The organism is Brevibacterium sediminis (assembly GCF_013623905.1).
GTDB classification, from domain to species: Bacteria; Actinomycetota; Actinomycetes; order Actinomycetales; family Brevibacteriaceae; genus Brevibacterium; species Brevibacterium sediminis.
In genome coordinates, this window is the sequence record NZ_JABKDD010000013.1 from 1 (window position 1) to 95,825 (window position 95,825).

Genomic DNA, 95,825 nt, shown 5'->3' on the forward strand with positions numbered 1-95,825 from the left:
CCAACCGTCCCTGGCTCGATGGTGCCTTGTTGACCGACCGTCCCTCACAAGCTGCCGACCGCACTGTTCCTGGCCACTGGGAGGGTGATCTCGTCGTCGATTCCCACGCCGGTGGCCTGGTCACCGTCTTCGAACGCCGGTCCCGGTTCTCCTTGATCCGGAAACTGCCGAACAACCGCGAATCGGTCACCGTCACCGGACTAGTCCAGGACATGATCGCTTCCCTGCCGGAAGCGTTGTTCTCGACTCTCACGTGGGACCAGGGTCAGGAGATGGCTGAGCATCTGCGGATCACTGTCGCCACCGATTGCCAGGTGTACTTCTGCGACCCGCACTCACCCTGGCAACGACCGACGAATGAGAACTCCAACGGTCTCGTTCGGGACTACTACCCGAAGGGCACGGTCTTCGATGAGTCGGTTACTGACGAGGAGATCCAGGCGATGCAGGATCAGCTCAACCGCAGGCCGCGGAAGGTCCTCGGGTTCGCGACCCCGGCCGAGGTCCTGGCTGATCTGTTGCATGAGCAGGTAGTCTGAGACCAGCCCACTGTTGCACTAGAACACTGAGCCCACCCGAAGAAAATGTGCAATCTGAGCACACTTATCTCCCCAACGCAGGACTCATTCTTGGTGTGCCGTCATTTCTGCCTTCTTGAGCGCCGTCGGGAGAAGATCTTCGGTCAGGTAGTTGCTGACACCGTTCATCGCTTCTTCGTCAACGGCGAGGCTGGTTTCTGAGTCGAATGCCATTTGATGAACTGTCAGCAATTCTCCTGCCCAGGAAACGTAGCACTCTGACATTGCCATCTTGCCCTGGCCTAAAAACGTTCCGTTGTCGGCCGCAGTACAGAAGCCTTCGCCCTTGTTGCCTTTGGGTTCGAAGACCTCGACCGACTCCGTCGATTCCGCGCTGATCGATTCTTGGCAGTCGCCCACGGTGTTTCGGAGATCTTCGAGCAGCTCCGCCGATCCGCTTTCGGGTCTGGTCAGCGATGTCAGGATGTATGTACCGGTGCTGTCGTCGGACTGATCAAATGATCGCGCAGCAGAGACTCCGTCCAGATCGGATGAGTAGGCGGACATGGCACCGATGACGCACTCGGATTGTGTGGACCGATTGTCGGGAGAGCTTTCCTTAGAGCCGAACGGATTGGCAGCCTGCTCGTCCTTTTCCCCGAATTCGACGTCGTCCTCAAGGGTGCAACCGCTGGGCAAGTCCTCCAGTGAGAGGATTCTGTCGCTGTATTCGGCGCCACTCAGAGCCGCGCGTTCGTCGGCTTCCTGAGATTCAACAGCTGCTGGATCAAGGGAGGCCTCCTCCTGTTTCTGTCCTTGCCCAGCCTGATCACCGGATCCGTCAGAGCAGGCGGACAGCGCGAGTGCGCAGGCCACAGCCATGATTCCGATCGTGAAGCGTTTCAACAACTTGCCCTTTCGTGTGCGGCTTTAAGCAGGAGCCTACAATATCTGTTGTCTCTTTGACGGTCTCAGTCCAGTTTGTGGCGGATTCGCCTTTCCTCCCTTCTCGAGTGCCAGACGCAGACGGTCGACTCCAGCCCGCGGAGAGACTCAGTCGTGACGCAAAGCGGAACGCGGCAGAACATCGTCGCCGAGAAACGGGTGAAGCGTCGAGAAACGCATGTGCACACCCGTTTCTCGACACGTAGCCCGTTTTTCGGCGAGATATGCGGCCTGACGTGGACATTCACTCCGCATGTTGTCGAATGCAGCACTTCCAGCCTGCAGGCCGGTACTCCGATGCTCTGCCCGACATCCTCACCGACATCCCGGCTGACGTCGAAATTCGTCCGACTTGCCTCGGTTGCCGAAGCCCCCGCGGGCCGCAGCGCCACACGCCGAAACCTGCGGATTTGCTGGGCAGGAACGCAATATCGTCCTAAGATGAGAGACATGGCGACCAGAACGACTTCCCCCGCTTCTGGTTCCGGGAAACGCACAGCGCGCAAAAACGCTGGTCGGTCCGGTCAAGCGGGGACCGAAGAACCCGGGACAAACGTTGTCACCGGTGCATGGAGGGGAGTGGCCCACATGGCCGGAAACCGTGCGCGTAAGACTCTCAGCGACGAACCGACCGATCAATCACCGACGAAGCGGGACGGCACAGCCTTCTTCCTCATCGGACTCTCGATCATCATCGCCGCCTTCGAATGGTGGAACATCCCCGGCGCGATCAGCGACGGCGTCCGCGGAATCGTCGAAGGCACCTTCGGCAGGGTGGCACTCGCCCTGCCGGTGGTCTTCACCTGCTACGCGATCCGCCTGTTCCTTCGCGGCGACGACAACCGCGGCAACAACCGCATCCTCATCGGTATGATCTTCGGTCTGCTCGCAGCCTCGGGCCTGGCCCATATCGCCGCCGGCAACCCGACCTTCACGAACTCCCGCGAGGCCATGGCCAACGGGGGAGGCGCGCTCGGATTCGTCGTGTCCTCACCGCTGGTCGTTGCGACCACCGTGTACGTGGCGGTGCCGCTGCTCGTCCTCCTCGGGCTGTTCTCCCTGCTCGTGGTCACCGCGACACCGGTGCGCGCGATTCCCCGTCGCCTCACCGACCTCTACTACCGCCTCACCGGCGGTGCCCGACCCGAAACCGACGCCGAGGCGGCCGAGACCAAACAGTCCGACCTCGTTGCCGAGAACGGTCGCACCTCCGACCTCAAACCCGTGATGGGCGCCAAGCGCCGCAGCCGGAAGAAGAAGACCGAGATCCCGGATCTCGACGCCGACTCCGCCGACGACGACACCGCCACGAAGGCCTACGACAAGGCCTATATCCACGAGGATGACGTCAGCGACGAAGACGCCGACACCACGCGCATCGAAACCAGTCCGGAGCCGAAGCTCAAGCCCGGCCAGCGCCGGCCCACCAAGGCCGAACGCGAGATGGCCGAGCTGAAGAAGACCATCGGGATGGACGACGACGCCGCGAACCAGGCGAAGAAGTCCGAGCCCGCTGCCGCCTCGGCGCCGGTGCCGACGACGAACGCACCCGCACCTCCGCCCACGGAGCAGCTGCCCGAACGCGTCGAACAGCTCACCCTGGCCGGCGACGTCACCTACACCCTGCCCGCCTCCGACAACCTCCAGCCCGGACCTCCCGCGAAGGAACGCTCCGAGGCCAACGACCGCGTCGTGGAAGCCCTGCGTGATGTGCTCGAGCAGTTCAAGATCGACGCCGAGGTCACCGGGTTCTCCCGCGGACCGACGGTCACCCGCTACGAGGTGGAGCTCGGCGCCGGCACGAAGGTCGAGAAGGTCACGGCGCTGTCGAAGAACATCGCCTACGCCGTGGCCAGCGCCGATGTCCGCATCCTCTCGCCGATCCCCGGCAAGAAGGCCATCGGCATCGAGATCCCGAACACCGACCGTGAGAACGTGGCGCTCGGTGATGTGCTGCGCTCGAAGGCCGCCCGTAAGACCGACCACCCCATGGTCATGGGCGTGGGCAAGGACGTCGAAGGCGGATTCGTCGTCGCCGACCTCTCGAAGATGCCCCACCTCCTCGTCGCCGGTGCCACCGGTGCCGGTAAGTCGAGCTTCGTGAACTCCATGATCACCTCGATCATGATGCGCGCGACCCCCGACGAGGTCCGCATGATCCTCGTCGACCCCAAGCGCGTCGAGCTGACGATCTACGAAGGCATCCCGCACCTGATCACCCCGATCATCACGAACCCGAAGAAGGCCGCCGAGGCGCTCGAATGGGTCGTGCGTGAAATGGACGCCCGCTACGACGACCTCGCGAACTACGGGTTCAAGCACGTCAAGGAGTTCAACAAGGCCGTCCGTGAGGGCCGCATCCAGCCGCCCGCCGGATCCGAACGCGTCCTCCAGCCCTACCCGTACCTGCTGGTCGTCGTCGACGAGCTCGCCGACCTCATGATGGTCGCCCCGCGCGACGTCGAAGCCTCGATCCAGCGCATCACACAGCTGGCCCGTGCCGCCGGCATCCACCTGGTGCTCGCCACCCAGCGACCCAGCGTCGACGTCGTCACCGGTCTCATCAAGGCCAACGTGCCCTCCCGCCTGGCATTCGCGACCTCGTCGCTGGCCGACTCGCGAGTCGTGCTCGACCAGCCCGGTGCTGAGAAGCTCATCGGTCAGGGTGACGCCCTGTTCCTGCCGATGGGCGCGGCCAAGCCGATGCGAGTCCAGGGCGCCTGGGTCAACGAGTCCGAGATCGAGAAGGTCGTCGAACACGTCAAGAGCCAGCTCACCCCGAACTACCGCGAAGACGTGGCCGTCGAAGCGCCGAAGAAGCAGATCGACGAGGACATCGGAGACGACCTCGACCTGCTGCTCCAGGCGATCGAGCAGGTCGTCACCACGCAGTTCGGCTCGACCTCGATGCTGCAGCGCAAGCTGCGCGTCGGCTTCGCCAAAGCAGGTCGCCTCATGGACCTCATGGAGTCCCGCGGAATCGTCGGACCCTCCGAGGGATCGAAGGCCCGCGACGTGCTCGTGCGCCCCGACGATCTGCCGGGCACCCTGGCCATCATCAAGGGCGAGACCCCGCCCGAGGATTCCGGCGGCGCCTCTGCCGACGTCCCGACCGACGGTGGCCACGGCCAGTCCGGACAGACCGGATCCGGGCACGCCTCGGCAGCCGGGGACTATGACGAGGAGTTCGACGACGACTACGGCGAGACCTCCCACGGCTCGGCGTCGGCGTACCGATCGGCATCGCCCGACCGCTACGCGAACGGCGTCGGTCATGCCGGCGACCTCACCGTCGGCGACGTCGATCCGGAGACCGGACTCGAGGTCGTCGAGGCCAGCGGAGAGGACGCCTGGCAGCTCACCGGCCGCTGATCTCATCCGAACCCCACCCCTCGCCGAGGCGGCGCACCGTACCGACGGTGCGCCGCCTCGGCGATTATGGTCGTCATTCCCATGGTTGGAATGATCTGCTCAGCTCACTCCGATAGGCTGGATGCGTGAACGATCGAGTCGAGGCTGGAGCCTCTCAGCAGCCCTCTGCAGAACCGAGTCCGTGGAATGTCCCGAACGCACTCACGGTGCTGCGTATCCTCATGGTGCCCCTGTTCCTCGTGCTTCTGCTGGCAGACGGAGGCAACGATGTGACTTTGCGCTGGTGGGCGCTCATCGTGTTCCTGCTGGCCATGTTCACCGACTTCGTCGACGGCTATCTGGCCAGGCGGAACAACCTCATCACGAACTTCGGCAAGATCGCCGACCCCATCGCCGACAAGTCGCTCATGGCGGCGGCACTCATCGGTCTGGCGATCATCGTCGAACTGCCGTGGTGGGTGCCCGTGATCATCCTCGTCCGCGAATTCGGCATCACCGTGCTGCGGTTCTTCATGATCCGCATCGCCGTCATGCCTGCTTCACGCGGAGGCAAGATCAAGACCGTGCTGCAGACCGCTGCGATCGGACTTTTCCTGCTGGTCTTCCCGCTCTCGGGCGTGGTGCCCTCTGTCGTCTACGTCATCCTCCTCGTCTTCGCGTGGATCATCATGACCGCGGCCATCGTCGTCACCATCGTCACCGGCGTCGACTACTGCGTGCACGCGGCGAAGCTGTACAGGGACGCGAAGAGCGGTGGGAGCACGCAGACCGGCGGGGACGCGCAGCGTGGCTGAGTCCGAGCTGTTGACGATCGCGCGTCGCATCATCTCCACCTGTACTCGATTGGGGATCTCGCTGGCGTCGGCAGAGTCGCTGACCGGGGGACGCTTCGTCGCCTCGCTCGTCGATGTGCCGGGGGCCTCGGCTGTGGTGCGCGGCGGACTGGTCACCTACGCCACCGACCTCAAGGCGAGCCTGGCCGGAGTCGATGCTGACCACCTCGAGGAGACCGGACCGATCGACCCGGTCGTCGCCGCGGAGATGGCCGTTGGCACGGCCGTGCAGTGCGTCGCCGATATCGGAATCTCCTGCACCGGAGTCGCCGGTCCCGATCCGCAGGACGACAAGCCCGTCGGACTCGTCTACACGGCGATTGCCTTCGGCGGGAAGGCGAAGGTCTTCGAACACGATTTCACCGGCGACCGTGATGCCATCCGCAGCCAGACGGTGCAGGCGATGGCCGTCAACCTCGACGAATTCGTCGGCGAACTCGCCTTCGGGCCCGAGGCCGGACAGGCGTCGAATGCTGGCGGAGATGCCACGGAATAAGTTCGTCTGCTGTGCGGTTGACCGGGTGATGACCATCGGACGAAAATTCTCCAAAGTCTTCGAATGGACTGGCAATACCATCCGCTCGGGGCACCAGGTTGGTGCTGTGTCACGGCCAGGTTGTAAAGTTATTGGAACTACATTGACGGGACGCGCTGACAAAGGGAGGGCCGCGTTATGTTACTGAGAGTCGAAATCGGCGACGCACTTCGTTCCGCCCGCCGTCGTCAAGGACGCACCCTTCGCGATGTCTCGACCGGGGCCAGCGTTTCGCTCGGCTACCTCAGCGAAATCGAGCGCGGACAGAAGGAAGCCTCCTCGGAGCTGCTGTCGGCGATCTGCGAAGCACTTGACCTGCCGCTGTCGGCACTGCTGTCGTCTGTGTCCGATCGCTTCGCTCTCGAAGAAGGCGTGCAGATCCCCGACACCATTCCGCAGGAGCTCTCGGACAAGGTCCTCGGTCACCCCGAGGGATACTCTGCTCCGCGGCTGGCCGCCAAGCCCTGATGAGGCACACGCTCTACTGGATCCTCATGAACGAGGAGTTCGGTGAGGCGCGCGCCGCCTCCCTGCACACCGACCTCACTTTGAGCTCCTTGGGTTCGCGGACCGCAGCTCAGGCGTTCGAAGCCGGGGTCGAACCCCGCGACATCTGGACTGCCGTCTGCGATTCCATGGGCGTTCCCGAATCTCGGCGTCTCGGCAAGGAAAAGCCGCGCTCGACGCCGTTCTGACCGAGGTTCGACGCCGTACTTCTGGATCGGAGCTGCCTCGCACCGTCTGTGGCTCTGTCTGCTCGGAACAGCGCTGGTCTTTACTGTCGGCGCCGTGCCGGCCGAGTGTAGACTGACCGCATGAATCAGGCCATCCCGTTCATCACCTTCCAGCCCAGTCGAGGACAGAGCGCCGCCGAGGCCATGGAGACCTACCTCGAGGTCTTCGCCGACGGGCGAGTGATCCTCGACAATCGGTACGGTCCCGACGGTCCGGGCGCCGAGGGTACGGTCATCATGTCCGAGATCGAGATCGCCGGCCAGAGACTGCGCTTCAGCGACAGCTTCGTCGCACACGAGTGGGACATCACCCCTGGCGTGTCACTCATGGTCGACTGCGATTCGGCCGAGGAACTCGAACGTATCTTCACCGCACTGAGCGAAGACGGAACTGTGTTCATGCCGCTCGACGACTACGGATTCGGCCCGTTCGGGTGGGTGGGGGACCGCTTCGGTCTCACCTGGCAGCTGGGTCTGGCCCAGGCCTGACTCTCGCGGAGACACGCGACACACCCGAATATATAGAACACCTGTTCCCATGTGGGTTATCCTGGTGAGCAATCACGGGACCTGTGACCATGAGTGGCTGGTTATCCACGGGGGAATCGCTTCCTCTGTCGTTATGTCAGTGCCATCTTCTAGCCTTGGTCTCAACGGAAAAGCAACGAAGAGGAGACGTCATGGCACGTACACCCAAGAACCTTCAGGTTCCCACCGGCGGAGACAAGTCGAAGGCACTCGAAGCCGCAATGGGCCAGATCGATCGCAACTACGGCAAGGGCGCGATCATGCGCCTCGGCGACGGTGTGCGTGAGCCCATCGCCTCCATCCCGACCGGTTCGGTCGCACTCGACATCGCTCTGGGCATCGGCGGTCTGCCGCGCGGCCGCGTCGTCGAGATCTACGGTCCGGAATCCTCCGGTAAGACGACCGTGGCTCTCCACGCCGTCGCAAACGCACAGAAGGCCGGCGGAATCGCCGGGTTCATCGATGCTGAGCACGCACTCGACCCGGAGTATGCGAAGAAGCTCGGCGTCGACACCGATCAGCTCCTCGTCTCCCAGCCGGACACCGGTGAGCAGGCTCTCGAGATCGCCGATATGCTCATCCGCTCCGGGGCCCTCGACGTCATCGTCATCGACTCCGTCGCGGCCCTTGTGCCCAAGGCCGAAATCGAAGGCGAGATGGGCGACAGCCACGTCGGCCTGCAGGCTCGCCTGATGTCGCAGGCACTGCGTAAGATCACCGGTGCCCTGGCCCAGTCGAAGACCACCGCGATCTTCATCAACCAGCTGCGTGAGAAGGTCGGCGTCTTCTTCGGTTCGCCGGAGACCACCTCGGGCGGTAAGGCGCTGAAGTTCTACGCCTCCGTGCGCATCGACGTCCGCCGCATCGAGACCCTCAAGGAAGGTCAGGACGCGGTCGGCAACCGAACTCGTGCGAAGATCGTGAAGAACAAGGTCGCTCCGCCGTTCAAGCAGGCCGAGTTCGACATCCTCTACGGCCACGGCATCTCCCGCGAAGGCAGCCTCATCGATATGGGCGTCGACAACGGCATCGTGCGCAAGTCCGGATCCTGGTTCACCTACGACGGCGATCAGCTGGGTCAGGGCAAGGAGAACGTCCGCAACTTCCTCCGCGACAACCCGGGCCTGGCCGAAGAGATCGAGCTGAAGATCAAGCACAAGCTGGGCCTGATCCAGGTCGACGAACCCGAGGACGGCGCCGAGGCGGCCGGAGAAGCACAGACGGATGACGTCGAAGTCTCCTGACGCCTCGTCGACTGACGACGAATTCCCGGGCCGCGAGCCCGCCGCATCGACCGAGACGGTCGGTGCGGGGGACTCGGGTCGGAGCGATTCGTCTCAGACCGAGACGCTCTCGCAGCTGCGCAGTGCGATCTCGGAGATCGACCAACGTCATGCCGAAGGAGAGGCCGGGTTCTTCGCCGGCCTCTCCGGACTCGACGACGACGATGTCACCGGTGGCAATGGTCGAACCGACAAACGAAAGAACTCGGGTTCGAAGCGCAAGAAGAACTCCAGCGGCTGGAAGCGACAGCAGAAGGAACCGGACAACGGGTGGGTCGAAGGCGGTACCGACTCGACTCCGGACTTCATCGACGTCCCCGATTTCCTTGCAGCCGAGAATGATGGTCCAGATTTCCTGGCGAGCGATGGCAATGCCGGGCCCGACTTCCTGGATGACAGCGACGACTCACCCGATTTCGCTGCCGGTCCCGGGCTGAGCTTCGACGACGAAGACGACGCTCCCGACTTCGACGCGGACTACGCTCAGGCGAAGAAGACGGCGATGAACATGCTCGCCATGCGCGATCACTCCAGCGACGAACTGCGCAAGAAGCTCCTCAAACGCGACCTCATGCCCGAAGCGATCGATGTCCTCATCGAGAAGCTGCAGAACTCGCGTCTGCTCAACGACGAAGAGTTCGCCCACCGCTTCGCGCGGGCACAGCGCGAGAACCGGAAACTCTCCCGGTCCGTGCTCAAACGCGAACTGAGCAAGAAGGGCATCAGCCCCGAACTGGCCGCCGACGCAGTGGCCGACATCGACGGCGAGGAAGAACTCGCCCGCGAAGTCGCCGAGAAGAAAGCCGCCTCCACCCGGCGCCTCGACTATGCCGTGCGAGAGCGCCGAATCCTCGGCATGCTCGCCCGCCGCGGCTTCCCCTCGGCGATCTGCATCAAGGTCACACGGGAAGTGCTCGCCGAAGACTGAAACGGCTCCGGGGGAACGGCTAGAATGGGTGCGCCATGACTGAACTGATTGAATCCCCGACGACATCCGGAACCACCCCTCGCAGCTACGAGGTCAAGACCTACGGATGTCAGATGAACGTGCACGATTCCGAGCGTCTGTCCGGACTGCTCGACGATGCCGGCTACGTTCAGGCGAACACCGACGACCAGGCCGACGTCGTCGTCTTCAACACCTGCGCCGTCCGCGAAAACGCCGACAACCGGCTCTACGGCAACCTCGGCCAGCTCGCGAAGGTCAAAGAGAACCACCCCGGCCTCCAGATCGCCGTCGGCGGATGCATGGCACAGAAAGACCGGGACACCATCGTGAAGAAGGCCCCCTGGGTCGACGTGGTCTTCGGCACCCACAACATGGGATCCCTGCCGGCGCTGCTCGAACGCGCCCGCCACAACGAGGAAGCCCAGGTCGAGATCCTCGAAAGCTTCGACGTCTTCCCCTCCACCCTGCCCAGCCGCCGCGAATCCCAGCACTCCGGATGGGTGTCGATCTCGGTCGGCTGCAACAACACCTGCACCTTCTGCATCGTGCCCAGCCTGCGCGGCAAAGAGAAAGACCGCCGCCCCGGCGACATCCTCGCCGAGGTCGAAGCCCTCGTCGCCGATGGAGTCGTCGAAGTCACCCTGCTCGGCCAGAACGTCAACTCCTACGGAGCCGAATTCCGCGACAAAGGCGCATTCGCGAAACTGCTGCGCGCCGTCGGCAACGTCGACGGAATCGAACGGGTCCGCTTCACCAGCCCGCACCCGGCCGCATTCTCCGACGACGTCATCGACGCAATGGCAGAGACCCCGACCGTCATGCCGCAGCTGCACATGCCGCTGCAGTCCGGTTCGGACACGATCCTCAAATCAATGCGGCGGTCCTACCGGACCAAACGGTTCATGAACATCCTCGACACCGTGCGCGAACGCATCCCGCACGCGGCCATCACCACCGACATCATCGTCGGCTTCCCCGGAGAGTCCGAAGAGGACTTCCAAGGGACGATGGACATCGTCCGCCGCGCCCGTTTCTCCCAGGCCTTCACCTTCCAGTACTCCATCCGCCCCGGCACACCGGCGGCTACGATGGACAACCAGGTCCCGAAGGACGTCGTGCAGAAGCGGTTCGAACGCCTCACCGCGCTCCAGGATGAGATCGCCTGGGACGAGAACAAAGCCCAGATCGGCCGTGAGGTCGAGGTGCTCGTGACCAAGCTGCCCCATGACGATTCCCCACGACTGAGCGGTCGCGCCGAAGACAACCGCCTCGTCCACGTCGGAATCCCCGAAGGCGCCCAGATGCCGCGGCCCGGTGATTTCGTCACCGCCACCGTCACCGAGGCGAAACCCTACTTCCTCCTCGCCGACTCCGGATTCTCCGTACGCCCGTCCCGAGCCGGTGACGCCTACGACCGGGCTCAGGCCGACAGCTGTGGCGCACCGAGCCCCGGACAGGGTGCCGCCGGTGCAACGAACCTCGGCATGCCGACGATCCGCCCCCGCGGCTGAGATGGGCGCCTTCGCCATCATCCCGGCAGCCCCCGTGCTGCTCGAGAACATCGACCGCAGCGAGACGGCGCGAATGGCCGAGCTGCGGACTGCCATCCGCGATACCGTGCGGACGCGGACCGATTGGGCCCTGCCCATCGAGACCCTGCCACCCGTGGCCGGACTCGGCGGCTGGGGAATCGATCACGGCGTCGATACTCGCACCGGTCGGCTGCTGTCCGGGTCCGACTGGGTCGAAACCGTTGACACCCTGACGACGGATGAACGCAGACTCGCCGAGGCGGCCGACCCAGCCGTCATCGTCGCGATCCTTCACGCTCACGCCGCCGGCGTCGACATCGGACCGCTCGGATCGAGCGAGAACCTTCTGCTGCCGATCGACCTGTCCGGAGCCGCAACAGAGGACGCACCCCTGGCCCCGATCGACGGTGCCTCGGAATTCGACTGTGCCGTCAGCGAGACACTCACCTCCGGGACGTCGATCGACACCGAAAGACTGCTCGACCTCTGCGACCAAGCAGAGGCCATGGCCGCCAGCCTCAGTGTGCTGGCTGCAGGCTTCCGCCACGCCGTTGACCAGGGCGCGCGAGTCTCGACTCTGGAACCGGTCATCGACGAACGTGTCCACGAAGTCCGGACACTCTGCGGCACCGGACTCTGGGAGTGATCGCCGATGGCTGAGGACACTTCGCCGATCATCACCGTCGTCGGAGCCACCGCCACCGGGAAATCGGACCTTGCGCTGGATCTGGCCGACCGCCTCGGCGGGGAGATCGTCAACACGGATTCGATGCAGTTCTACCGAGGGATGGACATCGGCACGGCGAAGCTGCCGATCGATGAGCGTCGGGGGATTCCGCATCACCTCATCGATATCCTCGACGTCACCGAAGAGGCGAACGTGCAGGACTTTCAGGCACGTGCGCGGGCAGCGATTGCGGACATCCGGGGGCGCGGTCTGCGGCCGATCCTCGTCGGCGGGTCCGGGCTCTACGTTCGTGCCGCGGTCGATCATATGGAGTTTCCCGGCACCGACTCCGAGGTGCGGGCTCGCCTCGAGGCCGAGGTCGCAACAGACCGGTGGAGGCTGCATCAGAAGCTGCGCGAACTCGACCCGAAGGCGGCCGAGAAGATCACCGTCAACGACCAACGACGTATCGCACGAGCGCTCGAAGTCATCGAACTCACGGGACGTCCCTTCAGCGCCCAACTGCCGGACTACCAGGAGATCGAACCGACCATCCACCTGGGCTTGAGCATGGACCGGGCCATTCTGCACGAGCGCATCGCCACCCGCGTCGACCTCATGTGGGAGCACGGATGGGTCGACGAAGTGACGCGTCTGCTCGACGTTGGGCTGGCCGAAGGCAAGACAGCATCACGTGCCATCGGATACGCACAGATCCAACGCCATCTGGCAGGAGAGCTCACCGCCGCCGAGGCGAAGGAAGAGACGACGATCCGCACCCGGCAGTTCGCACGCCGACAGGACACCTGGTTCCGCCGCGACCCGCGCATCCGCTGGATCGACGGCAGTGCCGCCGACGCCGAACAGAATCTGGCGACTGCACTCGATGTGCTGAATGATCGCTGATGAAGTGGCGACTGCACTCGACGTCCTGAACGGGCACTGAAGACCCGACTGGACGCTCACAGATAGGATGGAGCCATGAGCACTCCGGATACCCCGTTCGCCGCTTGGACCGATGTCAGCTTCGTCAAGGGGCACGGCACCCAGAACGACTTCGTTCTGCTCTCCGACGACGACAGCACACTGGAGATGCATCCCGAAACCGTCGCCACCCTGGCCGATCGACGGGCCGGACTCGGCGCCGACGGCATCATCCGCATCGTCCGCTCCGCAGCCAGCGGCATCCCCGGAGCCGCCGAACAGGCCGAAGCCGGTGCCGAATGGTTCATGGACTACTACAACAACGACGGCAGCCTCTCCGAGATGTGCGGCAACGGAGTTCGCGTCTTCGCCCACGCGCTCCTGACCAGCGGTCGCGTCCCCGCCGATGCCCGCGAGATCCTCGTCGGCACCCGTGACGGCATCAAAGCCGTGCGCACCACCCTCAATCCCGCCCTCGGCGTTCAGACCGGAGACGACGTCGTCGACACCGGCACAGCCGGACCCGGATCGGCCAGCGACGCCTGGTACACGATCGACATGGGCGAATGGTCACTCGACCCCGCCAGCAGCGTGCTCGTGACCACCGGCGGAATCGACGTCGCCCGTCCCGGACTGCGCGTGTCCACCGGCAACCCGCACACCGTCGTCGCCCTGGCCGAGAACGCCGAACTCGCAGCAGCCGAACTGCGCGATGCCCCCGTCCTCGACCCCGTCCCGGCACAGGGATCCAATGTCGAATACATCGTCATGGAACCCGCCCGATCCGATGTGGCCGGGGGAGAGGGCGCCCTGCGCATGCGCGTGTTCGAACGCGGCGTCGGTGAGACCCGCTCCTGCGGAACCGGCGCCTGCGCGGCAGCGATCGCAGCCCACCACTGGGCAGGCGAGAAGTCACCTCTGCAGTGGAGAGTCGACGTGCCCGGCGGTCAGCTGCGCATCGAAATCGAGCCCAATGCGGAGGGTACGAGCGGACGCGTCAGCCTTGCCGGCCCCGCGGTCCTCGTCGCCAGCGGCACGATCGGCTGAGCTCAGTCGCGTTCGACCGTGAGCACGCGGAAGCCCTTCGACGATCCCGTGCGCACGACCTCGAAGCCGTCGCCGAGCATCTCGGCGATCCACTTCTGCAGGGAATCGGCGCCGAGGTTCTTCGATACGACGAGATCGGCGCGGCCACCCGGCGCCAGACGCGGCAGCCACGTCTCCAAGAGCTCGTGCAGCGCTTCCTTGCCGACGCGGATCGGCGGATTCGACCGGATCGCGGCGAACTGCAGGTCGGCGGGAACATCCGCAGCGGTGACGGTGTTGATCGCATCGAGACCCAGCCTGCGCGCATTCGCCGCGGTGGTCTCCAGGGACCGGGAGTTGACGTCGAGTGCCCACACTCGAACATCCACCTCGGCGTCCTGGGCATCCAAGGCCGTGTGCAGGGCGATCGGCCCCCAACCGCAGCCGAGATCGAGGATATCGCCGGCCGGCGGCTCAGCCAGATGCCGCAGCAGCACAGCGGTGCCGAGGTCGAGGCGAGTGGGCGAGAACGTGCCGGATACGGTTTCGACGGTGACGGCGCGGCCGGCCAGATCGAGGTTGAGTACCCGCGACTTGGCCTCGCTGCTCGGCGATTCGGTGAAATAGTGCTCTGACACCGTTTCAGTCTAGACGGCTGTGGGAGAATTGATGGACACCACCGTCGGTGCGAATCGCCTGGACCGGTGGCAAGCATGACGACGTCCGCACGAGAAGTTCCGTGCGGGCGGCAGAGAACAAAGGAATGAATGACGTCTGAAGACAAGGAGCGTCGCAACGCGATGCTCGATCGTGTGCTCTCCCGAGGCGCCCAAGCCCTCGATGATCACGACACCACCCAGGGCGATGACCAGTTCGACCTCGCCGAGCGCGCCGCCCTCACCCGCGTCGCCGGACTCTCCACCGAGCTCGAAGACATCACCGAGGTCGAATACCGTCAGGTCCGCCTCGAACGCGTCGTCCTCGCCGGCATCTGGAACACCACCCAGGCCGAAGCCGAGAACTCGATCCGCGAACTCGCCGCACTCGCCGAAACCGCCGGTTCCGAAGTCCTCGACGCGCTCATCCAGCGTCGCGACAAGCCGGACCCGGGCACCTACCTCGGCAAAGGCAAGGCTGCCGAACTCGCCGAGGTCGTCGCCTCCGTCGGCGCCGACACCGTGATCATCGACTCCGAACTCGCCCCCAGCCAGAGGCGCGGACTCGAGGACGTCATCAAGGTCAAGGTCGTCGACCGCGTCGCGCTCATCCTCGACATCTTCGCCCAGCACGCGAAATCCCGCGAAGGCAAGGCCCAGGTCGAACTCGCCCAACTCGAATACCTCCTGCCGCGACTGCGCGGTTGGGGTGAGTCCCTGTCCCGTCAGGCCGGCGGCCGTGTCGCCGGCGGTGCCGGAATCGGCTCCCGCGGACCCGGTGAGACGAAGATCGAACTTGACCGTCGCCGCATCCGTACGCGCATGTCGAAGCTGCGCCGCGAGATCAACGCCATGGCGCCCTCCCGCGAGACCAAGCGGAAGAACCGCGCCCGCCACCACGTACCCTCCGTCGCGATCGTCGGCTACACGAATGCGGGCAAGTCCTCCCTGCTCAACCTGCTCACCGACGCCGAGGTGATGGTGCAGAACGCCCTGTTCGCCACCCTCGATCCGACCGTCCGGCAGGCCAAGACCGCCGACGGCCTCGTCTTCACCTACACGGACACCGTCGGGTTCGTCCGCAACCTGCCCCACCAGCTCGTCGAGGCCTTCCGCTCGACCCTGGAGGAAGCCGCCGGCTCGGATCTGCTCCTCCACGTCGTCGATGCCTCCCACCCGGATCCGCACGGACAGATCCAGGCCGTGCGCGACGTCCTCAAAGATGTCGAGACCGGGGATATCCCCGAACTCCTCGTGTTCAACAAGGCAGATATCGCCGAGGAGGCCGTGATCACCGGCCTGCGCGCGGAGTATCCCGACGCCCAGTTCGTCTCCGCCGTCTCGAAGGAAGGGATCGACGACCTTATCGAGGCCATCGAGGACCGCCTTCCCGTCCCGGACATCGACATGACCGTGCTCGTTCCCTATGAACGCGGTGACCTCGTGTCGAAGATCTACGCCCTCGGTACGGTCGAACACGAGTCGCACGGCACGGAGGGCACCAGCCTGCAGGCCAAGGTGCCGACCGAGCTCGTCGACGAACTGCGCGAATTCCAACGTCCGGACCTGGTCATCGACGAGTGAAGGCTGTCGACACCCTCCTCGAATCCGCTGTCGGCGCCATCGGCGGATCGCCACGCGAGGGTCAGCAGGAGATGGCGCAGGCGGTCGCCTCGTCGCTGGACAAGGGAATCCATCTGCTCGTGCAGGCGGGAACCGGCACCGGCAAATCTTTGGCCTACCTGGTGCCGGCGGCCGAGTACGTCACCCGCACCGGCGGGAAGGTCGTCGTTTCAACGGCGACCCTGGCCCTGCAGACGCAGATCATCCACCGCGACCTGCCCCGGCTGTTCAAGGCCGTGAAGAAGGACCTCGATCCGCTGCCCCGGGCGGCACTGCTCAAGGGGCGCCGGAACTATGTATGCAAGCACAAGCTCGCCGGCGGGTACCCCGACGAGGGCGAGGGCATGCTCTTCGACCTCGGTGCCGACGCCGAGGCGGGACGCAAACCCACCGAACGCTCCGGGCTGGGGGAGGAGATCCAGCGGATCCGCACCTGGGAGAAGACCACTGACACCGGCGACCGCGACGATCTCCTACCCGGCGTCAGCGATCGTGCCTGGTCACAGGTGTCGGTCAACGCCTTCGACTGTCTCGGTTCGAACTGTCCGCTGTTCACCGAATGCTTCGCCGAGCTCGCCCGGAACAAGGCCGCCGAGGCGGACATCGTCGTCACCAACCATGCCCTGCTGGCCATCGACGCCTTCGGGGAATCGAACGTGCTGCCCGAACACGATGTCATCATCATCGACGAGGCTCACGAGCTCAAGGACCGGGTGACCAGCGCGCTGTCCGGGCAGATCAATACGAGCATGCTCTCGGCCGCGACGAGTTCCGTACGCAAACACACCACCGTCCAGGACGGTGTCGTGTCTCTGCTCGACTCCGCCGCGGCGGCACTCGAACGTGCGCAGACCTCGGTGCCCGAGGGCCTCATCCTCCACATGAGCGAGGCGCTCGGACTGGCTCTCGCGCAGATCCGCGACTCCGCCCGCCAGATCATCAACGACATCGGCGGCAAGACCGAGGACGCCGACGCGGGACGACAGATGGCCAAGGCGCGCTGCCAGGAGATCTTCGAACTCGCCGAACGCTTCTGCGACCCGGGCAAGAACGACGTCATCTGGCTCTCACGCTCGACCTTCCGCGAGAAGGAGACGACGAACCTTGTCGTCGCGCCATTGAGCGTGGCCGGCACCATGCGCAACGGCATCTTCGAAGAATCCACGGTCGTGGCCACCTCGGCGACCCTGTCCCTCGGTGGCAACTTCGACGCGGTGGCAGCGTCTTTGGGACTCTTCGGACCCGACGCCCCGAAATGGGACAGCCTCGATGTCGGATCACCCTTCGACTACGGCAAACAGGGAATCCTCTATGTCGCCTCCCACCTGCCCAAACCCGGACGCAGCGGACTGAGCGAGGAGGCGCTGACCGAACTCGAGGAACTCGTCGAATCCTCGAACGGCGGAGCATTGGGCCTGTTCTCCTCCCGGGCGGCGGCCAATGCGGCGGCCGAACATCTGCGGGAGAAGTTCGATTTCCCGATCCTGCTCCAAGGCGACGACGGCCTGCCGGCGCTGGTCTCCCAATTCACCGCCGATGATCAGTCCTGCCTGTTCGGAACCATGTCACTGTGGCAGGGAGTCGATGTGCCGGGACGGACGAACCGCCTGGTCATCATCGACCGTCTGCCGTTCCCCCGTCCGGACGACCCGCTCATGCAGGCGCGGGCACGCGATGCCGACCAGCGGGGAGTCAACGGATTCATGGCGGTGTCGGCCACGCATGCTGCCCTGCGCCTGGCTCAGGGTGCCGGACGACTCATCCGGTCGACCAAGGACAGGGGAGTGGTGGCCGTGCTCGACTCGCGGCTGCGTTCGGCCCGGTATGCCGGGTTCCTCGTCAATTCGATGCCGAAGATGTGGCCGACGACGAATTCCGGCCTCGTCCGCAAGAGCCTGGCACGGCTGGCCGAAACCGACGAAGGATGATGCAAAGGCCCGCGACCGAACCGGTCGCGGGCCTTTGTGTTCAGACTGCGGAGAGCCGACGGAAGATCAGAGGCGGCGGATGACGGCGACGACGAGGCCCATGATCTGCGCGTAGGTGCCGTCGATGGGTTCGTAGTTCTCGTTCTGCGGCATCAGCCACTGTTGACCGGCCTTGCGTTTGAGGGTCTTCACCGTGGCCTCGCCGTCGAGCAGGGCGGCGACGATCTGACCGTTGTCAGCGGTGTGCTGCTTGCGTACGACCACCCAGTCGTCGTGGCAGATGGCGGCTTCGATCATCGAATCGCCGACGACCTTGAGCAGGAACATCTCACCGGAGCCGACGACCTGGGTCGGCAGGGAGAAGACATCGTCGACTTCCTGCTCGGCAAGGATCGGGCCGCCGGCGGCGATGCGTCCGACGACGGGCACCTGCACGGTGTTGTTGGCGAGCTCCTCGTACTTCGCGCGCTCGGCCTCTTCCTCTTCGAACGGATTGACCACTTCGATCGCACGCGGGCGCTTCGGGTCGCGGCGGACATATCCGAGGCGTTCGAGCTGGGAGAGCTGGTGGGCGACGCTGGAGAGGGAGGCCAGTCCGGCGGCCTTGCCGATCTCGCGCATGCTCGGCGGGTAGCCGTTGGTCACGACCGCGCGTTCGATGGTCTCAAGCACGAGACGCTGACGGGGAGTGAGGCGGAAGTCGCCCTCACCGGATGACCCCTCGGGGATCTGGACGACGTCGTCATCGGTGCGAGCGGCAGCGATCTCGCTGGCAACATCTTCGTTGCGAGGCCTGCCTCTGCCTCGTTTGTTCTGAACCATTGCTCGTTCCCCTTCGTTCTATTCCCTGCCGCTGAACGCCGTGATCTCCGCTTCGGAAATTCTCGTGTCAGTGCCGACTGAGATGGTTCTGACAGATCAATCAACAACGCTGGTTCCCTCTCATTGTGGCATAGATGTTCGAGTTGGACTGGACATTTGTTCGATTGGCATGTTGAATAGAACAGACGTTCTACCGATTGCTGGTGGAATCGTACGAATGAAAGAGGTAATGCGATGTCTGCACAGAACACCGAGCTGCACCTGACCCCTCGTGGACGCCAGGCTGTGCGCCTTCTCCGGACCCTGCTCGTCGCTCTCGTCGTCATCGGCGGGGCGGTCCTCCTCGCCACCCAGTCGTTCTCGGCCGCTGCTGTCGCCGAATCGGAGACGGAGAGTATCGGCATCGACGCCGAGGCGGTCGTTGTCGGTGAGGGCGAATCGCTGTGGACCGTGGCTTCGAATCTCGGCATCGACCGCGACACCCGCGATGTCGTTGCCGATATCGTCGAGCTCAACCACCTGGACACCCCGACGGTTCACCCCGGCCAGACCCTCGACGTCCCCGTCCGCTGAGGTCGAACCCTGCTCGACCGGCAGGACGCCGGCCCGACCGGCAGCGCGCTGACCCGTTCGATCGGGTGAGCCGACCGGCCGATCTCGATGCCCGACCCGCCGCCCGGGCGCCGGGGGCCTCTCGGTAGAATGATCGCCGTGGGAAACATCGACTCTCTGCCAGTGCGTTCAGACCTCGTCGGCCTCAAGCCGTACGGGGCTCCGCACCTCAATGTGCCGGTCCAGCTCAACGTCAACGAGAACGCCTATCCGCTTCCGGACGTCGTCGTCGAGAGCATGCGCGCCGCCGTCGACGATCACTTCGCCGGACTCAATCGATATCCCGATCGCGAATTCACCGCACTGCGCGAACACCTCGTCACCTATCTGGACGGTGTGAACGAACGTGCCGGAGACTCCGTCGACCTCGATCCCTCCATGATCTGGGCCGCCAACGGCTCGAACGAAGTGCTCAGCCATATCGTCCAGGCCTTCGGTGGTCCGGGCCGCACTGTCTTAGGGTTCACCCCCTCGTACTCGATGCACCCGCTCATCACCACGGGCACGGGTGCCGAATGGCAGCACGTCGAACGCAAGGACGACTTCACCCTCGATGCCGAGACGGTCGCCGCCGAGGTGGCCCGTGCGAATCCGGACATCGTCTTCCTGTGCACCCCCAACAATCCGACCGGCACATCGATCGGCCTCGACGTCATCGAAGCCGCCTACGACAACTGCGCAGGGATAGTCATCGTCGACGAGGCGTATGCGGAATTCTCCCGCCCCGCCAAGTCCTCGGCGATGACTCTGCTGGAAGGCCGGCCCCGCCTTGTCGTCTCCCGCACCATGAGCAAGGCCTTCGCCTGTGCCGGCCTGCGCTTGGGCTACGCCATCGCCGCGCCCGAGCTCATCGACGTCCTCCGCCTCGTCCGCCTGCCCTACCACTTGTCCGAGGTCACTCAGGTGCTTGCTTGCACGGCTCTCGAACATGCTGAGCTGCTGCTGGGCAATGTCGACCGACTCATCGACTCGCGTAACCGGATGTCCAGCCACCTCGCCGAGGCGGGCTTCACCGTCCACGACAGCGATTCGAACTTCGTCCTCTTCGGCAACATCGCCTCACCGGCCGATCTGTGGCAGAAGCTCCTCGACCGTGGAGTGCTCATCCGCGATATCGGCATCACCGGCCACGCCCGCGTCAACGCCGGCACCGAGGCAGAGACCGAAGCGTTCCTGACCGCCATCGACGACATCCTCGCCGAATCACCGGACGTCCTCGCGGACCGTCCGCAGTCCCCGACCCCGTCATCAGCCGCCCCGACGAAAGGCACTCCATGAGGCAGGCCCAGAACTCACGCACCACGTCCGAGTCCACGGTGTCCGTGTCCGTCAACCTCGACGGCACCGGAACTTCGAACATCTCGACGAGCGTGCCGTTCTTCGACCATATGCTCACCGCCCTGTCGAAGCATTCGATGATCGACCTCGACATCACCGCCACCGGCGACACGCACATCGACGTCCACCACACCGTCGAAGACACCTCGATCGTGCTCGGCCAGACCCTGCGCGAAGCACTCGGCGACAAGGTCGGCATCCGCCGCTACGGCTTCGCCGCCGTGCCGCTGGACGAGGCCTTGGCCCAGTGCGTCGTCGACGTCTCCGGTCGCCCCTACTTCGTCCACGAAGGCGAACCCGAAGGCCAGCAGTACCACCTCATCGGCGGTCACTTCACCGGTTCGATGACCTCCCACTCGCTGGAATCGATCGCCTTCAACGGCGGACTGACCGTCCACCTCGACCTTGTCCGCGGTCGCGACCCGCACCACATCGTCGAAGCCGAGTTCAAGGCCTTCGCCCGCGCGCTGCGCGAAGCCGTCGAAACCGATCCGCGCAGCAACTCCGTTCCCAGCACCAAGGGAGTCCTGTGAGCACGACCGTCATCGTGACCCCGTTCGGGGTCGCCCAACAGCTGGCCGCCGCGTGCGTGCTGTCGAACATCTCAGGCACCATCGTGCCGATCGGCGAGTTCAGCGGAATCGTGCTCGCCGACACGGATGTCAAAGCCGGCAACGAGGCGGCCGCAGCGATTTCGAAGCTCGCGGGCAAACATGAGGTCCTCCTCCTCGTGCGCAGCGAAGAGCAGATCGACGCCGGCCACTTCCGCCACGGCGCCCGAGAATCCGATGTGCCGGCCGGGCTGGCGCTGAAGAACCTGCCCGATGTGCTCGAAGGTCTCCTGCTCGAAACCGTTGCCGCAGAGGACGTCGAAGGCAATATCCCGACCTCGTCGATGACGAAGCTGCAGGCCAGTGCGGCCACGATGAGCCCTGGCCGGGCCGCCATGGCACGTACCGCTCTGCTGTGGATCATCGCCGCCGTCCTCGCCGGACTCGTCATGGCCTTCGGTATCGCCCTGGCCCTGGGTGGGAACACCATCGCCTGGGTCGTCGCCGCACTCGGTGCCATCGTCCTCGGGTTCTCCCTGTGGAGGATCTGGTCGGTGCTGAGCAAGGGGGCGAAGCGATGACGACTGTCGCCGTCCTCGACTACGGTGCCGGAAACGTCCGCTCCGCCGTTCGTGCGGTCGCCGCAGCCGGCGTCGAGGTCACGCTGACGGCCGATCACGATGTCATCAACGACTCCGACGGACTGCTGGTTCCCGGCGTCGGCGCATTTTCGGCCGTGATGGCCGGACTGGAGAACGTCGGGGGAGTCGACCTCATCCGGGCACGCCACGAACAAGGGCGACCGCTGCTCGGCATCTGCGTCGGCCTCCAGGTGTTCTTCGCCCGCGGTGTCGAACACGGAGTCAAGACTGAGGGCATCGGTCTGTGGCCCGGAGCCGTCACCGGCCTCGAGGCACCGGTCATCCCGCATATGGGATGGTCGAAGGTCAACGCTCCCGCGGACTCGGCCATGTTCGATGGCATCGGGGACGAACGCTTCTACTTCGTCCACTCCTACGCCGCGACCGAGCCGCCGGCGAACGCGACGGTGACGACCGCCCGCCACGGCAATGACTTCATCGCCGCTGTCGAAGACGGAACCACCTGGGCGGCACAGTTCCATCCCGAGAAGTCCGCCGAGGCGGGCGCCAAGCTCCTGCGCAATTGGCTCGCCTCGTTCGCCGCCGACAGCAGCCCGGGCAGCGGTTCGGGCAGCACCGACAGCTCAGGCACCAACCCCAGAGACTCACTCAGCTCCTGACCGAGCACACCGACTATGGTTGCCTCAAACCCCGTGGCACCCTGGCAGAAAGGTCACAATGACAGACAGTTCGAACAAGCTGGTCCTCCTCCCCGCCGTCGACGTCGCCGACGGCAAGGCCGTCCGCCTCGTCCAGGGCGAAGCCGGAACCGAAACCGACTACGGTTCACCCATCGACGCCGCTCAGGACTTCGAGAGCCGCGGCGCCGAATGGATCCACCTCGTCGACCTCGATGCCGCCTTCGGACGCGGATCGAACTCGGATCTGCTCAACCAGGTCGTCAAGGCCGTGGGGATCAAGGTCGAACTCTCCGGTGGCATCCGTGACACCGAAAGCCTCGAACGTGCACTCGACACGGGAGCCGAGCGCGTCAACATCGGCACCGCCGCCCTGGAGAACCCCGAGTGGACGGCCGAGATGATCTCGCGCTTCGGCGACCAGGTCGCCATCGGCCTCGACGTGCGCGGAACCACCCTGGCCGCCCGCGGCTGGACGAAGGACGGCGGCGACCTGTACGAAGTCCTCGCCACCCTCGAAGCCGCCGGCTGCTCCCGCTACGTCGTCACCGATGTGCGCAAGGACGGCACCCTGCAGGGCCCCAATGTCGACCTGCTCGAGGATCTCGCGCAGAAGACGGACTCTCCGATCGTCGCCTCCGGCGGAGTCTCGAGCCTCGACGATCTGCGTGCCCTCCGTGAGCTCGTGCCCTTCGGCGTCGACTCGGCGATCGTGGGCAAGGCACTCTACGCCGGCAAGTTCACTCTGGAAGAAGCCCTCGACGTCGCAGGACGGTGAGTCTGTGAGCACGCACTCGCACGATCCGGGCCACCCTCACGAGTCGGGCCAGCCGCATGGGCCGGACGAGCCCCGGTCCGCGGCGCCTGCCGCCCAGGCAGGCGAGACCCTCGCCCCGACGGATTCCGCCGGACAGGCGTGGGAGGGCCGGGATCTCAAACCCAGCCCGTTCTCCGGTGACACCGGGCTGGCGGATGCGGCCCTGTTGGAGGCCCTGACCCAGGTCGCGCATGCACCCCTGGATCCGGCCGCCCACCAGCAGGTCGTCGCGGCACTGTCCGGGGCCAGGCTCTATGCCCCGATCGTGCCGATGGTCGTCGATCAGGAGGTCGGAGACAACGGGCTCATGGCCGACAACTCCTCGGAGATGGCGATGGTCCGCCTCCAAGCCGAGGACGGCCGCGAGTGCACCCCGGGATTCTCCGGAATCCCACCGTTGACGGCGTGGCATTCCGGCGCCCGTCCCGTGCCGATCGAGTCCGAACGGCTCGTCCTCGGGGCGATCGAGGCCGAGTCCCAGCTCGTCGTCCTCGATCCGGGGGCCGAGTCCTCGTTCCTGCTGCGCCGCCCGGCCATGTTCGCGTTCGTGCAGTCCGAGCCTTGGACTCCGTCCTGGGCCGACGCCGAGGTGGCCGAGCGTCTGCGTGCCATTGCCGAGTCCTTCCCGTGGCTGGCTCGGATCGGTGTGAGCCCCGGCAGCAACAGCGTCCACCTCGGTGGTCCGGAGCTCGGCATCACACTCGGTGTCGACTCCGATGTGCCGCCGGAGGAAGTGCGCCGGTTCCAGGAAACTGTCGCCGGTGACGAGGACCTCGTCGCGAAGATCGACTCTCTGGCCATCCGCCTCGTCGAAGTCTGACCGTTCCGGGCGTGTCAGATCGGCAGGGCACCTATGCTTGTGACCCATGAGCGAAATCCGTGACCTCGGCCACTCGACCGCACCGGACGACAGCTACCTCGACGAGATGGCCAGACAGACCCGGGCTCGGGCCGAGCAGGCCGCCGAGTGGGTCTCTGACTTCACCGGTGCCCCGGTGACGAGCCGGTCCGGCATCGCTGCGGGACTGGACGCCGCGGAGGGCGACCTCACGGGCCTGCTCCACACCATCCATGATCTCGCCGAGACGGCCTTCGAAGAGTTCGATTCGGTCGCCGCGATCGCCTCGGTGTTGGAGAATCACGGAGTCGACGTCGAGACCGGCCTCTACGGTGTGAAGACCACACTGCGGGCGACGACGGGATCCGGCCACGGTCGCACGATCGCGATCCTCGCCGAATACGATGCCCTGCCCGAGATCGGGCATGCGTGCGGGCACAACATCATCGCCACCGCCGGAGTCGGTGCGTTCCTGGCCCTCCATGCCTTATACGAGAAAGACCCCGACGCCGTGCCGGGCACCGTCGTGCTGTTGGGTACCCCAGCGGAAGAAGGTCATTCGGGCAAAGAGGTCATGGCCCGGGCCGGTGCCTTCAACGGAATCGACGCAGCCATCATGGTCCACGGCTACGGCTACGACTGCGCCGACCAGGTGTGGCTGGGACGCCGCCTGCTCAAGGTCACGTATTCGGGGGTCGCCGCCCACGCCTCGGCGCAGCCGTTCATGGGGCGCAACGCCCTCGACGCGGCGAACCTCTTCTATCAGGGACTTGGCCTGATGCGGCAGCAGATGCCGCCGATCTCCCGTCTGCACGCGGTCATCACCGACGGCGGAACGAGACCGTCGATCATCACCGAAACCGCCACCGTGCAGTGCTACGTCCGTTCGAAGTTCCCTGAGACGCTCAAAGAGCTCTCCGACCGGGTCGAGGAGGCGGCGAAGGGCGCCGCGCTCATGACCGGCACCGGCGTCACTGTCGACTGGGACGAACATCCGCCGTCGCTGCCCGTGCGCACGAATTCGACCCTGACCGCCCGTTGGGCCGAACACGAACAGGCGCGCGGTCGCCAACCGCTTCCCTCCGGAGTGCTCGACGAATCGATCGCTGCGTCCACGGACTTCGGCAATGTCTCCTACCGGATTCCCGGCATCCATCCGCTGATCAAGACCGCCGACGCCGAGGTGGCCTTGCACACTCGTGAATTCGCCGAGGCAGCGCAGACCCCGGCCGCCGAAATTGCGGCACTCGACGCAGCTTACGGTCTTGCGTGCACCGCACTGGACTTCCTCGTCGACGATGCTCTCGCCGCCGAGGTGACCGAAGAGTTCACCCGCGACGGGGGAGCCATCGACGTCGAGCACTTCTTCGACTGAGATCGTCCCGCCGCACCCAGACCTGATCCATCGAAGAGAAGGACCGCTCATGTCGACGACAGATGGGAAAGTCGGTTTCGGCCAGCGCACGCTGGACTGGATCGAACGCATCGGAAACAAGCTGCCCGAACCGTTCACACTGTTCCTCGGGCTCTTCATCATCACCGGCCTCGTCTCCACGGCGATGGCCATGGCCGATGTCACCGTGGCTATTCCCGGCGGCGACGAGACCATCGCGATCAAGGGCCTGTTCACCGGGGAGGGTCTGTCGTGGCTGACCACGACGATGGGCGACAACTACATCGGGTTCCCGCCCTTGGCGACGGTGCTGCCGATTCTGCTGGCCGTCGGTGTAGCCGAGAAGTCGGGAATGCTCGCCGCGGCCGTGCGCATTGCCTTCGGCAAGAGCCCGAAGTGGCTGCTGCCCTATGCCGTCGGCTTCGTCGGGGTGGTCGGGTCGATCATGGCCGACTCGGCGTTCGTCATCATCCCGCCTTTGGCTGCGCTCGTGTTCAAAGCGGCAGGACGGCATCCGATGGCCGGGCTCATCGGCGGGTTCGCCGCCACGGGTGCCGGCTATTCGACCTCGATCGTCCCTACGAGCCTCGACGCTCTGTTCGCCGGGATCACCACCTCGGTGATGGAGACCCTGCCGAACACCGACTACACCGCGGTCAACCCGGTATCGAACTACTACTTCAACATCGCCTCGTCGATCGTGCTCGCGATCATCGCCGGATTCATCATCGACCGGCTCATCGAACCGAACATGGTGCGCAAGGGAGTGCCCCGCGAATACGCGAATGCCTCGGCGAGCGGGCTGGCCCGCGAATACCAGGCGCCCGACAGCCCCTACGGAGATGCCTCGGCGACTTCGGATGGATCCTCTGAATCCTCGGACGCAGAGTCGTCCACCGAGATCAAGGCCGAACTCGAACCCGAGGAGAAGAAGGGGCTGATCTGGGCGGTCGTCTCGGGTCTCGTCCTCACCGCAGTCTTCCTCTTCGCGTTCCTACTTCCATCGTCTCCCTGGCGGAACGAGGACGGCGGATTCCTCCCGGAGTCCCCGCTGCTGTCGTCGATCGTGTTCATCGTCTTCGCCTACTTCATGCTCATGGGCGTCGTCTACGGCATCGTCGTGCACACCGTGAGGTCGATGAACGACCTCGTGAAGATGATGAGCCAATCGATCATCGACATGATGTCGTTCCTCATTCTCGCGTTCATCCTCGGCCAGTTCATCGCCCTGTTCAATTGGACGGGAATCGGTTCGTGGATCGCCGTCGCAGGGGCGTCGGGGCTCGAGGCGATCGGGCTGACCGGGTTCGCCGCGGTCATCGGCTTCATGCTCCTGGCCAGCGTGCTCAACCTATTCATCGTGTCCGGATCGTCGATGTGGACGCTCATGGCCGCCGTGTTCGTCCCGCTCTTCGCCCTGCTCGGCTACGAACCGGCGTTCATCCAGGCCGGTTTCCGCGTCGGAGACTCGGCCACTCAGGTCATCACTCCGCTCAACCCGTACATGATCGTGCTGCTCGGCCTCGTTCGCCGGTATGAGCCGAACGCCGGGTTGGGCACAGTCATCTCTCGGATGTTCCCGTTCGTCATCCCGTTCTGGCTGGCCTGGGCCGTGCTGCTGGGCATCTGGTTCGTCTTCGACCTGCCGTTGGGCCCGGGCAACGGGATCCGACTGTGAGGTTCGATTGCCGATGGTGAGTCGAATCAGCGATCTTATCGTCAAAACCCCGGACCCGGCTCGGCTGAGCCGATTCTGGTGCGAAGCACTGGGCTACGAGGTGACGGCCACAGACGAAACCGGTGTCGCGATCTCCGGGGCGTCGAATGCACCGACTATTCTCTTCGAGCGTTCGAGCGATTCGTTTGGGGACAACAATCTGCATCTCGACCTCTGTCCGACTGACCGCAGCCAGGCGGACGAACTCGAAAGACTTATGGCTTTGGGTGCCACGAAGACTGATGTCGTGCCGTCCGGAAGCTGGCATGTTCTCGCGGATCCGGACGGCAACAAGTTCTGTCTCATGGCGAAGCGCATCCCAGCAGAGCCGAACGACTTCCATGACTGAGTCCTAACCCAATCGGTGACAGAAACATGAAACGACCATGCAGTTCTGCGGATCACTGTCGAACTTCCGCGGTCAGAGGACGTTCGCGACCGTTATTCCTCAGAGCATCTGCCGTACGCCTTCGCGCCAGTCGGTTGTGCCAACTGTTTCGGCCAAATCGCTGGAGGCGATGACGCAGGGTTCGTACCAGATCGGTGCCAACTGGTTGAGCTCATAGAAGGAGCGTTCGAAAGCACCGATGGCACGGGTCGCCCAGCGTGGGACTGAGAGCGGACGCTTGTGCTTCTGCCCAAGAGTGTCCGCGGTGAAGTCGGCGATCTCGGCCAGTGTCGGATTTGATGCCGGTGCGATCCGCAGCTGATGCGTCCCCGCGGGGACGCGCTTGAGATCCTCAGCCGCCTGGATCATGGCAGCCGCGTGATCGGCGATGACGGTGATTCCGTGCGGGACATCAGTCCGTGCCGGCACCATGGCCCTACGCCCGGCGGAAACGGGTTCGGTGATGCACATCCGCACGACCGACGACCACTTTTCCGCGGTTCTGCCGAGCAGGTCCCCGGCGATGACGCTTGCGCTCGTTGCGGGATGAGAGTCACGGGCTTCGATGAGTCGCTGCCGGATTCGTCCCTTGTCCTCCACCGGAGCGAACGGTGAGGTTTCGGTGATTGGGGCATCGAGTCCGGCGAAGGCGTAGACCGACTCCGGGAAGACGACGGGGATGCCGAGGTCTGCGGCGGTGTCGAGGATCGCTGCGTCGAGGCGGGGGAGGACCTGCTCCCATTTCCGACTGTCATAGGGAGCGTGTGCGCAGGCGAAGATCGCATCGACTCCCTGAGCGGCCTCGGCCAGCTGGGCGCGATCACTCGCATCGGCCTTGAGGTGAGTTGGAGCGCTGACTGTCGTCGTGCCAGACGTTGACGACGTTTCCGATGGGGCGGTGGTGTTGGTCGCTCCGCCCGAGGCGCTGGACGAACCTCTGCCGGAGCGGGTGGCGATGCGGACATCTGTGCCTGATGCGATGAGCTGAGTCGCGATCTCCGGACCGATCTGACCATTGCCGATGACGAGTGCTGTTTTCATGACGGATCCCTTCCGATGCCTCCGATGATTAAACGAGAGCGGTGCTCTCTCGAATCAGCGTAAGGCTCGGCAGCCGACAATTCAAGAGCAGTGCTCACTGTTGTCATCATTGCTCTCGGATCGTAAGGTGAAGCCATGACTGAGACCCCGCGGCAGCGCGCCCGCATCGAAACGGAAGCGCAGATCACGGCCATCGGCAATCGCATGATCGATGACGAGGGCGTCGACGGGCTGTCGCTGCGAGCGATCGCCCGTGAGCTCGGAGTAGTCTCCAGTGCGGTGTATCGGTACGTGAAGAGTCGTGATGAACTGCTGACGATCCTCATCCGCGATGCCTTCACAGAGATCGCCGATGCTGTCGATGAGGCGCTGGACGGTCACCGCAGTGTCGAGACGCTGGCCCTGGCGATGCTCGAATGGTCGAGGAGACATCCGAGTCGGTGGGCGCTGATCTACGGCACGCCGATCGCCGACTATGAGGCTCCGCGTGAGGAGACCGTTGTGCCGGGGACTCGAATCATGGTGACGCTCGCGGAACTGGTCGCGGAAATTCGGGACGACGCCGAGGCGGCGACTGAGGGGGACGCGAAGCCGAGAGGGTCGGCGGCGAAGAGTTTGCAGGGCGGCAAAGAGCGGCGAGGGATGGAGGCCGCGCTGCAGCCTCTGCGGGACGGGCTTGCGGAGCTCGGTCTCGACTATGACGATCACGTGATTTTGGAGACCATCACGATCTGGGTTGCTGTGATCGGGCTGATCAACGGTCTGCGGTTCGGCCAATTCGGGCCGGGATTCGACGACGTCGAAGACGATCTCATGTCCGAGGTGATCGGCCGCCTCGGCGCGTGAATCGGTGATCATCTGCGGGCTAGGACACGGCCGCCTCGGCGAATGAGGATATGACAACGGCCCCCGATCGATGATCGAGGGCCGTTGCGTGAGTGGTCGGCGGGGGAGTGTCAGCGGACGGGGCCGGTGAACTTCTCTCCGGGGCCTTCGCCGGGGGCGTCGGGGTATTCCGAAGCCTCGCGGAAGGCCAGCTGCAGGCTGCGCAGACCATCGCGCAGCGGGCGGGCGTGGTGGTCGCCGATCACGGTGGCCGCACCGGTGACGAAGCCGGCCAGTGCGGTGATGAGCTTGCGGGCCTCATCGAGGTCCTGGAGGTCGGCGCCGCGACCTTCGGCGGTGTCCTCGGCCAGGCCGCACTTGACGGCGGCAGCGGACATGAGGTGGACGGCGCTGGAGGTGATGACCTCGACGGCGGGGACCTCGGCGATGTCGCGCGTAACGTCGGCGATCGCCTCGGCGGGAACAGATTCTTCAGAACTCATGCCATAAGCTTGACATATAAATCAATGCGGCGATCACACCAGGGCCTCGATGTGCGAAGAGTCATGAAGCGTAGTACACTGGTAGCTGGTGCGAAGCGGAGTCTGTCTCCCACCTTGATCGCGAAGAGCGATCGGGTCCAAAGATCTGTCCGTCAGGTATAGTCTGATCGGGTCCAGATCGAGGTGTATTCACTGAACGTACGTCTACCGTACTGCTCGTGTGTGCAGGCTCCCTTGGCATGTGTCAACGGGAGCCTTTTTCGTTGTCACGACCACATTTGAGCAAAAGGAGTGAACACATCAGCGAGACGCGCATCAATGACCGGATTCGGGTTCCCGAGGTCCGGTTGGTCGGACCCAATGGTGAACAGGTCGGTATCGTTGCCATTCGCAAGGCACTCGATCTCGCCGGTGAAGCCGGCCTCGACCTCGTCGAGGTAGCACCACAGGCGAAGCCACCCGTAGCCAAGCTCATGGACTACGGAAAATTCAAATATGAATCTGCCCAGAAAGCCAGAGAAGCCCGGAAGAACCAGGCGAACACTGCGCTGAAGGAGATCCGCTTCCGTCTCAAGATCGACGAACACGATTACGAGACGAAGAAGGGCCACGTCACCCGCTTCCTCGAAGGCGGCGACAAGGTCAAGGTCATGATCATGTTCCGCGGACGTGAGCAGTCCCGTCCCGAGATGGGCATCAAGCTGCTCAACCGCTTGGCCGAAGATGTGTCCGATCTTGGCTCCGTCGAATCCTCACCGCGAGTCGACGGACGCAACATGGTGATGGTCATCGCCCCGCACAAGTCAAAGTCTGACGCCAAGGCGGAGGCCCGGAAGGCATCGGCAGATGCCAAGGGCAAGTCCGCTGAGGTGAAGTCCCGTCGCGATCGGGTCGCTGCAGAGAAGAACGCAGCTCGCCCGGACGCGTGAGAAATTAAGTACGTCGCGTTCCAGGTCCGTCCTGGTCTGTGCGTGTGAAGTAGTTGCCAGCGGTTGACGCGGGCAACGAATTGCAAAGGAGAACGGCACTATGCCGAAGCAGAAGACGAACAGCAGCGCCAAGAAGCGTATGCGCGTGACTGGCAGTGGCAAGATCATGCGTGAAGGCGTGAACAACCAGCACAAGTTCGAGGGCAAGTCCTCGGCTCGTAAGCGCCGCGTGTCCACCGACCAGGAACTCACCGGCGGCGACCGCGCCATGGCCCGCAAGCTTCTGGGCAAGCTCAAGGGCAGGTGAGACCCCTTTCGGGTCTTTCTTTCCCGGACAGTCTCCGGGATCTCCCACGGGCAGTCGAAAGCGGCTCCCACAGCTTGAACCAGAGTCCGGCACCGCCGGCAGATACGAACTTTCTAAAGGAGTAACACGTGGCACGTGTGAAGAGAGCGGTCAACGCTCACAAGAAGCGCCGGGTCATCCTCGACCGGGCAAGCGGCTACCGCGGACAGCGCTCGCGCCTGTACCGCAAGGCCAAGGAACAGGTCATCCACTCGCTGGTCTACAGCTACCGTGACCGTCGCAAGCGCAAGGGCGACTTCCGTCGTCTCTGGATCCAGCGCATCAACGCCGGCGCCCGCGCCAACGGTATGACCTACAACCGTTTCATCCAGGGCCTCAAGGCCGCTGGAGTCGAGGTCGACCGTCGCATGCTCGCCGAGCTCGCCGTGAACGACTCGGCTACCTTCGCGCACCTGGTCAAGGTCGCCAAGGATGCACTTCCTGCTGACGTCAACGCAGCGAAGACCGACGCCGCCTGAGCAGCGTCTTATCTAAACTCCGGTCACTTAAGTGACTGACCGATCGCCTCGGTGATCGACGACGGCCCCGAACTGCAGGTTCGGGGCCGTCGGTCTTTCTGCCAGGACCTGCCTGGTCCCTTTTCCAGCTTCTGCCTCTTCAGCCTCCATCTCTTCTACTTCAGCACTCAACGGATCGAACGGATCGAGAACACGGTTTCATGAAACTCCCTGACGTCATCTCCTCGCCTCAGTCGAAGCGGATCAAGAACGCCGCGAAGCTGCTCAAGCGCCGTGATCGCAAGGCCACGGGGCAGTTCCTCGTCGAGGGTCCGCAGGCCGTCCGTGAGGCCCTGGCGCGCAAGGGCTCCGTCGTCGAGCTCTTCATCACCGAGGAAGCCGCCGAGGAGCATCCCTCGTTCGTCTCCACGGCAAAGCACGGGCGTATGCAGTGCAGCATCGTCACCCCCGAGGTGCTCACCGAGCTCGCCTCGACCGTGAACTCCCAAGGCGTCGTGGCCGTGTGCAGGGCGCTCGACGTGGAGCTGACCTCCGTGCTCGACAAGGAAGCGCAGCTCGTGGTCGTCCTATCGCAAGTGCGCGATCCGGGCAATGCCGGCACGATCATTCGCCTGGCCGATGCCGCGGGCGCCGATGCCGTCGTGCTGACGTCGTCGTCGGTGGATGTCTACAACGACAAGGTCGTGCGCTCGACTGCCGGTTCGCTCTTCCACGTTCCCGTCGTCACCGGAGTCGGACTCTCCGAGGTGACCGAACTGGCCCGTGCCCGCGGCCTGCAGGTGCTCGCCGCCGACGCGAACGACGAAGCCCACGATCTTCACCACCCGTGGGAGACGGGCCTCGACCTGACCGCACGGACCGCTTGGGTCTTCGGCAACGAAGCGTGGGGGATGAGCCCCGAGGATCTGGAGCTGTGCGACTCATCCGTCGCCGTCCCGATCTACGGCTCGGCCGAAAGCCTCAACCTCGGCACCGCCGCCGGAGTGTGCATCTACGAAAGTGCTCGCAACCAACGGATGTGAGGGGCTGGGCGGCCTCGGTTGATTGAGGACGGTGCTCACGACTGGCTCGCTGATCTGCGGGCGTGGTTCAATTCTGCGGTGATCTACGCTACTGTGGCGACAAGTAACCTAGTCGATTAACAGCAGCAGTCAGGGCGGTGAGACGAGCGTGGTTGATATTGCCGATGCGCCGAAGTCTCTGGCGACGCTGCGGAGCCATCATCTCAAGGAAGCGATCGAGTCAGTGGTCGTCTTCTCGGCTGTTGCGTGTATTTTCTGGGTACTCGATTTCGGTACGGGGGCCTCTCCGTCGGTACCGCAACTGCTGTTCACGGTGACGGTGCCTGTTGCACTCATCAAAGAGTATGTCGTCTACACCTCGGCGGTGAAGAGACTCGGTTTCGTCGATGTCCCGAAAACGGCGACGGCAGGAGTCTCAGCTTCCCGCGGCCGCTGAGACGCGGACGACTGTGCGCTCATCGTGCGGGAATGCCCTCCGCGACCGTCCGGCAGGTACGTAAAAACTATTCCGCCGCAGTTGCGGCCTTCGCGGTCTGCTCATTGGCGACGAGCTCCCAGATGTAGCCGTCGAGGTCAGCGAAGTAGCCCATGTACGAGCCATCGACATCTTGACCAGGATCGGCTGATCCACCGGCGGCGACAGCACGGTCAAGTACCTCGTCGATCTCAGCACGCGTGGCGAATGCACACGAGATGATGCTGGCGCCGGGAACCGGATTCTTCGAACCGGGCTGGCCAGAGAGCTCGAGGTACTGACCGTATTCGTCGGCGGTGATGAAGAAGATGGAGAGGTTCGGCAGCTCGAAGGCGACGATGCCGTCCTCCACACCGTCGGTTTCGAGGCCGAGTCCATCGGCGTAGAAGTTTGCGGTGGCCTGCGGGTCGGCGACGGGCAATGACAGGATCGTTGTCAGTGGCTTCATGCCTGCAGTCTAGGGCGGACTGACACGGTTGGGCAGGGTCAGCCGTGTCACCAGCAGCAGTTAAGGTGGGCGCATGGTGACTTCAGCCCCACGACCACCGAAGCTCAGCCTCGGCGATCTGATTCAGGGCTACCTCGGCGATATCGATCCCGAAGAATTCCTCGAAGGGATGGAATTCACCGATCTCAACCTCGCCGAGGCGGATGCCACCCAAGCGACGTTCCTCGACTGCCGATGGTCGAACGTCAATTTCGGTGATGCCGAGGCACCGATCGACCTCACCGGAGCCAGGATCTCCGGCACGGAGATTACGGACTGCCGCGCCGACACGTGGACTATGTCCCGTGGAAACCTACTGCACACAGCGATCTCTGGAACACGGATCGGTGCCGGCGTTGTCTATGACAGCGTGTGGGAGAAGGTGCGATTCACCAATTGCCGTATCTCCTACCTCAACCTGCGTGAGTCGAAGCTCACCGACGTCGAATTCCGCGACTGCAAGATCGACGAGATCGACCTCGACCGAGCGAAGGTCAGCCGGGTCGCATTTCCGGGCAGCAGCGTCGGAGTCTTCCAGTGCGAAGGCGCCACCCTCGGCAACGTCGACATCCGGGGATTGGAACCGCACAGAATCTCTGGTGTGCACTCATTGCGCGGAGCGACCATCGACGATACCCAGCTCATGCTCTTCGCCGAACTCTTCGCCTCGGAACTCGGCATCACCGTGGAGTGAGCGGACGGTGACTGCAGGGCCCGACGAAACACCCGGGGCCCGCAGTCTCCACTATCTCAGCCCAATGGTCTGAGTCCGTAGACAGCCGCCTCACGGTTGAGCCGGTCGAGCCCTTCATCCGTGATGTCGGCACCGTTCTCCGCAGTGTCCCGAGCACGGTCGTGCTCGATGAGTCCGGGGTAGTACACTCGCCCTCCGTCTGCCGGTTCCATCGATGAGATCGCGGCGAGAACAGTGTCGACGAGTTCACCGAACGCCGTCGCACCGACGAACTTGTCGGGGTCCACAACGATCATCAGATGGGCCGTGTTCGCGGTCTTGCTCGCATCAAGGAGGTTGCCCACCTCCCCGGTTATGCTCGCCCCGGAGAGCACCCCGGTGAGCAGGTCGATCATGAGTGCAAGTCCGGCTCCCTTCGGCCCGCCGATCGGTGCCAGCGAACCCTCGAGCGCCTCGTGTGGGTCCGTAGTGAGCCGACCCTGTGCATCATTTGCCCAGCCGTGAGGCAAAGTCGTCCGCCCCTCCTCCAGGTACCGGCGGATCTTACCGCGGGCGACAATAGTCGAAGACATGTCCAAGACGGCCATGGGCTGGTTGATGCTGGGAATGCCGATCGCCACCGGATTCGTCCCGAGCAGCTTGTTCTTGGCATTGAACGGTGGCAGCGCGGGAGACGCATTCGTCATGACGATGCCGATGAGTCTGTTCTCGGCAGCGGTCCGAGCATAGTGCCCGGCGATGCCGAAATGATTGGAGTTCTTGACTGAGACCGCTGCGATGCCCATTCTGCGCGCTTTGTCCATCGCCACGTCCATGGCCCGAGTGGCAGCCACCTGGCCGAAGCCATTGGCCGCATCGACTGTGGCCAGCGCCGCCGTCACCTCGGTGACGACCATTTCCGGATCGACCTCCATGACGCCTGCCCTGACGCGTTCGAGGTAGGTCGACAGCCGGGCGACTCCGTGGGAGCCGAGGCCGATGCGGTCGGCTGCGCACATCACCGTGGCCACGGCCGAAGCGTGCTCGGCCGACATGCCGGCGTTCTGGAGAACGATCGTGGCGAAGTCCTCGAGTCTTGACAGCTCTATTCGAGGCATTGTGCTCCTTTGCGGGTGGGTGGTGTTCGTTGCTGAGCGGTCAGTCCTCGTCCTCACCATCTTTGTCGATCGTGGTGTAGTAGCAGTATCCGAGCAGCCCAACGGCGATTGCGGCGATGATGCTCGGCTGAGACAGCGACTCACGGGCGGCGTCGATCCACGCGCCCTGTGCGAAGAGGATTCCGGCGATCTGGGTGAAGACGATGATGAAGGCGAGGACGAGGAACACGACCATCGCCAGCGTGAACAGGGGCAGAAAGATGGATCTGAGTGTGGTTTTCATGTCAACCTCCCATGGGGACAGGAACGATGCCCAGCGCGATCAGGACACCGAGGATGAAGAACGGAACGACGTAGTACATGACCAAGGGAATGAACGTCTTCTCCGGTCTGGCTTTGGTGATGCCGCAGGCGACGAAGATCGATCCCGAGGCCGGTGGCGATGCCCCCTCCGTCGACGCGAATACGAGAATCGCGATGACTGCCAGAAGCGGATCGATGCCGGCGCCGACCATCGAGAAGAGCGCCACCTGACCGACCGCGCTCAACGTCGCCGTCGACGACAGCGGACCAGCGACGATGACGATGAGAGCACCGATGAGGGTCACCAGCAGCCACAACGGGAGACTCATTGCGCTGAGCACGGAGTTGACGTCCTCGTCGAGACCCAGCGACGCGAGCACCTCTGAGGCGGTGATGGCGAAGAAGAGAATCGCCCCGATCGTGAAGAAGCGTGGGACGGAGCCCTCGAAGAACCGCCACCACTGGGAAAGAGTCTTCGGGAGCTCTTTCCACGCGACGACTGCGCTGATGAAGATGATGAGAATGGGAATCCACATGATGAGTGAGATGTTCTCCATCGAGTCGCCGATGCGCGGCAAGGATGCGAGCAGGTCGGCAAGTGGCCCGACAGTGACCAGGATCGGGAGGACAGCGCCGAGGAAGATGAGCGCGGATGTCCATCCTCGGCTCAGAGATGTCCTCAGCGCAACGTGTTCGGCACCGGTTTCGGACTTGATCCCGTCGCGATACACGAACCACCACGTGAGGAAGACTCGGTAGATGACCTGATACGAACCGGCCACCAGCAGTGCGAGGTAGACCTGAGAAGTCGTCACCAGCGTCCCGGCGAACCCGATCATGATGATCATCGAGGCGCTGGGCGGCAGGGCCGATCCCAAGCCGGCATTGCCGGCGATGACGGTGGCCGCGCGTTCTCTCTTCCACCCGGTGCGGACCATCCACGGCCCCGTGATCGAGCCGGAGGCCGCCGCGTTGCCTGTGTTCGACCCGCCGGCTACGGCACCCATGGCTCCCGACGCAGCTGTATCGACGAAGGCGGGTCCGCCGGGGAGCCGGCCGAGCAGGGACGACAGGATTCCGATGAGTTTGTCCATGACGCCCGTCTTCTCGACGAAGTACGTCATGAAGACGAATGCGACGGCGGCGTAGAGAACGTCGTTCTCGGACGCCTCGACGAACGCGTCGGCCGCGTACTGCGGAGCGTTTCCTCCGGCGAACAGCAGCGTGGCGATGAAGCCGAGCAGCATTGCTTCGGCCATGTTTCTTTTGACGACGACGTTCCACACCACGATGACTGTGATGAAGACCGCCAGAGCGATAAGGGCGAGAGGCATCTTTGTCCTCCCCTTTCTGGATTCGTTGGCGAAGTTCGTTACTGCGTCTGCTGGGACGCCTCTTGGCGCATGGCTGCTTTGCGGCCCTCTTCATCGGCCACGACGGCTCGACCATCGGCGAGGACCTTCTCCGCTTCGAGCGGATTGACGACGAAGACGCCGTCGGCGTCGGCGACGATGAAATCTCCGTGGTGGCACACGGCCCCTGCTGCGGAGATGGTTTCGCGGAGTCGCCCGGGGCCGGTCTTGTACGGTCCCGCGGGAGAGACGCCGCGCGCCCAGACAGGAAATCCGAGCGCTTCGATCTCGTCGACATCGCGAATCGCGCCGTCGATCACCATGCCCGCGATTCCGCGAAGCTGAGCTCGCTCGGCGATGAGCTCACCGATGAGGGCACGTTCGCAGTCTCCTCCGCCGGCGACGACGAGGATATCCCCGGGCTGAGTCAGGGGGAGCGCCTGGTGGATGGCCAGATTGTCCCCGGGGCGTGTGTGCACTGTGAACGCCCGACCTGAGATCGGCGCCGACTTCCATATCGGTTTGACGGCGGAATCGAGAAAGCCCAACCGATCGCCGGCATCGCCGAGAGCAGAGGTGGGAATCGATGCGAGCTGTTCGGCTACGGAGGCTTCTTCAGTCCGTGAAAGGGTGAGATGGACCGACTGCGCGGCTTGAGTCATGGGCCATTGGCGCGGGAAGCTGGCCAAGAGAGTCAGGCTGTCGTTGAGTTCGATCGATCGGCGCCGCGCGTGCTGTGCAGTGCCGTTGAGCAGTCGATCGAGTGCTTTCTCCCCGAGTGCGAGTTCGCCGGCGATCTGTGCTCGGACCCATTCGGTCTCTCCTGCCTCTTCACCGGCCTGAATGGCCTCTGTGATGAGAGCGCCCAGACCTTTCATGAAAACGCTGCGAAGGAGTTTGCGCTGTGAGGCGTCACCGATCTGCCCTTGGAGGGACTCGGTCTGGGCGCCGATCGTTCCCAGCACGGTGGCGGCAAGGTCGGAATATGGTCCCGACAGGAGCACGTGAGCCCGAGCCCCGAACTGGATGACGGATCCGATGACTGCACCATCAACGAATTTGGCATCAGATCCGAGCGCCGACTGCACCTCACGCTTCTTCTGCGGTGAACCCGCGTTCATATCGATGTAGATTGCTTCGGAACGCAGATGTCCGGCGGCTTCGGAGGCGACCGCAACGGAAGGTGCTGCAGTGGTCAGACCGAGGACGACCTCGGCGTCGGAGACGGCTTCGGCCGCCGAAGCGGCACGCGCGACATGCGGGGGAGTCGCGACCGGACTTGGATCGAACCCGGTGACTGCTTGTCCCGCCTCGGCGAAGGCAGACGCATAAGCGGAACCGGCTTCACCAAGACCGAGAATGGTTACTCTCATATTATATTCCTCTCACTGGATGATAGCTAATATCATATGGCGCGGGTGACGGTAGTATTGAGTGGGAGCGCGCTCTTGTCAACTGTCGGCGGCCGGAAATCGGTACGTCTTCGAGCCGGCGCTCGGAAATCTGCTGAGAGGACGTGAGATCGTGGAAGCCAAGGGAAACCAGGGGCGCACCCTCGACAGGGCATTGGATGTGTTGGAGAGTGTGACGAACAGCCGGGAACCGGTCAGTCTGACCGACATCTCGAAGATGACTGGTCTGCACATCGCCACGACTCAGCGGCTAGTGGGGCAGTTGGTCGGACGGGACTATCTGCAAGGTGGCAAGCGCGGGTACACGCTGGGGCCGAAGGTTCTGCCGATGTCACATGCCTATGTGCTGCAGGATCGGTTGGCACTGATTGCGCCTGGTCTGCTGTCGATGCTGACCGCGCAGACCGGGCTCACCTCATCGGTGTTCGTCCGTGTGAAGGATACGAGGGTGTTGGTCGCACGGATTGAAGCGCCGAACCCTTTGAGCTATCAGTTCCCGGTCGGTCAGGTCCTCAGCCTCTTCTTCGGCGGCGGCAAGGTCTTGCTCGCCCATGCTGAACCGCAGGCGCGTCAGCAGCTCCTGGATGAATACTCGCCGATCCGATTGGAGAATGGACGCATCCAGGATCTGAACGCGTTGCAGGAGGATCTCGAGGCAATCCGACGGGACGGCTACCTGATTGCCGAGTCGGAGCGGAACCTCGGGGCGATGAGCATCACGGCACCCATCTGGTCGCCGGACATGGAGCTGCTCGGGTCGCTCAATTTGGTCGCCGAGCATGGTGAGATGGACAGGGAAGGGCTGTTCGACCACCGGGCAGAGCTCCTGCGAGCATGCAGGAAGATCACCGCACAGATGTGATGGCAGTGATCATCCTGCACTGACTCGAAGTCGGGTACCGGCCTGTCGTCACACCGACGTCGAATACCTCCTGGATCCGATGATGAGGAGGGCCACACTGCTGATCGCCAGCACCATCAAAGGCACCATCGACAGCGCAAAGCTTCCGGCTCGATCATTGATGAAGCCGATGAGGATGTTGTTGCCGAATGCCGCCAGCGATCCGATCGAGTTGATGATGGCGATCCCGGCGACTGCTTCCTTTCTGCTGAGCCACTCGGAACTCAGGCTCCAGAAGGGCCCTTTGGCGGCATAGGTCCCCACCAGTACGCCGCAGATCACGATGACGAACACGACGATTGTCGACGCGTTCGGGACGAAAGCCAGAGAGATCGCCGCCACGATTGTGGGGACCAATGTCATCAGCACTCGTTCGGAGCGCCGATCCGAGAGCTTGCCCCAGAGGTACATGAGGATTGCTGCCACTGCGAACGGGATCGCATTGATGAGGCCGACCTGAGAGTCCGTGAGACCGAAGCTCTTGATGATCTGCGGCTGCCACAGTGACAGCCCTTGGCTGATCGCGGCGGTTGAGGTGTACACGAGGGCGAGCAGCATGATGCGGCCGTTAGTGAAGAGTGTCCAGAAGCTGGTGTGGGATCGTGTCTCCTCGAGGGTCTGCTCCTGCTCGCTCATTGCTGTCGTCAGCCATACGCGTTCTTCGTCGGAGAGCCACTTGGCGTCCGTCGGGCCGTTCGGCAGCACTTTGAAGGCCATGACGCCGAGGATGACGGCCGGCAGACCCTCGATGATGAACAGCCATTGCCAGCCGTCGAGGCCGAACATCGACAGTCGCAGAAGGAGCCCGCCGATGATCGATCCGAGGACGTTGGACAAGGGAATGGCAATGCTGAACAGCGCCATGTTCCGCGCACGGTAGCGCGGAGGAAACCAGTAGGTGAGGTAGAGGATGATTCCGGGAAAGAATCCGGCCTCAGCTGCTCCGAGGAGGATGCGCATCGCCGTGAATGAGAAAGGTCCGATGACGAACGCCATGGCGGTCGCGATGATCCCCCAGGTGATGAGAATCCGCGCGATCCACAGTCGTGCGCCGACCTTGGCGAGCATGATGTTGCTGGGCACTTCGAGCAGGACGTAGGCGAGGAAGAACAGAGAGGACCCGAGTCCGAAGATCGTTGATGTCAGACCGATGGCGTCGTTCATCTGCAAACTGGCGATTCCGACGTTGTTGCGGTCGACGTGCGCGATGAAGTATCCGAAGGTGAGGAAGGGCATCAGTTTCAGTGAGATCTTTCGAATCGTCCTCCTTTCGAGCTCGCTGCGCTGCGATGATTCAGTGGCGGTATGTGACGACAATGTCAGCTTCCTTTCGTGGTCGGTCGGTGAATCATCAAGATTCAGGAGATTGAGTAGACGGAGGATGCGGTGCGGGCGAAGAGATTATCGATATCCTCTGCCGCCAGACCCTGGCAGAGCCTGAAATAGGAGTTCCACAGCACCGTGTACGAGGCGATTCCCTTGTCGACGGGGAAGTTGCTCCCGAACATCAGCCGATCCGAGGTGAACTCGGTCAGCAGGACGTCGAAGAACGGAGCCTGGACCGTTGCCAGCTCCGCCGAAGACGGAGGTCGATCGCGGTGCTCGACCTCGAGCCCGAACGACCGCAGGCCGATGCCGGAGATTTTAAGGTGGACATTCGGCAGGTCGGCAAGCCTGCGGACTCGATCCGACCACGGCGAGTTCGGTCGAGGCAAGCGTCCATTTTTACTCAGAGGCCCACCGAGGTGATCGATGACGATGCATGTTTTGTTGCATTCCTCTGCGAGTGAGACCACCTCATCGAGCTGACTTTCGTAGGCCCATACGTCGAGGACGAGGCCGCGTTCACCGAGCAGCTTGACACCGTCGCGAAACGCTGGGTCGGACAAGCGGCCCGGGGGAGGAGGGAAGGGTGAGGTGACGATTGAAGGGTCCGAGTGCCACGCCGTCTGGTTGCGGACGCCTCTTAGGCGGCCGTCGGAGGCGGCGAGCATCGCGTCGAGGACGGAGTTCAGCGTGTCGCCCTGGTCGAGGTCAGCACCGGCGATGATCGCTGCTGCAACCTGACCGCGAGGTAAACGAGACGACTCCGCAGCGACTGCCGCCGCGAACTCCACCTCGCCCACGGACCTCATGCATTCTGGTCCGGTCGTCCTGTACCCCGTTCTGCTCTGCACATAGACACTCGCCCGAAGCTTCGGAACTGCGACTGCGTCCTGATCGAAGTCATCGAGCAGATAGCGATCCCCAGGCCTGTTCCAGAGGTGGTGATGCGAATCGATGATATCGACGTCGGACGTCAGCGGCTCTTCAGCACCGAGGGCCAGCCAGGCCGGTCGAATCGGTACATGGACTCGGCGCGGACCGGCCGATCGCGCACGGGGGTGGGTGGTACTCATCTCAGCATCTCCATCGACGTCGAAACTCGACAAACTATCATTAGGTGACAACTTCTACCACTGAGTGGCAGATGAACGATAGAGTCCTCTGGAAGGCTTGTCAACGCCCAGGCAGCCCAGAAGAGTTCGGGCACGAACTATGTCGAAGTTCGTCGGAAGAGAAGTGGGGTTTCGCGATGTCGCCGAGTTCTCCTCGAGACACCAGTAACATGCGGTCACTGGACAGAGCGATCACTGTGGTCGAGGCTTTGGAGGAAGCCGGTCGGCCATTGAAGCTGGTCGAGATCTCTCGTGTGACCGGACTGCACAATGCAACCGTCCAACGCATCCTCAACGCGCTCGAATCGCGAGGGCGGGTCGAGCGAGACGGAAGGGAATATCGATCCGGTGCCAGCGCGGTCTACGGTGCTCATGCGTATCTGACGACGAGCCCATTGGTCGAACGTGCAAAGCCTGTGCTCAGGGAACTGGCTCAGCGAACGTCGTTGACCGCGTCGCTCTTTGTGCGAGCGGGGTGGTCGCGTGTCGTCGTGGCCAGAGTTCCTGGGGCCAAACCGATGGCATATGAACTTCCGATGGGGTCGCGGCTGTCCCTCCACCGGGGAGCGGGGAAGATCTTTGCCGCTGAATTCTCAACCGAGCAGTTGACTCAGTACATCGAGCAGGTCGCTCCTGAAGAAATGGGCGGGGAGTCCGACTCATGGGGCGCGCAGCTGAGGGCGCAGCTCAATGAGATACGTGCACAGGGTTATCACATCGCAAGAGGCGAACGTATCGTCGGAGCAATGTCGATCTCGGCGCCTGTGCGAGATCGTTCCGCGGCAGTGCGGGCGTCGATCACTGTCGGTGCCGAGTCACGGGACGTCGCTGAGGCTGCCGAACAAGAGCTGCTGGCGGAGGTGAAACACGCTGCCGAAGCCGTTCGGCTATCGTGAGCCCTCAGCTCAGCTTCCTCTTCGCCTCCGATCTCGACATTTCCGTGGAGTGAGAGTGGGCGACGCCTAGCGGAGTTGCAGGCTCTCTGACCAGGTGAGAGACCCATTGCGCAGACCACACTTCGGTGAAAGACTCACAGCATCGCGGCATTCGCCCGCAGCGAATCCGCGTTCTCACTTTCGACTCGACGGAGGATTCGCAAGATGGCCAAAGAGATTTTCGTATCGCTCGGCATCGACATCGATGCAGTGTCAGGTTGGCTCGGTTCCTACGGCGGGGAAGACTCTCCCTCGGACATTCAGCGGGGCATCTTCGCCGGCGAAATCGGAGTTCCCAGGTTGCTGAAGATGCTCAAACGCCGCGATCTCAAGGCAAGCTGGTTCATCCCCGGTCATTCGCTCGAGACCTTCCCTGACCAATGCAAGATGGTGCACGACGACGGACATGAGATCGGCGCCCACGGCTATAGCCACGAGAACCCCGTCGCAATGACGAACCGTCAGGAAGACATCGTCATGGAGAAGTCCGTCGAGCTCATCACGAACCTCACCGGCAGCCAGCCGCGTGGCTACGTCGCCCCGTGGTGGGAGCTGAGCGCATACACTCCAGAGCTGCTCAAGAAGTTCGGTTTCGAATACGACCACAGCCAGAGCCACAAGGATTTCGTGCCGTACTACTCCATCGCCGGCGACGAATGGACGCCGATCGACTATTCGCAGTCGCCGGAAACGTGGATGAAGCCGCTCAAACACGGCAAGGAGATCGACCTCGTCGAGATCGCCGCGAACTGGTACGTCGACGACTTGCCGCCGATGCTGTTCGTGAAGAGCAGCCCGAACACCCACGGGTTCGTCAATCCGCGCGATATCGAGACCCTGTGGCGCGACCAGTTCGACTGGGTCTACCGCGAACTCGACTATGCGATCTTCCCGATCACGATCCACCCGGACGTGTCCGGCCGTCCGCAGGTGCTGCTCATGCTCGAACGGCTGCTGGACTACATCGGCGGGCACGACGGTGTGAAGATCGTGACCATGGGCGAGATCGCTGATGACTTCCGGGCACGCTATCCGTTCGAATCACCTGAACGCCCGCCGGCGTACTGATAACACTGGTCAGCAAACGGCGTCCGTCGCCGGTACCTCCGTGAAGCGGGCAGATGGCCCCGTGAATACTCATGGAAAGAAGGTCGGGATGAGAGTTGCCGGAGTCGACCTCGCAGCCGAGGCAGACCGCACTGGCCTCGCCATACTCAACGTTGGCGAGCGGGAATCCCTCAACGCGCGAATGACAATTGACGAACTTCTTCTTGGCGCCGACGATGACGCGATCCGGGACACAATTGTTCAGGCAGGTCGGACAGGTATTGACGTGCCTCTTGGCTGGCCACAGAAGTTCGTCGAATTCGTGTCCGACCACGCCAGTGGAAGTCTGTCCGCGCCGGTGACCACCGACCGCGAATGGCGACGGGGGCTGGCGCTGAGGGAGACTGATCGGTCCGTCCAACGCTGCACCGGTGTCTGGCCATTGAGCGTGGCCACTGAGCGGATTGCTTATGCGGCAATGCGCTGGGCCGGTATTGAGGCACACCTGAGGGCAGAGGGCGTCTCAGCCGCTCGAGACGGGTCGGGTGTCGTCTATGAAGTCTATCCTGCGGCAGCGCTGAAAGCGTGGGGCCTGCAACATCGTGGTTACAAAGGACAGAAGAACTCTGAAGTCCGGCACCAATTGGTTGACGACCTGTCCGCGAAATTTCCCAACTTGGAGTGGAATGGGCACAGAGACCTCTGCGTTGCCGATGACAATGCGCTGGACGCAGTGCTCGCCGCCATCATCGCACTGGAAGCCTATCTGGGCAGATGCGAGCCGGCTCCCACTGAACTGAAGTCGAGTGCGCGAAGAGAAGGGTGGATCTGGGTTCCTCGAAATGACTGACCTGGCTAGTCTTCGTTCGCTAAACCCCTCGGGACTGTCCAGAGCAGTGAATCGACCGGCCGGTCCCGGAGGGCAGCCTTGATGATCCGGCCGAGGGATCCCCACGCACACAGCGTGGAGATCCCCAGCAGAATCGTGAAGAGCCGTGACCGTACCAATTGACCTACTGGCCGATCAGGGTCGGACGCACCAAAAAACAGCGCCTCACCGCTTCCCCAACTCGTCGATGAGCACACGCTTGTTCTCCGAATAGTCGACGGGCACGACCACGACGTGCACACCGCCGGCCTCGAACGCATTCTCCAGCGCGTCGCTGATGCTGTCGACATCCTCGACGCGGGTGCCGGTGGCCCCATACGACTCCGCGTACTTCACGAAATCAGGGTTGCCGTAAGTCAGACCGTAGTCGGGGAATCCGTCCGCAGCCTGCTTCCACCGGATCATGCCGTAGGCGTTGTCCTCGAGGATGACGACAACAAGATCGAGACCCAAACGCACAGCGGTCTCCATCTCCTGGCTGTTCATCATGAACCCGCCGTCGCCGACCACGGCCATGACCCGACGCTCCGGGTAGGTCAGCTTCGCCCCGATCGCCGACGGCAGCCCGGCGCCCATCGTCGCGAGAGCATTGTCGAGCAGCAGAGTGTTCGCCCGGGTCGTGCGGTAGTTGCGGGCGAACCAGATCTTGTACATTCCGTTGTCCAGGGCCACGATCCCATCGGTCGGGACCACGTCGCGGACCTCCTGGACGATCCGCTGTGGGATGAAGCGATCCTCATCGGCTCCCTCGTGGATCTTGATGAGGATCTCATCGCGCATCGGCAGGAGCGCCTCGGCGGTGGGCACGGGACCGCCGAGTGCCTCGGCGAGCTTGTCCAGGGAAGGACCCAGGTCACCGATGACCTCGAACTGCGGGAAATACACCTGCTCGACGATGGCGGGACGGTACCCGATGTGGACGACGGTCGGCCCGGTCTCGTCCATCGTGAACGGCGGCTTCTCCGTCGTATCGTGACCGATGGTGACAATGACATCGGCCGCATCGATCGCGTCGTGGACGTAGTCACCGGACGTCAGCGCCGCCGTGCCCATGTACAGATCCGACGCTCCCGTCACCGACCCCTTGCCCATCTGCGTGGTGACGTAGGGGATGCGCATCTGGGCGACAAAACGCGACAGCTCCTCACTGCTGGAAGCCCGGGAGGCATCCGCACCGAGCATGAGCAGCGGGTTCTTCGCCTCTTTGATGACGTTCGCGGCGTTCGCGATCGCCGTATCCCCGGCGACGGGCCGACCGTTCGTATGCGGTTCGATGAGCTCGAATCCGTCGACCGGCATTCCGGCGATGTCCTCGGGAAGTTCGAGGTGCACCGGTCCCGGACGCTCGGCCTGAGCGGCACGGAACGCCTCCCGGACCATTGTCGGGATCATCGCCGCCGAGGTGATCTGCTTGCTCACCTTCGTCAGCGGGTCCATCGTCGCCACCGTATTGACCATCTGGAACGCCGCCTGCTCGGCCGTGCGGATGCCCTTCTGGCCGGTGATCATGATGACCGGCATCCCGCCGAGGTGGGCGTACGCAGCCCCGGTCGCCAGGTTGAGCGCGCCCGGCCCCAGAGTTGTGAGCACCACACCGGGCCTGCCCGTCAGCCGGCCGTAGGTGGCGGCCATGAAAGCGGCCGCCTGCTCATGCCGGGTGAGGATGAGTTCGATCGATGAGTTCCGCAGGGAGTCGACGAAGTCGAGGTTCTCCTCACCGGGAATGCCGAAGATCCGCTCGACGCCCTCATTCTCCAGGGCCCTGACCATGACATCTGATGCACGTTGTGTCGTCATGTTCCCGACCCTACGCCTCACGCGGCTCGATCCCTATGATCGACCCCACACAACCGTCACCGAGGCGGCCCACCCACCCAGCGGACCCGACCAGGGCCCTGCCGGGGGAGACGATAGACTGGCAGGCGAAGAGAAACGACGTCCCCTCAGCTGCGGGCAAGTACGGACAAAAGGACATTGATGACAGACCAACTCGACCCCTTGGACGAGTCGGCCGTGAAGCAGGCCGTCGACGCGGCACTCAAGGCATTCACGGATGCGACGACTCTCGACGAGCTCAAACAGGCGAAGATCGACCACACCGGGGACAAAGCCCCGCTGGCGCTCGCCAACCGAGCCATCGGCTCACTCGACAAAGCCGATAAGGCCGCCGCCGGCAAGATCGTCGGCAAGTCCAGGGGAGCGGTCAAGCAGGCCCACGACGCACGTTTGGCAGAGCTCGAAGCCGAACGCGATGCGGCCGTGCTCATCGAAGAGGCCATCGACGTCACCCTGCCCACCGATCGTCGCCGCCTCGGCGCTCGCCACCCGCTGAGCCTCATCCAGGAACAGGCCGCGGACTACTTCGTCGGCCTCGGCTGGGAAGTCGCCGAAGGCCCCGAGATCGAATCCGAATGGCTGAACTTCGACGCCCTGAACTTCGGACCCGACCATCCGGCCCGCCAGATGCAGGACACGTTCTTCGTCGACCCACCTGAGGCCGGTCTCGTCCTGCGCACCCACACCTCACCGGTTCAGTCACGCTCCCTGCTCGAACGCGGCGTGCCGCTCTACGTCGTGTGCCCGGGCAAGACCTTCCGCACCGATGAGCTCGACGCCACCCACACCCCAGTCTTCCACCAGATCGAAGGCATCGCCATCGACAAGGGCCTGACCATGGCCAACCTACAGGGCACCCTCGACGGCTTCGCCCGCGAGATGTTCGGCCCCGAGTCGAAGACCCGCCTGCGCCCGAGCTTCTTCCCGTTCACCGAACCCAGCGCGGAGATGGACTTCTGGTTCCCCAACAAGGTCGGCGGACCCGGCTGGATCGAATGGGGCGGCTGCGGCATGGTCCACCCCAACGTGCTGCGCGCCGCCGGCATCGACCCCGACGTCTACCAGGGCTTCGCTTTCGGAATGGGCATCGAACGCACCCTGATGCTGCGCGAAGGAATCAACGATATGCATGACATGGTCGAAGGCGATGTGCGCTTCTCGGCCCGTTTCGGAATGAAGGCTTGATATGCGCGTCCCACTGAACTGGCTGGCCGACTATGTCGATCTCCCGGCCGATACCGACCCCCATGCCCTCGCCGCCGAATTCGCGTCCATCGGACTCGAGGAAGAGGACTTCTTCGGACCCGAGATCACCGGGCCCCTCGTCGTCGGTCGCGTGCTCGAACTCGTCAAGGAAGAGCACTCGAACGGCAAGACCGTCAACTGGTGCCGCGTCAACGTCGGTCCCGAATACAACGAGGATCTCGACGATCCGAAGGACCCGCAGCCCGGCGAGGAGCGCCCGAGCCGCGGCATCATCTGCGGTGCGCACAACTTCGAAGCCGGCGACCTCATCGTCGCCTGCCTGCCGGGAGCTGTCCTGCCTGGTGACTTCAAGATCGCTGCTCGCAAGACCTACGGTCACAAGTCCGACGGCATGATCTGCTCGGCCAAGGAGCTCGGCCTCGGCGAGGATCACTCCGGAATCATCGTTTTGTCGGATCTTGGTCTGACAGGTGAGCCCGGCGATGACGCGATCGCGCTGCTCGGCCTCGACCAGGTCACCCTCGACGTCAACGTCACCCCCGACCGCGGCTACCAGCTGTCGATGCGCGGCATCGGACGCGAATACGCGCAGATGAAGGGTCAGACCTTCACGGACATCGGATCCGCCGAGGTGGCTCCCACCAATGCGGCCACCGACGATGGCTACCCGGTGTCGGTTGAGGACAACAACCCCATCAACGAGGTGGCCGGCTGTGACCAGTTCACTGCCCTGCAGGTCACCGGGCTTGATCCTCAGGCGAAGACCCCGTTCTGGATGCAGCGTCGCCTGCAGCAGGCCGGCATGCGCCCGATCAGCCTGACCGTGGACGTGACGAACTACGTCATGCTCGAACTCGGTCAGCCGCTGCACGCCTACGACACCGCGCTGCTCGGCGACGAGATCGTCGTCCGCCGCGCCACCGCCGGCGAGAAGTTCACGACGCTCGACGATGTCGAGCGCACGCTCGATGCCGAGGATCTGCTCATCACCGACCGCAGCGCCGGTGAGACTGGCAAGGGCGGGAAGATCATCGGCCTGGCCGGAGTCATGGGCGGCGCCGACGTCGAGGTCAATGACCAGACGACCGACGTCGTCATCGAGGCCGCTCACTTCGACCCGATCTCTATTGCCCGCACTTCGCGGCGCCACAAGCTGTCTTCGGAGGCCTCGCGTCGTTTCGAACGCGGCGTCGACCCGAAGCTCGGTCCCGTGGCCGCACGTCGCTGCGCGGACCTACTCGTCGAACTCGGCGGCGGAACGCTCAGCCCGGCGACCACGCAGGTCGGTCAGGCCCCCGAGCCGACCATTCTCGACCTCAAGGTCGCCCGTGTCGCTTCGCTGGTCGGCATCGATTACTCGATCGACGAGGTGACCTCACTTCTCGAGGGCATCGGCGCGACCGTAGCCGCCAAGGACGAGGAGACGGTGTCGGTGACCGTACCCAGCTGGCGCACGGACATCACCGACGACGTCGACCTCATCGAGGAAGTCGCCCGCACCGGCGGCTATGACCGGATTCCGTCCGTTCAGCCTGCCGCTCGGGCCGGTAACGGTCTGACGGTGGCGCAGAAGACGCGCCGTCGGATCTCGAACCTGCTGGCCGCCGATGGATTCACCGAGGTGCTGTCGTACCCGTTCACGAACGATAAGCGGGATGACCAGCTGCGGCTCGAGGCCGATGATGTGCGTCGCAAGCACGTGCGCCTGGCCAACCCGATGTCCGAAGACCTGCCGCTCATGCGCACCAACCTGCTCTCGACGCTGGTCGACCTCGTGGTTCGCAACCAGGGCCGTGGGGCGAAGGACGTTGCGCTGTTCGAAGCGGGACTGGTGTCCACCTCGGCGGGTCTGCCTGAGGGTCCCGGACCGCGTCACCTGCCCGGATATCACCCGAGCGACGACGAGCTCGAGGCGATCTACGCCTCGGTGCCGGCCCAGCCCTACCACTATGCGGGCATCATCGCCGGCAATGCGGAGCTGCCCGGTGTCTGGGGGAAGGGGCGCAAGGCCGAGGCCACCGATGTCATCGATACCGTGCGCCGGATCGCTGCGGTCAATGGCCTCGAGGCCACCGTCGAGGCCGACCAGATCGCTCCGTGGCATCCGGGCCGTGCGGCGAAGTTTGTCCTCGCCGACGGTCAGGTGCTCGGCCATGCAGGTGAGCTGCACCCGAAGGTGTGCGAGAACCTCGGCCTGCCGGCTCGGACAGTGGCCTTCGAGATCGACCTCGATGCACTGCTGGCCCAAGACGACCTGCGGGCCTGGGACGGCGCTCTGTCGACCTACCCGGTGTCCCGCCAGGACGTCGCGCTCATCGTCGATGCGGACCTGCCCACGCAGACGCTGGCCGCGACGCTGCGCGAAGGTGCGGGGGAGGAGCTCGAGCTGCTCGAGACCTTCGACCTCTACACCGGCGACCAGCTGCCCGAGGGCAAGAAGTCTCTGGCGTTCAGGTTGACCTTCCGCGCCCCGGATCGCACGCTCAAGGCCGATGAGGCCTCAGCGATGCGTGAGGCGGCGACGAAGCTGGCCGCTGAGCGTCACGGCGCCGAAGTCCGAAGCTGAGAACAGTGCGTAGCAGAGCCCGGTCGACCGTTAGAGTGGTTCGACCGGGTTCTGTTGTATTCGCTCCGAGCATCGCGGCAGAGCGCACCCAGACAGTAAGCACCACCGACCACCTGTACCCCCATCGCTCACGAGGAGATCTGACATGACCGAGAAGCTGCCTTACGGAACGAACTTGCCCACCGGCAACACCGCATCTGAAGCGACCGCGGTCCCATCAGAGACGATCGCCCTCATCACCGGCGGTGCCCGCGGAATCGGACGCCACCTCTCGGAGGCGTTCGCAAAGGCCGGCTACGACGTGATCGTCACGGCGACGTCGGCAGAGAAGGCGGAAGCTGCGGCTGAAGAGATCGCTGAGGCGACCGGGGGAGTGGTGACCGGCGTCGGTCTGCGCACCGATGACATCACTGCGGTGAACCAGCTGCGTGACTCTGTGGCCGGGCTCGAGAAGTCGACGGGCAAGCGCCTGCAGGTGCTCATCAACAATGCCGGGCGCATCGAGTCGACCGAGGGCCCGATATGGGACGCCGATCCGGAGAGTCTCAAGGGCGTCGTCGACGCGAACGTCACCGGGGTTGCGCTCATGATTAATGTCTTTGCACCCGTTCTGATGGCGGGCGCCGAGGCGACCGGACGTCCCAGCAGGATCATCGACCTCAACTCGGGTTCGGGAGCGCAGGGGACTCCCGCGTACGCCGTGTATTCGGCGTCGAAGGCATCCCTGTTCCGTCTGGCTGATTCTGTAGTCCACTTCGGGCACGATAGGGGACTGCGCATCTTCGAGATGGCGCCCGGGGTCGTCGAGACCGCGATGACGAAGTCGATGCCCGTGCACGACTTCCGTAAAGGCGATGATTGGACCTCTCCCGAGCAGGTCACCGATCTCGCGTTGGCTCTGGCTTCGGGAACATTGGATGCGTTCACGGGGCGGTACGTGCGTGCAGGCGCGGATACGGAGGAGTCGTTGCTCGCCGAAGCGGCAGGTGGGATGTCAGACGGGATCCGACGAATAGTTCTTGGCTGAGACCAACATTGCTGGCTGTGTGATGTCCAAATTGCGCTATTCGAAGTAAGTCTTGAAACACTTGTGCAGAACAGAATTTCAGATTGATGTTCTCGATTGGTAACAAGGCAGGTGTCTTTGGCGGTCTATGGGCGAATTCGTTAGCAACGGGGATGATTGCTGTATGAGCGCGAAACGAAATGCAGCGTTTAGAGTGCCGATTCATGTAGTGCTTGCCGGTACTGATCGCTTGTCGACGTTGGTGCCATCAATTGTTCACTCGTTTGCCAGGGGAATGTCCGCGCCCGGAGCGAATCGAGTCATGTACCGACCGACAGACACAGAGGACTCACGCAACTATGTCCATCAGGTCGCTGATGCCGAGGGATTGGCTTCTTTACTCCAGAGGCTGACTGGCATTGTAATCATCACGGGACACGGCCGTCTTGATCGAGAAGATTGGGAACTCTGCATAGGAGACAGCTCAATCGATGTTGAGTCTTTGACGCAATCAGTTCCAGATGGCACTGTCAAAGCCGACCTCTTGATTGTCGATGCCTGTTTCGCTGAAAGATCAAGAAGGTGCTGGCGGAGAGTTCTCCACAATGACGGTGTCTTGCTGACTGCAATCGGTATTATTGAACTTAGATCAGCGGCGCAAGTCTACGTGGGACTTTTATCAGCAATTGCCAACCGTCCGGGCACCGCCCGGCCAACGCGAGAGTGCTGGGAATCCGCATTTCATGCGGTGGAGGAGTCGTTGAAAATTTATTCAGATATGGGTGGTGCAAAATTGCGTACGCGGGAACCGCCGTACTCTGCTTTCATGCTCAATTAGAAGGATAGAGTCTTCATTTGAAACCGAGTCGTTTTTCGCTTGTTCATCCCGTAGAAGCTCTCAACCCCAACCTTCGCCCGTTTAATAGCCGGATCGGTTAGCGGCGGTTAGCCCTGCCGCCGTTATCGTTATCGACGCGTCTTTCCCTTATAACATGGCTCTGGTTGTGTAGGTCCAATACGATTGGTGATGTTCTGCTGAGATGCCGATTGCATACGCGGTTTTCGTAAGGCAGCCAGATAGTCGATCGTCGTGAGTGAGGAGGCAGGCGTGATCCGGACTCTGCTTATCGACAATGCTGATTCGTTCACGCTTAACCTCTTCCACCTCCTCGCCGAGGTGAACGGGTGCGCGCCGACGCTCGTGCCCAACGACTGGGAAGAATTCGAGCTGAGCGTGCTCGACGAGTTCGACAATGTCGTCATCTCCCCGGGACCGGGAACTCCGGAGCGGCCGGCCGACTTCGGCATCTGCGCCGAGGTGATCGAACATTCCCCGATCCCGGTGCTCGGCGTGTGCCTCGGCCATCAGGGGATTGCTCATGTGCACGGAGGAACCGTGGTGCACGCTGCCGAGCCTCGACACGGTCGGGTCTCGGCGATCCGGCATACCGAGACCGAGCTGTTCGCCGGGATGACCTCGCCGTTTTCGGCGGTGCGGTATCACTCTCTCGCAGTGACGGACTTGCCCAATTGTTTGGAGGCGACAGCGTGGTCCGAAGACGGAGTCATCCAAGCGCTGCGGCATCGGACCAGGCCGCAATGGAGCGTCCAGTTCCACCCAGAATCAATCGCCTCTGACGAGGCACGGACGCTGCTGCGGAACTTCGCCGAGCTGACTGAGGTGTGGAACCGGCACAATGAGCATGATCCTGACCGACTAGCTAGGGAGAAATGGGCCGGCGATGGAATTGGACCCGATTCCGACCTCCCCGCGGGGACGTGCGCAGGACTCAATCCGTCCCAATCGACTACCGATCTATTTGACTCTCGGCACCACTACATTCTCGACACCGATGTTCTCCCTCAAACAGTCTCCGACGAGCAACTGTTCATCGAATTCTTCGGTGATGAACCTGAGGCCGTTTGGCTCGACGGAAACTTACCTGGCAACGACTCGTCCCGGTTCTCAATCATGGGTGCGCCGACTGGGCCACGGAGCAGAGTAGCGACCGCCTCGGTGCCGGAAGGGAATGTCGAAGTTCGCTCGGCCAGTGGCGAATCAGAGAACATCATTCAGTCGTCCGGGTTCTTCGACTGGCTCGATGGTGAGCTCGCTGGCACGACTGTCTCAGTGTCAGGCACAGGAGTTGAACCGCCCAGCGCCGGATCCGAAATCCCCGATATGCGCGCGGACAGCCAAGACCTGCCGTTCGAGTTCCGGCTTGGGTGGGTCGGTTACCTCGGCTACGAGCTCAAGGCCGAGGTCGGCTCACCGAATCGGTACGAATCCGACTTGCCTGACGCCGTCATGATGTTCTTGGACCGCGCGTTGGTCATCGACCACGACACCGAGCGCATCCACCTTCTGGCGCTGCGTCGCGCCGATGACTCAGACGGCCAAGTAGCTAACCAGGTCTGGCTCGACCACACACGCACACGGATCGCATCGATCCCCACCGATGAAGTCAGTGGTGCTGACCAACGCCGGACCACCTCGGCGGAGGCCGACACCGCAACCCCAGAGGAACGGCGCAATCCAACCCTCGAGGCACGCCACAGCCAGCAAGAATACCTCGACCTCATCGATCAAGTGCAAGAGAAGATCACCGATGGCGAGACCTACGAAGTCTGCCTGACGAACATGCTCGAATGCGCCGTCGATCCGCATGCGTCACCACTGGAGATGTATCTGCGGCTGCGTGAGGACAATCCGACGCCGTTCGGGGCGTTCATCCGCACGCGAGAGGCGGTGATTCTCAGCACCTCACCTGAGCGGTTTCTGCGGATTGGCGCAGACGGCCGGGTGGAGTCGAAGCCGATCAAGGGTACTCGGCCCAGGGGAGCGAACCAGGCAGAAGACGAGGCGATCAAGGCTGAGCTGGCCGCCTCGGTGAAGGATCGGTCGGAAAATCTCATGATCGTCGATCTCGTCCGGCACGACCTCGGGCGCACGGCCGAGCTGGGATCGGTGCAGGTGGACACGTTGTTCGGGATCGAGTCGTATGCGACGGTGCATCAGATGGTCTCGACGGTCAGTTCACGCTTGGCCGAGGATGCTAGCCCGGTGGCGTGTGTGCGGGCGGCGTTCCCACCAGGGTCGATGACTGGGGCGCCGAAGCTGCGGACGATGACGACCATCGAAGAGCTCGAGGCCGGCCCGCGTGGGGTGTACAGCGGAGCAGTCGGGTATTTCTCGCTCGGCGGTGCCGTCGATCTCAGCGTCGTCATCCGCACGCTCGTCGTTCAGGGTGAGACTCTGAGTTACGGGGTCGGCGGAGCGATCGTTGCGCTCTCGGATTCCGAAGAGGAGTACGAGGAGACAGTGGTGAAGGCGGCTCCGGTGCTGAGGTTGCTCGGTGGAGTGGAGTTCCCCGGCGAGGTTGTCGTTCATGCGGACGATCCGTCCGAACTGAGGACAAATAACCATTCAACTGAGCAGATTGGCGATGTTGGCTTCCACACCATGATTCCCGCCGAGGAGGCCGGACCGACCGATACGGCTGTGGCCGAATCTTCGGGTGGAGTTGAGCGATGAACGTGTGGCTGTGGAATCAACAGGATCACCGTTTCGAGGAGCCTACGACGGACATCAGCTCATCGAAGCTGATGGCCGCCGATTCGTGGCTTGTTGAAGACGGGCGGGTACGAGCGTTCGACCTCCATCGGACACGGTTCGGTGATGCTGCTGCGCAGGTGGGGATGGGTGATGCGATCACCGACGATTTTTGGGCGGCAGTGGTCGAGAAGATCCCGGCGAAGGGGGAGTGGTTCCCGCGCGTAGATCTCCTCGATGTTTCTCCTGACGCCGAACGTGAGTTGGCATTCCGGTTGCGACCAGCACCGACTCGGACGCAGGAGTTGAAGGTTCTCATCCCGCCATATTCCGACCCGCGAATCACTCCGAATCGGAAAGGCCCGGACATCGCATTGCTTGAGCGTGTGCGGACGGAAGCACGTGAGCAGTACGGCTGTGACGAAGTATTGCTCATCAATGGGGACGGGTACGTCATCGAGGGAGCGACGACGAGCCTGCTGTGGTGGGATGAAGAGACGCTCTGTGCACAGGACCCGGAGTTAGGCGCACTGCCGGGAGTCACCTCGGCGGTGATCCTCGAGGAGGCTCGCGCTCGGTCGGTTCCGATCGAGTTGCGGCGAGTGCGGCCCGAGGAGCTTATCGAGCACGAAGCATGGCTCGTCAACGCGCTCCACGGGATTCGGCGAGTGAGCGAACTCGTTGACGGGCGTGACCTTCACGACAGCGTGCAGCGCGGCGATGAGCCGAATCAGACTTGGGCTGAGCATCGAGGCGGGCCCCATGCGGATGCGGTCCGGCTCGGCCGTTGGCGTGAATGGTTGGAAACGATTAGGGTCGCTCCGGGCATGTGAAGGCTCCGGGCGATGTAGTTGGTCAGGTTGCGGAACCCGAGTGCGGAGCCCCGCAGGTGTTCGAGCCGTCCGTTGAGCGCCTCGGTCGGCCCGTTGCTGGCGCCGGGTCGTTCGAAGTAGGCGAGCACGTCAGCGGCTCGCTTCTCCAGGGTCCGGCCCAGGGTGGTGAGCTCGGTGAGCACCTTGGGGACGCCGGCGCTGAGGTCGGTGATCAGCTTCTCCATGAGTAGGAACCTCCGTCGTCGGGAGACCTCGACGTCTATCTGCGGACCGACGTGCCCGGCCGACCTACACCGTCATCTGGGAAGACCCCTGAAACGTCTTCGACGACGGGACCGGCGAGGAGGAGGGCGCGGTGAGCTAAAGGAATGGAGCTTGCTCGGCTTCGACGCCGCCGCAAGCTCCGGTGAAACGATCGGTACTGGTCGGTCGTCGTCGGTCACCACCGGATGGCGGCGTCCCCATTCTCGGCGTTTGCGCAGGTCAGCGGTTCGTTCGCCCAGTGGGCGCATCAAGCGATAGACGCAAAGCCGACGTGATTAGGTCGTCGGTTCGATTCCGACAGGCGGCTCCGGCGAAAAGCCCCTGACCTGCGGAAACGCAGGGCAGGGGCTGTTCGGTTCTGGTGGTCGCGCGATGCGCTGGCCTCACGGCTCTGCCCGACACCGACGTCGCTCTCCTCTGCGACGGACCCCTCGCCGGCTGAGCGCTCGCGGCCGGCATCCTGTCCGTGTGCCGATAGGCCTCGCACCGCTCGGCAACGCAGCATGGCGTTGGGTCGCGACCTGGCCACGGCTCGGCGGGGCGCGATCGTCTCGTGCGTTGGCGGACTACGGGAGCTTGGACGCGAGGACGTCGGCCGCCAGGATCTCGGGTGCTGCGCTGAGGAGGTGCTGGTTGGCCATCAGGGCTGCGACGATGGCGCCGTTGGCGTGGGCGTCGCGAGCGGCCTCGTCGGGGAATGCATCGAAGATCCAGAAAGTGTCGGCGTGGGTCCTGACCGCGAACCAGACAATCGTTCCTGTTTCTTCGTTGGCGAGTTCGACAGCGCCGGCGAGCAGATCGGCGAGCGCGTCGTGCTGGCCATCGGCCGCGACGATCTTGGCGACGAAGGCATACGGAAGTGATGCGGGTGTGGACATGAGGGACTCTCCTTGACGTCGTGGTTCTTCGTGGGACGAGTTCAGCGTATGACGAGCGAGGGCCGGTGGGTAGTGGCGTATACGGCAGGATTGCTATTGTTTACGTCATGCGTATTGGACTGATCGCGATTGACGGCTGCTTCGGTTCGGCTATCGCGTCGATCATCGACATCGTGCGGGTGGCCGACGGAGCCCGCGGCGATGTCGACCCGCGGATCGACCCGATCGAACTCGCCATCCTCGGACCGAAACGGCGAGTGACCACGACGGCATCGATGACCCTGTCGGTGGACCACCCGCTGTCGGAGTCCGCAGAGTTCGACGTGGTCGTCGTCCCTGCGCTTGGAACCCTTACGGCCGCCGCTACCAACGACGCCCTCCAGAGCCGAGATGCTCGTTCGGTCATCGCCTCGCTCGGGCGCCTCGACGAGGCGACCACCCGGATCGCCGCGGCGTGCACCGGCGTGTTCGCTGTCGCCGAGACCGGACGGATGCAGCATCGGCGGGCGACGACCAGCTGGTTCCTGGGGCCGGAGTTCCTGAAGCGCTATCCGACCGTCGCCCTCGATCTCGACACCATGGTCGTGGTCGACGGGAACCTCGTCACCGCCGGCGCCGCGTTCGCCCACATCGACCTCGCGCTCTCACTCGTGCGATCGATCAGCCCCGACCTGGCCCAACACGTCGCTAAGCTCCTCATCATCGACGAGCGCCCGTCGCAGGCGGCCTTCGTCGCCTACGAACATCTCCGGCACGAGGACCCGATCGTCGTCGCGTTCGAACGCTTCGTGCGCGCCCGCCTGGACGAACCGTTCAACGTCGCCTTCGTCGCGCAGTCGCTCGGCACCAGCCGGCGCACCCTCGAACGACGAGTCCGTGCGGCGCTCAACCTCACTCCGCTCGGCTTCGTCCAACGGCTTCGCATCGAACGAGCTCGGCACCTCTCAGCAACCACGGACCTCACCTCCGCCGAGATCGCGCTACGGGTCGGCTACGCGAACGCCGAGACTCTGCGCTCCCTCCTGCGTAGGGAGCGACGCCGTTCCTGACCTACGCCATGCCTGTAGCCGGTGTGCTAGTGCTCGACTGGAACCACCTCTCAGCACGTCGCGTCGACGCTCCTGCGTCGCCCCTGGACGACCCACTCGACACGCCCGCAGCACAGGCCATGTGACGTGTCCCGGCTTCCCGGACGGTCGGGGTTGGGTGGCTGTGATGTCGCTGCGTTCTCGTCGAGAGGATCAGCAGACCCGATCAGAGTCGATTGGGATAAGACGCGAAGGCGGTCAGGTCAGGGCGGCCGAAGCCGGCCAGCGGGGTAGCGTCGGACACTCCATTTGAAGGCGCACCGTTGTTGACCGATGCGTTTTGGCCCGTGGCGATCACCGTTCCGATCGTCGCAGTCTCCGATGTTCAATGCCGAATGGTTACAGGCTCGTCCGCCATTATCCACTCGACGATTGCGGCAACATGAGCATCGACCGAGTCGAGGGCCGGTAGGGGAGCGGTCTCCGGTGGGACTAACAGGCCGATCTCCGTACACGACAGGGCCACAGCGTCAGCGCCACGAGCCTTGAGGTCGTTCATGATTTCGACGTAGCGGGCTCGGGAGGCATCGGTGAACTTCCCTTGGGTGAGTTCATCCCAGATAATCTGATCGACCTCGAGGCACGTTGCCTCATCCGGTACCAGAGTCTTGATGCCCTGCGCTTCGAGCCGGCCCGTGTAGAAATCCTCCAGCATGGTCCATCGGGTGCCCAGAACGGCCAAAGTTGAGTATCCCTGTCGCTTCGCCATCGTCGCGATCGAATCGACCATGTGAATGAGAGGCGCATCGACTGAGGCCTCGATCGCCGGGGCGCACTTATGCATGAGATTGGTGGCAATCGCGACAGCTTCGGCGCCGCCATCGACTAAACGCTGCGCCGTCGCCGTCAGGGATGCATCATTACCTGCCCAATCGTTGGCCTCCTGCAGCTCCCGGATGTCCGCGAAGTCGCACGAGTCGAGGAGGATCTGCGCGGAATGATGACCGCCGAGCTTTTTGGCCACGGCATCGTTGATCTTCGTGTAGTACTCGATGCTCGAATGCCAGCTCATTCCACCCAGCAGACCGATCCTGCGCATACTCCCACTCCTCAAATCAGCACCTAAGTCACGACGATTACTTCCAGTGTGGTGCGCATCATCTGCCTCCGGTAGACCCAGTCCGCTCTGCTCTGACATAAGCTGGACTTATGGCTACAGTCTTCGAACAGGCTCTCGACCTCGGCGAGCCCAAACGCCTCCTCATCTTCGGCGCCATCGCCGAATCCGGCAGCATCGGCGCCGCCGCCCGTGAACTCGGCTGGTCCCAACCAGCACTGTCCCAACACATGAACGCCCTCGAAAGGGACCTCGGCGTCACCCTCTTCGACCGCACCCCACGCGGAATCCGACTCACTACCGCCGGCCAGCTCGCCCGCATCCGTGCCAACGAGGTGGCCGCTTCGGTGACGGGACTGCGCAGTGACCTCGCCAAAGCCTTCGGCCTCGGCGGACGCAATGTGCGTCTTGCGGGATTCCCGAGCTTCGTCATCGGACCGCTCGCCGCAGCTCTCGGTCGACTCGAGGCAAACGCAGGCACACAGACTGACTCACCACTTCACCACTCATACGAAGTCTCCGAAGCTGAACCGCCCGAAGCGCTTCGCCTGCTCGACGACGGTGCCATCGACATCGCCTTTCTTTTCCATCATGAAGACGAAGCCCCACCCGAGCTGGCCGGCCACATGACCGTCGACCTCGGCGCCGACCACCTCGACCTGCTCGTACCCGAACGCTGGAACCGAGCCGGGCAGATCCAACACCTCAATGATGTCGCCGAACTGCCGTGGATCATGGGATGCGTGCGGTGCCGATCCACCGCCGAACGCCTGTGCCGAACTGCCGGCTTCGAACCCCGCACTCGGCACATCACCGATAACCCCGGCGCCATCCAATCGCTGGTCTCCAACGGCCTAGGTGTCGCACTGCTCCCTCGCAGCGCCCGCCGCTACTCCCAAATCCCAGGCATTGATCCCATCGCCCTTGCCGAGGCCGGCGCTCGTCGCGTCACCGCGATGATCCCCGACGGCCTGGCGGACGCCTCAGAAGTGGTCGACCTGATTGATGCGCTGCGAGCCTCCGACGTCACAGGAGGTGGGCCAGGTGCCGCAACCGGGTCCGAGGAAGCAGAAGCCACAACTCGTGCACGCGCCACCGGCACCTCGACCGACGGCTACGGTGACTCGTGATGAGCACGTTCACCAAAGTCCTCGACAAATGGCTGACGGTCACCACGGCCGCGGCGATCATCGTGATGATGCTCCACATCGTCACCCACGCCTTGGCCCGGTCGATTTTTCACGCCCCGCTCTATGGCACCAATGAGATCGTCGAATACTGGTACCTGCCGATCGTTGCGCTGCTCGGCATCCCCGCCGCCCAGCTGCAGAAGGAACACATCACCGTGACCATGGCCGTCGAGAGGGCGAAACCTGCCACCGCCGCAGTGTTCACGGTCTTCGCCTGCATCCTCGGTGCGCTCGTGTCTGTGGCCTTCGCCTGGTTCGGGCTGAAGAAGGCCCTGGAGAACACGGCAATCGGGTCGACCGCCGACGTCTCTGCCGTCATCACCTGGCCGGTGTATTACCTCGTGCCGATCGTGTTCGTGCTCCTCGCCGTGCTGTACATCCTCGACGCCACCGCGATCCTCCGCCGCCGCACCGAAGCCGGGGAGGAGCAGTGAACGCGAACACCGACCTCACCGGCGCACCCCTGCCACCAGACAACTCAAACAGCGCGACCATCACCGGCGCCCAATCCCCGAATACCACGAAGCTCTTCCCCTCAGGCTCCCGTCGTGAACGCCCCGGCATACTCGCCCTGACTATCGGGTTCGGGCTCGTCGCCGTCTGTCTCATCGGCCTCTTCACCAGCCCGAGCGCTGCCATCGGGGGAGCTTGGTGCATCGGAATGATGCTCGTCCTGCTCTTCCTCTCTGTTCCGGTGGCCATCGCGCTCTCCGTGCCGTCGATCATCGGCGTCTACGCCGTATCCGGGATTCCGGCGACGATGAACATCCTCTCGACCGCACCGTTCAGCGCCGTCTCGGACTGGTCGATGAGCGTGCTGCCCATGTTCATCTTCATGGGCATGCTGCTCACCCAATCCGGACTCTCCGGCAAGGTCTACCGGGTCGCCGACCACTGGTTTAGCTGGCTGCCCGGCGGCATCGGTATCGGCACCACCTTCGCCGGGGCGGGACTGTCCGCCGTCACCGGCTCGACCATCGGCATGACCTACGCCCTGGGCCGAGCCGGCATTCCCGAAATGCTCAAGGCCGGCTACGACAAACGCATGGCCGTGGGCACGATCATGGTCGCCGGCATGACCGGCAACCTCATCCCACCCTCGATCCTCATGGTCATCTACGCCGGCATCGCCTCTGTGCCCGTCGGCCCAGCACTCATGGCCGGCGCCCTGCCCGGCATCCTGCTCGCCGTATGCTTCGCTATCTTCATCTTCGCCATCGGAATCTTCGCCCCGAAACTCGTCGGCCGCGGCCAAGCAACAACCGCCACCACAAACCCAGACACCACCAACCCCACAACCCCCGAACGCCCCACGACCACCTGGCGCGACCGCTTCACCTCCCTGACTAGCGTGTGGGGCTTCGCGATCATCCTCGTCGTGCTCTTCGGCGGCATGTTCTCCGGCATCTTCACCCCCACCGAGGCCGGAGCCGCCGCCGCACTCTGCTCACTGCTCCTCTGTCTGTGGGAAAAACGAGGGGAACAACCGTGGCGCAAGGTCGCGGACTCGGCCATGGATACGGTGGCGGCCACCTCGGCGATCTTCTTCATCATGATCGGCGCGACCATGCTCACCAGCCTGCTCGCCATCACCGGACTCGCGCCCATCCTCACCGGCCTCATCACGGACCTCGGACTGTCGCGGATCGGATTCCTGCTCGTCCTCATCGTCCTCTACATCGTCATGGGCATGTTCTTCGACACCTTGTCGATGATGCTGCTGACCATCCCGATCCTCCTGCCCACCCTCGAGGCGATGGGCGTGAGCCCGCTGTGGTTCGGAGTCTTCGTCGTCCTCCTCGGCGAGTTCGCGATGGTCACCCCGCCGGTCGGCATCATCGCCTACATCGTCCACTCGATCGCGAAGAACCCCGAGGTCAACCTCGGTGTCACGGTCACGCTGCGCGACATCTTCACGTCCCTGCTGTGGTTCCTGCCCGTCGTTGTGGTCTTCCTGGTCCTCCTCGTCGCCGTGCCCGGAATGACCGAATGGCTGCCCGACCTTATCAGCCGCACCAGCGGGGGAATGTCTGGGTGAACCTCGCCGAGGATGCCCCGCCCAACCGTGCACTATGTTGTTCGGGTGGCTGCCGCAGGGTGTGAGCGGACTCATGGTTAGGGTGACCTCATTCAGGCATATGATTGGAGGGAATTCTCAGCTCTCGTTCAAAGGAGTCCCATGAAGCGCATCCGCACAGCCGCCCGGCCCGCCAAAGCCCTCGCGGCGGTCGCCTCGCTGGCACTGTTGGCCGGATGCGCCGGTTCCGTCGGCGGTGACGGATCGGGTTCGGGAGACTCCGCGGGGGAGGGCTTCGCCTATGACGCCTCCCAAGATGAGATCGATGAGGCTCTGGCCGATCTTGACCCGGTGACGATCAAGTTCCAGCCTTCGGCAATGTCGGAGAAGTCGATCCTCGCACCCAACGGCCTCGACGTGAAGAAGGCCATCGAGGAGCGCTCTGGTGGCAAGATCACGGTCGACATCGTCTGGGGTCAGGCGATCGCGAGCTACGAAGATGTCGATGACGCCCTGGCCGATGGCCGAGTCGATCTCGCGTTCACTCTGCCGTCGTACACCCCGGCCGAGTACCCGGCCTTCGACGCGATCGGCACGGCCATGTCGACGCTGCCGTCCTCGCCAGTGGCCAGTGATCTGGCGGCGAATGCGGCCGGAGTCCAGGCCGCGTGGGAGACACCCGAGGTGCTCGAGGAGTTCGAGAAGAAGAACCTCGTCCCGCTCATTCCGATGCTCGCCGCCGGTGGGTATTCGACGATGTGCTCGAAGCCGATGACCTCGCTCGATGACTGGAAAGGCAAGCAGGTGCGCGTCGGTTCGGCGGCTGCTGGCAAGCAGGTGACCGACTTGGGTGCGACGCCGGTGTCGCTGTCGTTCCCGGAGACCTATGAGGCGCTGCAGCGTGGAACCGTTGACTGCGACCTCGGTCAGCTGGCACCGAACGTCGAGGCAGGCACCTTCGAGGTCGCCCCGAACATCGGTGTCGCCTCGGATGCGGGCATTGCTCGGTCGGCCGGTGCGATCACGGCGGGTAAGAAGTATTCGGCACTGCCGGTCGCCTACCAGCAAGTCATCTTCGACTCGATGTCGACGACGTTCAGCACGATGATGGAAGTCGTCATCGGAGCGAAGGCGCAGGCCGTCGAACAGGCGAAGGACAACGACGGTTCAGTTAAGCCGTTTGATGATGGCGTGCAGAAGCATATGGCGAAGTACGCGAAGAACCTGTCGGACAAGACTGCGGAGAAGGCGGGCGTCTCCGATGCGCCGAAGACACTAGGCACCGCTGGTTCGGAGTGGGCGAAGTCCGTGTCCGAGCTGGGCTATGACGACAAGGGTGACTTCGCCTCACTCGACGAGTGGTACCCGGAGGACGCTTCGTACGACAAGCTCGGCGACGAGCTGTTCGAAAAGGTCATGGCCGCGCACCGGCCGGAGTGAGGGCGAAGCAACACCGAAGATAGGCGTACTCGATAAGCTCAACGTTTGATTTGGGGCTGACCTTAGTCTTTTGCGCGCCAAGCGTATGAAGAATAGTGCGGTGACGTCCTCCCGGAAGGCCTGAATAAGCACGATCCGATAACAAATCTACTGGTCAGTGCCGGGACCTCAGTAGTCGATTTCTTGATCTACAACGGCGGTGATACTTTCATTTTAAAATTGAGAGATTGGTGTTTGGATGTTCTACAAAACAAACGATGGGCCACCTGAGAAGCCAGCGTCCCAACCTTCGGTGGGCACTCCGCCTCAGACTCATTACTTCACTCAATCATCGCCGCCGATGCCACATGAGATGCGGCAACCGCAGCCACTACAGCCTCAGCATCAGAATCCCAGTTTTCCCCTTGGCGCCGTTCCGGTGCAGGGCGGTGGGTACCAATACCCGCATCCTCATCAACATCAGTACCCTGCGTATGGCTATCCAATGATGCACCAGCAGGTTGTGGTCCAGAATCAACAGCGTGGTACCAACCATGGATTGCATATCATCCTCAGCATCTTGACCGCGGGGATGTGGGTTCCTGTATGGCTGATCATTTGGGCCGTTCGGGGGCGCTAATAATCATCAGTAGCGGCTAGTTAACTATCGGCATGTCATCGTCGATTCGTTCCCGAAAACGCTCACTGTGATGATGACAGTCGCCATAGGCGCGCAGAGGTTGGGTATCGGGCTGGCGAAGGCCATTTACGACAAGAGCGAGCTCGGTTCACTCGACGAGTGGTACCCGGAGGACGCGAATTACGACAAGCTCGGCGACGAGCTGTTCGAGAAGGTCATGGCCGAGCACCGGCCGGAGTGTGCGCAACTCCACTCACGAGTCCGGTCAGGGATTCGAGAGCCACTGAATCCAGATCGACGCCCGTCGTCAGACGTGCCTTTCGCGGGTGGATTTGGCGCCCATCTTTGCGCTGACGGCGGTTGCCGCTCTGGCAACCAGGGGTCCGACTGTGTCTATTCGATCAAGGATCCGTGCCGATGGGCCGGAGACGTTGATGACTCCGACGATCTGACCGAGGCCATCACGAATCGGAGCGGCTGTGGACGTCAGACCGACTTCGATCTCCTCGGAGGCAACGCTGTATCCTCGTCGTCGGTCGGCCTCCGTACGTTCCAGCACCGTTTGCACGTCTCGCGGTGCAGCTGGTCCGACATTGTCAGCGCCCAGATCGCGGGAGACCAGACTCTCAATATGTTCGTCATCGCTGTCGAACATCAAGGCACGACCAGAGGCCGTGTAATGCAGGGGAGACCGGCGCCCCACCCAACCGCCTGCCTGCAGCGATTGCCTTGACTCCTCGCGAAGAACCGTCAGTGACCGATTTCCCTCCTGCACCGACAGGAGCGACACCTCCCCGGTCGCGGCGACGAGCTGTTGCAGGACCGGCCGGCAGACTCTCACCAGGTGGTCGTCCCCGGCTCGTGCCGCCAGAATTCTGAGATGCCAACCCAGCCGATACTGGCGAGTTGACTCGTCCTGTTCCAGCAGACCTCCGCGGGCCAGGGACTTCAGCATCCGTGACACCTGACTGCGTTCACGGCCGACCGCGGCAGCTAACTCGGAGACTGACTTAGTCGCACTATTCGGGTCTTCGAACGCCAGTAGCAGGGAAGCTACTCGCTCGGCGGTTGTGTCTGCCACCTCACGTCCTCGTCTCTTGATCTTCTGTAACCAGCCTTCCGCCACTCTAGCGCAAATCTGTCGATTTATTGCTGACAGAGCAACACCAATTGCTCGGAGAGCCATTCTATTCCTAAGCTCGGCGTGTCCCAGAACACAAAGAAGCGGAGTGAAGAGATGGAATCTGTAGATGCACAGTCGGATTTGCAGAGCGGATATGCCACGCCCGACAGCGAAATCCTCTACGGAAGACAGACACAGCTTGGCGTCATGAACTTCGGAACCCCGAGGCGCCGGTTCGCCGACGTACCGGCACTCATCCGAAGCTATGCCCATGTCAAAGGTGCAGCTGCCAGCGCCAACTTGACGCTCGGCGTCCTCGACTCCACGAGAGCTCAAGGTATCCAGGACGCAGTCAGCGAAATCCTGGCTGGCCGACACGATCAGCAGTTCCCGACAGCGCTGGTACTCGGCGGCGGAGGAACGACCTCCAACATGAACGTGAATGAAGTCATCGCCAACCGTGCCAGCCAGCTGGCCGGAACCGACGTTCACCCCAATGACCATGTCAACGCCTCTCAGTCCACCAACGACACTTACCCGACGGCTATGGCTCTCACTGTGCTCGATCTTTCGGCACCCGTTGTGGCCGCTGTTGAAAACCTCATCGCTGCTCTCGAGCGGAAAGCGACTGAGTTCGCTGAGGTTCGGCGTCTTGGACGCACCTGCCTGCAAGATGCCGTCACCCTCACCGTCGGCCAGACGCACCAGGGCCAGGCCACCGGCCTGAAACGAGGAGTGACGTCGTTGCAGGAAGCGCTGAAGGAACTGACCGCCGTTCCACTCGGGGCAACCGTCCTCGGCACCGGGATCGGAGCGCCCGAGGGGTACAGCGAACTGGCAGTCGCAGAACTCGCCCGAACCACGGGCCTGCCGCTGACAGTTAACGACGACTTCTTCGACGCTCTGGCACATCTAGACACGTACGCAGCCGTCGCATCAACCGTCGCTCGGATCGCAACGCTCATGGCCAAGATCGCCGCGGACTTCCGGCTGCTTTCCTCCGGTCCCGGGGGAGGACTTGCAGAGCTGACATTGCCGGCCGTCCAGGCGGGATCATCGATCATGCCAGGGAAGATTAATCCTGCAATCCCTGAGTTCGTCATGCAGCTGAGCTATCGGATTCGCGGCGCCTCGCACACGGTCGAGTCAGCTGTCGCTGCCGGTGAGCTCGAACTCAACGTCATGGAACCAGTCATCGTCGACGCCCTCATCGATATGTTCGACGACCTGACAGGAGCTGCCGCCGTATTCACCGAACGCTGTGTCAACGGCTTGGAATGGAACGGCCAGCGCCTGGAATCAAACGCTGACGAAGGCTATGACAAGTGGGTGGCGCTCGCCGCCGAAGACGGATACGACGCAGCTGCTGCACAGGTGCGTTCATCCCGCGCTGCGAAGACTCGGGAGGTCTGACAATGAGCACGACCCCAATCCAATACGAAGATGTACCGCTCAACCGGTTTCATATCCGAGTGGCTGCGGCAGGTTCTGGAGGTCAGTTCAGCGACGGGTTCGTTCTCGGCATCATCGGTATCGTGATCACCTCTGCTACCAACGCCCTGAATCTCACGCCCCTGCTTATCGGAATGCTCGGTGCGGCAACTCTTGTCGGCCTCTTCCTGGGGGCCATCATCACCGGGCCGATCGCCGACCGAATCGGACGATCCACAATCTTCCGGTTCGACATGCTCATCATCGCCTGCCTCTCGCTCTCGCAGTTCTTTGTGCAAGAGTCCTGGCAGCTGCTCATTGCACGGCTCCTGATCGGGCTGATGCTCGGCGCCGACTATGTTGTGAGCAAGACGCTCGTGACAGAACACGCGCCACGGCATTTTCGTGGTCGGCTGCTCAGCTTGATGGCGGTGGCTTGGGCCGCTGGCTACGTGTTCGCCTACCTCGTCGGATTCCTCATCTCCCACATCGACGGTGAGTCCTGGAGGTACATGCTCATCGCGAGCGCCATCCCTGAACTCCTCGTTTTCAGTGTCCGACTGGGAGTCCCCGAATCGCCGTTGTGGCTCGTGCGACACGGAAGGGCGGAAGACGCTGCAGCAGTCGTTCGAAAGGTCGTTGGGGCCGACGTTGCTCCACCCGCTGCCGACATGAGCGGTTCTTCGGAGCGAACGCAGTCTCGTTACCGAGTGCTCTTTAGTGCTCAGCACCGTCGCCGTACCGTCGTCGGAGTGGTGTTCTACGTCTGCCAAGTCATTCCTTACTTCGCCCTCGGGACGTTCTCTCCACTGGTGATGGAATCACTGGGAGTGACGAACAGCTTGGCTGGCGGAGCTCTCTACAACATCTTCCTTCTCACCGGAGCGATCCTCGGCATGGTCATCGTCGATCGACTCAGTCGCCGATCATTCCTCATCAGCACATTCTTCACAGGCGCGGTCTTCCTCACCGCTCTCGTGCTGCTCGCCCCTGTGAGTCCGATTCTGGCGGTTGTTCTCTTTGCCTGCTTCGCGCTTGTTCTCGCAGCTGCGGCGAACCTTGAGTTCATCTACCCGCCCGAACTGTTTCCCACCGAGGTGCGGGCGTCAGGGCTGGGGATCGTCACCGCCGGAAGCCGAATCGGATCCGCTGCCAGCACGTTCCTTCTGCCATTGATTGTTGCCGGAGCCGGGATCAACACCGCACTGTTCTCTTGTGTTGGAATCCTCCTGATTGGCGGCATCGTCTGCTATCTGTGGGCGCCCGAAACTGCGAAGGAATCCATCGCCGACCTCGATAAGAAGGCGGGAGATAGTTTCAGCAATACCTCGGTCAGCGGAAGCCGGTGACGTCTGTCAACTGATCGCTGATTGGTGAGCACATGTGGCGGCTGCATTCGGAACGTACGGTTCCGGGTGTGGCCGCCTTTTCCGATGCGTGAACAACCACTCGGAAGCGCCTGCATCTCGGGCTCGACTTACGGCGGCCTTCAAGTCAGGCGACACGAATGAATCCCCTGATGCATCGCAAACTCTCCATCGCAGTCACCCGCTTCCGTTAGGCCGGTGACGGCGCCGAATTACAGTGAACCGAACCTGGCCAGTAGTGTCCAACAAGACACAGACCGCATACGACGGAAAGGCTGACGGGTGAAGACCCTCGACGCCATCGTCTCGCTCATCATGGGCCTCTCGATCTGATCCATCACTCTCCATCTGTACCAGTTTCTCGATAAGCTTGCGGGAATCATTTCGATGAGTTTTGCACCAGTCAGACCGGTGTGAATCTGGTTCCTTTAGCTGCGGTGAACCACCGGCTAGTGGGCAGTGGGCACTAGCCAATTTCGTAGAGTTTCCAACCTGTCGCGGAGCTCCTCCCACGGCAGGTTGAGGTCGAGAGTCTGGACACCGATTCGGTTGCCATGGATGACAATGTCGACATCGGGCTGCTCGTCGTGGATGGTTCGGGCATACAAGAGAAGCCCGCTGACGGAACCATCGCGATGAACATCGGCGTTCCATACATACGTGGCGATTTGGTAGAGGTTATGCGAATGAACCGTCTGTTTTTCGCCTCGGCCTGACTGGAGCGAACGACCATAGCATTTCGCATCGATAATGAGTTTCGCATCGCCACTTGTCAGCATGACATCGGTCTGCATGACAGGTAATTGTCCAGTGCCACTGCTTCGAAGAGTGTCATAAGCCCATGGCACCTGGCGTGCGTGTGGTGCTAGCTCAGGGTGGTGGATCTTGAAGTACTGAAGAATGAACCGTTCGTAGAGTCTGTCCATCGCCTCGTCGCTCAACCAAGACCAGAGTTTTGAGCGGCCTGGGTCCTCTGTCGGAAGTAACCCCTTGACTATCAATTCGCAGACCCCGAGCAGCATTCGATAGCTTGCGTTTGCGCGGTGAATACTCAGATCACCCCAACGAATTGCCGTTGGTCTGATCTCGTTGACAGATACGAAATGGGGCAATAAGTCAGTGAGTGCCTTTCGTCGTATCGGCTGGACCTCGCCCCGACGAATCAACAAGACTACTACGGACTTGAGCGCACGATTGTGGGGAGTGTCAGATAGGTATTCGTCGAATTGACAGACTAAGCGTCCCCGCAGCATTGATCGAGTACTGGCTGTCTTGGAAACGTCGATTCGACCGCGAACGGTCGTGAGAGTCTCTGTACGGGGAAGGTAGTCGTGGTGTAGTCCGCGTTTGATCTGTGTACTCACCCCGCGGTAGAGCAATTCCGCGAGAAGGTCGTGGAGGTGGTCAAAGGACTCGCTCTCGACTGATGCGACGCCCCGGTTCTGGAGTGCCCGAAACGCATAAGCCATCATCACGTACACATTTCGGATCAGAATCGTATTCGAACTCATCGGAGAACGGCTCTGAGCTCCTCGGACCAGTTCTCGTACTTGTCTGGCTCATCGAACCAGTATTCTCCGAGAAGCGGAATGAGCTCGTCGTGCACGATCGATTGGATCCAGTGCTCGTCGAGATTGTCACTTCGCGGACGAGTCAAGTAGCTGTGGCCGACTGTGAAACCTTGACCCAGTGAGAGGTCATTGGTGATGTCTATATTGAGCCGGTTGATGACATCGACCAGACCATCGAACTTTGGATCGTTGACCTCGGCCCGCCAGTCTGCGAATCCCGGAGTTTCGAACGCCGGATGCATCGGGAAGAATCCGAAGCGACGTCGCAATGCGTAATCGATGACGGCAAGGCCTCTGTCGGCTGTGTTCATCATTCCGATGATGTGGAGATTGCTCGGTATGGAAAACAATTCGTCCTTATAAAGCAGCCTGAGTTCTTGTCCACGTTTGTCCGCTTCGATGAGCATGAGAAGCTCGCCGAAGATCTTCGAAATATTGCCGCGGTTGATCTCATCGATGATAAAGAAATAAGGCCGCTTGGAATCGTCTGCTCTGGCTTCTTCGCAGAATCGATAGAAGGGTCCCTTTTCCAGACGGAATCCGCCCTCTTCTGTCGGCCGGTAGCCCATCATGAAGTCTTCGTAGGAGTAGCTCTGATGGAACTGGACCATTTGAGTTCGAGCAGTGTCCTTGACACCCATGATTGAGTAAGCGAGCCTCTTCGCAGCAAATGTCTTACCAACGCCGGGTGGGCCAGAGAGAATGATGTTCTTCTTGCGTTTGAGCAGAGACGCCAAACGGTCGTACTCGTCCTCGGTGACGAAAACCTCGTTGAGGAAGTCTTCGCGAGTGTAAGCCGGGAGCGTTTCTCGAAGAGGCTCTTGCAACGCCTCGCTGTCTTCGGCGAACAGCTCTTCGAGCTGATCTATGTACCCGGGGAAATGGCTAATATCGGTGAGAGTCTTCATCGCGGCATTTTCCGGGTTCTCCCACTCACCGTCATGCGTCCACTCGACGGTCCGGACGTAGCGGTACGAACTACGATCTGGTTCGTACCGGGCAGAAGAAGTAACCTCGCCTCTGCCGACCAGCAGTCGACGTCCCTTCTTGGCATAGATGATGTCGCCTGGCTCGATCTCATTCTGGAATTGCCAAAGCGCCAAGACATCGTTCTTCATCGAAGCCCCCGTCTCATCAACGTCAAGGGCCTGGCGTATGGAATCCCTGTCGGGGAACTGAGCGAGGTCCCCGACATCCCAACCGAGTGCCATGATTCCTTCGGAAGAGAACTCCTTCCATTCTGAGGCTTGGCTACCAGGGGAGTAGAGCCAATAGCGACGTGAACGCGGAGTATCTTCATCTGGATCAGATGATTCATCAGATTCTTCGTTGTAGAACGTGTCATCCCACAGTTCCCGAATATATTCGTACCAGAAGCCGAACTCTCCTTCGAACTCCTGCGCGAGTGCTCCGCGTGCCGTCAGCAGGTCACGATCAACAGAGACCGGATCGTCCCCACCTACCGTGCCTATCCACTCAGACAATCCGTTGCGCAAATGAAGTTTCGTCGTGGCAGAGGCGATCGGTTCAAAGGTGTCTGGGCGAGCAAGGAACTGCAGGGCGTTGCGCATTCCTGGTTGATCTTCGCCAGAGTCGAGCATGGCTTGTTGAAGTGCCCAGGGGTCCGAACGCGCAGTCTCCCGAGTGCCTTCGTCAAGGGAGTTCCAGTAGCGGACAAACGTCGCGGCCCAGGACAGATGCAACCACATGTCACTGTAGTACCACTGTCCTGCTCGGAATCCGCCGAGATCCGAAGGCCGGTCAAACGACCTTAAGATTTCGGATGGCAGCTGCAGGTCGTCATCGAGATGAGCGAGGACCTGATCAAGATGTGATCTCCGGGTCTGCGGCCGAATACCCAGAATCGGGACCTCACGGAGGAACACCAACTCTGCGGCTAGGAGCACGACCTCTCTTGGCGCATTGTTGAGCTGGATATCGAGCTTTTCCCACTGGCCCATCGAAGTTCCGACGATTGGGTCGTCCTCGATTCTGGCGCGCAGTTCCTCAGCAGCTGTAGGTGTCCAGACTTCCACTGTGGGATCGAAGACGGAGCGGCGATCTCCGAGAAGATGCGAAACTATCTCAGCAGCTTCCCCCGCAAGTTCCATCTCGTTCCCGGGACGGGACTGGGCCGCGACGGACAGTGATACCTGATCAGAAGACATATTTGGATGCTAGCGGCACATTTCAGATGTTGTCCACGCCTTTCAACATCGACTTCGATCTCTGCGTACCCAGCGTCACCTCAGTTGATATCAACTAGGCTGAATCATGTTGCAGCGGCACGATGACACCAGCCACAGGGAGGCCAACGTATGACGATCCTCTACACCATCGGACTGGGCGTCCTCAGCGCGCTCATCGTCGGATTCCTCGTCCGGCGGATGATGCTCACCGGCACCGGAGCCGCCCGCAACACCATCGTCTCCCTCATTATGGGCCTCTCGATCTGGCCCATCACCCTCCAGGCGTACAAACTCCTCGGCATCTCAGAATCCGACCAATACCCGAACCTGTCGATGAGCTTTCCGGCGATCATGGTCTTCCTGCTGCTCTTCGCCTGGTTCATCGTCATCCAGATGTTCGTCCTCCTCGCGATCGAACTCATCATGCCCTCGGGCACGCTGAGCTCACTCATCCGCAATGCGCCGAAGATCCCCACCTGGTATCGCCGCGTCAACCGCCTGGCCCAGATTCAGTCGATCCTCATCAAATTCGGCCTCTCCCGTTACCTTAGGCCCCGAATCCCCACCCTGCGCGTCTCACTTCGAGAGATCGCAGCCACCACCCGCGACGCCCTGGCCGCCTCGGGGGTCACGTTCATCAAGCTCGGCCAGTTCATCGCCACTCGCGGTGACATGATCCCGCACGAATTCGTCGAGGAGTTCTCCACCCTTCAGGCCGGGGTGAAGCCCGTTCCCTTCGCCGAGGTGAAGGACCAACTCGAGACCGAATGGGGCCGTCCCGTCGCCGAGGTGTTCGCCGAGTTCGATGAGAAACCCTTCGCAGGTGCCTCCGTCGCCCAGGTCCACCGCGCAGTGACCTGGGAAGGCCGCGTGGTCGCGGTCAAGGTCCAGCGACCGAAGATCCGCAAACAGGTCCGGGCAGACTGCGATATCGTCCTCACCCTGGCCGACCGCCTCGATCGCACCACCGACTGGGCGAAGAAGATCGGCATCGCGAAACTCGCCCGCAGCTTCGTCGATTCCCTGCAGGGCGAACTCGACTACCGCGGCGAGCTCGCCCACATCGAAGCCCTCCGTCTCGCCGACGAGACCGGGCGGTCGACGACGCAGACCGACTCGGTCGTTCATATCCCGCACGTGTACAAGGAACTCTCCGGCGAGTTCGTCATCGTCATGGACCTCGTCGAAGGTGTCCCGCTGTCCCACGGCGCCGAGGTGGTCGACCACCTCTCCGAAATCGCGCGCAGAGAGATCGCCCAGGATCTCTTCCTCATGGTCGTCCGCCAGGTGCTCGGAAAGGGCATCTTCCACGCCGACCTCCACCCCGGAAACATCGTCGTCTCGAGCGCTGGCCGTGCCGGCCTCGTCGACTTCGGTGCCGTCGGCCGCATCGACAAACGCGATCGTCGAGCCATCGCGCTGCTGCTCATGGCCTTCGACTCGCAGAACTCACAAGCGGCAACGGCCGCAATCCTTGAGCTGCTCGGGACACCGAGCGAGGTGAACCTGCGGGAGCTGCAGCGTGAGATCGGTCAGATCATGCTCAAGTACGGCGACGGTGCTCCGGGCTCGACCTCGGCTGCGCTGTTCGGTGAGCTCATCGACTTCGTCGTTGACTTCGGGTTTCCGATGCCGGCCTCGGTGGCCACGGCGTTCCGTGCCATCAGCACGCTCGAAGGGTCAATCACTCGCCTCGTGCCGGAGCTCAACCTGTTGGCACTGGTCACGGATAACGGGAAGACATTGCTCCGGGAAGTCGGGGGACTGGGAGTCGACCGTCACGAGATGACGCTCTATGCGGCAGCGACCGCACCGCAGATCGCCGAGCTGCCCGGACAGATTTCCCGGATTGCCGGTCACCTCCAGGACGGAACGCTCGACGTCGGAACGAGCGGGCTGAACATTGCGACTATCAAGAATCTGCTGGTCTCGACCGTCGAGCAATTCATTCAGGTGATCGTCTCGACTGCACTCATCCTCGGCGGGGTGATTCTCATGGCCGCCAACTTCGGGCCGGCTTTGGCGCCAGAGCTCAAACTCTTCACGTACTTCGGCGCCTGGATGTTACTTGCTGGTAGTGTGATTGCAGCGTTGGTTCTTGCGCCGGCGCTCAGGCAGCGGATGACGTGGGAAGGGCTGGGGTAGGCCAAGTGACGGAGCCAGTGGAGACGACGCGAATCAGCGATACCGCACTCATCTTCGAAGGCGGTGGGATGCGGGCCTCACTCACCAGTGCCATGGCCGTTGTCTTGCTCAACGAAGGTCTGTCGTTCGATTGGGTCGCTGGCATCAGTGCGGGAGCTTCCACTGCAGTGAACTATCTGTCCGGAGACAGGTGGAGAGTGCGTCGATCGTTCGTCGAATTCGCCAAGGAAGAGGAGTTCGGCGGATGGCGGTACTTCGCTCGTGGGAAAGGTATGTTCCACGGCGAGTACATCTACCAACGAGCGGGCGCTCCAGATGAAGCTTTGCCCTTCGACTGGGACACCTACGAGGCAAGCACCGGCGACGTGCGCATCATTGCGTTCGACGCCGAGACCGGCGAAGAGGCGGTGTGGTCGAAGAAGGACACTCCGAATATCGACGATCTGATGATCCGTGTGCAGGCGTCATCGACGATGCCGATTGTCATGCCGCCTGTGCACCTTGATGGGCACGTGTACGTCGACGGTGCGATGGGGGAGGACGGCGGAATCGCTCTGAGCCAGGCCCAGCGCGAGGGCTTCGAGAAGTTTATTGTCGTTCTGACCCAGGAGCGCGGCTACAAGAAGGAGCCGCAGCGATTCCCTGCAGTCTTTCGCGGCCTATTCCGAAAGTATCCGGCGCTGGCCGATGCGCTGCTGACACGGTGGAAGCGGTACAACGAAACTCGCGAACGCATCTTCGAACTCGAAGCCGCGGGCAAAGCGCACGTCTTCGCTCCCGACCGCATGCCGGTCGACAACAGCACCCGTGACCTGTCGAGACTGGCTGCTGCCCACCGTATGGGGCTTTCGCAGGCACGGAGGGAACTGCCTGAGCTACGTGCCTTCGTAGCTTAGGAACAAACTGCATTCGTTTAAAAGTGATCGACACGATGTAACTAGTAAGCAAACGACTCTCTAACAGCGAACATCGAGAAAATGGGCATCACTGCGCCGTAAACGTCAAATCATTGCAGGATCGTGAATGGCTATCTATCACAGAAATTAACGACCCAATAAGCGAGGCGAGGATTCACGAATATAGAGATGGTAGACTAAACAGTCTAACGGATAATACCCGATTCAACGGGGACCAAACCCTAAACGAAAATAATAAGATCACAGCCGATCAACGAGCTGTGGGTGAAGAGATTTCAATGCTTGCAGTAGGCAGATCAGCCGTGATATGCGATGTTGACGGAACGCTATGTGATGTACGTGAAATCCGGCATTTCGTAGAAAAACCAAAGGATCGAAAAGGCTTCCGTGCCAACTTCAAAAGCTTTCATGCAGGATCTTTGTACTGTCCACCGTTTATAGAGGTGTCAACGTTGATGAAGCATCTTTATACGAACGGCTTCAACTTGATCCTGGTTACGGCGAGGGAAGCTCGCTGGCGAGAACTAACCGAGAATTGGTTAAAGATCCATGATATACCATGGCACGACATCATCATGCGCAAAGACCTGGACTACAGGGCCGATTCAATTGTCAAACAAGAGATGTGCGAAGATCTGACAAGTAAATATTCGATTAGACTAGCAATTGATGATCGCGACGACATCTTGGCGATCTGGGCGGGATCGGAAATACCAACTATAAAGGTTGGCTCAGAGGGTCAACTCTCAGCAATCAGTTGGCCATACGGAAAAGTTGATTCGGAAATCGCTGACATAGTCGAATAGCCCGAAGCGATAGAAATTTGCCAACATTGGAGACACTCCGGACGCTGCAGTGCATCAGCTCGGAACTTGTATATAGTTGAAGCTGAGCTACAACACAACGAACGGATGGACCTCCCAAGTGTCAATGACCGCACCAGAACCCTTTACCATGTCTCAGGAGTGGAGCAGCGAAGGAGTTCCGCCGATCCTGAGGTGGGCAGGAGGGAAGCGGTGGCTTGTGCCCTATATCCAGGACCTGCTGACTGGGATTGAAGTTCACAACTACCATGAACCATTCGCTGGCGGGGCTGCCGTCTTCTTTGGGATTCCCCAGCATGGACAGGCATTTCTCTCTGATTTGAATGCAGATCTGATCGAGACATACTCAGCTGTCAAGCTTTCGCCCGAAGACGTCTGGCAACGACTACGGAAATATAAGAACACTGAAACGGACTACTATGCCGTTCGTTCTAGACGCCCTATAACTTTAGCAGGTCGCGCAGCACGTTTTATATATTTAAATCACACCTCATATAACGGCATATACCGAGTGAACTTGCGAGGTGAGTATAATGTACCCTTTGGGCATAAAGCAACGGACAATCGTCCTAAACTAGCTCACTTAGTTGCGGCGTCCAAACGTTTGCAGCGAGCCAATTTGGAAGTCGGAGACTTCTCCGCTGCAATTGAGCGAGTAGAAAAAGACGACTTCATATTTCTAGATCCGCCTTATACCGTAGCTCACAATAATAACGGATTTGTTAAGTATAATGACAAGCTATTTCAATTTGTGGACCAAGAACGGCTTAGTGCTGGTATAGATGAAATTCGTTCCAAGGGAGCGTATTATGTATTGACTAATGCCGCGCATGAGTCCATCGCAGAGCTCTTTGAGAAGGGAGATTATCGAGTGCAAACTAGTCGTAGGAATAGTATCGGTGGCCGGTCGGCGGCCCGAGGGAGAGCTACCGAATTTCTATTTACGAACCTGCCGATATCATGATAATTCCACCGCCTGGCGAACTAATCCGAGATAGCCTCATCGTTGAAAAACGAATTGCGGCAGAAACGCGACGCAGGCTGAACGCCGATCATTACGCTACAGTTCGACCGACTCGAATTCCGGATCTCGAAGAGGACGGTTGGGTCGTTGATACGCGCAATAAGAAATCAGTGCGAATGCGAAAGCCAAAGCCACACGACGTGGCGTTTGAAGATCGCGTTTGGGCGACATTCGCGAAGTTAGGGTTTACCTCTCTGAACGCTGACCGTCACATGACCATTAGATACGGTCAAGGAGAATCAGACCGCCAGCAGATTGATGTATTTGCGGCCGATCAAGACGTGATATTGGTAATTGAATGCAAATCAACAACTGAAGCGCGTACAAGTCAGTTTAAGAAGGAAGTAGAACTGATCTCGGGTCAGCGCGAGGGTCTGCTAAAGACTATTCGTAAGGAATTTCCTCAGCATAAGGTCAAATTCATACTCGCGACTAACAACTTCGGTGTAACCAAGCCGACATCAGAGAGAATCGCATCAGCCGATATTGTGCATATGACGGACGATGTGATCGATTACTATCTTGCATTGGCTGAGCATCTAGGACTTGCGGCGCGTTTTCAGTTACTAGGAAATCTGTTTGCTGGTAAGAAAATTCCAAACCTGGACAACAAGGTAGTTGCAATTGAGGCATCAATGGGAGGAAGCAAATATTACTCTTTTTCCATTGAGCCTGCTCGTCTGTTGAAGATGGGGTATATTCTTCATCGAAATAAAGCTAATTCGAGTTTAATGCCGACATATCAACGACTCGTTAAGAAGCATCGGCTGAAAAGCGTTTCAAAATATGTAGATTCTGGTGGCTACTTTCCTAATTCTCTAATCTTAAGTTTAGAAGGCGGAAAGCGTGGTTTGCGTTTCGATCCAACTTCTAAGTCGAGTGGCCAAACTCGTGCTGGAATTTTGCATCTACCGCAAACCTATCGGGCTGCGTACGTCATCGATGGGCAGCATCGTCTGTATGGCTATTCCGATAGTAAGCGTGCTGAGACTGACTTGATTCCAGTTGTGGCATTCGTTTCTCTGAGTCGTTCAGAGCAGATGCGAATGTTTATGGATATCAATGAAAATCAGCAGGCCGTACCTAAGAATCTTCGAAATACCCTAAATGCTGACCGTCTATACGCCTCTGACGACTTGCGAGAGCAGGCCAAGGCGATGAAATTGACGCTATCTCAGAATTTGGGCGAAGACAGGACATCGCCTTTGTATGGCAGAGTGCTTGTTGGGGAAGACACTAAGACTCCATTGCGGTGCTTGACGATAGATGCCGTTTCTAGAGGTATCGAGCGTGGTGGTTTCATTGGTTCATTTACGAAGAATGAAATTAAGGAACTTGGCACATTTTATCGCGGTAGTAGCGATGCCACGTGCGACGCTCTTTTTGAGTACTTGAGATTGTGCCTTGGCCGTTTGGCTGACCGGCTGGATAGCCAGCATAAGCTCGGCAGCGCCGAAGGAGGATTTGTCTTTATTAATAACGGAGTCGAATCTGTTATCCGGCTCCTTGGCGATATAGTAAGGCATCTGGGCACCTCTGAACCTGGTTATGATCCAAGGTCCACTAGTCCATCAGTTCTGTTTGAGGATTCAATTGTTTACATTGATTCTTTGGCTGATCACTTGGAATCATTGGATCCGGCCGAGGCGCTGCAATATCGTCGTATGTATGGTTCCGGTGCCGGGACGAAATACTGGCGCAGGTTGCAGCAGGCTGTTTCGGAAGCTCACGCTGAGTTTAGCCCGGCTGGACTTGCCGAGTATCTCGAGGATGAAGAAAAGCAGTTTAATGACGAATCTCGGGATATGATCAATGAAATAGAAGCTTTCATGAAGGGCGACGTCCGCAGGCGTCTTGAAGACGTTTATGGTTCTGAATGGTTTCGATCTGGTGTTCCGCGTGATATTCGCGTCGAAGCAGGCAAAATGATGATCGAGCGTAATGCCGATCGTGCAGCAGACGCTCAACTTAGTGAATGGGATTGTCTGTATCTAGTGAACTATCGCGAGATCATGATTGCCACGGACAAGATTTGGAAAGATCAGTTCGAAAAGCGTTATACCCGGCCCGGGGAAGAGCAGCTTGCCGGTGGTCGGCGCGGTCGCACGAAGTGGATCGTAAAGGCAAATGATTTGCGTAATGATGTTTATCATCAACGTACTGTTTCTAACGAGGACCATGAATTCTTAGTTAGCCTGTACACATGGCTGGTAAAAGGGTTGACGGATAACGATTTGTAGTGATCTGAGTGGGATCTTTAGCTCTGGGCGGCCTTTTGCCGTTAGCAGTTGTTTAGTTGGGATTTCGTTATTCCGATCTGAGCTTACCGAGTTATGTACTGATACTGGTCTGGCTTAGTCCGTCGGTAGGGCTTAGCCCATTGCTCTCTCCCGGGGCGTCGTTTGCACACCCAATTATGAGGATCGACATGTCGTCTGGGACTGCTGAAGGTTTAGTTGACTCCAGGGTTTATGCCGCCAGAGCGACGGGCTTGTGGTGAACAAGCTCGTATTCAACCGGGGTCAGTTTATCCAGTCTCCTCGGTCGACGCTTCCGGTGATAGGTTCGTTCGACCCAGTGCACGATCGCTGTGCGCAACCTCGCTCGCGTGTCCCAACGGCCCCGGTCGAGGACGTTCTTCTGCAACACGGCGAAGAACGATTCCATCGCCGCATTATCACCAGCAGCACCAACCCTTCCCATCGACCCCACGAGCCCGTAATGCCGTAGAACCTGCTGGAACTTCCGAGAACGAAATTGCGACCCGCGGTCCGAATGCACCACGCAACCGGCCACGGCTCGCGGTCCGCCACGACGAGCCACAGCGTCATCAATCGCCGCCACAGCCAGGCGAGATTTCATCCTCGAATCGATGGCATAACCGACGATTCTGTTGCTGAACACATCCTTGACCGCGCACATATACAGTTTCCCCTCACTGGTGTGATGCTCGGTAATGTCGGTCAACCATAGTTCGTTGATGCCTGACGCTGAGAAGTCGCGTTCGACGAGGTCATCACACACTGGCGGGCCGGGCTTCTTACCGTGCTTCCGGGCCCGTTTGATCGTGAGGGAGAACAGTTCCTGCTGCGAGCACAGCCGCCACACACGACGCTCTGACGCCTCGTATCCGCACGCGTGGAGTTCATCAGCGATGAACCGGTGCCCGAACTCGGGATCGTCCGTATGCACGTCGTAGGCGGCATTGATCAAGTGCGCCTCCTCGAGATCCCGGTCAGAGATAGGTTTCGTGCACCACTTGTAGAAGCCCTGCTTGGTAAAGCCGAGGACCCGGCAGGCCACTGCCACCGGCACCCCGGTGGCAGCAAGGTCGAGGACCAGCGGGTACATCATTTTGGGTGATGACCACCGAGCCTCAAGTTCGCTTGCGAGAGATACGCTGCAGCCTAGCGGAGGATCTTGTTCTCCCTCTCGAGCTCGCGAATGCGTTTCAGCGCTGCCGCCTGGGCGCGAGACTCCTCGACATCACGGGAGGGCTCGAGTCCGTGCTCGCGTAGCCGCGAGTCACGTACCCAGGCCTGGAGAGCTGACTTCGAGATGCCGAGGTCGGCGCAGACCTGCTTCTGGGTCATCCCCTCGCCCAGGAGCTCGAGCGCTGATTGCTTGAACTCATCGGTGTAGATCTTTGGCATGACTTCTATCCTTCCTGGAATTTATCCAGTCGTGAAGTCAACCAAACCTTCAGCAGTCCCTCTGTTTTGCGCGGGCGGCCGAGGCATGTTTCTATTTCGGTCAGATAGATAGTTTCCGGGTTAGCCTTCTGTTTAAAATGAGCGAGTTGGGTTCCACTGCGGCGCTAGCCATGATCGTAGGCCGGAATATCTTTTAGTGTAAAAATTGAACGGCGGGATTTCGCTGGGAGGAAATTGATCCTTCTTATGCTGACGTCATTTCGGAATGTGTGCCACGGCTTAACTGTCGTTGACTTAGTCCATGAGAAGGGCGTGTTCAATGCGTGTGAACAACCGCACTTTTCAATTATGAAGGTGGTGGCAAGAGCTTGGGTTATGGTCGGCCGATCCTAGCTCTAGACATTTAGAGTCTCGACGTGAATCTGGGGGAAGTGAACAAGGCGATCCTGTGAAGCTATTTAGGGCGCGGGCTTCAAAAGCAAATGGTCGGGGTTCGCAAAGAAGGTGAACCCCGACCATCTTCGGTCTAAGTACTTGGATCAGGCAGTCAGCACAACCTTGCCCGTGGTCTCACGACCCTCCAACGCCCGGTGTGCATCCGCGGCATCGGCTAGCGCGAACGTGGCGCCGACGCGGAAGTTGAGCCAGCCGTGTTCGATGCCGTTGAAGAGCATCGCCGAACGCTTCGCCAGTTCCTCCGAGCTGCGGACGAACCACGCCAGCGACGGACGGGAGAGGAAGATTCCGCCCGAGGAGTTCAGACGCTGAATGTCGAACGGTGGCACCTGACCCGAAGCCCCGCCGAAGAGCACCATTGACCCCAACGGCTTGATCGAGGCCAACGACGCATCGAAGGTGTCCTTACCGACACCGTCATACGCGACGTCGACACCCTCGCCATCGGTGAGCTCCTTGACCTTCGCCGTGATGTCGACACCCTCACCGTAGAGGAACACGTCATCGGCTCCGGCCTTCCGCGACAGCTCCGCCTTCTCATCCGTGCTTACCGTCGAGATGACATTGCCACCCAAGTGCTTGATGATCTGTGTGAGCAGCAGTCCGACGCCGCCGGCACCGGCGTGGACGAGCGCCGTCTGACCCGGCTTGATCTCATGGGAACTCGTTGCCAAGTACTGCGCGGTCAGGCCCTGCAGCGGCATTGCCGCAGCCACCTCGGCGGACACGCCCTCCGGGACGCGCAGGAGGAAATCAGCGTTCACGACGACCTGCGTCGCATACGAACCCGGGCCCTCATGCCAAGCCACACGGTCACCGACCTGCCAGCTCTCAATGCCCTCGCCCACCTCGGCGATGTAGCCCGTGCCCTCGACACCGACGACATGCGGGTACTCCATCGGGTACACACCCGAACGACGGTACGTGTCGATGAAATTCACGCCAGCCGCCTCGACGTTGACGAGCACCTCACCAGGGCCGGGCTTCGGAGTCTCGATCTCACCGAACTCTAGGACCTCGGGTCCACCGGCCTGCATTGCACGAACTGCCTGGGTCATGACGCCTCCTGCATATAAATTAATTGCCTGGTATGGTTATACATATGAACGATCTTACGGTTGCCGTCTCCGGTGCCACCGGATACGCCGGGGGAGAGGTCCTCCGGCTGCTGAGCACTCACCCCCACCTGAACGTCACCACGGTGTGCGGACATTCCACTGCAGGCGAGAAGCTCGGCCGACATCAACCCCATCTTGCCCGATATTCTGACTTCGTGGTCCAAGAGTCCACCACCGAGGTGCTCGCCGGCCACGATGTCGTCGTCCTCGCGCTCCCACACGGTCAGTCCGGACGGATCGCCGCCGAACTCGAACAGACGAGCCCCGACACCCTCATCGTCGACCTCGCCGCCGACCACCGCCTCATCAGCGCCGCCGCGTGGGAGAAGTTCTACGGTTCAGAGCACCAAGGCACCTGGACCTACGGTCTGCCCGAACTCCTCACCGCCGACGGCACGAAACAGCGAGAAGCCCTGAAGTCAACGAACCGCATCGCCGTGCCCGGTTGCAACGTCACCGCCGTGAGCCTCGGGCTCGCGCCGCTCATCCAGGCAGGACTTGCCACGCCGGTTGGGCTCAACGCCGTGCTCGCCAATGGTGTTTCCGGTGCAGGCAAGGCACTCAAGCCGCACCTCACTGCCGCCGAGGTCCTCGGCAATGCCTCGCCGTATGGCACCGGCGGCACGCATCGGCATGTGCCCGAGATCGAACAGAACCTCAACGGCGTCCTCGGCGCCGACGCCGCCGACGGCCCCACCCGCATCTCCTTCACCCCGACACTCGTGCCCATGGCTCGCGGAATCCTCGCAACCATCACCGCCGACGCAGGCAAAGCCGCACCGCGCACCGCCGAAGGCCTCCTCGACGCCGCAGCGCTCAATAAGCAGCTCGCCGCTTCGTTCGCCCAGGCTTACGGAGACGAACCCTTCGTCCGAGTCCTGCCCGAGGGCCAGTGGCCGCAGACTGCGGCAACTACAGGGTCGAACGTTGCGCAGGTCCAGTTCACCGTCGATGAACGGGCCTCAACAATCCTCGTCGTCGTGGCACTCGACAACCTTGTTCGCGGTACGGCCGGACAAGCCATCCAATCTATCCACCTGGCCCTCGGCCTCGACGAGACCACCGCCCTTCCCCTCGAAGGAGTCGCCCCATGAGCGTCACCGCCCCACTCGGCTTCACCGCCGCCGGACTCACCGCCGGCCTCAAACCCTCCGGCACCAAAGACCTCTCACTCGTGGTCAACAACGGCCCCGACACCGCAGTCGCCGCCGTCTATACCTCGAACCGCTGCAAGGCCAACCCCGTCCTGTGGTCCCAGAAGGCCTCGGCCAACGGGCAGGCCCGCGCCGTCGTCCTCAACTCTGGAGGAGCGAACTGCTACACCGGCGACTTCGGGTATGAGACGACGACCCTGACCGCACAGACCACCGCGGAACTCCTCACTAATGCTGGAACTGGAACCCCGGCCGACGACGTGCTCGTCTGCTCGACCGGACTCATCGGCGTCGGCGGGCAAGACTTCCGCGACACGATCGTGAACAACCTCGCCCCGCTCGTTGCCGCCGCCGACTCGAGCGTCGAAGCCGGACAATCCGCCGCCGAAGCGATCATGACCACTGACACTGTTGCGAAGGTCGCCACCCGCACGGGATCCAGCGGGTTCACCATCGGCGGCATGGCCAAAGGTGCCGGCATGCTCGCACCCGGATTGGCCACGATGCTCGTCGTCATCACCACCGACGCGAAACTCGACCAAGCGACTCTCGACCAGGCTCTGCGTGCCTCGACGAGCCAGTCCTTCGACCGCCTCGACACCGACGGCTGCATGTCGACGAACGACACCGTCATCCTCATGTCCTCCGGCGCCCACGACGCTACGGTCGACGCGGACGAGTTCACCACCCTGCTGCGCGAACTCTGCCTCGACCTCATGCACCAACTCCACGTCGACGCCGAAGGCGCCCACCACGACATCGCCATCACCACCCGCGGTGCCGCCAGCGAGGCCGACGCCGTCGAAGTCTCCCGCTCCGTGGCACGCTCGGCCCTGTTCAAGGCCGCGATCTTCGGGGAGGACCCGAACTGGGGTCGCGTCGTCGCTCAGGTGGGAACCACCTCGGCGGATTTCGATCCCACACAGATCGACGTGATCATCAACGGCGTCCAGGTGTGCACGGCTTCCGGCCCCGACGAAGACCCCGCGAATGTGACATTCGACCGCACAGTTGATGTGTCTATCGACCTCCACGCCGGCGACGACACCGCCACCGTGTGGACCTCGGACCTCACCCACGACTACGTCGAAGAGAACAGCGCCTACTCCTCATGAACCCCCCCGTCGACATGTCCACGAAATCCACGGCCGCTCGGCTCGCCGCTGCCCAGGTCAAAGCCGAAGCCCTGACCGAGGCGCTGCCCTGGATCAAGACCTTCGCCGGTGCCACGATCGTCATCAAATACGGCGGCAACGCCATGGTCTCCCCGGAGCTGCAGCAGTCCTTCGCCGATGACATCGCGTTCCTCCGCTTCGCCGGCATCCGCCCCGTCGTCGTCCACGGCGGCGGCCCCCAGATCTCGGCCATGCTGAAACGCCTGGGCATCGAATCCGAGTTCAAAGCCGGGCAGCGCGTGACCACCGAAGAAGCCGCCGAAGTCATCCGCATGGTGCTCTCCGGCCAGGTCAACCGCGACATCGTGTCCCGGATCAACCAGAACGGCGACGCCGCGATCGGTCTCTCCGGTGAAGACGCGGACCTCCTCCTCGCGCACAAAACCACCGCCGAGGTGGACGGCGACGTCATCGACCTCGGCCGAGTGGGCGAGATCGCCCAGGTCAACACCACCGTGCTCACCGAACTCCTCGACGCCGGACGGGTACCCGTCATCTGCTCCATCGCCTCCGAAATCGGGGGAGAGGCAGGAAAGCCGCTCAACATCAATGCGGACCTGGCCGCCTCGGCGGTGGCGAAGGCCCTCAAGGCACACAAACTCATCATGCTCACCGATGTGCCCGGCCTCTACGCGAACTGGCCGGACACGTCCTCGCTCATCTCCCGCATCGACCCGGACAAACTGCGCGAACTCCTGCCCTCGCTCGATTCGGGAATGATCCCGAAGATGACCGCGGCGCTCGAAGCGATCGAGCACGGGGTCAAGCAGGCCCACATCATCGACGGCCGGATGGCGCATTCCCTCCTCCTCGAGGTCTTCACCTCTGAGGGCATCGGCACCATGGTCGAGGACACCATCGTCGAACCCGCACCTCTGGGCGACGGGCACCAGACCAACCCCGCCGAGGCGGCCCCAACGGACGAGACGAACAAGAGCGACGACAGCAACGGAGGACGTTCATGACCGAGACGACCGATCAGGCTCCGGCCGGGCAGGCTTCCGACCAAGCACAGACCTGGCGGGACGACTTCTCCCGTGTTCTGTCCCCGGTGTTCGGGTCTCCGCAGCTCGACATCGTCCGCGGTGAAGGCTCCTATGTGTGGGATGCCTCAGGCAAGCAGTACCTCGACCTGCTCGCCGGCATCGCCGTCAACGCGCTCGGCCACTGCCACCCCGCGTGGGTCAAGGCCATCACCGAGCAGACGAACACGCTCGGCCACATCTCGAACTTCTTCACCTCCCCGGCCCAGATCGGCCTGGCCGAGAAACTCCACGAGATCCTTGACCTGCCGGCAGGGTCGGCTGTGTTCTTTTCGAACTCGGGAACCGAAGCCAACGAGGCGGCTTTCAAGATGGCCCGCCGTGCCGCCGGTGGGGGACGTCCCTTCATCATCGCCGTCGAAGGTGCCTTCCACGGCCGCACCATGGGTGCCCTCGCGCTCACTGCGAAGGCCGCCTACCGCGAACCCTTCGCTCCCGGCGTCCCCGGAGTTGTTCACGTGCCCTACGGCGACGTCGAGGCACTGGCCGCAGCGATCAACGACAACACTGCCGCCGTATTCATCGAACCCATCCAGGGCGAAGTCGGCGTGCGCAAGCACCCGGAGGGCTATCTCAAGGCCGCCCGTGAGCTGACGACCAAGGTCGGGGCGCTGCTCGTCCTCGACGAAGTGCAGTCGGGCATCGCTCGCACCGGGTATTGGTTCGCCCACCAGGACTGGTCGATCGGCGAGGGCGTCGTCCCGGACATCATCACCTCGGCGAAGGGACTCGGCGGCGGCATGCCGATCGGTGCCACCATCACCGTCGGCGATGCGAACACGAAGCTGCTCGAAGCCGGTCAGCACGGCACGACCTTCGGCGGCAACCCGATCGCCTGCGCGGCCGGGCTCGCGGTGCTCGAGACGATCGAGAAGGACGGGCTGCTCGACCATGCTCTCGACGTCAATGACTGGCTGACACCGCGACTTACGGCCATCGACGGCATCGGCGAGATCACCGGACAGGGACTGCTCATCGGCATCGAACTGCTGCCCGATGCCGACGCTCAGGTCCCGGACTCGAAAGCCGTGGCCGCCCGCGCACTCGAAGCCGGGTTCATCATCAACCCCGTCGCACCGGGACGCATTCGTTTGGCTCCGCCGCTGACCATCACCACCGACGAACTCACCCCGTTCATCGACGCCCTACCCGGACTCATCACCGGCTGATCCCCACTCACGCTTTCCAAAGGACCCACCATGACTCGCCATTTCCTCAAGGACACCGACCTCACCCCGGCCGAACAGGCCGAGGTCCTTGACCTCGCCGTCGAACTCAAGGCCGCCCCCTACTCGCGGACTCCGCTGGCCGGCCCGCAGACCGCCGCCGTCATCTTCGACAAGACCTCGACACGCACTCGGGTCTCGTTCGCTGCCGGCATCGCCGCGCTCGGCGGGCAGCCCCTCATCATCAACCCCGGTGAGGCACAGCTCGGGCACAAGGAATCCATCGCCGACACCGCTCAGGTGATGTCCCGGATGGTCTCGACGATCATCTGGCGCACCTACGCCCAGTCAGGCCTCGAAGAGATGGCCGAGCACTCCTCCGTGCCCGTCATCAACTCCCTGTCCGATGACTTCCACCCCTGCCAGATCCTGGCCGACCTGCTCACCATCCGCGAACACCGCGGCGACGTGAAGGGCCAGACCATGACGTACTACGGCGACGGGGCGAACAATATGGCCAACTCCTATGCCCTCGGCGGAGTCAACGCCGGAATGCACGTGCGCATCGCCGCCCCCGAAGGCTTCCAGCCTGCCGCCGCGATCGTCGCCGAAGCCGAAGCCCTCGCCATCCAGACCGGTGGATCGCTCACCGTCACCGACGACCCCGTTGCCGCCGCGACCGGCGCCGACGTCCTCGTCACCGACACCTGGGTGTCCATGGGCCAGGACTCTGCCGGACGCGACGACGAGGCCTCTCCGTTCACGAAGTTCCAGGTCAACCAGGAACTCATAAACCTCGGAAACGACGCGATCTTCCTCCACTGCCTGCCCGCCTACCGCGGCAAAGAGGTCACGGCCGAGGTCATCGACGGCCCCGCCTCGGTGGTCTTCGATGAAGCCGAGAACCGCCTCCACGCGCAGAAGGCACTCATGACCTACCTCCTGGAGCGATGATGGCCGAGACGAATAACAGTGCACCGCTGACGAAGACCGCCCGACAGCAGAAGATCATCGATCTCATCACCCGCCAATCCGTGCGAAGCCAGATCGAACTCGCCGAGGCGCTCGCGACGCAGGGCATCACCGTCACCCAGGCAACCCTGTCGCGCGACCTCGCTGAGGTGGGGGCCGTGAAGATCCGATCCACCGCGGGATCCGTGTACGCCGTTCCCGGTGAGGGCGGGGACCGGTCCCTGCAGCAGTCGACGGGGGAGAGCCTCGACGCGAAGCTGCCGCGGATCCTCGAGGAGCTGCTCGTCTCCGCGGTCTCCCAGGACAACACGGTGGTGCTGCGTACCCCGCCGGGGGCCGCACAGTACCTGGCCTCGGCGATCGACCGGTCCTCGATGGTCGGGATATTCGGCACGCTGGCCGGCGACGACACCGTACTCGTCATCGCCGATGCCGCGGTCGGGGGAGCGGCCCTGGCCGAGACCTTCCTCGAGTACGCGGCGGGCGGGCTGGCCGAGGGGTGAGCCTCTGTCGGTGGGCCCTGGAATTGGGCGTGCCGCCTCGGTGGGGATTCCACGGGACGGACGGCCGCCTCGGCGAGGGAAAACTGGAACAATGACAACTGAGTTTCATCATTTCAATGAACGGACCGGCGCATCCGTGCTGGTGGGAAAGGACGATCTGTGAGCGAACGACTGAGCCTGTGGGGCGGACGATTCTCCGACGGTCCGGCCGATGCGCTGGCCGCGCTGAGCAAGTCCACGGACTTCGACTGGCGCCTGGCGAAGTACGACATCGCGGGATCCAAGGCCCACGCGAAGGTCCTCCACCACGCGGGACTGCTCACCGATGACGAGCTGTCCGGTATGCATTCGGCTCTCGACGAGCTGCTGCGACGGGTCGAAGCCGGCGAATACGTCGCGGCCGAGTCCGATGAGGACGTGCACTCGTCGCTCGAGCGCGGGCTCATCGAGATCGCCGGACCCGAGCTCGGCGGGAAGCTGCGTGCCGGTCGGTCCCGCAACGATCAGATCGCGACGATGGGGCGGATGTACCTGCGTGACCATGCCCGTGAGGTCGCCGGCCTAGTGCTCGACACCGTCGAGGTGCTCATTGCTCAGGCCGAAGAGCATCCCGAGGCGCCGATGCCCGGACGCACGCACCTCCAGCACGCTCAGCCGGTGCTGCTGGCTCACCATCTGCTCGCACATGCATGGCCGCTGCTGCGCGATGTCGCTCGCTTCGTCGATTTCGATTCCCGTGCGGGAGTGTCTGCCTACGGTTCGGGTGCTTTGGCTGGTTCGTCGTTGGGGCTCGATCCGCAGGCCGTGGCCGCGGACCTCGGGTTCAACGATTCGGTGGAGAACTCCATCGACGGCACTGCGTCGCGCGATGTCTTCGCCGAGTACCTGTTCATCACGACGATGATCGGCATCGATCTTTCGCGTCTGTCCGAGGAGGTCATCGCGTGGGCGACGAAGGAGTTCTCGTTCGTCACCCTGCATGATGCGTACTCGACGGGGTCGTCGATCATGCCGCAGAAGAAGAATCCCGACGTCGCCGAGCTCACTCGTGGCAAGTCCGGTCGGCTCATCGGTGATCTCACCGGTCTGCTGTCGACGCTCAAGGCGCTGCCGTTGGCGTACAACCGGGATCTGCAGGAGGACAAGGAGCCGGTCTTCGACGCCACGGATACGCTCGAGCTGCTGCTGCCGGCGTTCACCGGGATGGTGGCGACGCTGAAGTTCGATACCGAGCGCATGGCGTACCTGGCTCCGCGCGGATTCGCCCTGGCCACGGACATCGCCGAATGGCTCGTGCGCGAAGGCGTGCCGTTCCGTGTGGCTCATGAGCTCTCGGGCGCGTGCGTGCAGCTGGCCGAGTCGCGGGACGTCGAGCTGTGGGATCTCTCCGACGAGGACTTCGCGGGGATCTCTCCGCACTTGACGCCTGCGGTTCGTGAGGTGCTCACGACGCTGGGGTCGATCGATTCGCGGTCGGCAAAGGGTGGCACGGCTCGTTCGGCCGTCGATCAGCAGATTGCGAATGCGAAGGCCGAGGTCACACGCCTGCGCGAGTTCGCGGGGTCGGCTCGCAGCGTGTGAGAGGCTGAGGAAACAGAGAACGATGTGAGGGCCGGTGCCCGGATAGACGGAGGGGATCCGTTCATCCGGGCACCGGCCCTTCACATCAACGATCTCGTAAGGAGGACCCAAAAATGCGAAGAAGAACAATCCTGCTCATCGGCGGCGTCGCGATCCTTCTCCTCGGCGCAGGTCTCTATGGCCTCGGACTACTCTTGGATACTGGCTCGGTCCCGGGCGACGCCAACATCGGAGCCGGAATTGCCATGTTGTTCGGAGAGTTCGTCGGAGGTCTCGGACTGGCTGTTCTCGTGGTCTGGGCGATCGCGGCGCTCGTTGTCAGGCTGAGACCGCGCAATCAACGAATGCACGGTCAAGAGGCTGAAACGACCGGCCTCGGGTGATCCCGTTCCCGCCCGTCAGCTCTTTTCGGCGTCGAGCCTGTGCTCGGACGGACCGCAATCAGCTGAGTCAGGGCAGGTCGGCCGACAGCCGAGCGATCTGAGCGTTGATGTATCTCTGCTCAGGGACGTTCGTGCACAGTCTGCTAGCGGTCCGGTAGGCAGTCAGTGCCTCGGCGGAGTCGCCAAGCGCTTCTAAGATCGGTGCTCGGACGGCATGCAGTCGGTGACTTCGGCTCATGCGCTTGTCAGCGAGGAGTGGCTCGAGCATCTCCAGGGCCGCACAGGGTCCGTGGACCTCGCTGACGGCGACCGCGTAATTCAAAGTGACCGTCGGAGACGGCGCAATGCGCGCGAGCATCGAGTAGAGCTCGACGATCTGAGGCCAGTCAGTCTCCTCCCAGGTCGCTGCCTCTGAATGCACCGCCGAGATGGCAGCCTGCAGCTGGTAGGCCCCGACAGGTCCGGTTGGGAGTGCGGCCTCCAGAAGGCTGACTCCTTCGGAGACCAGCGTCGAATTCCACCGCTTGCGATCCTGATTGCGCAGAGTCACCAACTCACCGACATGGGTCCTGCGGCCCGGTCGGCGTGCCTCGCTGAGCAGCATGAGCGCAAGCAATCCCGCAGTCTCGGTCTCATCGGGCAGTGCTGCATGAAGCAGACGAGCCAGCCTGATGGCCTCGTCCGTGACCGCTTGGTCGAAGAGGACCTCGCCGTTCGGGCGACTGTGACCGGCGGTGTACATGAGGTAGAGGGCATGGAGCATCGCGGGAAGCCGCTCGGTCGTAGTCTCTGGACGCGGGAAGTGCCGACCGTTCTCATCGATTGTGGACTTGGCTCTGCTGATTCTCTGTCCCGCGGTGGCGGACGGAATGAGATACAGGGCGGCGATCTGGTCAGTGCTCAAGCCGAGGACGGCCCGCAATGTCAAGGTCACCTGAGCATCGGGACTGAGCGACGGATGACAACACAGAGCGAGGACCTGAAGTGAGGAATCACGGTTCTCAAGGGCCGCCTCGGCGATGATAATCTGATCGGGGCGATCACGCGAGAACACCCTCCGCTCGCGTTCGAGTCGCGAGCCGTCCTGACGCTTGGCATCGATGAGCCGACGGGACGCGACCCGCAGCAGCCAGCCTCGGGGTTTGTCCGGCACACCTTTCGTCGGCCACTGCTGGGATGCTTCGAACAGTGCTTCCTGAACGGCGTCCTCGCACGCGGCGAAGTCACCGAATCGCCTCATCAGAGCAGCGAGGATGTGCGGCGACTCGCGGCGCCACACATCCTCACTGGTCGTCATCGTCATTCTCCGTCGTCACCGAAGACCATGATCGGTCGCAGCTCGACGGTCTCCCCGGGGCCGGCGAATCGGGCGGCGATTTCCTCGGCGCGTTCCTGCGATTCGACGTCGATCTTGAAGAACCCAGCGAGGTGCTCTTTCGACTCCGCGTAGGGGCCGTCGTTCGATGTCGGCCCACCGGCCTTCCACCGGTAAAGCGTGGAGGTTGCGGGGTCGCCCAGAGCCTCGCCGCCGACCAGTTCGCCTCGCTCCTGAAGTTCGCCCAGGAGTTTCTCGAAGTCAGCATCCAACTTTTCCCGCTCTTCTTTGGGCAGGGCCTGCACCTCGGCAACATAGTCGCCGGTGGGGTGACCCCAAGGCTGGGGATTCGAGTGGATGAGAATGACGTACTTCATTGTTCTGCCTTTCGTCGAGGGCCGCCTCTCGGCCCTTCTAGTGTGACATCGAGGCTGAGTCGGAGATTTCGACAGCTGGGCGATACTTTTTCTGGCATCCGCTTTCAAGGTATGGCTCCAGTGATGTCATCGCGGCAACTATCGATGAGGGAAACTCTGCGGTCTCGGACCAAGGGCACGGCCGCCTCGGCGACCACGTAGAATTGACCCCGTCGGCTCCGCGCCGGCACAGACCACAGATTCGAAAGGACCGAAGTGACCGACATCTTCAGCGAACTCAAGGCCCGCGGGCTCGTCGCAGTATCTACTGACGAGACCGCCCTGCAGAAAGCCCTGGCCGAGGAGTCGCTGACCTATTATGTCGGTTTCGATCCGACGGCCCCGAGCCTGCACATGGGCAACCTCGTGCAGCTCCTCACCGCCGCCCGCCTCCAGCAGGCCGGACACAACCCGCTCGCCCTCGTCGGCGGCGCCACCGGTCTCATCGGCGACCCGCGCATGTCGGGGGAGCGGACGCTTAATCCGCGTGAAGTCGTCGAAGAGTGGGTGGCGAAGATCCGCGCCCAGGTCGAGAAGTTCCTCGACTTCGACGGTCCCAACGCTGCGCAGATCGTCAACAACCTCGACTGGACCTCGCAGCTGTCGGCCATCGACTTCCTCCGCGACATCGGCAAGCACTTCCCGGTCAACCGGATGCTCGCGAAGGAGTCCGTTTCTGCTCGCCTGAACAGCGAAGCCGGGATCTCCTTCACCGAGTTCTCGTACCAGATTCTCCAGGGCAACGACTACCTCGAGCTCAACCGCCGCTACGGCTGCTCCCTGCAGACCGGCGGCTCCGACCAGTGGGGCAACCTCACCTCGGGCGTCGACCTCATCCGCCGCGTCGAGCAGAAGTCCGTCCATGCCCTGGCCACCCCGCTGATCACGAAGGCCGATGGCACGAAGTTCGGCAAGACCGAATCCGGCACCGTGTGGCTCGATTCGTCGCTGACCAGCCCGTACGCGTTCAGCCAGTTCTGGCTCAACGCCGATGACCGCGACGTGGTGAAGTACCTCAAGGTGTTCTCGCTGCGCCCGCTCGACGAGATCGAAGCCATCGAAGCCGAGTTCACCGCTGCCCCGCACACCCGTGTGGCGCAGAAGGCCCTCGCCGAGGATGTCACCACCTTGGTCCACGGACGCCAGGCTTACGAACAGGCCATCGCCGCGGCCTCTGCCCTCTTCGGCGGGGGAGAGCTCGCCGGTCTCGATGCCTCGACGCTGGGTGCCGCAACTTCCGAGCTGCCGCGCGGTGAGGTGTCGACGACCCAGCTGGCCGAAGGCCTGCCTGTTGCGGATGCGTTCGTCGCTTCCGGCATCGTCAAGTCCAAGGGTGAGGCTCGCCGTGCCATCAAGGACGGGGGAGCGTACGTCAACAACGTCAAGGTCGCCGACCAGGAGCAGACCCTGACTTCCGATGATGTGCTCTCGACAGAAGGTGGAGGAGTCGTCCTCCTGCGCCGAGGCAAGAAGACCCTCGGTGCTGTCGACATCGTCGGCTGAGCAGCCTGCGTCACTGATAATGCCGTGTCCTCCGCACCCGGAGGGCGCGGCATTGTCGTATTCACGACGGTTGGGACCGTTCGACAACGGGAATCCTTGTCATCGACGAATACAAGAGGACGCATTGTCGAGGCGGCTTCGGCGGCAGCACTGCGGCCAAGTAGATGCGATCAATCAGCGTGCGCTCTGGCAGACTGCGGTCAACCGGACCGGCGATGTGGGGCCATCACCATGGAAAAGCATGCGGTCATCGAGCAGACTGGCAGATGACGGACAACCGAACGAATACCGACTGACGAACGCACGAGGAGATCATGCGCACCCTGCTCAACATCATCTGGTTCATCTTCTCCGGTCTCTGGCTGGCGCTCGGATACTGGGCCGCCGGGATCATCGCCTGCATCTTCATCGTCACCATCCCGTGGGGCATCGCGTCCTTCCGCATCGGCAACTACGCACTGTGGCCCTTCGGCCGCGAGGTCATCGAAACCCGCCCGGCGGGAGTGGCGACGACCCTGGGCAACATCATCTGGCTCATCGTCGCCGGCGTCTGGCTCGCCATCGGACACGTCGTCACCTCGATCCCGCTGTTCGTCTCGATCATCGGCATCCCACTCGGCTGGGCGAACATCAAACTCATCCCCGTCTCGCTCATGCCGCTGGGCAAGCAGATCGTCGACAGCGACCGGCTGATGCCCGGCTACCGCGGAGCTTGAACCACGGATTCAGGAACCCTGTACTTCGAGGTCCTCGAGAGAGATGCGGCCTTGGCGTACTGCCCAGAGCACGCGGCGAGTGCGCACGATTCGGGGCAGGGTAATGATCAGCAGTCCGCCGAGCATGTTGAACGGGATCACGATTCCGAACCACTGCAGGAAATCGAGGATCGAAATGTCCGCGCCCGTCATCATGGCGGCGAAGATGACGATCGCATTGATAGCTCCGTGCAGCATGCTGACGCCGATCACCAACAGACCGGTGATCATACAGACGATCGCCTTGACGACGTCGTTCTGTGTTCCCTGCTGCATACGGGTTGACAAAGTGATTGTCGCGCCGGCCAGTAGTGAGAGGGCGAGCATGACGATGAGTGAAGACTGGTTGATATAGCCGAGCGCCATATCCGCAATCGTCTTGTGGTAATCCGGGAGGGCGATAACGATCAGCCAGGCGAAGACCGCGCCCCCGATCAGGTTCGTCACGAGAGTGGTCAGCCAGAGGCGGAGCACCTGGATCCAATTCGCCTGGCCGGCGATGACGGCGTTGATCGGAAGGAGGAATTCTTCGGTGAACAGTTCCGAGTGCGCCAGTTTCAATGCCAGGAGGCCGATGCCAAATGCCATCCCGGCGAGGATCGTCGACCCGGTCGCTTGCTTGACGAGCACCATGGCCAAGATGCCGAGCCCGACATCGATGCCGCCGAAGAGCCCGGTGACGATGAGTTCCGGCCACTTCCGGTTGAGCCGCTTGGCACCCTCAGTGACTGTATTGGCCGCCTCGTCGATGAGGGCGTCTTCGAGATCGAGGTCGTTGCGGCCAAGTCGTTCTCGCTGCTCTTTCTGAGTCATCCCGTCAGTGTAGGGGTCGGGACGCGCTGAAACGCTGGGAATCATCTGCACAATGAGGGCAATCTGCTGCCGCCGGCGAGAGCATGGCGGGGTTCTGCAGCCGTACGTTTGTGCTTGTGGAAGTAGGTGCGAAACCGGGCATCTGGAGCTGGTGACGGGTGTCACAGGTGAATTTCCGGTTTCGAGTTGCACGGTGGCTCTGGGGTGGTCTAGAGTTATATCTCGTTGCCCCGCCGGAAACACCGTCTTCGAGACAGAGTTTCCACCGGGTCTGACCAGGACAAACACGGTTTGGTCCGAGGGTTCAGGACGCCGGGTGGGTGACACAAAATGAAACTGATACCCCCAGTGAACATGCTGCGTTTTTCGGGTGGTGGTGATGGGTGTGTGTTTGTGGTTTGAGAATCCAATAGCGTGTTTGTTTGAACAAGTTGTGATGCCAGAACATTTTTATTTTCTGGTAAGACAATCACCTGGCCAAACATTGGTTCACCCGTGGTGGGTGGTTCTTCGCCGAACCTCTCGCATCGCATGGGTGGCTGGTGTGTTTGGTCAGTATTTTTTGGTCAACCTTCTCACCCCGTGAGGGGTTGGCTGTCTTGCTGGGATTCATTCGTAACATAAAGTTTTTTATGGAGAGTTTGATCCTGGCTCAGGACGAACGCTGGCTGCGTGCTTAACACATGCAAGTC

Annotated in this window: 87 protein-coding genes, 1 rRNA gene and 1 pseudogene; 65 read left to right on the forward strand and 24 right to left on the reverse strand. The window is 62.2% G+C overall.

The window, feature by feature from the left end; translation table 11 throughout:
* The coding region (locus HK108_RS14730; protein WP_219922466.1) for an IS30 family transposase at positions 1–539 on the forward strand (539 nt) is incomplete at its 5' end.
* Positions 540–623: 84 nt separating this feature from the next.
* Here HK108_RS14730 and HK108_RS14735 read toward each other — a convergent pair.
* Positions 624–1,424, reverse strand: a complete 801-nt coding sequence (locus HK108_RS14735; RefSeq protein WP_181272063.1) for a hypothetical protein — start codon at positions 1,422–1,424, stop codon at positions 624–626.
* A 627-nt stretch (positions 1,425–2,051) separates the two neighbouring features.
* On the opposite strand from HK108_RS14735, the gene HK108_RS14740 reads away from it, so the two are divergent.
* The 12 genes from HK108_RS14740 to dapF all read left to right on the forward strand — a co-directional run bounded on the left by HK108_RS14740 (position 2,052) and on the right by dapF (position 13,867).
* Positions 2,052–4,835: an FtsK/SpoIIIE family DNA translocase gene (locus HK108_RS14740; protein WP_181272064.1), complete on the forward strand. Its 2,784-nt coding sequence runs from the start codon at positions 2,052–2,054 to the stop codon at positions 4,833–4,835.
* 125 nt (positions 4,836–4,960) lie between these two features.
* Positions 4,961–5,629 (forward strand): CDP-diacylglycerol--glycerol-3-phosphate 3-phosphatidyltransferase, encoded by a 669-nt coding sequence (gene pgsA, locus HK108_RS14745; protein ID WP_181272065.1) that lies wholly within the window; start codon positions 4,961–4,963, stop codon positions 5,627–5,629.
* Entirely contained in the window at positions 5,622–6,164 is a 543-nt protein-coding gene (locus HK108_RS14750; RefSeq protein WP_181272066.1) for a CinA family protein, read from the forward strand. Before pgsA ends, HK108_RS14750 begins: the two co-directional genes overlap by 8 nt.
* Before the next feature lie 177 nt (positions 6,165–6,341).
* The gene (locus HK108_RS14755) at positions 6,342–6,671 is read left to right on the forward strand and encodes a helix-turn-helix domain-containing protein (RefSeq protein WP_098731348.1); all 330 of its coding nucleotides are present in this window, start codon (positions 6,342–6,344) and stop codon (positions 6,669–6,671) included.
* A complete protein-coding gene (locus HK108_RS14760) occupies positions 6,671–6,898 on the forward strand; it encodes a DUF3046 domain-containing protein (protein ID WP_139470110.1) in 228 nt (75 codons plus the stop codon). Before HK108_RS14755 ends, HK108_RS14760 begins: the two co-directional genes overlap by 1 nt.
* Positions 6,899–7,018: 120 nt before the next feature.
* Positions 7,019–7,426 (forward strand): VOC family protein, encoded by a 408-nt coding sequence (locus tag HK108_RS14765; protein WP_181272067.1) that lies wholly within the window; start codon positions 7,019–7,021, stop codon positions 7,424–7,426.
* 191 nt (positions 7,427–7,617) lie between these two features.
* Complete coding sequence (recA, locus tag HK108_RS14770; RefSeq protein WP_101595229.1) at positions 7,618–8,709, forward strand: recombinase RecA; 1,092 nt, start codon at positions 7,618–7,620, stop codon at positions 8,707–8,709.
* Complete coding sequence (locus tag HK108_RS18970; protein WP_229664189.1) at positions 8,690–9,676, forward strand: regulatory protein RecX; 987 nt, start codon at positions 8,690–8,692, stop codon at positions 9,674–9,676. The genes recA and HK108_RS18970 overlap by 20 nt, the downstream gene beginning before the upstream one ends.
* Positions 9,677–9,711: 35 nt before the next feature.
* Entirely contained in the window at positions 9,712–11,208 is a 1,497-nt protein-coding gene (miaB, locus tag HK108_RS14780; protein ID WP_181272068.1) for a tRNA (N6-isopentenyl adenosine(37)-C2)-methylthiotransferase MiaB, read from the forward strand.
* Between the two features lies 1 nt (position 11,209).
* Positions 11,210–11,875: a hypothetical protein gene (locus tag HK108_RS14785; RefSeq protein WP_181272069.1), complete on the forward strand. Its 666-nt coding sequence runs from the start codon at positions 11,210–11,212 to the stop codon at positions 11,873–11,875.
* A gap of 6 nt (positions 11,876–11,881) precedes the next feature.
* Complete coding sequence (gene miaA, locus HK108_RS14790) at positions 11,882–12,802, forward strand: tRNA (adenosine(37)-N6)-dimethylallyltransferase MiaA (RefSeq protein ID WP_181272070.1); 921 nt, start codon at positions 11,882–11,884, stop codon at positions 12,800–12,802.
* A gap of 75 nt (positions 12,803–12,877) precedes the next feature.
* Positions 12,878–13,867: a diaminopimelate epimerase gene (gene dapF / locus HK108_RS14795; protein ID WP_062244070.1), complete on the forward strand. Its 990-nt coding sequence runs from the start codon at positions 12,878–12,880 to the stop codon at positions 13,865–13,867.
* A 2-nt stretch (positions 13,868–13,869) separates the two neighbouring features.
* On the opposite strand, the gene HK108_RS14800 is transcribed toward dapF, so the two are convergent.
* Positions 13,870–14,484: a class I SAM-dependent methyltransferase gene (locus HK108_RS14800; RefSeq protein ID WP_181272071.1), complete on the reverse strand. Its 615-nt coding sequence runs from the start codon at positions 14,482–14,484 to the stop codon at positions 13,870–13,872.
* Positions 14,485–14,613: 129 nt separating this feature from the next.
* Between HK108_RS14800 and hflX the strand changes: the two genes are divergently transcribed.
* Together hflX and HK108_RS14810 are read left to right on the forward strand one after the other, a co-directional pair.
* Positions 14,614–16,086 carry a GTPase HflX gene (hflX, locus tag HK108_RS14805; protein ID WP_181272072.1) on the forward strand — a complete coding sequence of 491 codons (1,473 nt, stop codon included), beginning with the start codon at positions 14,614–14,616 and terminating at the stop codon, positions 16,084–16,086.
* Positions 16,083–18,053, forward strand: coding sequence for an ATP-dependent DNA helicase (locus HK108_RS14810; protein ID WP_181272073.1), 1,971 nt, complete (start codon positions 16,083–16,085; stop codon positions 18,051–18,053). Before hflX ends, HK108_RS14810 begins: the two co-directional genes overlap by 4 nt.
* A 66-nt stretch (positions 18,054–18,119) precedes the next feature.
* Here HK108_RS14810 and lexA read toward each other — a convergent pair whose 3' ends face one another.
* A complete protein-coding gene (lexA, locus tag HK108_RS14815; protein ID WP_092012603.1) occupies positions 18,120–18,875 on the reverse strand; it encodes a transcriptional repressor LexA in 756 nt (251 codons plus the stop codon).
* A 234-nt stretch (positions 18,876–19,109) separates the two neighbouring features.
* Between lexA and HK108_RS14820 the strand changes: the two genes are divergently transcribed.
* The 10 genes from HK108_RS14820 to HK108_RS14865 all read left to right on the forward strand — a co-directional run bounded on the left by HK108_RS14820 (position 19,110) and on the right by HK108_RS14865 (position 27,769).
* A complete protein-coding gene (locus HK108_RS14820) occupies positions 19,110–19,448 on the forward strand; it encodes a LysM peptidoglycan-binding domain-containing protein (protein ID WP_181272074.1) in 339 nt (112 codons plus the stop codon).
* A gap of 138 nt (positions 19,449–19,586) precedes the next feature.
* Entirely contained in the window at positions 19,587–20,765 is a 1,179-nt protein-coding gene (locus HK108_RS14825; protein WP_229664190.1) for a histidinol-phosphate transaminase, read from the forward strand.
* Positions 20,762–21,358, forward strand: coding sequence for an imidazoleglycerol-phosphate dehydratase HisB (gene hisB / locus HK108_RS14830; RefSeq protein ID WP_062244078.1), 597 nt, complete (start codon positions 20,762–20,764; stop codon positions 21,356–21,358). Before HK108_RS14825 ends, hisB begins: the two co-directional genes overlap by 4 nt.
* The gene (locus HK108_RS14835) at positions 21,355–21,957 is read left to right on the forward strand and encodes a hypothetical protein (protein ID WP_139470129.1); all 603 of its coding nucleotides are present in this window, start codon (positions 21,355–21,357) and stop codon (positions 21,955–21,957) included. The genes hisB and HK108_RS14835 overlap by 4 nt, the downstream gene beginning before the upstream one ends.
* Positions 21,954–22,637 carry an imidazole glycerol phosphate synthase subunit HisH gene (hisH, locus tag HK108_RS14840; RefSeq protein ID WP_181272076.1) on the forward strand — a complete coding sequence of 228 codons (684 nt, stop codon included), beginning with the start codon at positions 21,954–21,956 and terminating at the stop codon, positions 22,635–22,637. Before HK108_RS14835 ends, hisH begins: the two co-directional genes overlap by 4 nt.
* A 58-nt stretch (positions 22,638–22,695) precedes the next feature.
* The gene (gene priA, locus HK108_RS14845; RefSeq protein ID WP_181272077.1) at positions 22,696–23,433 is read left to right on the forward strand and encodes a bifunctional 1-(5-phosphoribosyl)-5-((5-phosphoribosylamino)methylideneamino)imidazole-4-carboxamide isomerase/phosphoribosylanthranilate isomerase PriA; all 738 of its coding nucleotides are present in this window, start codon (positions 22,696–22,698) and stop codon (positions 23,431–23,433) included.
* A gap of 4 nt (positions 23,434–23,437) precedes the next feature.
* Complete coding sequence (locus HK108_RS14850; protein ID WP_181272078.1) at positions 23,438–24,292, forward strand: SseB family protein; 855 nt, start codon at positions 23,438–23,440, stop codon at positions 24,290–24,292.
* 46 nt (positions 24,293–24,338) lie between these two features.
* Positions 24,339–25,685, forward strand: a complete 1,347-nt coding sequence (locus tag HK108_RS14855; RefSeq protein WP_181272079.1) for a M20 family metallopeptidase — start codon at positions 24,339–24,341, stop codon at positions 25,683–25,685.
* A gap of 49 nt (positions 25,686–25,734) precedes the next feature.
* Entirely contained in the window at positions 25,735–27,381 is a 1,647-nt protein-coding gene (locus HK108_RS14860; protein ID WP_181272080.1) for an AbgT family transporter, read from the forward strand.
* 13 nt (positions 27,382–27,394) lie between these two features.
* A complete protein-coding gene (locus HK108_RS14865; RefSeq protein ID WP_139908373.1) occupies positions 27,395–27,769 on the forward strand; it encodes a VOC family protein in 375 nt (124 codons plus the stop codon).
* 99 nt (positions 27,770–27,868) lie between these two features.
* Here HK108_RS14865 and HK108_RS14870 read toward each other — a convergent pair whose 3' ends face one another.
* Positions 27,869–28,849: an NmrA family NAD(P)-binding protein gene (locus HK108_RS14870; protein WP_181272081.1), complete on the reverse strand. Its 981-nt coding sequence runs from the start codon at positions 28,847–28,849 to the stop codon at positions 27,869–27,871.
* A gap of 135 nt (positions 28,850–28,984) precedes the next feature.
* Between HK108_RS14870 and HK108_RS14875 the strand changes: the two genes are divergently transcribed.
* The gene (locus HK108_RS14875; protein ID WP_181272082.1) at positions 28,985–29,695 is read left to right on the forward strand and encodes a TetR/AcrR family transcriptional regulator; all 711 of its coding nucleotides are present in this window, start codon (positions 28,985–28,987) and stop codon (positions 29,693–29,695) included.
* 110 nt (positions 29,696–29,805) lie between these two features.
* Here HK108_RS14875 and HK108_RS14880 read toward each other — a convergent pair whose 3' ends face one another.
* Positions 29,806–30,177 carry a DUF1844 domain-containing protein gene (locus HK108_RS14880; protein ID WP_039206663.1) on the reverse strand — a complete coding sequence of 124 codons (372 nt, stop codon included), beginning with the start codon at positions 30,175–30,177 and terminating at the stop codon, positions 29,806–29,808.
* Between the two features lie 278 nt (positions 30,178–30,455).
* On the opposite strand from HK108_RS14880, the gene infC reads away from it, so the two are divergent.
* From infC to HK108_RS14905, 5 genes are all read left to right on the forward strand, one after another.
* Complete coding sequence (gene infC, locus HK108_RS14885) at positions 30,456–31,106, forward strand: translation initiation factor IF-3 (protein ID WP_229664191.1); 651 nt, start codon at positions 30,456–30,458, stop codon at positions 31,104–31,106.
* Positions 31,107–31,206: 100 nt separating this feature from the next.
* A complete protein-coding gene (rpmI, locus tag HK108_RS14890) occupies positions 31,207–31,413 on the forward strand; it encodes a 50S ribosomal protein L35 (protein WP_039206667.1) in 207 nt (68 codons plus the stop codon).
* A 128-nt stretch (positions 31,414–31,541) separates the two neighbouring features.
* Entirely contained in the window at positions 31,542–31,931 is a 390-nt protein-coding gene (gene rplT, locus HK108_RS14895; RefSeq protein WP_025779787.1) for a 50S ribosomal protein L20, read from the forward strand.
* Between the two features lie 200 nt (positions 31,932–32,131).
* The gene (locus HK108_RS14900) at positions 32,132–32,953 is read left to right on the forward strand and encodes a TrmH family RNA methyltransferase (protein WP_181272083.1); all 822 of its coding nucleotides are present in this window, start codon (positions 32,132–32,134) and stop codon (positions 32,951–32,953) included.
* A 148-nt stretch (positions 32,954–33,101) separates the two neighbouring features.
* Positions 33,102–33,389, forward strand: coding sequence for a hypothetical protein (locus HK108_RS14905; protein ID WP_181272084.1), 288 nt, complete (start codon positions 33,102–33,104; stop codon positions 33,387–33,389).
* A gap of 67 nt (positions 33,390–33,456) precedes the next feature.
* Here the strand turns inward: HK108_RS14905 and HK108_RS14910 are convergent, their stop codons facing one another.
* Positions 33,457–33,876, reverse strand: coding sequence for a VOC family protein (locus HK108_RS14910; RefSeq protein ID WP_172174466.1), 420 nt, complete (start codon positions 33,874–33,876; stop codon positions 33,457–33,459).
* 73 nt (positions 33,877–33,949) lie between these two features.
* Here HK108_RS14910 and HK108_RS14915 point away from each other — a divergent pair, with 73 nt between their 5' ends.
* Positions 33,950–34,609 (forward strand): pentapeptide repeat-containing protein, encoded by a 660-nt coding sequence (locus HK108_RS14915; RefSeq protein WP_181272085.1) that lies wholly within the window; start codon positions 33,950–33,952, stop codon positions 34,607–34,609.
* 56 nt (positions 34,610–34,665) lie between these two features.
* Here HK108_RS14915 and HK108_RS14920 read toward each other — a convergent pair whose 3' ends face one another.
* From HK108_RS14920 to HK108_RS14935, 4 genes are read right to left on the reverse strand one after another with little or no spacing between them, the layout of a single operon-like run.
* Positions 34,666–35,706, reverse strand: a complete 1,041-nt coding sequence (locus HK108_RS14920; protein ID WP_181272086.1) for an Ldh family oxidoreductase — start codon at positions 35,704–35,706, stop codon at positions 34,666–34,668.
* Between the two features lie 40 nt (positions 35,707–35,746).
* On the reverse strand, positions 35,747–35,989 hold the full coding sequence (locus tag HK108_RS14925; protein WP_181272087.1) for a hypothetical protein: 243 nt from the start codon (positions 35,987–35,989) through the stop codon (positions 35,747–35,749).
* Position 35,990: 1 nt separating this feature from the next.
* On the reverse strand, positions 35,991–37,343 hold the full coding sequence (locus tag HK108_RS14930; protein ID WP_181272088.1) for a TRAP transporter large permease subunit: 1,353 nt from the start codon (positions 37,341–37,343) through the stop codon (positions 35,991–35,993).
* 38 nt (positions 37,344–37,381) lie between these two features.
* On the reverse strand, positions 37,382–38,734 hold the full coding sequence (locus HK108_RS14935; RefSeq protein ID WP_181272089.1) for an RraA family protein: 1,353 nt from the start codon (positions 38,732–38,734) through the stop codon (positions 37,382–37,384).
* 151 nt (positions 38,735–38,885) lie between these two features.
* On the opposite strand from HK108_RS14935, the gene HK108_RS14940 reads away from it, so the two are divergent.
* A complete protein-coding gene (locus HK108_RS14940) occupies positions 38,886–39,635 on the forward strand; it encodes an IclR family transcriptional regulator (RefSeq protein ID WP_229664192.1) in 750 nt (249 codons plus the stop codon).
* A gap of 48 nt (positions 39,636–39,683) precedes the next feature.
* Here HK108_RS14940 and HK108_RS14945 read toward each other — a convergent pair whose 3' ends face one another.
* Both HK108_RS14945 and HK108_RS14950 read right to left on the reverse strand, forming a co-directional pair.
* On the reverse strand, positions 39,684–40,910 hold the full coding sequence (locus HK108_RS14945; protein ID WP_181272090.1) for an MFS transporter: 1,227 nt from the start codon (positions 40,908–40,910) through the stop codon (positions 39,684–39,686).
* 122 nt (positions 40,911–41,032) lie between these two features.
* Positions 41,033–42,073 (reverse strand): amidohydrolase family protein, encoded by a 1,041-nt coding sequence (locus HK108_RS14950; protein WP_181272091.1) that lies wholly within the window; start codon positions 42,071–42,073, stop codon positions 41,033–41,035.
* Positions 42,074–42,117: 44 nt separating this feature from the next.
* Here HK108_RS14950 and HK108_RS14955 point away from each other — a divergent pair, with 44 nt between their 5' ends.
* The 3 genes from HK108_RS14955 (at position 42,118) to HK108_RS14965 (ending at position 44,944) form a co-directional block, all read left to right on the forward strand.
* Positions 42,118–43,008 carry an IclR family transcriptional regulator gene (locus HK108_RS14955; protein WP_181272092.1) on the forward strand — a complete coding sequence of 297 codons (891 nt, stop codon included), beginning with the start codon at positions 42,118–42,120 and terminating at the stop codon, positions 43,006–43,008.
* Positions 43,009–43,212: 204 nt separating this feature from the next.
* Positions 43,213–44,115 (forward strand): polysaccharide deacetylase family protein, encoded by a 903-nt coding sequence (locus HK108_RS14960; RefSeq protein WP_181272093.1) that lies wholly within the window; start codon positions 43,213–43,215, stop codon positions 44,113–44,115.
* Between the two features lie 88 nt (positions 44,116–44,203).
* On the forward strand, positions 44,204–44,944 hold the full coding sequence (locus HK108_RS14965) for a DUF429 domain-containing protein (protein WP_181272094.1): 741 nt from the start codon (positions 44,204–44,206) through the stop codon (positions 44,942–44,944).
* 204 nt (positions 44,945–45,148) lie between these two features.
* On the opposite strand, the gene HK108_RS14970 is transcribed toward HK108_RS14965, so the two are convergent.
* Positions 45,149–46,780, reverse strand: coding sequence for an acetolactate synthase large subunit (locus HK108_RS14970; RefSeq protein ID WP_181272095.1), 1,632 nt, complete (start codon positions 46,778–46,780; stop codon positions 45,149–45,151).
* Positions 46,781–46,960: 180 nt separating this feature from the next.
* Here HK108_RS14970 and pheS point away from each other — a divergent pair, with 180 nt between their 5' ends.
* The 6 genes from pheS (at position 46,961) to HK108_RS15000 (ending at position 55,983) form a co-directional block, all read left to right on the forward strand.
* On the forward strand, positions 46,961–48,004 hold the full coding sequence (gene pheS / locus HK108_RS14975) for a phenylalanine--tRNA ligase subunit alpha (RefSeq protein WP_181272096.1): 1,044 nt from the start codon (positions 46,961–46,963) through the stop codon (positions 48,002–48,004).
* A gap of 1 nt (position 48,005) precedes the next feature.
* A complete protein-coding gene (gene pheT, locus HK108_RS14980; RefSeq protein ID WP_181272097.1) occupies positions 48,006–50,591 on the forward strand; it encodes a phenylalanine--tRNA ligase subunit beta in 2,586 nt (861 codons plus the stop codon).
* Between the two features lie 145 nt (positions 50,592–50,736).
* Complete coding sequence (locus HK108_RS14985) at positions 50,737–51,618, forward strand: SDR family NAD(P)-dependent oxidoreductase (RefSeq protein WP_181272098.1); 882 nt, start codon at positions 50,737–50,739, stop codon at positions 51,616–51,618.
* Between the two features lie 163 nt (positions 51,619–51,781).
* A complete protein-coding gene (locus HK108_RS14990) occupies positions 51,782–52,435 on the forward strand; it encodes a hypothetical protein (RefSeq protein WP_181272099.1) in 654 nt (217 codons plus the stop codon).
* Between the two features lie 270 nt (positions 52,436–52,705).
* On the forward strand, positions 52,706–55,132 hold the full coding sequence (gene pabB, locus HK108_RS14995; protein WP_229664193.1) for an aminodeoxychorismate synthase component I: 2,427 nt from the start codon (positions 52,706–52,708) through the stop codon (positions 55,130–55,132).
* A complete protein-coding gene (locus HK108_RS15000) occupies positions 55,129–55,983 on the forward strand; it encodes an aminotransferase class IV (RefSeq protein ID WP_181272100.1) in 855 nt (284 codons plus the stop codon). Before pabB ends, HK108_RS15000 begins: the two co-directional genes overlap by 4 nt.
* Here HK108_RS15000 and HK108_RS15005 read toward each other — a convergent pair.
* Positions 55,881–56,210 (reverse strand): annotated as a pseudogene (locus HK108_RS15005) (transposase); the annotation flags it as partial. The gene HK108_RS15000 and the pseudogene HK108_RS15005 overlap by 103 nt on opposite strands.
* A 603-nt stretch (positions 56,211–56,813) precedes the next feature.
* A complete protein-coding gene (locus tag HK108_RS15010) occupies positions 56,814–57,125 on the reverse strand; it encodes a putative quinol monooxygenase (protein ID WP_181272101.1) in 312 nt (103 codons plus the stop codon).
* Between the two features lie 107 nt (positions 57,126–57,232).
* Between HK108_RS15010 and HK108_RS15015 the strand changes: the two genes are divergently transcribed.
* The gene (locus HK108_RS15015) at positions 57,233–58,174 is read left to right on the forward strand and encodes a GlxA family transcriptional regulator (protein ID WP_181272102.1); all 942 of its coding nucleotides are present in this window, start codon (positions 57,233–57,235) and stop codon (positions 58,172–58,174) included.
* Between the two features lie 364 nt (positions 58,175–58,538).
* Here HK108_RS15015 and HK108_RS15020 read toward each other — a convergent pair whose 3' ends face one another.
* Positions 58,539–59,252 carry an aspartate/glutamate racemase family protein gene (locus tag HK108_RS15020; protein ID WP_181272125.1) on the reverse strand — a complete coding sequence of 238 codons (714 nt, stop codon included), beginning with the start codon at positions 59,250–59,252 and terminating at the stop codon, positions 58,539–58,541.
* 110 nt (positions 59,253–59,362) lie between these two features.
* Here HK108_RS15020 and HK108_RS15025 point away from each other — a divergent pair, with 110 nt between their 5' ends.
* The 4 genes from HK108_RS15025 to dctP all read left to right on the forward strand — a co-directional run bounded on the left by HK108_RS15025 (position 59,363) and on the right by dctP (position 63,917).
* Positions 59,363–60,400, forward strand: coding sequence for a LysR family transcriptional regulator (locus tag HK108_RS15025; protein ID WP_229664195.1), 1,038 nt, complete (start codon positions 59,363–59,365; stop codon positions 60,398–60,400).
* Positions 60,400–60,894 (forward strand): TRAP transporter small permease, encoded by a 495-nt coding sequence (locus HK108_RS15030; RefSeq protein WP_181272103.1) that lies wholly within the window; start codon positions 60,400–60,402, stop codon positions 60,892–60,894. Before HK108_RS15025 ends, HK108_RS15030 begins: the two co-directional genes overlap by 1 nt.
* Entirely contained in the window at positions 60,891–62,498 is a 1,608-nt protein-coding gene (locus HK108_RS15035) for a TRAP transporter large permease (RefSeq protein WP_181272104.1), read from the forward strand. Before HK108_RS15030 ends, HK108_RS15035 begins: the two co-directional genes overlap by 4 nt.
* A gap of 141 nt (positions 62,499–62,639) precedes the next feature.
* Positions 62,640–63,917: a TRAP transporter substrate-binding protein DctP gene (dctP, locus tag HK108_RS15040; protein ID WP_181272105.1), complete on the forward strand. Its 1,278-nt coding sequence runs from the start codon at positions 62,640–62,642 to the stop codon at positions 63,915–63,917.
* A 926-nt stretch (positions 63,918–64,843) separates the two neighbouring features.
* Here dctP and HK108_RS15045 read toward each other — a convergent pair.
* Entirely contained in the window at positions 64,844–65,932 is a 1,089-nt protein-coding gene (locus tag HK108_RS15045) for an IclR family transcriptional regulator (protein ID WP_308423786.1), read from the reverse strand.
* On the opposite strand from HK108_RS15045, the gene HK108_RS15050 reads away from it, so the two are divergent.
* Together HK108_RS15050 and HK108_RS15055 are read left to right on the forward strand one after the other, a co-directional pair.
* A complete protein-coding gene (locus tag HK108_RS15050; protein ID WP_219922468.1) occupies positions 65,867–67,072 on the forward strand; it encodes a lyase family protein in 1,206 nt (401 codons plus the stop codon). The genes HK108_RS15045 and HK108_RS15050 overlap by 66 nt on opposite strands.
* A gap of 2 nt (positions 67,073–67,074) precedes the next feature.
* The gene (locus HK108_RS15055) at positions 67,075–68,439 is read left to right on the forward strand and encodes an MFS transporter (RefSeq protein WP_181272108.1); all 1,365 of its coding nucleotides are present in this window, start codon (positions 67,075–67,077) and stop codon (positions 68,437–68,439) included.
* Positions 68,440–68,906: 467 nt separating this feature from the next.
* Here the strand turns inward: HK108_RS15055 and mcrC are convergent, their stop codons facing one another.
* Complete coding sequence (gene mcrC, locus HK108_RS15060) at positions 68,907–69,968, reverse strand: 5-methylcytosine-specific restriction endonuclease system specificity protein McrC (RefSeq protein ID WP_181272109.1); 1,062 nt, start codon at positions 69,966–69,968, stop codon at positions 68,907–68,909.
* Positions 69,965–72,196: an AAA family ATPase gene (locus tag HK108_RS15065; RefSeq protein ID WP_229664197.1), complete on the reverse strand. Its 2,232-nt coding sequence runs from the start codon at positions 72,194–72,196 to the stop codon at positions 69,965–69,967. Before HK108_RS15065 ends, mcrC begins: the two co-directional genes overlap by 4 nt.
* A 150-nt stretch (positions 72,197–72,346) precedes the next feature.
* Between HK108_RS15065 and HK108_RS15070 the strand changes: the two genes are divergently transcribed.
* From HK108_RS15070 to HK108_RS15090, 5 genes are all read left to right on the forward strand, one after another.
* Positions 72,347–74,362: an ABC1 kinase family protein gene (locus HK108_RS15070; protein ID WP_181272110.1), complete on the forward strand. Its 2,016-nt coding sequence runs from the start codon at positions 72,347–72,349 to the stop codon at positions 74,360–74,362.
* 17 nt (positions 74,363–74,379) lie between these two features.
* The gene (locus HK108_RS15075; protein ID WP_268236684.1) at positions 74,380–75,258 is read left to right on the forward strand and encodes a patatin-like phospholipase family protein; all 879 of its coding nucleotides are present in this window, start codon (positions 74,380–74,382) and stop codon (positions 75,256–75,258) included.
* Between the two features lie 113 nt (positions 75,259–75,371).
* The gene (locus HK108_RS15080) at positions 75,372–76,085 is read left to right on the forward strand and encodes a phosphatase domain-containing protein (RefSeq protein WP_181272112.1); all 714 of its coding nucleotides are present in this window, start codon (positions 75,372–75,374) and stop codon (positions 76,083–76,085) included.
* 124 nt (positions 76,086–76,209) lie between these two features.
* Positions 76,210–77,067: a DNA adenine methylase gene (locus HK108_RS15085; RefSeq protein ID WP_219922469.1), complete on the forward strand. Its 858-nt coding sequence runs from the start codon at positions 76,210–76,212 to the stop codon at positions 77,065–77,067.
* Entirely contained in the window at positions 77,064–79,367 is a 2,304-nt protein-coding gene (locus HK108_RS15090) for a DGQHR domain-containing protein (protein WP_181272113.1), read from the forward strand. Before HK108_RS15085 ends, HK108_RS15090 begins: the two co-directional genes overlap by 4 nt.
* Before the next feature lie 229 nt (positions 79,368–79,596).
* Here HK108_RS15090 and HK108_RS15095 read toward each other — a convergent pair.
* Both HK108_RS15095 and HK108_RS15100 read right to left on the reverse strand, forming a co-directional pair.
* Positions 79,597–80,780, reverse strand: a protein-coding gene (locus HK108_RS15095) for an IS3 family transposase (protein WP_444542155.1) whose coding sequence is annotated in 2 segments (ribosomal slippage) — positions 79,597–80,535 and positions 80,538–80,780 — 1,182 coding nt in all. Because the reading frame shifts where the segments join, the coding sequence is not laid out codon by codon here.
* Positions 80,781–81,319: 539 nt separating this feature from the next.
* A complete protein-coding gene (locus tag HK108_RS15100; protein WP_181272114.1) occupies positions 81,320–82,294 on the reverse strand; it encodes a quinone oxidoreductase family protein in 975 nt (324 codons plus the stop codon).
* A 44-nt stretch (positions 82,295–82,338) separates the two neighbouring features.
* On the opposite strand from HK108_RS15100, the gene argC reads away from it, so the two are divergent.
* The 8 genes from argC to HK108_RS15140 all read left to right on the forward strand — a co-directional run bounded on the left by argC (position 82,339) and on the right by HK108_RS15140 (position 90,331).
* The gene (gene argC / locus HK108_RS15105; protein ID WP_181272115.1) at positions 82,339–83,448 is read left to right on the forward strand and encodes an N-acetyl-gamma-glutamyl-phosphate reductase; all 1,110 of its coding nucleotides are present in this window, start codon (positions 82,339–82,341) and stop codon (positions 83,446–83,448) included.
* Positions 83,445–84,623, forward strand: a complete 1,179-nt coding sequence (gene argJ, locus HK108_RS15110) for a bifunctional glutamate N-acetyltransferase/amino-acid acetyltransferase ArgJ (RefSeq protein WP_181272116.1) — start codon at positions 83,445–83,447, stop codon at positions 84,621–84,623. Before argC ends, argJ begins: the two co-directional genes overlap by 4 nt.
* Complete coding sequence (argB, locus tag HK108_RS15115) at positions 84,620–85,648, forward strand: acetylglutamate kinase (protein ID WP_229664198.1); 1,029 nt, start codon at positions 84,620–84,622, stop codon at positions 85,646–85,648. Before argJ ends, argB begins: the two co-directional genes overlap by 4 nt.
* Complete coding sequence (locus HK108_RS15120; protein WP_181272117.1) at positions 85,645–86,895, forward strand: acetylornithine transaminase; 1,251 nt, start codon at positions 85,645–85,647, stop codon at positions 86,893–86,895. Before argB ends, HK108_RS15120 begins: the two co-directional genes overlap by 4 nt.
* Positions 86,896–86,925: 30 nt before the next feature.
* Positions 86,926–87,846 carry an ornithine carbamoyltransferase gene (gene argF, locus HK108_RS15125; RefSeq protein ID WP_181272118.1) on the forward strand — a complete coding sequence of 307 codons (921 nt, stop codon included), beginning with the start codon at positions 86,926–86,928 and terminating at the stop codon, positions 87,844–87,846.
* Positions 87,846–88,367: an arginine repressor gene (locus HK108_RS15130; protein ID WP_039206772.1), complete on the forward strand. Its 522-nt coding sequence runs from the start codon at positions 87,846–87,848 to the stop codon at positions 88,365–88,367. The genes argF and HK108_RS15130 overlap by 1 nt, the downstream gene beginning before the upstream one ends.
* 159 nt (positions 88,368–88,526) lie before the next feature.
* Positions 88,527–89,948 carry an argininosuccinate lyase gene (gene argH / locus HK108_RS15135; protein WP_181272119.1) on the forward strand — a complete coding sequence of 474 codons (1,422 nt, stop codon included), beginning with the start codon at positions 88,527–88,529 and terminating at the stop codon, positions 89,946–89,948.
* Positions 89,949–90,061: 113 nt separating this feature from the next.
* Complete coding sequence (locus tag HK108_RS15140) at positions 90,062–90,331, forward strand: hypothetical protein (RefSeq protein WP_181272120.1); 270 nt, start codon at positions 90,062–90,064, stop codon at positions 90,329–90,331.
* Positions 90,332–90,398: 67 nt separating this feature from the next.
* On the opposite strand, the gene HK108_RS15145 is transcribed toward HK108_RS15140, so the two are convergent.
* Together HK108_RS15145 and HK108_RS15150 are read right to left on the reverse strand one after the other, a co-directional pair.
* Entirely contained in the window at positions 90,399–91,628 is a 1,230-nt protein-coding gene (locus tag HK108_RS15145; protein WP_219922471.1) for an RNA polymerase sigma factor, read from the reverse strand.
* A gap of 2 nt (positions 91,629–91,630) precedes the next feature.
* Positions 91,631–92,023: a YciI family protein gene (locus HK108_RS15150; protein WP_172174681.1), complete on the reverse strand. Its 393-nt coding sequence runs from the start codon at positions 92,021–92,023 to the stop codon at positions 91,631–91,633.
* Positions 92,024–92,278: 255 nt separating this feature from the next.
* Here HK108_RS15150 and tyrS point away from each other — a divergent pair, with 255 nt between their 5' ends.
* Together tyrS and HK108_RS15160 are read left to right on the forward strand one after the other, a co-directional pair.
* Entirely contained in the window at positions 92,279–93,565 is a 1,287-nt protein-coding gene (tyrS, locus tag HK108_RS15155; protein WP_181272122.1) for a tyrosine--tRNA ligase, read from the forward strand.
* Between the two features lie 314 nt (positions 93,566–93,879).
* Positions 93,880–94,281, forward strand: coding sequence for a YccF domain-containing protein (locus tag HK108_RS15160; protein WP_181272123.1), 402 nt, complete (start codon positions 93,880–93,882; stop codon positions 94,279–94,281).
* A gap of 9 nt (positions 94,282–94,290) precedes the next feature.
* Here HK108_RS15160 and HK108_RS15165 read toward each other — a convergent pair whose 3' ends face one another.
* A complete protein-coding gene (locus HK108_RS15165; protein ID WP_181272128.1) occupies positions 94,291–95,133 on the reverse strand; it encodes a formate/nitrite transporter family protein in 843 nt (280 codons plus the stop codon).
* 629 nt (positions 95,134–95,762) lie between these two features.
* Here HK108_RS15165 and HK108_RS15170 point away from each other — a divergent pair.
* Positions 95,763–95,825: ribosomal RNA gene (locus HK108_RS15170) — 16S ribosomal RNA — on the forward strand; the annotation flags it as partial.

Bases quoted from the DNA above. Each gene is read 5' to 3' on its own strand.
- hisB (WP_062244078.1), top strand. From the start codon at position 20,762: ATGAGGCAGGCCCAGAACTCACGCACCACGTCCGAGTCCACGGTGTCC.
- HK108_RS15050 (WP_219922468.1), top strand. From the start codon at position 65,867: ATGAACTTCGGAACCCCGAGGCGCCGGTTCGCCGACGTACCGGCACTC.
- HK108_RS15020 (WP_181272125.1), bottom strand. From the start codon at position 59,252: ATGCGCAGGATCGGTCTGCTGGGTGGAATGAGCTGGCATTCGAGCATC.
- argJ (WP_181272116.1), top strand. From the start codon at position 83,445: ATGAGCGTCACCGCCCCACTCGGCTTCACCGCCGCCGGACTCACCGCC.
- HK108_RS14900 (WP_181272083.1), top strand. From the start codon at position 32,132: ATGAAACTCCCTGACGTCATCTCCTCGCCTCAGTCGAAGCGGATCAAG.
- HK108_RS15070 (WP_181272110.1), top strand. From the start codon at position 72,347: ATGACGATCCTCTACACCATCGGACTGGGCGTCCTCAGCGCGCTCATC.
- pheS (WP_181272096.1), top strand. From the start codon at position 46,961: ATGACAGACCAACTCGACCCCTTGGACGAGTCGGCCGTGAAGCAGGCC.
- HK108_RS15055 (WP_181272108.1), top strand. From the start codon at position 67,075: ATGAGCACGACCCCAATCCAATACGAAGATGTACCGCTCAACCGGTTT.
- HK108_RS14785 (WP_181272069.1), top strand. From the start codon at position 11,210: ATGGGCGCCTTCGCCATCATCCCGGCAGCCCCCGTGCTGCTCGAGAAC.
- HK108_RS14935 (WP_181272089.1), bottom strand. From the start codon at position 38,734: ATGAGAGTAACCATTCTCGGTCTTGGTGAAGCCGGTTCCGCTTATGCG.
- lexA (WP_092012603.1), bottom strand. From the start codon at position 18,875: ATGGTTCAGAACAAACGAGGCAGAGGCAGGCCTCGCAACGAAGATGTT.
- dapF (WP_062244070.1), top strand. From the start codon at position 12,878: ATGAGCACTCCGGATACCCCGTTCGCCGCTTGGACCGATGTCAGCTTC.
- HK108_RS15140 (WP_181272120.1), top strand. From the start codon at position 90,062: ATGCGAAGAAGAACAATCCTGCTCATCGGCGGCGTCGCGATCCTTCTC.
- HK108_RS15085 (WP_219922469.1), top strand. From the start codon at position 76,210: ATGACCGCACCAGAACCCTTTACCATGTCTCAGGAGTGGAGCAGCGAA.
- HK108_RS14930 (WP_181272088.1), bottom strand. From the start codon at position 37,343: ATGCCTCTCGCCCTTATCGCTCTGGCGGTCTTCATCACAGTCATCGTG.
- HK108_RS14915 (WP_181272085.1), top strand. From the start codon at position 33,950: ATGGTGACTTCAGCCCCACGACCACCGAAGCTCAGCCTCGGCGATCTG.
- argC (WP_181272115.1), top strand. From the start codon at position 82,339: ATGAACGATCTTACGGTTGCCGTCTCCGGTGCCACCGGATACGCCGGG.
- argB (WP_229664198.1), top strand. From the start codon at position 84,620: ATGAACCCCCCCGTCGACATGTCCACGAAATCCACGGCCGCTCGGCTC.
- HK108_RS15090 (WP_181272113.1), top strand. From the start codon at position 77,064: ATGATAATTCCACCGCCTGGCGAACTAATCCGAGATAGCCTCATCGTT.
- argF (WP_181272118.1), top strand. From the start codon at position 86,926: ATGACTCGCCATTTCCTCAAGGACACCGACCTCACCCCGGCCGAACAG.
- pheT (WP_181272097.1), top strand. From the start codon at position 48,006: ATGCGCGTCCCACTGAACTGGCTGGCCGACTATGTCGATCTCCCGGCC.
- HK108_RS15015 (WP_181272102.1), top strand. From the start codon at position 57,233: ATGCGTATTGGACTGATCGCGATTGACGGCTGCTTCGGTTCGGCTATC.
- mcrC (WP_181272109.1), bottom strand. From the start codon at position 69,968: ATGAGTTCGAATACGATTCTGATCCGAAATGTGTACGTGATGATGGCT.
- HK108_RS14875 (WP_181272082.1), top strand. From the start codon at position 28,985: ATGACTGAGACCCCGCGGCAGCGCGCCCGCATCGAAACGGAAGCGCAG.
- HK108_RS14755 (WP_098731348.1), top strand. From the start codon at position 6,342: ATGTTACTGAGAGTCGAAATCGGCGACGCACTTCGTTCCGCCCGCCGT.
- HK108_RS14870 (WP_181272081.1), bottom strand. From the start codon at position 28,849: ATGAAAACAGCACTCGTCATCGGCAATGGTCAGATCGGTCCGGAGATC.
- HK108_RS14965 (WP_181272094.1), top strand. From the start codon at position 44,204: ATGAGAGTTGCCGGAGTCGACCTCGCAGCCGAGGCAGACCGCACTGGC.
- HK108_RS14820 (WP_181272074.1), top strand. From the start codon at position 19,110: ATGTCTGCACAGAACACCGAGCTGCACCTGACCCCTCGTGGACGCCAG.
- HK108_RS14945 (WP_181272090.1), bottom strand. From the start codon at position 40,910: ATGCCCTTCCTCACCTTCGGATACTTCATCGCGCACGTCGACCGCAAC.
- dctP (WP_181272105.1), top strand. From the start codon at position 62,640: ATGAAGCGCATCCGCACAGCCGCCCGGCCCGCCAAAGCCCTCGCGGCG.
- HK108_RS14990 (WP_181272099.1), top strand. From the start codon at position 51,782: ATGAGCGCGAAACGAAATGCAGCGTTTAGAGTGCCGATTCATGTAGTG.
- HK108_RS15130 (WP_039206772.1), top strand. From the start codon at position 87,846: ATGGCCGAGACGAATAACAGTGCACCGCTGACGAAGACCGCCCGACAG.
- HK108_RS15000 (WP_181272100.1), top strand. From the start codon at position 55,129: ATGAACGTGTGGCTGTGGAATCAACAGGATCACCGTTTCGAGGAGCCT.
- HK108_RS14880 (WP_039206663.1), bottom strand. From the start codon at position 30,177: ATGAGTTCTGAAGAATCTGTTCCCGCCGAGGCGATCGCCGACGTTACG.
- HK108_RS14765 (WP_181272067.1), top strand. From the start codon at position 7,019: ATGAATCAGGCCATCCCGTTCATCACCTTCCAGCCCAGTCGAGGACAG.
- HK108_RS15025 (WP_229664195.1), top strand. From the start codon at position 59,363: ATGGCTACAGTCTTCGAACAGGCTCTCGACCTCGGCGAGCCCAAACGC.
- HK108_RS15160 (WP_181272123.1), top strand. From the start codon at position 93,880: ATGCGCACCCTGCTCAACATCATCTGGTTCATCTTCTCCGGTCTCTGG.
- HK108_RS14740 (WP_181272064.1), top strand. From the start codon at position 2,052: ATGGCCGGAAACCGTGCGCGTAAGACTCTCAGCGACGAACCGACCGAT.
- miaB (WP_181272068.1), top strand. From the start codon at position 9,712: ATGACTGAACTGATTGAATCCCCGACGACATCCGGAACCACCCCTCGC.
- priA (WP_181272077.1), top strand. From the start codon at position 22,696: ATGACAGACAGTTCGAACAAGCTGGTCCTCCTCCCCGCCGTCGACGTC.
- HK108_RS14860 (WP_181272080.1), top strand. From the start codon at position 25,735: ATGTCGACGACAGATGGGAAAGTCGGTTTCGGCCAGCGCACGCTGGAC.
- HK108_RS14925 (WP_181272087.1), bottom strand. From the start codon at position 35,989: ATGAAAACCACACTCAGATCCATCTTTCTGCCCCTGTTCACGCTGGCG.
- HK108_RS15165 (WP_181272128.1), bottom strand. From the start codon at position 95,133: ATGACTCAGAAAGAGCAGCGAGAACGACTTGGCCGCAACGACCTCGAT.
- HK108_RS14865 (WP_139908373.1), top strand. From the start codon at position 27,395: ATGGTGAGTCGAATCAGCGATCTTATCGTCAAAACCCCGGACCCGGCT.
- HK108_RS14855 (WP_181272079.1), top strand. From the start codon at position 24,339: ATGAGCGAAATCCGTGACCTCGGCCACTCGACCGCACCGGACGACAGC.
- HK108_RS15145 (WP_219922471.1), bottom strand. From the start codon at position 91,628: ATGACGACCAGTGAGGATGTGTGGCGCCGCGAGTCGCCGCACATCCTC.
- rpmI (WP_039206667.1), top strand. From the start codon at position 31,207: ATGCCGAAGCAGAAGACGAACAGCAGCGCCAAGAAGCGTATGCGCGTG.
- HK108_RS15100 (WP_181272114.1), bottom strand. From the start codon at position 82,294: ATGACCCAGGCAGTTCGTGCAATGCAGGCCGGTGGACCCGAGGTCCTA.
- HK108_RS14910 (WP_172174466.1), bottom strand. From the start codon at position 33,876: ATGAAGCCACTGACAACGATCCTGTCATTGCCCGTCGCCGACCCGCAG.
- HK108_RS14985 (WP_181272098.1), top strand. From the start codon at position 50,737: ATGACCGAGAAGCTGCCTTACGGAACGAACTTGCCCACCGGCAACACC.
- HK108_RS14920 (WP_181272086.1), bottom strand. From the start codon at position 35,706: ATGCCTCGAATAGAGCTGTCAAGACTCGAGGACTTCGCCACGATCGTT.
- HK108_RS15150 (WP_172174681.1), bottom strand. From the start codon at position 92,023: ATGAAGTACGTCATTCTCATCCACTCGAATCCCCAGCCTTGGGGTCAC.
- HK108_RS15010 (WP_181272101.1), bottom strand. From the start codon at position 57,125: ATGTCCACACCCGCATCACTTCCGTATGCCTTCGTCGCCAAGATCGTC.
- hisH (WP_181272076.1), top strand. From the start codon at position 21,954: ATGACGACTGTCGCCGTCCTCGACTACGGTGCCGGAAACGTCCGCTCC.
- HK108_RS18970 (WP_229664189.1), top strand. From the start codon at position 8,690: ATGACGTCGAAGTCTCCTGACGCCTCGTCGACTGACGACGAATTCCCG.
- HK108_RS14950 (WP_181272091.1), bottom strand. From the start codon at position 42,073: ATGAGTACCACCCACCCCCGTGCGCGATCGGCCGGTCCGCGCCGAGTC.
- hflX (WP_181272072.1), top strand. From the start codon at position 14,614: ATGACGTCTGAAGACAAGGAGCGTCGCAACGCGATGCTCGATCGTGTG.
- HK108_RS14970 (WP_181272095.1), bottom strand. From the start codon at position 46,780: ATGACGACACAACGTGCATCAGATGTCATGGTCAGGGCCCTGGAGAAT.
- HK108_RS15030 (WP_181272103.1), top strand. From the start codon at position 60,400: ATGAGCACGTTCACCAAAGTCCTCGACAAATGGCTGACGGTCACCACG.
- HK108_RS15065 (WP_229664197.1), bottom strand. From the start codon at position 72,196: ATGTCTTCTGATCAGGTATCACTGTCCGTCGCGGCCCAGTCCCGTCCC.
- HK108_RS15045 (WP_308423786.1), bottom strand. From the start codon at position 65,932: ATGGGCATAGCTTCGGATGAGTGCCGGTACGTCGGCGAACCGGCGCCT.
- miaA (WP_181272070.1), top strand. From the start codon at position 11,882: ATGGCTGAGGACACTTCGCCGATCATCACCGTCGTCGGAGCCACCGCC.
- HK108_RS14760 (WP_139470110.1), top strand. From the start codon at position 6,671: ATGAGGCACACGCTCTACTGGATCCTCATGAACGAGGAGTTCGGTGAG.
- recA (WP_101595229.1), top strand. From the start codon at position 7,618: ATGGCACGTACACCCAAGAACCTTCAGGTTCCCACCGGCGGAGACAAG.
- HK108_RS14960 (WP_181272093.1), top strand. From the start codon at position 43,213: ATGGCCAAAGAGATTTTCGTATCGCTCGGCATCGACATCGATGCAGTG.
- HK108_RS15120 (WP_181272117.1), top strand. From the start codon at position 85,645: ATGACCGAGACGACCGATCAGGCTCCGGCCGGGCAGGCTTCCGACCAA.